Raw genomic sequence first — 113704 nt, forward strand, 5'->3', positions numbered from 1 at the left:
GCTTTACGCTGCACCCGTTTGAGAATCCGCAGCCCGGCAGCCCGCCGTTTCTGATCGCCACGCTCATTGAAGATCCCTCCAGACCGACGCTGCTCTGCTATGGCCACGGCGATGTGGTGTTCGGCGACGATGAGAACTGGCGCGACGGTTTATCACCGTGGCAACTCACGGCTGAAGATGACCGCCTGTATGGGCGCGGCAGTGCGGACAACAAAGGCCAGCACTGCATCAATCTCGCGGCGCTGGAGCAGGTGTGGCAGGCACGCGGTGGCGCACTGGGCTTCAACTGCAAAATTTTGTTTGAAATGGGTGAAGAGATCAGTTCACCGGGGCTGGCGGAGATTTGTCAGCAGCAGCGGGCGCTGTTACAGGCCGACCTCTTTATCGCCTCTGATGGCCCGCGACTGAACGCGGTGCGGCCGACACTGTTCCTGGGTTCGCGTGGCGCGGCGAACTTTCGTCTGACTATCAGGGCGCGCGACAACGCCTATCACTCCGGCAACTGGGGCGGACTGCTGAGTAATCCCGGCACCCAGCTGGCGAATGCGCTCGCCTGCCTGGTGAATGCAAAGGGTGTTTTGCAGGTCGCCGCGCTGAAACCGGACTCCCTGACCGATGCGGTGCGCGCCATCCTCAGTGATATTGAGGTGGGCGGAATGCCGGGCGATCCGGCGCTGGCCGACGGCTGGGGCGAGCCGGGTCTGACGCCTGCGGAGCGTCTTTATGGCTGGAACACGCTGGAGGTGCTGGCGTTTGAAACCGGTAACCCGGCGCGCCCGATGAACGCCATTCCCGGCAGCGCCACGGCGGTGTGTCAGCTGCGATTTGTGGTCGGCACCGACTGGGAAAATCTGGTCCGGCATGTCGAAAGTCACCTGCATCAGCACGGCTTCGATAACGTCAGCGTAGAGTTTATGCGCGGTTCACCTGCAACGCGACTCGATCCGCAGGATCCGCTGGTGGCCTGGGCGCTGGACACGCTGGCCCGCAGCAGCGGTAAAAAACCGGCGCTGTTGCCCAATCTCGGCGGTTCACTGCCCAATGAGGTATTTGCCGATATCCTCGGCCTCCCGACGCTGTGGGTGCCCCATTCCTATCCGGCCTGCGGCCAGCACGGCGTTAACGAACACATGCTCACCTCTGTTGCACGTGAAGGGCTGGCGATCATGACCCGCCTTTTCTGGCAACTGGGTGAAGAGGGCGAACAACTGATGTCGCGCCACCATCAGTGGCGGAGAGGTGAACAATGAGCAGCATCGCACAGAGTACTCCGCAGGTGAAACCGAGCCTGCACAAAACGCTGTTCGCTACCTGCATTGGTAACGCGCTGGAGTGGTTCGACATCGCGGTGTATGGCTTCTTCGCCAGCTACATCGCGCACGTCTTCTTTCCGGTCAGCGATCCGTCGGTGTCGCTGCTGCTGACCTTCGGCAGCTTCGGCATCTCATTCCTGATCCGTCCGCTGGGTGCCATCGTGCTGGGCAACTATGCCGACCGTCATGGCCGTAAAAAAGCGCTGCTGCTCTCAATCAATCTGATGATGCTGGGCGGGGCGATCATTACCTTTATGCCGGGTTACGCCACTATTGGTCTGGCGGCGCCGCTGCTGATTATTCTGGCGCGTCTGATTCAGGGCTTCTCTGCCGGGGGCGAGTTTGGCAGTTCCACCGCTTTCCTGGTAGAGCACTTTCCCGAGCGCAAAGCCTTTATCGCCAGCTGGCAGTTCGCCACACAGGGCGCCAGTACTCTGATGGCATCGGCGTTCGGCCTCGGGCTGACACACTGGCTGAGCGAAAGCGAGATTCAGGCGTGGGGCTGGCGTATCCCGTTTGCCTTCGGCTTACTCATTGGGCCGCTGGGGATCTATATTCGCCGTCACGTGCAGGAGCCCGCCAGCTTTGCGACGCAGGAGAAGGAAGCCGCACCGCTGAAAACGCTGTTCGGGCGGCAGAAAGCGCTGATCACCCTGGCGATTGGGGTGATGGTGATCTCAACCGCGGTCAACTACATGCTCAATTACATTCCGACCTACGCCACCAAAACGCTGCATCTGCCGGGGTCGGTGGCCTTTACCGCCACGCTGGTCGCAGGGATTATCCTGACGGTGGTGACGCCCATAATGGGATTGTGGGCGGAGCGGATAGGCCGATTGCCGCTGATGTGGGGATCGCTGCTGCTGTTGATGGTCACGATCTATCCCGCCTTCAAATGGATGGTCGATCACACTACGCCCACCACGCTGATCCTGCTGGTGGCGTGGATGGCGCTACTCAAGTCGGTCTATTTCTCCACGGTGCCGTCGGTGATGGCCGATCTCTTCCCGGCGACCACGCGCGCCAGCGGCATGGCGATTAGCTACAACGTGGCCGTGACGGTATTTGGCGGGTTTGCACCGTTGATTTGCAGCATGCTGATAGCCGCCACCGGCAGCAGTCTGGCGCCTGGATACTACCTGATGGCCGTAGCCGTGCTGAGTGGCATCGCGCTGCTGCGCTGCAGTAAGCGGGTGGCATAAAAGAGTGGGCCGATTACTGGCCCACTCTGGTACTGACAACGTCAGGTACGGGAGGCGGTAAGATCGAGCCAGTGATTAACTGAACTGTAAATAGGCAACATGGGTCTGCAGATACTCCTCCAGACCATGTTTTCCATCGGCACCGCCGACACCCGATTTACGCCATCCGGCATGAAAACCCTGCATCGCTTCGAAGTTTTCACGGTTAACATAGGTTTCGCCGAACTTCAGCTTTCGCAGCGCGGTCATGGTGGTATTCAGATTCTGCGTATAAATCGAGGAGGTCAGCCCATACTCGCAGTCGTTGGCCAGCGTAATCGCCTCATCCAGCGTTTTAAAACTCATCACCGGCAGAACCGGGCCAAAAATCTCCTCCTGCATAATCGCCATCTCCTGGCGCACCTCAGTCAGCAAGGTGGGCTGGAAAAAGAAGCCTCTGTCTCCGGCGCGCTTGCCGCCCAGCACCACTTTTGCCCCTGCGGCGACGGCCTCTGCTACTTTCTGCTCCACCCGATCCCGTGCTGCGGCATTAATCAGCGGACCCATATCGATATCGCTGCGTTCGGCCGGGTCGCCAAATGTCACCTGCTGAAACGCGGCGGTCAGTGCGCTGATAAAACGATCGTAAATGCCTTCCTGCACATAGAGCCGCTCTACGCAATTGCAGACCTGGCCGCTGTTAATGATCCGCGAGCTGACGACCGCCCGCACAGCCAGCTCGAGGTCGGCATCATCCATCACGATGGCAGGGGCTTTGCCACCCAGTTCCAGCGACACTTTGGTGACATTTTTAGCCGCGGCTTCCATGGTGGCAATGCCCGCACCGACGCTTCCGGTCAGACTCACCAGACCGACCTTAGGATTTGCCGCCAGCTCCTGTCCCACTTCCGGTCCCAGACCATAAACAAAGTTAATGACGCCAGCAGGCAGACCCAGCTTTTGTATGATGTCGGCAAAAAGTGCCGCATTATTCGGTGTCAGCTCACTGGGTTTGATCACGATGGTGTTTCCGGTGATCAGGGCCGGTGCCGCTTTGCGGGCAATGAGGAAGAAGGGGAAATTCCACGGCAGTATTCCGGTAGTGACGCCGATCGCTTTTTTAAACAGGAAGATATTTTCGTTGGGGCGGTCACTGTTGATGATCTCACCTTCATAGCGCCGCGCCCACTCCGCCATGTAATCGAGGTAGTCGGCGGTGAACATCACTTCGGTCTTCGCCAGCCCCTGGGTTTTTCCACCCTCAGCCACAATGGTTGCCGTCAGTTCAGGCTCACGCTGGCGGATGGCGGTGGCAATTTTGTGCAGCCAGACGCCGCGCTCTACTGCAGGCAGCGCTTCCCATCCAGGCTGAGCCACTTCTGCGGCGCTGATGGCAAGGCTGGCATCCTGACGACTGCCCTGGGGAATACGGGACAGCAACGCCTCCGTGGACGGATTGATCACTTCAATCCACCGGTCACCCTGGTGGGCTACAAATTCGCCATTAATGTAATGTTGATGATGTGTTGTCATTCTCTTAGCTCTCCGCTATCGATACGTTGCAGTAATGTGATAGCAGGGTGAAACAGATTGCTCAGGGCTACCTTTAGCTGATTGCCAGCTGCCGGGAGCGGCTGGCAGCCAATCACAGATATCGGTGAGTTCTGCGGCAAAAACGTCAATATGTTGTAGATTTAAAGGAGTGAAGTGGTAATAAAGGGGTTAAATCATGGCAAATGGATGGGCGTCAGAAGGCGCAGTACAGGAACAGATCGATAGCACCGTCAATGACGGCATTGAGCGGGTAAGACAGTCGATCGGACAGGGCGAAAGCGCCACCGAATGTGAGCTCTGCGGCGAGCCTATTCCCGAAGCGCGTCGTCAGGCGCTTAAAGGCGTGCACTATTGTGTGGCGTGTCAGGAAAAAATCGACAAGCAGCAGCAGACCAGCAGTTTATATAACCGTCGGGGCAGTAAAGACAGTCAGTTGCGCTGACCTTCAGGAGCCTGGCATCGCCAGGCCACTGCCAATAAACCACGCCAGAAAGCCCACGCCCGCCACAATGATGGCGATCGGAAACAGAATTCCAATTCTCATAATTTACCTGCTGCAAACAGCGATTTCAGGGGCTGCGATCTTATCATGAGATCTGCAATACGGCGCGGTGGGTTTTCAGCAGAGTGAACAGCTGGAACTGCGTTGCATCATTTTCCTCCCGCAACACCTCACCTTTTTTATAGAGAATATGGTGAACATGTCCGAGCTGACGCCAGACCACTATCGCTGAGGCGATCAGGGCGCAATGCTGATCCGCCTGCACACACTCAAGGGTGGCATAGTGGGTTTCATCCAGGCCATTCACAAACACCTTTATCGCATCTGCAGGTAATATCGCGCGCAGATCATCCAGCATTACCTGGCTGACTGACTGCGAAAGAAACAGCGTTAACCACTTTGTCGTCATCCCATTCCCTGATCCGATCAATTTTCCCCAGTTTATACGACCTTGCCCGCGTTAATGAAAGGCTTCTTTGCACATTTGCCAACCTTCCCTTGTGAATGGCAGTCAGATCAGAATTGTGCTGCGCCACACAGCAAAAATGAAAAAAACATTGAATAATAAGTTACTTACTTAACTAATCGTCCGGTTTTCTGACAACGGTGAAATTGTGATCCCTGATGGGCACAACGGGTAAATATTGCCACTTCACTGTGGCTTCCGGCATTTATCCAAAGGCTGAGGAATTCCTGCTGAACGTAGACTGCCTGCTGAGCGGAAGCAGACAGGTTTCCGACAGGCCTCAACCTAACCGGGGAATAACAATGAACAGTGCCATTATTGCGGGTATCTTCTGGCATTTTGTCGGAGCTGCCAGCGCCGCGTGTTTCTACGCGCCTTTTAAACAGGTGAAAAGATGGTCATGGGAAACCATGTGGTCGATCGGTGGCCTGATGTCGTGGCTGATCCTGCCGTGGGCGGTAAGTGCCATTTTACTGCCAGATTTTATGGCCTATTACAGCAGCTTCTCGCTTTCGCAACTGACGCCGGTATTTCTGTTTGGCGCGATGTGGGGCATAGGCAATATCAACTACGGCCTGACCATGCGTTATCTCGGCATGTCGATGGGAATCGGTATCGCGATTGGCATTACCCTGGTGGTCGGCACGCTGATGACACCGCTTCTGCAGGGGCGCTTTGGTGAGCTCTTCGCGTCGGCGGGTGGCGGGTTAACCTTGCTGGGCGTACTGGTGGCACTGATTGGCGTCGGGATTGTGTCGCGTGCCGGGCTGTTAAAGGAGCGGGCGCTGGGGATTAACGCAGAAGAGTTTAATCTCAGAAAAGGACTGGTGCTGGCGGTGATGTGCGGCATCTTCTCGGCGGGTATGTCCTTTGCCATGGATGCGGCTAAACCCATGCATCAGGCCGCCGCTAATCTGGGCATCGATCCGCTGTATGTAGCTCTGCCCAGCTACGTAATCATTATGGGCGGCGGCGCTCTGGTTAATCTGGCCTTCTGTTTCTGGCGGCTGGCCACCCGGCCAGAGCTGTCGGTGCGTAAAGACTTCTCGGTCGGGAAGTCGCTGCTGATTGCTAATACCGCGTTTGCGGTGCTCGGCGGCACCATGTGGTATCTGCAGTTCTTCTTCTATGCCTGGGGCCATGCCAGAATCCCGGCGCAGTATGACTATGTCAGCTGGATGCTGCACATGAGTCTATACGTCCTGTGTGGTGGTCTTGTGGGGCTGCTGATGAAGGAGTGGAAGTCTGCGGGACGCCGCCCGGTCAGCGTGTTATCAATCGGCTGTGTGGTGATTATCATTGCCGCCAATATTGTGGGACTTGGCATGGCGGCCTGATCGCGAATAGTGACTCTGTCTTTATGCAGGCGGGGCCTGCCAGACTGATGGCTCACTCCGTCGGGGTTTTACTTACAACAACACATTAGTTTAATTCGCAGGCACTGTTTCCCGGCAATGTGGAACAGCTTTTCTCTGTTACCTCAACGGGCCTGCTATGCAGGCCCGTTTTATTAAGACTCGGCACTTTTCAGTGCCTGGCGTGGCGCGATAAATTGCTGTCGCCAGGCGCTGGGAGGTAAACCGGTGTCACGGGTGAAAACCACCGAAAAATAGTTACTGTCATCAAAGCCGCAGCGGGCGGCAACCTCACTAATTAGACAATCCTGGGTGCGCAGCAGATATTTTGCCTGACAGAGCTGCAGCTGACGCAGGTAATGACCGATGGTCATCCCGGTCTGCTGACGGAAAAGCTGCCTCAGCGCCCGTTCGCTGAGCTGGTTCTGCTGACAAAACTCCGCGAGATCAAAGGGGCGGGCAATCGCACCCTGTAACGCTGACATCAGCAGATCGAGCTGTTCCCCCTCCGGCAACGCCCAGGGGCGGTCGGCCGCGTAGCCGTGGCGGCGCAGAATCAGCGCCAGCTGTAAAAACAGCGCCTCCGAGAGCTGAACTGACAGGGGGTCGCTTTTGCGGCTTTCACGCTCCAGCTGGCTGATCACTCCCCGGGCCAGCGCCATCCCTCGCGTGGTCAGCCGCCAGCCGCCTGGCGCATCCGGTCCCTGTTGCGGCAGCAGCTGATTCCAGTCAAGGGCAAGACCAAAGCGATCCCGACAGTAGAGGATGTTATCCAGCACCAGATCGTTAACGCTGTCGTAGCTGTGGCAGTCACTGTCGCGGATATAAAAAACGTCGCCACAGGTAATCAGCCAGGGCCGATCGTTGAGGACGTGCAGGCCATTGCCGCGCCAGACAATCACGATTTCACTGAACTCGTGTCGATGCGGCGGGAAAGAGGGTTGTGGCATCCTTTCGGCGACCGCCACCGGTAGAGTAGTGGCGGGAAAATAGTCATCCCGACTGAGTATCAATGCCATGATTGGCTCCTTTACATCATCTGCTGGCGCTCCGCTCGCGGTGCGCAGCCAAATTCGCGCCTGAACAGGGTTGAGAAATGGTTGCTGTCCCCAAATCCACACTGGAAGGCGATATCGGTAATTCGCATATCACTGTGACGCAGCAGATGACGGGCCTGCAACAGCCGCACACGGTTCAGGTAGCGCTGCGGCGTGCTACCGGTTTGCTGCTTCATTTGCCGATGCAGGGTACGCAGCGACAGGGAGAAGCGGTCAGCCAGTTCATCCCAGATAATCTCATCACTGTAATGCTCACCCAGCCAGTCGAGCAGACGATGCAGCCGCGCCTCCTGATCCTGACTCTGTCCATCAATGCACGCCTCACGCAACAGCACCAGCAACTGTAAAAAGAGCTGTTCCTGACGCGCCTGTTTTTCCATCGACCAGGTATCATCCGGCTGCATCTGCGCCGCCACACTCAGCGCCTGCGTCATCACCTTTTGATTGATGCGCCAGTGGGAAGCATATTGCCCGTCCTGATCGCAGGGCAGTAAAGCCTGTAACCCGGAGAGAAAGCGAAACGCGCCGGGGCTGCGATAAAGCACGTTGGTCAGACAAAGGTTGTCGGTCTGCTCATAAAGATGACGATCGTGATCGCGCACAAAGCAGACGCAACCGGCGCACAGCGTTTGTGGCTGACCATTAAACACATGAATGCCAGAGCCTTGCTCAACCAGCACAATTTCATGGAAATCATGATGATGTTCCGGGAAGGCGGCCTGGGGTACGCGGGGTTCAATCGCAATGGCGTAATCGCCTTCGGGGAAAAAATCCGCACTGTGCAATATGGTCATGGTCATCTCTCGCTGCTTAACAAAACCGTAACGCAGTCTAATCAGCACGCTCTAACCTTACCTTGAATTTTCAGCCTGACTCAGCAGGAATCATGCTGATTTTTCAAGAAATCCTTAGCAGTTAACAGATTTGCGGCAGGGGTCACATCCTCCTGCCTTTCGCCTCTGTGATCTCTCTCACGAAGTTCTTTGCAAGTCTGCCAGGGCTTATCAGCCGCTGGCACTCCGGGGAAGGTCTTTAACCGGCCAGGTTTTTACTCTGTGACCACTCAATCACAGGGAAAAGTCGCCATGACCAGGAGAAACATTGTTGCTATTGATCTCGGAGCATCCAGCGGGCGCGTCATGCTCGCAAGCTGGGATGCTGCGCAGCGCCAGCTCGCGCTTCGTGAGGTCCGGCGCTTTAAAAATAAGCGCCAGCGTCGTGCCGGTTATGACTGCTGGGATCTGACGATGCTTGAGCAGGAGATACGCGCCGGGCTGGCTCAGTTAGATGAAGAGAAGATCGTGCCAGACAGTATCGGTATCGACACCTGGGGCGTTGATATGGTGCTGCTGGATGCAGAGGGCGAGCCGGTGGGTGAGGCGGTCAGCTACCGCGATGCGCGCACCCACGGCCTGATGGAGCAGGCGCAGCAAGAACTGAGTCGCAGTGCCATCTACGCCCGAACCGGCATTCAGTTTCTGCCATTCAATACGCTCTATCAGATGCGCGCCCTGCATCAGCAGCAGCCCGACTGGCAGGCCCGCGTGGCGCATGCGCTGATGATGCCGGACTACCTGCATTATCGCCTGACCGGTAATCTCAACTGGGAATACACCAACGCCACCACCACGCAAATGCTCAATATTCACAGCGGCGAATGGGATCGTGAGCTGCTCGCCTGGGCGGGCGTTGCTCCTGAATGGTTCGGTCAGCCGCAGGCATCGGGCAACACCGTCGGCCACTGGGTCAATAGCGCGGGTGTCCCGGTCCCGGTGATTGCCGTCGCCACCCACGACACCGCCAGCGCGGTTCTGGCAACGCCGCTGATGCAGGACGATGCGGCCTATCTCAGTTCCGGAACCTGGTCGCTGATGGGCTTTGAAAGTTTGCAGCCTTATGCCTGCGATGCCGCGTTACGCGCCAATATCACCAATGAGGGCGGCGCAGAAGGCTACCGCGTACTGAAAAATATCATGGGCTTATGGCTGTTGCAGCGCATCTGCGGCGAACTGCAGATTGACGATCTCAGCGCACTGATTGATCAGACGGCCCGCCAGCCCGCCTGTGTTTCACTGATTAGTCCCAACGATGCGCGCTTCATCAATCCCGACAGCATGGTTAACGAGATTCAGAACGCCTGCGCAGAGCAGGGAATGCCGGTGCCACAATCTGCCGCCGCGCTGGCACGCTGCATATTTGACAGCCTGGCACTGCTCTATCGCGAGGTGATCCAGGAGCTGGCAGAGCTGCGAGGCAAACCTTTCAGCCAGCTGCACGTGGTAGGGGGCGGCAGCCAGAACCGTTTTCTTAACCAGCTCTGTGCCGATGCCTGCCAGATTCCGGTGCTGGCAGGTCCGGTTGAAGCCTCCACGCTGGGTAACGTCGGTTGCCAGCTGATTGCGCTTGGCGAACTGATCGATGTGGCTGATTTCCGCTGCAGCGTCATCAACAACTTCCCACTGGAAAAATTCGAACCGCAAACTCACAGCGTCTTCAGTGCCAGTCAGGCACGCTTCGCGACGCTGAGTCAACCCGCTAAGGAACCCGCTTATGACTAAGCAGATTGAACAGGCTTTTGAACTGGCTAAACAACGCTACGCTGACAATGGAGTTGATGTTGAACAGGCCATTCGCCAGCTGGACAGCATTCCTGTCTCGATGCACTGCTGGCAGGGGGACGATGTCCGGGGCTTTGAGAACCCACAGGGCGCATTGACCGGCGGCATCCAGGCGACCGGCAACTATCCGGGGCGGGCACGCAATGCCAGTGAATTACGCAGCGATATCGACAAGGCGATGTCTCTGATCCCAGGCGCAAAACGTCTGAACCTGCACGCTATCTATCTGGAAAGTGACAAGCCAGTAGATCGGGATGCCATTGAACCTGCCCATTTCGCCAACTGGGTCGCCTGGGCGAAAGAGAACAAATTAGGACTGGATTTTAACCCCAGCTGCTTCTCGCATCCGATGAGTGCCGACGGATTTACGCTGTCGCACAGTGATAAAACCGTGCGTCAGTTCTGGATCGATCACTGCAAAGCGAGTCGCCGCATCTCCGCTTCGTTTGGTGAGCAGCTTGGCACGCCGTCAGTGATGAATATCTGGGTGCCGGACGGCATGAAAGATATTACCGTGGATCGCCTGGCCCCGCGTCAGCGTCTGATGAGCGCACTGGATGAGGTCATCTCAGAAAAACTGAACCCGCAGCACCATATCGACGCGGTTGAGAGCAAGCTATTTGGCATTGGCGCAGAGAGCTACACCGTGGGCTCCAATGAGTTTTATCTTGGTTACGCCGCCAGCCGCCAGACGGCACTATGCCTGGATGCAGGACATTTCCATCCCACCGAAGTGATCTCCGATAAAATTTCCGCCGCGATGCTCTATGTGCCGCGTCTGCTGCTGCACGTCAGCCGCCCGGTGCGCTGGGACAGCGACCATGTGGTGCTGCTGGATGATGAAACTCAGGCGATCGCCAGTGAGATCGTCCGCCATCAGCTGTTCGACAAAGTGCATATCGGACTCGATTTCTTCGACGCCTCTATCAACCGGATTGCCGCCTGGGTTATCGGCACCCGTAACACTAAAAAAGCGCTGCTGCGTGCTCTGCTGGAGCCAACCGATCGTCTGCGCCAGGCCGAGAACGAGGGTGATTACACCGCGCGGCTGACGCTGCTGGAAGAGCAAAAATCATTGCCGTGGCAGGCGGTATGGGAAGCCTGGTGCCTGCGCCATGACGTCCCGGCTGATGCCAGCTGGTTAGGCGACGTCCGCCATTATGAACAACAGATTTTGAGCCAACGTTAAGGATTTCACTATGCAAAGCATTCTTTCTTCCGGGTTTGTTAAGGGAATGGTCAAAGCAACCAGCGATATGTGGCTGAAGGGCTGGGACGAACGTAACGGCGGCAACGTCAGCCTGCGTCTGCGGGAAGAGGAGGTTAAACCTTTTGCCGCTGATTTCTGCCTGCAACCGCGCTGTATTGAGCTGACACAACCCGCGCCGGCGCTGGCGAACGACTGGTTTTTGGTGACCGGGTCAGGAAAATTCATGCGTAATGTCCAGCTTGATCCGGCGGATTGTCTGGCACTGCTGCAGGTCGATGACAAAGGGCTCACTTATAAAATTCACTGGGGCCTGTCGAATGGCGGTTTGCCGACCTCTGAACTGGCGTCACACTTTCAGTCTCATGCGGTGCGTAAAGCGGTCAGCAAGGGTGCAGACCGGGTGATCATGCACTGTCACGCCACCAACTTTATGGCCTTAAGCTATGTGGTTGAGATGGATTCCGCCCGCTTTACCCGCCTGCTGTGGGAAGGGAGTACCGAATGTCTGGTGGTGTTCCCGGACGGTGTGGGTGTTTTACCCTGGATGGTACCCGGCACCGATGAAATCGGCACCGCGACCGCCGGACAGATGCAGTCACATACCCTTGTGATGTGGCCATTCCACGGTGTCTTTGGCACGGGCCCGACACTCGATGAGACTTTTGGTCTGATTGATACGGCGGAGAAATCGTCAGAAGTGATCGTCAAAGTGCTGTCGATGGGCGGTATTCGTCAGAGTATCACCACAGAACAGCTGGTTGCATTGGGTGAGCGCTTTGGTGTGAAGCCGTGGCAACCGGCGCTGGATGCAGGGCCTGCTAATGCTGCGTAAAGCCTTTGTGATGCAGGTGAATCCTTATTGCCATGCAGAGTATGAGCGTCGGCACTCACCGATCTGGCCTGAACTGGCCGAAACCCTGAAAGCGCACGGCGCGCACAACTATGCTATCTGGCTGGACGCCGAGCGGCATCTGCTGTTCGCCAGTGTTGAGATTGAATCTGAGGAGCGCTGGAACGCGGTGGCGGAAACGGAGGTCTGTCAGCGCTGGTGGGCATCAATGAAAGATCTGATGCCGTCTAATGCAGATAACAGCCCGATCAGTGAGCCGTTAAAACCGGTTTTCTTTCTGGAATAAAATCGGGAATAAAAGATGAAAAGGGCGGCATCGCCGCCCTGATATTTTTAACGCTTAGCCTGACACAGGCCGGTGAGTGTCGGCCACATCGCCATCAGCGTATCAATAATGCTCTCCAGATCGTCACGCTCAACGCCTTCACGCGCCCGCACCGACATGCCCTGCAGCATACAACTCAGATAACGTGACAGCGCGGGAATGTTTACTGACGCACTCAGTTCACCACGCTGCTGACGCGCCAGCAGAAAATCCTTTAACACATGCTCCTGCGACTGATGCTGCTGTTGCAGCATGGTGGCAATCTCTGCTGAAGCCGCCGACAGGGCGGTTGAGGTGCAGATAAAGAAACAGCCGCCGGGAGAGTCGCGTTCGGTAAAACAGGCCGCGGTGGCGCGGAAATAGGCTTCAATAGCCCGATCCACCGGTAACTGGTCATCGCCCAATGCCGCTTCACGCCATGCACTGAACTTCTCCACGTAGCGCTCCATCGCCGCGCGAAACAGTCCCTCTTTATTAACAAACTCGGCGTAGAGGGTTGGCGCTTTCGCGCCGGTTGCGGCCACCAGATCGGCCAGAGAAGTTCCCTCGTAACCGTGCGTCCAGAACAGGGTCAGAGCTTTATCGAGCGCTGCTTCGCGATCGAACACTTTTGGTCGGCCGCGGCATTTCTTTACATCGCAATCCTGAACCTGACTCATACACCCTCACTGACAGTAAAACACCCTATTAAATTACCGATCATTATAAAAATGTGCAAGGCCTGGCGTGGATGTCGCCGGCAGGGGTTGCCATTTTGTGCGCCAGCGCATTATTACAGCCCCTTAGGTTAAGTCAGAAAAGAGGCTGAAGCCCATAATCACGCCACTTCCCGAATAAAATAACGCTCATTAAATAAATGTTGACGACAAACCGTATCGGGGTCTATCATTTGTTTAACGGTCATTAATTAAATAGTGACAACCCATTCAGACCAACCGAATTTCAATATTGAATAGAGAGATTATTATGAAAAACATCAAAACCACCCTGGCAGCACTGGCACTGACGACTCTGACTTTTGGCGCATCTGCCGCTGACCTGGTGACCAGCGAACCTGTTAATCAGCAGCCAGTTGGCACCATTTCTGTACTGGGCGGCACCAATCTGTCTTCTGTTGAAGCGCAGCTGAGTGCTAAAGCGGATGAAGCGGGTGCGAAATCGTTCCGCATCACCTCAACCAGCGGCCAGAACAAACTGCACGGCACGGCTGTGATTTATCAGTAATTTTGGTTTTTCAACAGAATAAGTGAGAAGGGGTTCGTTATGAAAAGTATCAATATGATGGTCGTGGCGGCTGTGCTAAGCGGTCTGTCATTTGCCAGCGTAGCGGCCCAGCAGGTCAGCAGCACACCGCTGGATCAGCAAAAAATCGGTGTCATCAGCGCAACGGGCAGTACTAATCTGCTCTCGCTGGAGCAGCAACTGTCAGAAAAGGCCAGCGATGCAGGGGCAAAGTCTTTCCGCATCACTTCGACCTCTGGCAGCAACAACCTGCATGGCACAGCCGTTCTTTATAGATAAAGTGATCGGTAAATAACCCTGAACAGGCTTCAGATAACCCGCTTATCTGAAGCCTTTTTTATTATCCGTTACTGCGTAACTGTGGATAACGACGGAAGATATAAACACACCAGAGTAACGCCACCAGGCCAATCATCCCGCCGACATTGCCGACTTCCGCCATGCTCAGATGCAGGCTGACCTGATTACCCAGCAGCGCACCCGCGCCGATACCGATATTGTAGATACCGGACATCAGCGACATCGCCACATCCGTGGCATCCGGTGCCAGCGACAACACCCGCACCTGCATACCCAGTCCGATCATCATCATCGCCATTCCCCAGACAACGCATAGCGTTGAAATAGCCGCAGGGCGAACGGCAGCAAAAATCAGCAGGCCCATGCACAGGGTGATCAGCGCGATGGCCGCAATCAGCAGTCCGGAGGGAAACTTATTACCGAGTGTGCTGAACAGTACGCTACCCACAATGCCCGCAGAGCCAAACAGCAGCAGTAGCAGGGTGGTGAAGTTGCCACTGGAATGGGCCACGGTCTGCATAAAGGGCTCGATATAGCTGTAAGCGGTGTAATGCGCGGTAACGACCAGCGTCACCAGCAGATACATGCTGACCAGCGCCGGACGGCGAAACAGCATCGGCACACTGCTCAGCGAGCCGGTATGTTCACTCGGCAGACGCGGCAGGATGCGCACCAGCATAATCATCAGCACCAGTGCCGAAAGGCCAATCGCGCCGAAGGTCGTACGCCAGCCAAGATACTGACCCACCACGCGGCCAATCGGCACGCCCAGCACCATCGCCAGCGCGGTACCGGTTGCCAGCATACTTAGCGCCTGAGTTTTCTTACCGGCCGGAGCGACGCGAATCGCCAGCGAGGCGGTGATCGACCAGAACACCGCGTGAGACAGGGCGATACCCACGCGTGACACCATCAGCGACCGGAAATCCCAGGCAACGGTAGAAAGAACGTGGCTGACGATAAAGATCAGGAACAGCACACCCAGCAGCAGTCGTCGCTCAATATTGCGGGTCAGCAGCATCAGCGGCAGTGAGAGCAGTGCAACCACCCAGGCATAGATGGTCAGCATGATCCCGACGTCAGCCGTCTGCATTGAAAAGTCAGCAGCGATGTCAGATAACAGGCCAACCGGCACAAATTCGGTGGTATTAAATACAAAGGCGGCGATGGCCAGCAATACCACGCGTAGCCAGGCAGTTTTACGTGAAACAGTAGTTGGTTGCATGAGGAGTCAAGTCAGTCAGTACAGCGAATCGGATGTGGCAGAAACATCCAGCGAAAGTGACCTGCGTCACAAATTACTGACCATTGTAGTGAATAAAGCGGGAAGAGAAACCTTATAAACGCCTTTTAATGCTGAAATTTTTTTATCGCCCCATCACAGGGCGATAGCCTGAGGTTATTGACCGCGACGCCGGGCGGGCATCATTCGCAGCAGAGTGTTGTCTTTCAGCAGATAGTGATGGAACAGTGCGGCAGCAGCATGCAGTCCGATCAGCCAGTAACCCAGCGGTGCCAGGGTTTCATGCCAGCCAATCAGCATATCCGCCATATCAAAGTCAGGTTCAGGCGCGACCGGCATGCTGATGCCAAACAGCCACCATTCCCGACCTTTAAGATAACGCGATGTCAGGCCGAGGATCGGCAGAGTGATAAACAGGGCATAGAGCAGGGTATGGGTCAGATGTGCCAGCCCGGTTTGCCAGCGCGGCGGAGCGGGAGTAATGGGCGGTGTGCGATGCCGGGTGCGTAAAAAGAGGCGGGCAAGCATCAGTACCAGGATGGTCGCGCCGGCGCTGAAATGGGTAATGATCATGGCATAACCCTGCCAGGATCCGCGCTGTGCAAAACCGCGCAGTTCAATGGTGGCGTAGGCGGTCACCACCAGTAAAAAGGTGAGCCAGTGAAGGGCTATCTGAGCGCGCGCAAACTTATCCCGCATTGTGCATTCCATTAAAGAGAATCAGGAAGATTAACATAACGGAAAACAGCGGTAATTCTTAACAAATTAGCGCAGCGGGAAAAATTTTTTCCCCCTTACCAGGTGGATCAGATTAACGCGAAGCCGGGGTGTGCTTCAGGGCCACGCTGAGCTGGGTGGCCTGCTGGTCAACATTTTTGAGAGGACAACAATTTTCACAGCCGATTGCGCCAGCATAATATTTTTTAGCCTGCAGGATGGCGGCATTCACATGGTAAAAACTGCCCAGAAACATACGGTTATCGATGTCGGGAAGATGGGGGCAGCCTGCGGCATGAACCACATGATTATTGTTATATCCTGATTGTTTATTGACGTAGTAGTAGAGAGCCACAGGCGTTCCTTGTTGCCGTGTTAAAAGGCAAAGCAGATGAATTATTACAATAAAAACGATTATAGCGGGAAACCTGCATTTTGTTTGCTGTGGCTCTGAATAGCGCGTTTATTGTGATAAACCGCCAGGCCCGCAGGAGAAGCCAGGCCTGGCATGAGAAGACGTTCTCAGAGTTTTTTACTGTGCAGACGCCAGGCAACCAGTAACGCCAGGATCAGCAGCACGCTGATAAACAGCGTAATCCCGCTCCAGCCAAAGTTATGCCAGAACACGCCACCCAGCGTACCCGCGACGCTGGAACCCACGTAGTAGCTGAACAGATAGAGCGAAGAGGCCTGGCCTCGTGCCCGGCGCGCCCGGGGGCCAATCCAGCCGCTGGCGACCGCGTGGGCGGCAAAAAAACCGGCGGTGAACAGCATCATCCCAGGCAGGATCAGCCAGAGGGAGTTGAAGGCGGTAATCAGCAAACCCAGCAGCATGATGGCGGTAGCACCCAGCATCACAGGACCCCGACCCAACCGGTTGGTCAGCGCGCCCGCCTTGGGCGAACTCCAGGAGCCGGTGAGGTAGACCACTGATAACAGTCCGACCACGGCCTGGCTGAGATGCCAGGGCGCATCCAGTAAACGGTAGCCAATATAGTTAAACAGGGTGACAAAGGCTCCCATCAGCAGGAATCCTTCGGCAAACAGCCAGGGCAGGCCCGGATCGCGCCAGTGCAGCCGGAAGTTAATCAGCAGATTACGCGGACGCAGCGTAATGGGCCGGAAATGGCGCGACGCAGGCAGGATTTTCCAGAACATCAGCGCCGAGGCCAGCGAAAAACAGCCGATTACCGCCACGGCGAGTCGCCATGAGAAGAGGTCAGTCAGTACACCGCTCAGCAGTCGACCGCTCATCCCGCCTATCGAGTTACCGCTGATATATAACCCCATGGAAAAGGCGACGACGCGTGCATCCATCTCCTCGCTGAGGTAGGTCATGCCGACCGCCGCCACGCCACTCAGCGACAACCCCATCAGCGCCCGCATAATCAGAATGCCGTGCCAGCTGGTCATGGTGGCCGAGATCAGCGTGCAGATGGCGGCCAGCATCAGGGCTGTGACCATCACCGATTTACGACCGATAGCATCAGAGAGCGGCCCGGTGACCAGCAGGCCCAGCGCCATCAGGCCGGTCGAGATGGAGAGCGACAGGCTGCTGGTTGCCGGAGAGATACCAAACTGCTGTGACAGCACCGGCAGAATCGGCTGCACACAGTAGAGCAGGGCAAAGGTCGCCAGCCCGGCGGAGAAAAGCGCCAGCGTCACGCGCATAAACTGTGGGGAATCCCGGCGGATATGACCTGAAGCGGCAACAGACTCTGGCGGCGCAGAGACCGCATTCTCATCCACTGTGACAGCCTGTGTTGAGCGACTCACACATCTTCCTCAAATTTAGAAAACCTGTCGTCAGCTTAGGAAAGCGGCATTATGATGTCTAATATATTAATAATCTCAAATGAGACGTTTAAGATATGAATATCGAACTGCGTCATCTGCGCTACTTTGTTGCGGTGGCGGAAGAGTTACATTTCGGGCGGGCGGCCCAGCGTCTGAACATTTCTCAGCCGCCGCTCAGCCAGCAGATTATTCAGCTGGAAACAGAAACGGGCGCAAGGCTGTTCAATCGCACTAACCGCAGCGTGCAGCTAACCGCTGCCGGACAGCAACTGCTAAGTGACGCCCGCGCGATTCTGTTGCAGGTCGAGCAGGCGGCCGATCGCGCCGCCCGCCTGCATCGTGGTGAAGAGGGGGAGCTGCGGATTGGCTTTACCTCCTCGGCCCCGTTTACCGCCGTGGTCTCTGACGCGCTATTCCGGTTTCGTCAGCGCTGGCCGCAGGTACATATTCAGATGCAGGAGATTAATACCCGCCAGCAGCTCGCACCGCTTCATGATGGACGGCTCGATCTTGGCGTGATGCGCAACACGCCGTTGCCCGCCGATCTGCGTCATCAGCTGCTGCTGAGTGAGCCGCTTTATGCCGTGGTGCATAAGGCGCATCCGTTGGCTGACGCCGATAAAATCTCTGTCACTGCCCTGGCGGCGGAACCCTTTGTATTCTTTGACCCTCAGGGCGGAACCGCGCTCTACAGCGATATTCTGGCGCTGCTGCACCGCTACCATATCAAGCCCTTTATTACTCAGGAAGTGGGTGAGGCGATGACCATCCTTGGGCTGGTGGCAACCGGGTTAGGCGTCTCCATTCTGCCTGCCTCATTTCGTCGGGCGCGGCTGGCCGATCTGGTCTGGTTGCCATTAACGGAAAAGGATGCCATTTCAGAGCTGTGGCTGGTCTGGTCAGCCGGACGCGAAATAAATGCGCCGATGGAAAACATGATGGCGTTGCTGCGGCGAAACCGGCCCTGATGCGCGGGCAACACCGCATCAATCTGTGCGATAAATCACATTTCTAATCAAATATTTGACGCTGTCGCCGGATCTGGCTCACCATGGCGCATGTTTATTTAGAAGCGCGAAAATAACCGGGAGCAGGGTTGTGAATCCGGACAGTCAACCTGGCCACATTGACCAGATCAAGCAGACTAATGCAGGTGTCGTATATCGATTAATTGACCGTTATGGTCCCATTTCGCGTATCGAACTTTCCCGCCGTGCCCAGCTTGCTCCGGCCAGCATTACCAAAATTGTGCGTGAAATGCTGGACGCACATTTAGTGCAGGAGACCGAGTTTCAGGATCCCGGCAGTCGTGGTCGTCCGGCGATAGGCCTGATACTGGATACCGACGCCTGGCACTATCTGGCTATTCGCCTGCATCGCGGCGCCATGACGTTTACGCTGCGCGATCTCAGCAGCAAGGAACTGGTGGAAGAGAGCCTGCCGCTGCCTGATGAGTCTGCTCAGCCGTTACTTACCGCGCTGATTGAACAGGTTGATGCCTTCTTTATTCGTCATCAGAAGAAACTGGAACGTCTTACGGCCATTGCCATTACATTGCCAGGGCTGATCAACGCCGCGTCAGGTGTGGTGCATCGGCTACCGGGTTATGAGGTGCGCGATATGCCGCTGGGCGATGCGCTGGCGGCGCGAACCGGCTTACCGGTGTTTGTGCAGCACGATATTTCAGCCTGGACGCTGGCGGAGTCGCTGTTTGGTGCCTCACGTGGGGCGCAGGATGTGATTCAGATTGTGATTGATGAAACCGTGGGAGCCGGGGTGATCAGTGGCGGTCAGCTGCTGCATAAAAGTGGCAGGGCGCTGGTCGAGATCGGGCATACTCAGATCGACCCGTATGGCCAGCAGTGCTACTGCGGTAATCATGGCTGTCTGGAGACCGTGGCCAGCACCGGCAGTCTGCTGGCGCTGGCGGCGCAGCGTCTGCCGGCCCAGCCCGACAGCCTGCTCAATAATCAGCCGCTGACGCTTGAGTCGCTGTGCGCGGCGGCGCAGTCTGGCGACCGTCTGGCGCGCGACACCATCGCCAGCGTGGGTCATCATGTTGGCCGGATTCTGGCGATGATGGTCAACATCTTCAATCCTCAACATATTCTTATCGGTTCCCCCCTGAATGCCGCCGCGGATGTGCTGTTTCCGGCCGTGAGCAACACCATTCTGCAGCAATCACTCCCGGCCTACAGCGCGAGTATCCAGCTGGCACCTACCGAATTTAGCGAGCCGGGAACGTTAGGCGGCGCAGCGTTGATCAAAGACGCGCTCTATAACGGACACCTGTTAGTGAAACTGTTGCAAGGTTAAGCGGGCCTAATCTTGCGCTAACGCAATCTGTTCTCATCCTCCATTCCTTAAAATGCCGGTTCGCAGCAAGGTTAATCACCGATTAACCACAACGGTTCGAGAGGAGAAGTTGAGTGAACAGACTATTTGTTACCGGCACTGACACCGCAGTGGGCAAAACGGTGGTGTCACGCGCCCTGTTACAAAGTTTTATCCAGGCCAGGCTCAGTGCCGTCGGGTACAAGCCCGTCGCGCGCTGCGCGGTCAAAACCGCTGACGGCCTGCGTAACAAAGATGCACAGGTTCTGCAAAGCGCTTCATCTATCGATTTACCCTATCAGGCGATCAATCCGCTGGCCTTTCAGGAAGAGGAGATCTGCACCCATCCGAGCCAGATCATTGATTACGCATTGCTGACACAGGGCTTAAGCAGCCTGACGCAGCAGGCCGATCGCGTGGTCGTGGAGGGCACCGGCGGCTGGCGCAGCCTGATGAACGATGGACGTCCGCTCTCCTGCTGGGTCGTTGAGCAGCAGCTGCCGGTGGTGCTGGTGGTCGGTATCCAGTCGGGCTGTATCAGTCACGCCCTGTTAACAGCAGAAGCGATAGCGCAGGATGGACTGCCACTGGTGGGCTGGGTGGCCAATCGCATCAATCCGGGACTGGCGCAGTACAGCGATATTATTGAGATTCTGCGTGAAAAAATTAGTGCGCCGCTGCTGGGCGAGCTGCCTTATCTGCCGCGTGCAGAACAGCGTGATTTGACGCCTTACATCGATATTTCTCTGCTGGAGCAGAACAATCTGCACGCTGTGAGTGCAAAGATCGCCTGATTATGAAACAAACTAAGTCATCTGAGTCGGCAATGAGCCTAAAGTTTCAGGCTTGTTGTCGGCTGTCTTTAACTATTTCCATTTAGAATTGAAAGACCTGGCTCGGATATCGCGAAATCGTGGCGTCATGGCGCAGAAAATGCATTAACTCCGCTTATCACACTGAGCTGGAGCCCCATCATGTCGCACTCGCACGAGAAAGGTTTGTTATATGGGCTTGAAGCCCGCATCGGCCCCGCCCCGGCGTTTTTCGCCGCACTGCAACATCTGCTGGCCAGCGTGGTGGGAATCATCACGCCGCCGCTGATTATTGGCTCCGTTCTGGGGTTGCAGGCCTATATTCCTTATCTGATCAGCATGTCATTGTTCGTTTCCGGCTTAGGCACGTTTATGCAGGCCAGACGCTTTTATGGCATCGGGGCGGGCATGATCTGTCTGCAGGGCACCAGCTTCGCGTTTCTCGGGGTGATCCTCTCGGGTGGTCTGATGGTGAAAGGGCGCGGTGGTTCGCCGGAAGAGATTATGGCGATGCTGTTTGGCTGTAACCTGGTGGCGGCGTTGATTCCGATTCTGATTAGCCGCTGCGTTGGCTCGCTGCGCAAAGTGCTGACGCCGGTGGTGACCGGCACGGTGATCACCCTGATTGGCATCAGCCTGATAAAAGTCAGCATTACCGACTGGGCGGGCGGGCACAACGCCACAGATTTTGGATCGCCGGGAAATCTGGCGCTGGGGGCGCTGACGTTGCTGGTGATCGTGGCGCTGAACCGCTCGCGAAATCGCTGGGCGCGGCTGGTGGCGGTGGTGGCCGGAATAGCGGTGGGATGCGTTGCCGCGGCCTTGACCGGTCATCTGCAACTTAATGTTGCGCCGGGGAGCAACTGGCTGGTGCTGCCCGCGTTCTTCCGGTTTGGTTTTGCCTTTGACTGGACCATTTTCCTGCCGATCGCGCTGGTGTCAGTGATCGCGGTAATTGAAGCCGTCGGTGACCTTACCGCTAACTGCCTGATTTCACAGCAGCCGATCACCGGCAAACCTTTTCAGCAGCGGCTGCAGGGTGGCATTGTCGCCGACGGCCTGAGCTGTGTGCTGGCAGCGGTCTTCTCCGCCTTTCCCAACACCACGTTTGCGCAGAACAATGGCGTTATCCAGATGACCGGCGTCGCCAGCCGTTACGTCGGTATGCTGCTGGGAATCATGCTGGCGCTGCTGGGGCTGTTTCCCTTTATTGGCTCCCTGTTGCAGCAGATCCCGCCGCCGGTGCTGGGCGGGGCGACAATCGTGATGTTTGGCAGCGTGGTTGCTGCGGGCATCCGGGTGATGACCCAGACGCCGCTGGGTCGCCGCGAGATGCTGATTGTGGCGATCGCTTTTGGTATTGGTCTGGGCGTGGAGGCGGTGCCGGATGTGCTGAAGCAGTTCCCGCCGCTGATTAACAGTCTGTTTGGTCATGCGGTGACGACCGGCGGTATTCTGGCGATTGTGCTGAACATGGTGCTGCCGGACGAGGCGCCTGTGGTGGAAGAGGTGGAGGCGGAAACGCTGACGGAGAGCTAAAAAGCAGAAGAGCCGATGTATCTCTCACATACGGCTCAAAAATCCAAAGCGATGGGTGCATATGCCTGTATCAAAGCATCGCGGACCAGGGATGGGCCGCGCTGAGCATGCCATGGATGGCATCTTTTGCGTCTTTGCTACAGGCGTATGCTCCCTGAGCTACTACCTGAATTGACAGACAGGACAGGCCGTGACTTAACTGGCTTTAAGATGGAGTCTGCGAAGGGAACAGGGTCAGATCGGAAAGTCGCAAAAGCCGCCATCCGTGGCACGCTCGGCCCGCGCCGTCCTGGCGCGGGACGCTTTCCTCCTCTGACCCGGTTCCCTGCGCGTTAAGCTTGTTTGTTGCTGTCTGATTTACCCAGGCTTGGGTATATCTGCTTATATCTGCTGTTTTAATGGGCCGGTAAGACCCATTTAGGTGACGAAATTATGGATTCAGACGACGGCGGGTACGACCAGAACTGAGGTAATCCGCAATATAATCCTGCGAAATCTCACCGCTGTAGCGACCCTCTTCATCGACAATCGGCATCCAGACCGTGTTGTGCTCATAGAGTTTTGACAGCACCACGCGCAGGTTCTCTTCCGCTTTACCGGTGACCTTAAAGGTGTGCAGTCGCTCTTCACAGCGGCCACTGACGTTACGCGCCTCGCGACGCTTCACGAAGCCCAGCGGTTTGCCATCCTCATCGACCACGGTAATCGACCGCATATCGTTCTCATCCATGGTGCCAAAGGCTTCTTCCAGCGGTGTAGAGCGGCGGACGGTGATGGTCGGCTGCTGGTCAGTCACATCGCCCGCCTGCACCAGTAACAGGCGCTTAAGCGTACGGTCCTGACCCACAAACGAGCCGACGAACTCATTGGCAGGGGTCGCCAGCAGTTCATCCGGGCTGGCGCACTGCACGATTTTACCCTGACCAAATACCGCAATGCGATCGCCGAGCTTCAGTGCCTCGTCAATATCGTGGCTCACCAGCATCACGGTTTTTTTCAGCTGACGCTGCATGTCGAGAAACTCGTTCTGGATCACTTCGCGGTTAATCGGGTCAACGGCGCCAAACGGCTCATCCATCAGCAGCACCGGTGGATCCGCCGCCAGGGCACGAATCACCCCGATACGCTGCTGCTGACCGCCTGACATCTCACGCGGATAGCGATGCAGGAATTTGGTGGGATCCAGCGCAACCATGCTCATCAGCTCGGTAGCCCGCTCGTGGCACTGCTTTTTGTTCCAGCCCAGCATGCGTGGCACGACGGTAATGTTCTCTTCGATGGTCATGTTGGGGAACAGACCAATCTGCTGGATAACATAGCCAATGTTGCGACGCAGGGTGGTGGTGTCCTGCGTACTGGTATCTTCGCCATTAATCAGGATCCGGCCACTGGTGGCGGGAATCAGGCGGTTAATCATCTTCAGCGTGGTGGTTTTCCCGCAGCCCGAGGGTCCCAGCAGCACGCACATCTCACCGGCTGGCACGTGCAGGCTGACGTTATCGACGGCTTTATTGGTCGTGCCGTTTTTCTGGGTAAAGGTTTTCGTCAGGTTTTCCAGCGTAATCATTATCGAATCCCCTTTGGAGTCAGCGCCTGCTGCAAACGGTGCAGCAGCCAGTCAAGAAAAATAGCCAGCAGACAGATCATCAATGCCCCGGCAATCAACATACGAATATCACTGCCGCTGATACCATCCAGCAGCAGCTGGCCCAGACCGCCCGCGCCAATCACGGCGGCAATCGCCATGACGCCAACGTTCATCACCACGGCGGTACGGATGCCACCGAAGATCACCGGCAGCGCCATCGGGATTTCAACCCAGCGCAGGCGCTGCCAGAACGTCATGCCGATACCACGGCCCGCTTCACGCAGGCCGTCCGGCAGATTCTCCAGCGCGGTGTGGGTGTTGCGAACAATCGGCAGCAGCGAGTAGAGGAACACGGCGGTAATCGCCGGCAGCGCGCCAATGCCCTGACCGATGAGTGAAAACAGCGGGATCATCAGACCAAACAGCGCAATGGTGGGAATAGTCAGCACCACGGTGGCGATACCGAGAATCGGCGTTGCCAGCCATCTTACACGCACGATCAGAATGCCAAGCGGCACGCCAATCACAATTGCCAGTCCGACCGCGACCAGCACCAGCCAGCTGTGCTGCCAGCTCAGGGTGAGCAGGGTGCTCCAGTTATCCATGATGTAGTGAAGGGTATCCACAGTGCCTCCTTACAGCATGTTTTTGGATTTAAGGAAATCACGCGCCACGGTTTCCGGTGACTGATGATCGATATCGACCCGCTTGTTCAGCTCCGTAATCGCCTCATCGGTGATCTGCGCAGAAAGCTGATTAAGCGCGGTATCCAGCCCCGGATGACTCGCCAGCACATCCTGACGCACGACCGGCGTCACGTTGTAGCTTGGGAAGAAGTGCTTATCATCCTCCAGTACTTTCATGTTGAAGCCCTTAACCCGGCCATCAGTGGTGTAGATCAGACCGGCATCCACGAATCCGTCGCGAATCGCGTTATAGACCAGACCGGGGTCCATCTGGCGGATCTGCGGGCGATCCAGCGTCAGGTTGTAGGTTTTCTGCAGCGGCTTCATGCCGTCTGAACGACCCGAGAACTCCAGGTCCAGACCCAGTCGCCAGTTATGATCCGGGTCGGTTTTACGCACCTGCTCAATCTTCGCAACCAGCTGCGACATGGTGCTGATGCCCTCTTTTTCGGCCCGTTCACGGGTCATGGCAAAGGCATAGGTGTTGTTCATTGGTGCCGGGTTAAGCCAGACCAGCCCCAGTCTGGCATCCAGCTTTTTCACCGTCTCATACGCCTGCTGTGAAGACATCGGCTGGTTGATATGGTTAAAGATGATCAGCGAGGTGCCGGTATATTCCCAGACCATATCAATCTGCTTATTCAGCAGCGCATTACGGCCAATGGTGGTGGCGATATTGCGTTTAGGCACCACCTCGAAGCCTTTCTTCTGCAGCCAGAGCACCGTCATTGCTGACAGGATATGCTGCTCGGTAAAACTTTTGGTCGCCATCACCAGCGGTGCAGCAGCCTGTGCCGTCTGGCTTAACAGCAGTGTCGCGGTCAGCGCGACAACGCTTTTCTTAATCCAACGCGTTAGCATTGCAAAGCTCCTTGTGGTCAGGCCGCAGCGTGCGGACTCAGAAAGCGGCCCAGCGCGGCCAGCATCATATCCAGTACCAGTGCCACCAGTGCAGTGGCGACGGCGCCGAGTATCAGCGTCGGAAAGTCATTCAGATAGATGCCCGGGAAGATCAGCTCGCCAAAGCTGCTGGCGCCAATCAGGAACGCCAGTGGGGCGGTGCCGACATTGATGGCGGTGGCGATGCGCACGCCAGAGAGGATGACCGGCAAGGCATTCGGCAGCTCTACCTGACGCAGACGCTGCCATTTGGTCATGCCGATGCCGTTGGCCGCCTCAATCAGCGACGGGGGAACTGCGCTCAGACCAGAGAAGGTGTTGCGGACGATAGGCAGCAGCGAAGCCAGAAACAGCGCAATCAGCGCCGGACGGTCGCCAATCCCGATAATAACCATCGCCAGAGCCAGTACCGCCAGTGGTGGCAGGGTGTTACCGACATTGAAAATCTGCATCACGTACTCTGCCCAGCGACGTGCAAACGGGCGACTTAGCAGGATGCCGCTGGGGATACCGACCAGCAAAGCGAACAGCATTGACCAGAAGACTAAGAAGAGGTGTTGTTGCCCGAGATAAAGCAGATCGACTTTACGTGCGACCAGCTGATCCCAGCCAAGGCCCCAGATCAGCACCGCGATCACCGCGACCACTGCAAGCAGTGCCAGACCGGCGCGTCGGGCCAGTGAAGCATTTTGCATAGGAGAATCTCCCTGATTACGATCTCAATTGTTATAACAACCATAAACAGCCCGACAGGTACGGCAAAAAATGCCGCCGCGCCCAATACCGAAACTGCGATAAAATGTAGATAAAATGACTGTTTACCCACTCTTTTTCAGTGAATACTGAATAAGATGGTGTAATGCTATAGCAGCCCTTTATTGCACAAGCCAGCTTTTAAGCCACAAATCAGAGAGATAGAAACAGGTTAAAATGGTGTTAAAGCCGCGTAGCCGCTGGGCTAATGCGACAATAAAAAATTTTCATCGACTTCTGGTGACACTGTCACAGAGGGCGCAGAAAATGCGCACGCGCGGGAAACTGCATGGTCTGTTTTTCAGCTAGCCTTGCAGATTAAAAAAGGAACCCTATGACTGAAAGCGCACAAATCCGGACCGGACATCGCCACTGGATCTTGATCGCCTGCATGCTGGCGATGTTTATGGCGGCCATTGAAGTCACTATTGTGGCCACCGCGATGCCCACCATCATTGCTGATCTCGGCGGTTTTTCGCAGTTTGGCTGGGTCTTCTCGATCTATCTGCTGACCCAGGCTGTCAGCGTGCCGCTCTATGGGCGGCTGGCGGATATGGTGGGTCGCAAAACGATGTTTTTTGTCGGCACGTCGATTTTCCTGGTGGGGTCGGTGCTGTGTGGCTTTGCCCATACCATGACCTGGCTGATCCTGTTCCGGGCGTTTCAGGGCCTGGGAGCGGGGGCGATCATGCCGCTCAGCTCCACCATCGTGGCGGATATCTATTCGCCGCGCGAACGCGCCAGCGTGCAGGGCTGGCTCTCCAGCGTCTGGGGTGTAGCGGCGATAGTGGGGCCGCTGACCGGCGCGTGGCTGGTACAGCACTTTAGCTGGTCGGTGATTTTCTGGGTCAATCTGCCTATCGGCCTGATCAGCATGCTGATGCTGTGGCGCTGGCTACCGTCGCACCAGAAGGAGGAGAAATCGCAGCCGCTGAACCTGGCGGGCAGCGGCTGGCTGATGCTCTGCGTGACGGCATTGCTGATTGCGCTGTTGCAGGCGGAACAGCTGGGCGTCTGGCTGGTGCCGTTTCTGCTCTTCTCACTGTTCGCTGGCTGGCAGCTCAGACGCCACGAGCTGCATTCAGCGGCACCGCTGTTTCCGCTGATAATCTGGCGCAGCCGGCTTATCGTGGCGGGTAATGCGGGCAACCTCATCATCGGGGCGGCCATGATGGGCATCAGCGCCTTTCTGCCCACCTGGATTCAGGGGATCAGCGGCGGTTCACCGTTACAGGCGGGCAGTGTGCTGGCGATGATGTCGATTGGCTGGCCGCTGGCCAGCACCCTCAGCGGCAGACTGATGCTGCGCACCTCCTACCGCTTCACCGCCCAGCTCGGGGCGCTGTTGCTGGTGACCGGCAGTGCCTTGCTGCTGTTTTTACAGCCCGCAAGCTCACTCTATCAGGCGGGCTTTACGGCGTTTCTGATCGGTACCGGAATGGGAATGACCAGCACCACGTTCCTGGTATCAGTGCAAAATCAGGCGGATTACCAGATTCGCGGCATCTGTACCGCTTCAATTATGTTCAGCCGGATGATCGGGTCGGCGGTAGGGACGGCGATCATGGGCGCGGTGCTGAATCTCAATCTGCAGTGGCGTTTGCCGCAGGTCGAGGATCCGGTGCAGAAGATTATGTCCGAACCCAGCCGTCAGCAGTTACAGCCGGAAACCCTGCAGCAGATGACAGCAGCCATTGCCGCCTCACTGCACTGGGTGTTCGTGGTGGCACTGGTGATTGCGCTGTTTGCGGTGGGCGTGGCATGGATGATGCCGCGTCAGCGGCCGGAACAGGCGGACTAACAGGCAGGGCGACAGGATGTCGCCCTGATTTGAACAGAACTACTGGGCAGATGAGTCCTGCGAACTGCCGGCACTGGCAGGTACGCTGGCTTCGTTGTCACTGCCTGAGCGCTTATAAACAATTTTTTGTGTGTCGTTCTCACAATGTCCGACGACCTGGCCACCCGCCTGATCAACCTGATCGTTGGCGACGATGTCGAGACTAAAACCCGACTCAGGTACACCGTTCTGAATAATTTTCTGGCTGATTTCGGTTTTTACCGATTCACAGGATGCCTGCGCCATCAGCGGCAGAGCAAATAACGCCGCGCTTAACAAAACCCTCTGTAGCTTCATCACGTCTTCCTTATGTTAGTCGTCGTCATTACTATAGCTCAAATTTACGGCGCTACCGGGCGACCGGAACGACGATCCAGACAACGCAGGGTGTTGGGCTCCCAGTAGGCGTTGAGATTGAGGCTCTGCTCGCACTTGTCGCGGGTATCAAACGCGCGATCGGTTTTATCAAACTCTTTTTCGACCCGGGTGTTCACTTTATTGCGCAGCATGCGCGTGTCATTCCATTGCTCTTTATCCTGGCGCGCTGCTTCATTGCTCAGCGCGGAACTGCCATCTTCGATAATCAGACGATTAGTATTCGCAGTGGCAGTGAATGCCGCAGTGGAGAGGAGAACCATCAGCACGGCAGGGATCATTTTTTTCATCACACTATCCTTTAGTTAACGCAAACATCGCCATCCACGACAGCGTTTGCAGCGGGCATGCTTAGAGCCTGGCTCATCAGGGGTCATTGAGGCAGAAGTCTGAACACCGACAGCGCATAACAACCGGTGCGTACAGGGTGTACGTGAGGAGGGTAAGCACTGCCCAGGTTCAGACGGACAAATAAAACAGCCTGATGGGCCTGGCTATTAGTATATCATCGCCGTTTCTTTGCTCACCAGCAGTGAGTCGTTTGTTTACGTTAAGGAGAGGTAAGGATGCTGATTAAAACCGCCTTGCTGTTTTTTATTACCGCGCTGGCGGAGATCACCGGCTGCTTTCTGCCGTGGTTATGGCTGAAAAAAGGCGGTTCAGCCTGGTTGCTACTCCCTGCGGCAGCAAGTCTGGCGCTGTTTGTCTGGCTGCTGACGCTGCATCCCGCTGCCAGCGGACGGGTTTATGCCGCCTACGGTGGCGTCTATGTGCTTACCGCGCTGCTCTGGTTGCGGGTGGTGGATGGCGTGAAGTTAAGTGTGTGGGACTGGAGCGGGGCTCTGATCGCATTCAGCGGCATGCTGATTATCGTCATGGGCTGGGGACGCGGGTAACGCCAGCCGTGCGGGCTGGCGCTGCAGGGAGTTAAGGTTTATGCACTTTCAGCCCCGCCAGCGTCTGGCTGACCGGCATCATCTCAAGGCTATTGATGTTGACATGTTTAGGCAGCGTGGCCACCCAGTACACGGCTTCTGTCACATCTTCCGGCGTTAAGGCGGTAGCCCCTTCGTAGACCTGACCCGCTTTGTCATCATCGCCCTTAAAGCGCACGTTGGAAAACTCTGTGCCGCCGACCAGACCCGGTTCAATGTCGGTCACGCGCAGCGCGGTGCCGTGTAAATCGGTTCGCAGATTCAGGCTGAACTGGCGCACAAAGGCTTTGGTGGCGCCGTAGACGTTGCCGCCGGCATAGGGCCAGCTGCCGGCAATCGATCCGATATTAATGATATGACCGACATCACGCTCCACCATCTGTGGCAGCAGGGCGCGGGTCATATAGACCAGGCCTTTGGTGTTGGTGTCGATCATGTTTTCCCAGTCTTCGACGTTGGCCTTGTGCGCCGGTTCGACGCCCAGCGCCAGACCGGCGTTGTTGACCAGCACGTCGATATTGCGCCATTCCGCTGGTAACTGCGCGACCGCCTCTTCGATGGCGGCACGGTTACGCACATCGAGCTGTACCGTATAAATATTCTCGCCCAGTTCTTCCTTCAGCGCTTTTAAACGTTCAGCCCGTCGTCCAGTGGCAATCACTTTATGACCATTCTCAATAAAGCGACGGGTGATGCTTTGACCAAAACCGGCGGTCGCACCGGTGACAAAAATAATCATCTCACTGTTCCTTATGCCATTTTCAGAGTCGATGGCTTCACCATAGCATTTCATTTCCGCTTCTGCGCGTGGAAAAACGGCCTGACCTGTAAACGGATTTTAACGGGTAGCCAGCTGCGCCTTTTCAGGGCAGATTGCACCGTTAAAGGGCAGGTTTGCGGGTAACCGGCCATACTCAAAATGATCAGGGCGCGCAATATTGCGTAGCAACCGTTTGCATCCGTTCCGCAAACGGTTGCTAAGCCATCTCAGTCCTTATTTGTTGCGCAACTTTCCTCTTTTAACTTATTTGACTGATATTTAAAGAATTTATTCTATTTCAATTCTGGCACGCAGGTTGCACAGGATTATTCAGATAATCATCTGCAGATATAACATCGCGCTTTCAGAAAGGACTACCCATGCTTTCAGCAACCGACACGGCGATACGCGCCAGCTTCTTTGACTTTACCGGCGTGGTGGATCGTCCCGACGACCTGGCCGGCCAGGCCCGCTATCTTGAGGATGCGGTGCTGCTGCTGCGTGATGGATGCGTAGTGGGGCTGGATAGCTGGGAGAATAGCGAGGCGATGCTGGCGGGGCATCCGGTCATCGACCTGCGCGGCAGACTGATCGTGCCGGGCTTTGTCGATACCCACATTCACTATCCGCAGACAGAGATGATTGGCGCATTTGGCGAACAGCTGCTGGAGTGGCTGAATCACTACACCTTCCCGGTTGAAGCGCAGTATCACTGTCCCGATCATGCTGCGCGGATGTCCGCCTTCTTCCTGCATCAGCTGCTTTCCAACGGCACCACCAGCGCGCTGGTGTTTGGCACCGTCCATCCGCAATCGGTGGAGGCGCTGTTCAGCGCCGCCGAAGCGCTGAACATGCGGCTGATTGCCGGGAAAGTGATGATGGATCGCAATGCGCCCGACAACCTGATCGAAACCCCTGAACAGAGCTACCAGCAGACCCGGGCGCTGATTGAGCGCTGGCACCAGCGCGGACGCCTGAGCTACGCCCTGACGCCGCGCTTTGCGCCGACCTCATCCCCACAGCTGCTGGAAAAAGTGCAGCAGCTGCGTCAGGAGTTCCCGGATACCTGGCTGCATACCCATCTCAGCGAAAACCCGCAGGAGGTCGCCTGGGTCAAAGAACTGTTCCCGGAGCGTGAAGGCTATCTGGATGTTTATCATCATCACCAGCTGACCGGCCGCCGCAGCGTCTTTGCTCACTGTCTGCATCTGGAAGAGAACGAATGGCAGTGTCTGCACGATACCGATTCATCCATTGCTTTCTGTCCCACCTCAAACCTGTTTCTCGGCAGCGGCCTTTTTAACCTGAAACGCAGCTGGCAGCAGGGGGTAAAAGTGGGGATCGGCACCGATGTTGGGGCGGGCACCACCTTTAATATGCTGCAGACCCTGGGCGAAGCCTACAAGGTGGGCCAGCTGCAGCACTACCGGCTCAGCGCGGCCGAAGCCTTTTATCACGCCACGCTGGGCGGGGCGCGCGCGCTGGATCTCGACCACGCCATCGGAAATTTCAACATCGGTAAAGAAGCGGACTTTGTGGTGCTGGACCCGGCGGTTTCTGCCCTGCAGCAACTGCGCATCGGCAACAGCAAAGATATCTGGGAAAAACTGTTTGTATTAATGACGCTCGGCGACGACCGCAATATTGCCCAGACCTGGGTAGCCGGTCGTCCGGTCTGGCAGCGCGACGCACAGGAGCAAGCCGCATGATCCAGTTTCTGTTAAATAACCAGCTGGTCAGCGAGAATGCGCTCGACCCCAACCTCACGGTACTCAACTACCTGCGCACACGTCAGCAACGCCCTGGCACCAAAGAGGGCTGTGCATCTGGCGACTGTGGCGCCTGCAGCGTGACTCTGGGCAAAGCCGTCGGGGGAACAATGCAGTATGAAACGATCAACAGCTGCCTGACGCTGGTCTCCGCGTTACAGGGCAAGCAGCTGATTACGGTTGAGGATCTGCGTCACGGCCGCGCACTGCATCCGGCGCAGCAGGCGATGGTCGACTGTCACGGCTCGCAATGCGGATTCTGCACGCCAGGCTTTGTGATGTCGCTGTTCAGCCTGCAAAAAACCGCTTCGGGCTGGGATCGCCATCAGGCGGAAACTGCGCTGGCGGGCAACCTCTGCCGCTGTACCGGTTACCGGCCGATTATGGCCGCCGCCGAACAGCTCTGCTCGCAGCCGGTGACAGACCAGTTCGATCAAGGTGCCGCCGCAACCGTGCAGCGGCTTGAGGCGCTGGCAACCCCGGAGATGCAGGAATTAGGGGGTGAGGGCCGCCGTTGCTTCCTGCCCAAAACTCCGGCTCAGCTGGCGGCGATCTATCTGGCACATCCCGAGGCGAGGCTGATTGCCGGTGGCACCGATCTCAGCCTGCAGATTACCCAGCAGCATAAAAGAATACCGTTGCTGATTGCACTGGAGCAGGTTGCCGCGCTCAAAGTCTGCAGCGAATTTGATGATCACTACCTGCTGGGCGCAGGGGCTTCGCTGCAGCAGGTCAGCGAATTTCTTGCCAGCCGCATTCCCGGCGTCAGCGAGATGCTGCAACGCTTTGCCTCGCTGCAAATCCGTCTGCAGGGCACATTAGGCGGCAACATCGGTAACGCTTCCCCCATTGGCGACGCCTCGCCGGCGCTGCTGGCCCTGAACGCCAGCCTGTTGTTACAGCGCGGTGAGCAGCAGCGCAGCCTGCCGCTGGATCAGTTCTTTACCGGCTATCGCCAGACCCGGCTCGAAAAAGGGGAGTTTATTCGCGCCATTCGCATCGATAAAGTGACGGTGTCACCTGATTTTGTGGCCTGGAAAGTGTCCAAACGGCTGGACGATGATATCTCCGCCGTGTTCGCCGCTTTTAATCTGCAGATTGAACAGGGCGTAGTCAGTAGTGCCCGCATCGCCTTTGGCGGCATGGCGGCCACACCGCAGCGTGCCCGTCACTGTGAACAGGCATTCATCGGTCAGCCACTGAATGCCGTGACGGTGTCACGCGCAGCCGCGGCGCTGGCAGAGGATTTCCAGCCGCTCTCCGATTTCCGCGCCAGCAGTGACTACCGTCTGCAGGTCGCACGCAACCTGCTGCGCCGCTACTGGCATCGCCACAACGGCGAAATAACCTGTATTGAGGTGGCCCGCTATGTCTCATAACCGTCCTGAACTCAACGAAGAGGTCATTAAGGCGCAGTATGCCGCTGATTTACAGAGCGGCGTTGGTCACAGTAACCGCCATGAGAGCGCGGAAAAACATGTCTCCGGCGAGGCGCGTTTTATCGACGATAAGCCGGAGCTGCCGGGTCTGCTGCATCTCTGTCCGCGCCTGAGTGAGTATGCTCATGCGCGCATCCTGCATATTGATGTGCAGCCCTGTTATGCCGTTCCCGGCGTCGTCAGCGTCCTGACCTGGCAGGATGTGCCGGGCATCAATGATGTCGGGCCGCTGGAGCCGGGCGACCCGCTGCTGGCCCATGACAAAGTAGAGTATCTGGGACAGATCGTGATCGCGGTGGCGGCGGAATCCCCCGAGGCTGCGCGTCTTGGCGCGGCCGCTGCGGTAATTGAATATGAGGTGCTGGAACCGCTGCTGGATGTGGAACAGGCGCTGGCACAGGGCAGCTTTGTGCAGGAACCTCACATTCACCAGCGCGGTGATGTGGAAGCGGCCCTGGCGCGTGCGCCGCACCGGGTCAGTGGGGCGTTTCACATTGGCGGCCAGGAGCATTTCTATCTGGAAACCCAGACGGCAATGGTCATTCCCGGAGAAGATCAGCAGTTGCAGGTCTTCTCCTCAACCCAGAACCCCACCGAAGTGCAGAAACTGGTGGCGGAAGTGATGGGCATCAGCCTGAATCAGGTGACGATAGATATGCGCCGGATGGGCGGTGGCTTTGGTGGTAAAGAGACGCAGGCGGCCGGTGTCGCCTGTCTCTGCGCCATCGTGGCGCGCCTGACCGGCCGGGCGGCTAAGATGCGGCTTTCACGCCGCGACGATATGCGCGTCACCGGCAAACGCCATCCGTTCTTTGTGCGCTACGAAGCGGGCGTTGAAGAGGATGGGCGTCTGCGCGGCATCAAAATCGATCTGGCCGGAAACTGCGGTTATTCGCTGGATCTTAGTGGATCGATTGTCGATCGTGCCATGTTCCACGCCGATAACGCCTATTACCTCGGGGATGCACGGGTAACCGGCTATCGCTGCCGCACGAACACCGCCTCGAACACCGCCTATCGGGGTTTTGGCGGGCCACAGGGCATGGTAGCGATTGAACAGATCATGGATCACATCGCCCGTGAGCGCGGGCTGGATCCGCTGGCGCTGCGCAAGCGTAACTACTATGGCAAACAGGATCGCAACATCACCCATTACCACCAGCAGGTAGAGGATAACCTGCTGGATGAGATTACCGAACAGCTGGAGCAGAGCAGCGACTATCAGGCTCGCCGCGCGGAGATTAAGGCGTTTAATGCCCGCAGTCCGCTGCTGAAACGCGGCCTGGCGCTGACGCCGGTGAAATTCGGCATCTCCTTTACCTCCAGCTTTCTCAATCAGGCGGGGGCGCTGATCCTGATCTACACCGACGGCACGGTGCAGCTTAACCACGGCGGCACCGAGATGGGCCAGGGCCTGAACACCAAGGTGATTCAGATTGTCGCCGAAGTGCTGCAGATTGAGATCGATAAAATTCAGATCACCGCCACCGACACCGGCAAAGTGCCCAACACCTCGCCAACCGCGGCCTCCAGCGGGGCTGACCTCAATGGCAAAGCGGCGCAGAATGGTGCTGAGATCCTGCGCGACCGTATGACCGCCATGCTCTGCGAGCTACACCAGTGCGACGCGGCGGCGGTGAGCTTCCGCAACGGAGTGGTGCGCGCCGGAGATAAACATTACACCTTCGCCGAGGTGGCGAAGCTGGCGTGGCTGAATCAGGTGCCGCTCTCCGCCACCGGCTACTACCGCGTGCCGGGGATTCATTACGACCGGGTCGCGGGTCGCGGGACGCCGTTCTATTACTACGCTTACGGTGCAGCCTGCTGTGAAGTGGTGATTGATACCTTAACCGGCGAATCCCGCCTGCTGCGTGCCGACATTTTGCATGACGTCGGCGCCTCGCTGAATCCGGCCATCGACATCGGCCAGGTTGAAGGTGGCTTTGTACAGGGCGTCGGCTGGCTTACCTGCGAAGAGCTGGTGTGGAGTGATAAAGGCCAGCTGCTGACCGATGGCCCGGCGAGCTACAAAATTCCCGCCATCAGCGACGTTCCGGCGGACCTGCGGGTCACGCTGGTGGAGAACCGTAAAAACCCTAAAGACACGGTGTTCCACTCCAAGGCCGTAGGTGAACCGCCGTTTATGCTGGGCATCGCCGCCTGGTGTGCCCTGCAGGATGCGGTCGCCAGCGTCTCCGATTACCGGCAGCACCCACTGCTGGACGCGCCCGCCACACCGGAGCGCATCTTCTGGGGCGTGCAGCGCCTGGCGGGAGGGGTTGATGATTTATCATGACTGGATTGGCGTGCTGCATCAGTTGCGTGAAAAACGTCAGAGCTGCGTATTAATCACCGTGCTCAGTGAGCACGGTTCGGTGCCGCGCGACAGTGGCAGCAAAATGGTGGTGACGCAGCAGGAGAGTTATCTCACCATCGGTGGCGGTCATCTGGAGTTTGAGTGCATCGCCCAGGCCAGGGCGATGTTGCAGAGTGGGGCGACTGCGCCACACACCGAGGATTTCAGCCTGGGCGCTCGGCTTGGCCAGTGCTGTGGCGGCAAAACCACGCTGCTGTTTGAGCCGCTGCTGCAGGCGCAGCCAGAGATCTACCTTTTTGGCGCAGGCCATGTGGGACAGGCCCTGGTCAATCTGCTGTCAACGTTACCCTGTCACATAAACTGGATCGATAGCCGTCCGGCGCAGTTCAGCCACGTTCCCGCTGGCGTGGTGACGCTGCAGCCGGACGATCCGCTCGACTGCGTAGCACAGGCACCCGCAGGCAGCTACTTCATCATCATGACCCATCATCATCCCCTCGACTTCGAACTGTGCGAGGCGGTGCTGAAGCGCGGCGATTTCCGCTATGCCGGGGTGATCGGTTCTGAAACGAAAAACCAGCGTTTCCGCTACAGGCTGGCGGGCAAGGGCGTCGCGAGCGAACCGCTGGCGCGCCTGCGCTGTCCGATTGGCCTGCCGGACGTCAAAGGCAAGCTGCCCGCCGAGATTGCGGTGGCGATTGCCGGTGAAATCATCAGCGTTTATCAGCAGCACGTCGCCTGAGTTGTCGCCTGCGCGGCAACCTGTCAGGATAAGACTTTGCGATGCCCACCAGGAGCGAACCATGAACGCCCGTCAGAATCCCTTCTTTAGCGTCAGCACACTGCCTTACCAGACTCCTCCTTTTGACCAGATTGAGGAGCAGGATTTTCTGCCCGCGCTGCAGGCGGGCATTGAGGAGAAGCGTCAGGAGATCGAGGCGATCGCACTGAACAGCGACGCGCCCAGCTTTTTCAACACTTATGAGGCGCTGGAGAGGAGCGGACAACTGCTCAACCGGGTGAATCTGGTGTTCAGTGCCATGACCTCGGCGCATACCAGCCCGTATCTGCAGCAGGTGGATGAGGAAATTGCGCCTCAGCTCACCGCGCTCAACGATGACATCATGCTTAACCGCCCGCTGTTTTCGCGGCTCGATGCGGTCTATCTGCAGCGCGCTAAACTGGATGCTGAATCAAAACGGCTGGTTGAGGTGATCTGGCAGCGTTTCCAGCTGGCGGGAGCCAATCTGCCGGAAGCGCAGAAACAGCAGCTTAAAACACTGAATCAGGAAGCGGCCCGCCTCGGTACCCGCTTCACCAACAAATTGCTGGCCGCCACTAAAGCGGGCGGGCTGGTCGTCGATGATCTGCAGAAGCTGGCGGGCCTCTCACCGGCCGATCTGGCGGTGGCGCAGGCGGAAGCGCAGGCACGCGGACTGGAAAAGCGCTGGCTGCTGGTGCTGCAAAACACCACCCAGCAACCCGCACTGCAGAGCCTGGCCGATCGCGCAACCCGTGAAGCGCTGTTTAAGGCGGGCGTGACGCGCACTGAAAAAGGCGATGAGAACGACACCCGCGAGCTGGTATTACGTCTGGCGCAGGTCAGGGCCGAGCAGGCGCGGCTGCTGGGATTTGCCAGCTATGCCGAGTGGAAGTTACAGGATCAGATGGCCAAAACGCCTAAGGCGGCGCTGGCGTTTATGCATAACATCGTGCCTGCCGCGCGCGGTCGTGCGGAGCGTGAAGCGGCGGCTATCCAGCAGACCATCGACCAGCAGCACGGCGATTTTACCCTGCAGGCCTGGGACTGGCGTTTTTATGCCGAACAGGTGCGGCGTGCCCGTTACGATCTGGATGAGAGCCAGATTAAGCCCTACTTTGAACTGAATTCGGTGCTGCAGAATGGCGTGTTCTGGGCGGCGACGCAGCTCTATGGCATCCGTTTCACGCCGCGACAGGATCTGCCGGTTTACCATCCCGACGTCCAGGTCTATGAGATTTTTGACGCCGATGAGACCCCGCTGGCGCTGTTTTACACCGACTTCTTTAAGCGCGACAGCAAAGGCGGCGGCGCCTGGATGAGCAACTTCGTCAACCAGTCCACGCTGCTCGACAGCAAACCGGTGATCTACAACGTCTGTAACTACACCAAACCGCCAGCCGGTGAACCGGCGCTGCTGAGCTGGGACGACGTCATCACGATGTTTCACGAGTTCGGTCACACGCTGCACGGTCTGTTTGCCAGCCAGCGCTATCCGAGCCTGTCGGGAACGGAAACCCCGCGCGATTTCGTTGAGTTTCCTTCGCAGATCAACGAGCACTGGGCCAGCGAGCCAGCGGTGTTCCGCAACTACGCTCGCCACTATCAGACTCAGGCGCTGATGCCCGCTGAGCTGCATGAAAAAATCGTCCGGGCCGCCACGTTCAACAAAGGCTACGAGATGAGCGAGCTGCTGGCTGCCGCGCTGCTGGATCTGCACTGGCACAGCCTTAACCGTGATTCCGCGCCGCAAAGCGTGGAGGGATTCGAGCAGCAGGCGTTACAGAGCGATAATCTGGCGCTGACGGCGGTGCCGCCGCGCTATCGCTCAAGCTATTTCCAGCACATCTGGGGCGGTGGCTATGCAGCAGGTTATTACGCCTATATCTGGACGCAGATGCTCGCCGACGATGGCTATCAGTGGTTTGCGGAACAGGGCGGACTGACGCGCGAGAACGGCGACCTCTTCCGACAGAAAATTCTGTCGCGCGGGAACAGCAGCGATCTCAAAATACTGTATGAAAGCTGGCGGGGCGGGCCTCCGCAGCTGGAGCCCATGCTGAAAAATCGTGGTCTGGCGGAGTCATAGCAGAACGGGCTGTCACGCGCTGGTCGCGCTGACAGCCCGGTTTTATTCGTGTTAGCCCAGCGGGCCACCTTCAATGGTTTCGCACATTCCGGCCAGCACCCGTTCACCGGTTTCGCTTTTCAGAGAGTCATACCATTCTGCCGTGATTGCCGGATCGCGCGCATGGGTGACGTCACAGCGTTTGCGCGCTTTCAGTACCAGATCTTTTACCCGTTCAACCCGTCGCGCCTGATAGCGCAGCAGTGCATCTTCAATACCCAGTGAATGAGAGGCCAGCGTCGAGGCCAGTACCACGGCATCCTCCATCGCCGCGCAGCCGCCCTGGCCGATATCGGGCGTGGTGCTGTGGGCGGCATCGCCCAGCAGGGCCACACGTCCTTTAACAAAGCGGCTGAAAGGTTCAATGTCGTGGATCTCAACCCGATTGGTGGTGTCAGGATTGATTGCCGCGATCAGCTGCTGTACCGGCTCCGCCCAGCCCTGAAAATAGCCGGTTAAGTCCGCTTTCACCGTGCTGCGATCCTGCGGCAGTCCCTTCGGCAGCGGCACATCAAAGAAGAAGTAGAATCGATTGCCGCTGACCGGCATCAGCGACACCCGCTTGCCGTCACCGACAAAGGTGGTCCACTGATCGGCGGGCGCAATCCTCTCATCTATAGTGACCAGGCCATTCCAGTTAACGTAACCGGCGTAACGTCGTTCAAGCTTCTGCTCCAGCACATACTCGCGGATCACCGAATGGGTGCCATCGGCGGCAATCAGGAAATCGCCGGTGGCCTGAGTGTTGTCGGAAAAGGTGGCAATCACGCCACTGCCGGTCTGCTCGACCTGGATCACCCGCTTACCAAACTGCACCCGTTCACGCCCGAAGGTATCAATCAGCATCGCCTGCAGTTCTGCCCGCGCCACCGGACAGGGATATTCGCCAACCTGCTGCACCAGCGGCGCCATACTGAAGCGGGTCAGGGGTGCGCCGGTGGTGCCATCGTGATAGGCCATATAGGCCATGTTCCCGCCCAGCTCACGAAGCGCGGTTTTCATGCCCAGCGCATTCAGGCATTTAACACCGTTGGGCCAGATGGAAATCGCCGCGCCGACGGGCTTCATCTCCTTTACGGCTTCAAAGACCTCAACGTCAATTCCGGATTTCTCCAGCGCAATGGCACTACTCATGCCGCCTATACCGCCACCAATCACGATTGCTTTCATAATGCTCTCCTGTCTGCATAGGTCACTTCCTGCAACTTTTGTACCAGAGAGGGGACTGTAGGGTGTCTCATTTAAATAATGATGTAAATCATAGGATTAATGCATGATGGGAGGCGCATGGCACCCGCTTGCCTCTTAAGCTGCTGCACTGAATTGTGGCAAACGGGCGTGCAAAAAGGGTGCGGATATAACCGTGCTGCATCATTTGTTTCATTATCGCCCGTCTGTGTCTGTGTTAATCATCAGCCAGTGAAACGCGCCGGGCACTTTTCAGCATGGTCATTCTTATTACTTTAAAAGTTATTAACTAAAATCCTCATCCGCTTCGCTAATATTCCTGACAATTAATTAAACATTTACATAACAACTGGCGCGAATATTTCCCGGGAAATAATCGTTATATTCAATAAGGGGTTAGCCTGACACAGTTAAACACACCTGTTAATAAAAAATGCAAATTCATAACCAGACACAATTGTGTCTGTTTTAGCACCGTGCGCAATCATTAGCAAAAGCGTTCAGGCCGCGTCATTACGGGCTTTTAGGATATTGCTCAGACCCGCCAGTCACGATCACGTGATATAGATCACTCCGGACACAAGGACTCTGGAAGGCGAACATGAAAATTGGAATCACGAATAACCAGTATCCGGAGCAGCGTAATATCTTAGTTAATCCGGATAACGAATATATCAATCTGAAAAAGAGCAATCTGTTCTACTTTATTAACCCGCTACGAACTCGATTGCTCAAAAAAAATAAAACCTTTGTCTTTCAGCCTGTGCCTTTTTCAGGGGCATCGCGGGCTGACATCCTGCATCTGTTCAATGAAGTTGCGATAACCCCTCAGAAGTGGGTCGCGTCATTTGAAACGGAGCTGCCGCGTGTGCTGCCGGTGGCGGGCGTCGCCAAGCAGGACAACCCCGAGCTGAAACGCCTCATTCCTTATCTGTTAAAAGATAACTGCCTGGGGTTGATTGCCATCTCAGATGCCACCCTGAACATTCAGATGAAACTGTTCAGGCCGGATATTGCCCAGCAAATCCGCCGTAAAACCCTGGTGCTGCATCCGCCGCAGAAGCTGTTTGTCCAGCAGAAAACGCCGCGTCAGCCCGGTATTCTGAAACTGACCTTTGCCGGTAACGAGTTCTACCGCAAAGGCGGGGCTGAAGTTGTGCTGGCGATCAGTGAGCTGATTGAAGAGCGCAAACTGGAAGAGTCGCAGCTGGATGTGCAGCTGATTGGCGATCTCGCCAAGCGTCGTAACGTGGCGCACCGCCAGTTCCAGGATGATGAGACGTTCTATAGTGGCATTGAGAACCGCATCAAACGCTATCGCTGCTTCACGCATCATTCACAGATGGATAACGGCGCCCTGATGCAGCTGTTCCGCCAGAGCGATGCCGGACTGCTACCAACCTGGCAGGAGACGTACGGTTTCTCGGTACTGGAGATGCAGGCTAACGGCTGCCCGGTGATCACCAGCAACGTGCGCGCGTTGCCAGAGATTAATCCTGCCAGCGCAGGCTGGGTGATTGCGAGTCCGCTTAACGCTGACCGTGAATACAGTATTACCTCGCCAGAGCAGAAAACGCAGCTACGCCAGTCGCTGGTGGAGGGGCTGAAATCGATACTGCTCGCCATTATCGACCGTCCTGAGATGCTGCAGGAGAAAGGTGAGGCGGCGATTCTGCGCATCAAAGATCAGCATGACACCCAGCGTTACATTGCCCGGCTCAACGATATCTACAGCCGTGGCGTGATTAATGTCACTCAACATCCCCCTGTAGTCTCAATTTGATTAGATTTCTCTGACGGGGCGCGCCAGACTGGCCATACTTAGTGCAGCGTCCCTCTGGAGAACTCTTATGAAAATGATCATCAGCCTGCTGCTGTCCGGATTACTGGGCAGCAGCGCCTTCGCTCAGCCCGCACCGCTTTTTCCGGCCCGCGCGCCCCTGGCACAGCTGACGCCCGTCGCTGCCCGCTGCGATGTCTCCGCCTGTCAGACCAACTGCTACACAGAACAATCGCACTGCAACACCCGGGAAAACGGTGGCTGCAGTTCTCAGGCTCAGATGTGCGTGCAGGCCTGTGCCGACCAGTGTAAATAATTTAATTCAGTGAAGAATCCCTTAGTTGCCAATGAAAAAGTCTTTGTTTTATCTCGCGTTATTCTCTCTTTCTGCCAGCTGTGTCGCCGCCGATCTCTCTTCACAGCAGGTTACTTCTCTGGTTAAAGCCGCGATCGAACCGCTGATGGAGCAGCAGGAGATCCCCGGCATGTCGGTGGCGGTGCTTTACAAAGGCCGGGCGCAGTTTGTGAACTTCGGCGTGGCCGATCTCGAATCACGCCGCCGGGTCACGGAAAACACGCTGTTTGAGCTGGGTTCAGTGAGCAAAACCTTTACCGGTACCCTGGCCGGCGTCATGATCCGCAACGGCGAAATACGCCTTAACGATCCGGTGCAAAAGTACTGGCCGCAGCTGACCGGTGAGCAGTGGCGTCCGGTGCGGATGCTGCATCTGGCGACCTATACCGCGGGCGGCCTGCCTTTACAGTTGCCGGATGACGTCACCGATCAGGCTTCGCTGCTGCGTTTCTATCAGGAATGGCAGCCAGAGGCAGCGCCCGGCACGCTCCGGCAGTACTCTAACGCCAGCATCGGTCTGTTTGGTTCGCTGATGGTGAAAGGGGATTATGAGCAGGCGATGGCGCGAAATGTGTTTCAGCCACTGCGTCTGACGCGCACCTATATCACCGTGCCGCCCTCGATGATGCTGGACTACGCCTGGGGCTATAAAAATGGCCAGCCGGTACGGGTCTCACCCGGCATGCTGGATGCAGAAGCCTACGGCGTTAAATCCACCGCGCGTGACATGCTCACCTTTATGCAGGCAAATGTGGATCCTAACCGCCTCTCTTCGGGGAATGCCGTGCTGCGTAATGCCATTCGCACCGCGCAGGCGCGCTACTTCAAAGTCGGCACCTTGTTTCAGGGACTGGGCTGGGAGATCTACGACTGGCCGGTGACTGCCGACACGCTGATGGGCGACAGCGATAATGGTGTTGCGCTGCAACACCGCCCGGCGACGCTGCTCAATCCGGTCGGGCCGTCACAGAGTGCCAGCTGGGTGCATAAAACCGGTGCAACCAATGGATTTGGTGCCTATATCGCCTTTATTCCTGAGAGGAACAGCGGCGTCGTGATACTCGCCAACAAGAATTACCCTAATCCGCTGCGTATAAAGGCGGCGTGGCAGATTCTGCAGGCGTTACAGCAGGAGAAGCCTGAGTAACAGGCATCACGCTTGCTCAGCGACGGGGTAAAGCTGGCACCGCCTGTTCATTTGCGCTAAAATAAAAATCAAATGAACAGGAGGCTGCTATGTCTATCGCCATCTACACACCCGCTCAGCATCGTCGCGACAATTCGCTGCTGCATGCCCTGAATCTGCCGGAAACACTGCCTGATGCGCACCAGCGTATTGCGGTAGGGTTCAGCAGCGGCGTGCTGAAACGCACGGCGTCGTTGTCCACCTTTGACGAAGGCTGGCTGTGCCGTCTGGCGGGCATTGATCGCACCACCTACAACCGCAAAGTTAAAGATCCGCAGCAGACCTTTTCGCCCGATCAGAGCGGACGGATCTACATGCTGATCCGCGTCCTCTCTGCTGCCAGCAAACTGTTCCGCGACGACAGGCAGCGTCTGGTGCAGTGGCTGGAAACGCCCGCCAAAGCGCTGGGCGGTAAGAAACCGGCGGAGATGACCACCACGGTGGCGGGTGCAGAAGCGGTGATTAACCTGATTGGCCAGCTTGAGCATGGCGTGATTACCTGATGGCGGTACGTTTCTTTCGCCTGGTGAAGAGTGAGTATGCGATAACCGCCTTTGATGGTTTTGGTGCCCGCACTTACGGGGGGCGCTGGAATTCCGTGGGAACGGTCTGTGTCTATATGGGATCAAGCCGGGCGCTCTGTGTACTTGAGGCGCTGGTTCATCTCACCATTCAGGATCTGTCACACGACTACTCAATGCTGTCGATTAGCGTCCCTGAATCGCTGATTACCGAGCTCTCGCTGGCGGCACTACCCGATGACTGGCAGGCCGATCCTGCGCCATCGTCCACGCGGCAAATTGGTGACGACTGGCTTGCCAGCCCGGATAACGGCCTGGTGCTGAAGGTACCGAGCACGCTGACCGGCGAGTGGAATGCGCTGTTCAATCCCCGTCATCCGGCAGCGGCTGGCATCATCAGTAAGGTGGTGGTGGAGCCATTTTTCTTCGATCCGCGTTTCAGGCTGCAGTAGGGCACGGATTCGCCACTTTCCTAAGCGCAACATCTCACATCACGCTGGGGCCTGCGATTCCGATAGCGCCTGCGCCGCGCAGATCAGCGCCAGATGACTCAGCCCCTGTGGCATATTGCCGCGCCAGCTCTGGCTGCGGACGTCATACATCTCATTGAAGATATCGACGTTACCGTGGCCGTTCAGCGTAGCCAGGATCTCCTGCATCGCCTGTTCTGCCTCATCCGCCTCACCCATCTCTGCCCAGGCTTCCACCAGCCAGAAGGCGCAGGCGAGAAAGGTACTCTCTTCTTCTCTTACCCCGCTGTAGCGATAGAGCATGGCGCTGCCGTCACCCAGTTTTTGCCGGATAGCACGGTAGGTCGAGAGCATCCGCTGCGGATTGACCGCGTTGCCGTAGCTGTGAACCAGCGCCAGCGACGCGTCGAGGCGATCGTCACTGCCGGCGTAAAAGAGATAAGCCTGCTGTTGCTCTGACCAGCAGTGAGACTCAATCCAGTCGCGGATACGGTCACGTTCCCGCTGCCAGCGTCCCAGCCAGGTCGGTTCGATATGCTGGCTTTCTGCCAGCGCCACCGCCCGATCCAGCGCCATCCAGCAGGCCATTTTGGAGTGGGTGTAGTGTTGCAGCTCCGGCAGCTCCCAGATGCCGCAATCCTTCTGCCGCCAGTGATCGGCGCAGCAGTTCGCCAGCTCGCCCAGCATGCGCGAGGTGGTGATATCCAGCACGTGTCCCGCCTCGATAAAATGCTGGGCTGTCACCAGCATGTCGCCATACATACTGAGCTGCAGCTGGTCGCGGGCATTATTGCCGACCCGCACCGGCTGAGAGTTCTGATAGCCGCTCAGCGGCGGATAACGTTCAGCGGGGACCTCATCACCATTCAGGGCATAGCAGGCGCGCAGCCTGACGCCATGGCGCATGATGGTCTGCGACAGCCAGGAAAAGGCCGCCTTACAATCTTCCAGCGCCCCGAGATAGACGAAGGCTTTAATAATCAGGCAGGCGTCGCGCACCCAGGCGTAGCGGTAATCATAATTTTTTTCGCCGCCGATCCCCTCCGGCAGGGAGGTGGTAGCAGCAGCAGCCAGTGCGCCGGTCGGGGAGTACCAGAGAAACTTCAGCGACAGGGCTGAGCGCTTCACCAGCGTCGGGTAGCGGCCCTCATAACTCAGGCTCTCCACCCAGCTGGTCCAGCCGGTGTGGCTGGTTTCAATCCGCTGATCGATAGCCTCCAGCGGCGGCACCGCCAGTGGCTCTTTCTCGGTCACCAGCAGCGCGCAGAGCGAGCGGGAACCGGCATAGGTACGCAGCGTAGCGCAGACCTGCTCGTCATCCAGCTCTGTGATCTGAATATCTTCGCTGGTTCGCAACATCGCCATGATCTCCGCGATGTGAAACACCTTGCCTTTCTCATTATCGGCCACCCACGGTGAACGGGTTTCGGCGGCGGTGCCGAAGCGCAGGGTGATCGCTAATTCCACTTCACCGCTGACACCCTCTATGCGGCGAGCCAGTTCGCACCAGGGCAGACGGCCCGCCAGCGTGCTGTTAATCGATTCGGTCAGCAGCACGGTGCCGTCACGGGTTTCGAAGCGGGTCTCCAGCACGTTGCTGTTATCGCGGTAGCGGCGTGAGACCTGATAAGGCGCACGCGGGACAATCTGGAAGTAACCACCGAGTCCGGCATCAAGCAGGCGATCAAACAGGGGCTTTGCGTCGAGATTGGGCGCGCACCACCAGTCAATTGAACCGTCCGGCGCAATCAGCGCAACAGAACGGCCTTCACCAATGGCGGCATAATCACCCAGGCCCGCAAAGCCCTCTTTTCTGACCGGCGAATGAAAGATCGGGTTTTCCATAATCTGCTTCCTTATATCACGGTGGCGAGGTTTCTTAAGCGGGGCAAAAGCGGGACAAAAAAATGGCCGCGTTATGCGGCCACCTGAGTGAGATTACAGCGTACCGGTGCCGCCATCAGAACACCAGACCTGCCCGGAGGAGTAACTGCTCTCGGTTGAGGCCAGGGTAACGTAGAGTGGGGCGATCTCAACCGGCTGGCCCGGACGGCCCATCGGTGTATCGGCACCAAACTGCTTCACTTTCTCCATCGGCTGTCCGCCGCTGGACTGCAGCACGGTCCAATACGGCCCTGGTGCAACGGCATTAACCCGGATACCGTCGCCACCCAGCTGCTTCGCCAGGGATTTGGTAAAGGCGACGATGGCCGCTTTGGTCTGCGCATAGTCGAGCAGAATATCGCTGGGTTTAAACGCCTGTACGGACGAGGTATTAATAATGGACGCACCGCGTGGCAGATATTCCAGCGCCGCTTTGGTGATCCAGAACATCGCATAAACGTTGGTTTTAAACGTTGCGTCAAAATCTTCCGTACTCAGGGTCCGGATGGACTCATTAAATTGCTGACGACCGGCGTTATTAACCAGAATATCCAGGCCACCTAATTTATCGGCTGCCTCTTTGACCAGCTGCTGACAGAATTCTTCAGAACGAATGTCGCCCGGAATAGCAAAAACTTTACGGCCTTCCGCTTCGATTAATTTAATCACTTCATCGGCGTCGGGCTGTTCTTCCGGCAGGTAGTTAATCACCACATCTGCGCCTTCACGGGCATAAGCGATAGCCACCGCGCGGCCAATACCGGAGTCACCGCCGGTGATCAGCGCCTTGCGGCCGGTCAGTCGGCCCGTGCCGCGATAGCTGGTTTCACCGTGGTCGGGAACCGGGATCATTTTGCTGGCCAGGCCTGGCGCCTGTTGTGGCTGATCCTCAAAAGGAGGTTTAGGAAATTGATCCAGATCGAGCGTCTTGTTAGTTGGTGTAGCCATTGTATGCTCCTTGAACAGAGTTATCTGAGACATTAAGCCTGGCACAAATGTGATATTTGTCACATCTGACTGCTGATTCATTGAGCAGTTAAAACCAGAAGAACTTAATAATGCAGATAAAGCGTAGACAGAAAATCGGAACACTGTGCAGTAGCGTCCGATTATTTTTCAGTGCAGGGGCGGGATATTTAAAGCGAAGCGTAAGATCGGTTGTGGATTATTTCAGGGCGTAATTACATAGCGGAAGAAAATAAAAAAGGGCGGTTAACCGCCGCGTACCGAACCGCGCCAGACCACATCTACCGGATATATTCTCCGCTCCTGCTGCTGTTCATTTTTTGGCATCAGCGTCTCCGGTTGCGCTTCCGTCTCTATCAGCCAGGCAATGGCGTCGCGGGCGAACTGTTCCACTGGCTGCGCAAAGGTCGTGAGGTTGTAAGAGGCCCAGCCCGACTGCGCGATATTATCGTGTCCGATGATGCAGAGATCGTCCGGAATACGCAGCGCAAAGCGGTGACGCGCCTCATCCATAAAGCCGCAGGCGAGCAGGTCGGTGGCACAGTACACCGCATCAGGGCGAACTTTACGCGTCAGCAGACGCTGGGCCAGAATCTGGCCGCTTTCGTAAGAGGTGGTGCCGAACTGCTCCACCTGGACCGTGACGCCTACTTTCTGCGCGGCGGCCAGAAAATCCGCTTCGCGCTTCAGCAGACTCGGCGTTCCCGCCAGTGAATTCACAAAGGCGATGCGGCTGCATCCCGCCCGCACAAACGCGTTAACCGCCATTTCTGCGGCGGGGCGGGAGTCGAGGTTGATACTGAGCGTGCCGGGCAGGGACTCGTCGCGGTTAATCAGCACCAGATGCTGACCATGTTTGTAGCAGAGCCGGGTGATACCGCTGTCCGGCATGCCGGAGAGAATAATCGATGCGTCGGCGCGAAAATTAATCGCCTGCTGCAGCGCGGCGGAAACGCGCGCATCAGATCGGTCAGTGTTAATCAGCATCGCCACTTTTCCCGCTTCCTGCAGATACTGGGTCATCCAGCGCACCAGGCTGGCACGGTAGGGCGTGTCAACCTCGGAGGCAATTAAGCAGACGATGCCGCTGCGGTTGCGCACCAGGCCGCGCGCCAGATGATTGACGTGATAGCCCAGTTCCTCCGCCGCTTTCATCACCCGCTGACGGGTAGCATCTGACACGCTGGCCCCCGGTGTAAAGGTGCGGGAGACTGCTGAGCGGGAGACGCCCGCCCGGTCAGCCACATCCTGCGCACTCACCACCGCCTTTAGCTGCTGCATGTTCTCTCCTCGCCTGACATTGTCTGCACTGAGTTTGCCTGAAGTTGCAAGGCTGTGCAAAAAATACAGATGGGCGAAAGGTTTCAAATTTGTGACAGCGACTGACAATTGCTTAACAACTAAATTGACACTGCAGCAGGGCCGCCGTACTAATCTGCACATATGTTTGCACACATGTGCAAAAACTGGCGCGCCTGCGTCATCCAGCCCAGGAGAACACCATGCGTTATTCCTCTCTGCTCGCTGCTGTAATTGTCTGCCCTATAGTGCCGTTTGCTGCCTCGGCGGCGGGCAATCTTAATATGATCTGCTCAGCCGACGTGGTGGTGTGCGAACAGATGACCACGCTGTTCAGCCAGTCCCATCCCGATATCAAACTCAGCATGGTGCGGCTCTCTGCCGGTGAAGCCTATGCCCGTATCCGCAGCGAGGCACGCAATCCCCGTACCGATATCTGGTGGGCCGGTACCGGCGATCCGCATATGCAGGCCGCCGAAGAGGGGCTGACCCAGGCCTATAAATCGCCACTGCTCGATCAGCAACAGCCCTGGTCACAAAAAGTGGCGGAGATCTCCGGTTATCGCACCGTGGGCGTTTATGCCGGTGCGCTGGGCTGGGGCTATAACACCAGACTGCTGGCGGAGAAAAAGCAGAAAGTGCCTGCCTGCTGGGCGGATTTACTCGACCCTGGCTTTAAAGGCGAGATTCAGATCGCCAATCCCAACTCTTCCGGCACGGCCTATAACACCCTGGCGACGCTGGTGCAGATCATGGGCGAAGACAAAGCCTTTGACTACCTGAAGAAGCTCAACGCCAACATCTCGCAATATACCAAGTCCGGCTCTGCTCCGGTCAAAGCCGCCGCGCGCGGTGAAACCACTATCGGCATTGTCTTTATGCATGATGCCGTCGCGATGGAAGTAGATGGCTTCCCGATTAAGCCCGTCGCGCCCTGTGAAGGCACTGGCTATGAAATTGGTTCAATGTCGATCATCAAAGGGGCACGAAACCTGGCCAATGCCAAAGCCTGGTATGACTGGGCGCTCAGCGCTGAAGCACAGTCGCATATGAAAGAGGCGAAATCGTTCCAGCTGCCCTCTAACCGCAAGGCGGAGATCTCTGAATATGCACCGCGCTTCGAGAACATCAGGCTGATCGATTATGACTTTAAAACCTATGGCGACTCAGCAAAACGCAAAGCGCTGCTGGGCCGCTGGGATAAAGAGATTGGTGCCAGCGCACAATAACGGTGGTGCGCCCCGGTCACCTGAGCCGGGTCTGTGCCAGACCGCGGTGGCGTAAGCCTGATGTCCGCTTCCTGATCGAGGTGATTTATGAATGCGCACAATCGTCGCTTAACCGGCGCGCTGCTGGCAGGCGCCATCGCGCTGACGCTGCTGCCCTGGTATAGCCTGGAGCAGGGCTTCTTCTCGTGTGACTGGCTGTTCAGCTTATGGGGTGATGAGAACAATGCGCCTGCGCTGGGGCAGCTCGCGTTACACAGCTGGCTGGGCATCGCCGTGGCGCTGTGGCTGCTCTGTGCTGGCAGCGCCTTTCTGCCCCCGGGCCGCACCCGCAGCACGCTGCTGCTGCTGTTCAGCACCTGCGGCATTCTGTTTCTGGTGCTGGAAGGGCATGCCATCGGTTTCAATGGCTGGAACTGGTTATGGCTGGAGAACCTCGCCGGCCCGCTGGCGCAGGGACAACCCGCGATGGGTGCGGGTGCGCTGCTGCTGCTGACCATATTTTTGCTGATTTTTGCCTTTGCCCTGTCGGAGCGCGGCGTGCTGAGAGGCGATGCATTTGTGGTGGCATCGATTGTGCTGCTGGTGGCGCTGGTCACGACCTTTGTGCTCTATCCGGTGCTGAGCCTGTTTGTCGCCTCGGTGCAGGATATTGATGGCAGTTTTAAACCTGACGGACTGATTGCCAATATGCAGGATCCCGCCATCTGGAGCCTCGGCTGTTTTACCGGTGGCACCTGCGGCACAGCCTGGCGCACGCTGGGACTGGCGCTGATGACGGCCAGTGGCGCTACGTTGCTGGGACTGGCGTTTGCACTGGCGGCGACGCGCACCTCGCTGCCGTGTAAAAAAGCGCTGCGGATGCTGACCATTCTGCCGATTATCACGCCGCCTTTTGTCATTGGTCTGGCGCTGATCCTGCTGTTTGGCCGCTCTGGCGTAGTCACCGAATCGCTGGCGACACTGTTCGGCATCGAGCCGGGCCGCTGGCTCTATGGCATGACCGGCATCTGGATTGCCCAGGTACTCTCCTTTACCCCCATCGCCTTTCTGGTGCTGATTGGGGTGGTCGAGGGCGTCAGTCCGTCACTGGAAGAGGCGTCACAGACCCTGCGTGCCAGCCGCTGGCGCACTTTCTCCCGCATCTCGCTGCCGCTGATGGCGCCGGGGCTGGCCAACGCCTTCTTAATCAGCTTTATCGAAAGCATGGCCGATTTCGGTAACCCGATGGTGCTGGGCGGGAGTCACGGCGTGCTGTCGACGGAGATCTTCTTCTCCGTGGTTGGCGCACAGAACGACCCGAGTCGCGCGGCGGTGCTGGCGATGATCCTGCTGGGCTTCACCCTGGCCGCTTTTCTGGTGCAGCGCGTCTGGCTCTCCGGCAAAAGCTTCGCCACTGTCACCGGCAAAGGCGACGGCGGCCGTCATGTGATGCTGCCGCGTCCGGTGCGCTACAGCGTCTATGGCATGGTGATACCCTGGGGTCTGTTCACACTGGTGATCTACGGCATGATCATGATTGGCGGCTTTGTACAGTCCTGGGGACTGAATAACAACCTGACGCTGGATCACTATATCCGCGCCTTTAGCGTCAGCGTTAATCAGGGGCAACTGGTCTGGAGCGGCGTTGCCTGGAGCTCTTTCTGGACCACGCTGGAGATCGCCCTGATCGCCGCGCCCCTCACGGCCATTGTCGGACTGCTGACCGCCTGGCTGATTGTGCGACAGAAGTTTGCCGGTCGTCAGACCTTTGAATTCATGCTGATGCTGAGCTTTGCCATTCCCGGCACGGTGATTGGTGTGAGCTATGTGATGGCGTATAACCTGCCGCCGCTGGAGATCACCGGTACCGCGATGATCCTGATCGCCTGCTTTGTCTTCCGTAATATGCCGGTTGGCGTGCGTGGTGGTATTGCGGCGATGAGCCAGCTGGATAAAAGCCTGGATGAAGCTTCACTGACGCTGGGTGCAAACAGTTTCCGTACCCTGCGCAAAGTGGTGCTGCCGCTGCTGAAACCGGCCATCAGCGCCGCGCTGGTTTACGCCTTTGTGCGGGCCATTACCTCTATCAGCGCGGTGATTTTCCTGGTCAGCGCCCAGTACAACATGGCGACCTCGTACATTGTCGGGCTGGTGGAGAACGGTGAGTATGGCGTGGCGATTGCCTACTCCTCGGTATTGATCGTGGTGATGCTGCTGATCATTGGCCTCTTCCAGTTGCTGGTGGGCGAACGTCGCCTGCGTCGTGCAACCCAACCGGCGGTGATTATTGCCGCACCCTCTGCATCCACTCTGACTCAGGAGAGAGCCGTATGACGACCCTTAACGCCGGATCGGTGGTGTTTGAACATGTCGCAAAGCGTTTTGCCGGTTTTACTGCCGTGCCGGATCTGTCGCTCACCGTAGAGCCGGGTACGCTGGTGACGCTGCTCGGGCCGTCCGGCTGCGGCAAGACCACTACGCTGCGACTGCTGGCCGGGCTGGAGCATCCCACCGCAGGGCGGATTCTGATTGGCGGCAAAGATGTCACCCATCTGCCCGCCAACGAGCGCGACGTGGCGATGGTGTTTCAGTCCTACGCGCTGTTTCCCCATATGAACGCCATCGACAATATTCTCTACGGGCTGCTCTCCTCGGGCATGAACAAACGCGAGGCGCAGGACAGGGCGCGCGAGGGGCTGAAGCTGGTGGGTCTGGAGAGTCAGGGGCAGCGGTTGCCGTCGGAGCTTTCTGGCGGACAGCAGCAGCGTATTGCGGTCGCCCGCGCGCTGGTGCTGGAACCGCAGGTGCTGCTGCTTGATGAGCCGCTATCGAACCTTGATGAGCGTCTGCGCCGTCGGGTGCGCACCGACATCCGCGATCTGCAGCAGCGGCTCGGGTTTACGGCGGTTTATGTGACCCATGACCAGGAGGAGGCGCTGGCGGTCTCCGATAAGATTATTGTCATGAAAGAGGGGGATATTGCCCAGCAGGGTGCGCCGGAGACGCTTTACCATTCACCCAATTCGGTCTTTATCGCGGACTTTATGGGGGAGGCGAACATTCTGCCCTGTGAAGTGGAAGAGGCGGATGCGGATGACGCGCTGGTCCGCCTGGGTAATCAGCGCTTCCGGGTACGAGGTGCCGGTGCAAAAACCGGCAGTGCTCAGCTGGCGGTGCGACCGCAGTTTATTACGTTGTCCGGCGACGGTCAGGGGGCGCTGCAGGGGGAGGTCATTCACAGCACCTGGCTGGGTGACCATATCGAATATGAAGTTGCCACCGAACTGGGCGCGCTGTTCATTATCGATCCGCAGATGGAACAATGTCTGCCGCTTGCCGCCACAGTCGGCGTCAACTTCAAGCCGCAGGGCCTTGCCCTGATTGCCCGTTAATCTGACTAACTCAAGGAGTTCGCATGGAATCGCATGATGAAATAATGGCGCGTCTGGCTTTAGCGGAAGCCGTTGCCCGTGAAGGTGGCGCGACGGCGTTATCTTACTTCAACCGTCGCGAGACGCTGGTGGTGGAGACCAAGTACGATTTGCAGGATGTGGTGTCGATTGCTGACCGTGAAGTGGAGCAGCTTATCGCCAGCCGTATACGGGATGCGTTTCCCGATGATGGCTTTCTGGGTGAGGAGTCGGGACTGCAGGCGGGAGAGTCTGACTACACCTGGGTGGTTGATCCAATCGATGGCACCAGCCCGTTTCTCAATGGGATGCCGAGCTGGTGTGTTTCCGTCGCGGTATTGCGCGGCGATGTGCCGGTCATCGGGGTGATTTTCGCGCCGACCTATCAGGAGTGCTACGTGGCGGCACTGGGGCAGGGCGCGACGCTCAACGGTCATCGTCTGCAGGTCGATCCCACACGCACGCTGCAAAACCACGTTACCGGTTTTGGTGCCAACAGTTATGTCAGCCCGCAGCAGGTAGGCGAGATTGTGGCAGCACTATTGTCGGCAGGCGGTAACTTTATCCGTATTGGTTCCGGCGCACTAATGCTGGCCTGGGTTGCCGCCGGTCGGGTCGTGGGTTATTACGAACCCTATATGCACGCCTGGGATTGCCTGGCGGGTTACTGCCTGGTAAAAGAAGCGGGCGGCTGGTACCACCCGTTTAACACCGAAGGCGATCGCATCACTAAAGGCGCGCAGGTTCTGGCCGTGGCACCGGGTGCCGAAGCAGATCTGCGGCGCATTGCCGGTTTGTAATTATGTGACCCTGTCACGCTGATGGTACTGCGGTCAGCGTGATGCCTTTGGCCGTAGCGTTTTGGTCAGATAGTGACGCTGCATACCGGTTTGCGGAAAATCGGGCAGGGACATCTGCGGCTGATAACCCTGTTTCTGATAAAACGGCAGGGCCTGAAAACTAAAGGTATCCACCAGCGCATAGAGACATCCCATCTTTCCCGCCTCCTGCTCTGCGGCTTCCAGCAGTGCGCTGCCCAGACCACTGCCACGGAGCGTTTCGTCCACCCAGAGATAATCGATACAGAGCCAGTTTCCTTTGCGTGTGGCGATCACTCCCCCGCGCAACATTCCCTGTACGTCCCTGTGAGAAACCGACAGCGGTCCCCAGTTATCGCGGCTGATGAACTGCCGGTTGTAAGCCCCCAGTCCTGCCAGCAACTCTTCCCGATCGTCGTCGTTGACCTGATGGGTAAGGGTAAATGTGCTCATCCTCGTCCTCTTTTAATCGTGGTTCCGGCTTATCCCTCATAAAGGATAATTGTGTAATTATCCGCTATGGGGTATAAAGTGATTATTATCCTCTCCAGGGGGTAAAAGCTGTTTTATACCCTGCCGGGGATAATGCCCCTGCGCTATGCTTACAGCCTGTGATCCAGAAGGAGCCACCCCATGATATACAGCCCGCTACAGCTGGCAAACCGGCTAAAGCTCATTCGTCAGCGCAATGGCTGGACCCAGAGTGAACTGGCGAAGAAGGTCGGCCTGAAACAGGCCACCATCTCTCACTTTGAAAATGCCCCTGACAGTACCTCGCTGGCAACGCTGTTTAAGCTGTTACAGTCGCTGGAGCTGAGTCTGGAAGTTCAGGAGAAAGAGGAGGCCGGTGCGCCTCAGCTGCATGATGAGGATGAGTGGTAATGCAAAGGCTGATTGCGTGGATGAACGGCGAGCGGGTAGGCGTACTCACCCGCCAGCGAAACGGCGCTCATGAGTTTCAGTATGATACCGGCTGGCTGAGTAATCCGCTCTCCAGGCCGCTGTCACTTTCGATGCCGTTGCAGGTAAAGGCTCTCACCTCACACGCCGTGATTAACTTCTTCGATAACCTGCTGCCGGATAGCCCATTGATTCGCGACAGAATCGTGGCGCGTTACCAGATTAAATCCCGTCAGCCGTTTGATCTGTTGCAGGAAGTGGGACGTGACAGCGTCGGGGCGACTATGCTGCTGCCGCCCGATATGCCACTGCCCGCACTGCAGGCCCGCTATGAAGTGCTGGATGAAACCCGGCTCGAAAGCGTGCTGTCGGCCTATCAGTCAGATATCCCGCTGGGGATGCTGCGTGAAGAGACCGATTTCCGTATCTCGGTCGCAGGGGCGCAGGAGAAAACCGCACTGCTGCTGACCGATGAAGGCTGGAGCATTCCTGCCGGTGCCACGCCCACCTCGCACATCATTAAGCTGCCGATCGGAGAGATTAAACAGCCGGCCGCGACGCTGGATATGCGTGAAAGTGTGGAGAATGAGTATCTCTGTCTGGCGCTGGCCCGTGCACTCGGTATCGACGTGCCGCAGGCAACGATTATTCGTGCCGGACAGATGCGCGCCCTGGCGGTAGAACGTTTCGACCGCCGCTGGTCACGCGATAAAACCCGGTTGATTCGCCTGCCGCAGGAGGATTTCTGTCAGGCGCTGGGACTGCCATCTTCAACCAAATATGAGTCGGATGGCGGGCCGGGTATTGCGGAAATCATGCAGATACTGATGGGATCGAGCAACGCCATCGAAGATCGCTATCGCTTTATGATGTTCCAGGTGTTTCAGTGGCTGATTGGCGCAACCGACGGTCACGCCAAGAACTTCTCACTGTTTATTGAGCGCGGCGGCAGTTATCGACTGACTCCCTTTTATGATGTGATCTCCGCTTACCCGGTACTGGGCGGCACCGGTCTGAACAAGCGAGCGCTGAAACTGGCGATGGGTCTGCGTGCCACTAAGGGGAAGAAGACAGAGATCGACAAAATCTTCCCGCGCCATTTTATCGCCACGGCAAAAAGCGTCAGTTTTGATCGTGACAGTTTGCAGCAGATCTTCGACTTCTTTATTAAGGCCTTTCCCCAGGCAGTGGTCTCGGTGCGCGATGCTTTGCCGCCCGATTTCCCACAGCACATCGCCGACGCCATCTTCAGTCACTCACTGATTATGCTGGAGCGGCTGCGGTACAAAGAGTGATGGCGCTTATGAGCTGGCAATATCCTGAAAAACCTCTCCTCCTGTGTATGGCTAAAAGCCTGTCGGCTATGCTTATCTGACAGGCTTAACAGGAGAGTCATGGTATGAAGTGTCCGGGATGTGAAGGAGAGGCGTTTGTGTACGCCACGCGCGACGTCAGTCTTAATACGGGTAATCCGGAGGACGTTGTGCCAGATGTAAAGGGCGATCACTGCATCCGCTGTGGAGCGGTGATTATGAATGCCGGAACGTCGGAGTTATATCCCGAAAAGGCTGAAGCGCTGGAGAATGCAGGCGTGCCCATCAAATAACATAGAGAGCCCGTTTAGCGCGGGCTTCTTTGTCTCTGTTACAGGTGAATGTCCCTCTTTTGATAACACGCAACGAGTAAGTTGTGTGATTGTGGCACCCTACAGGTTAAACCTCAGGTTTACCCTGGGAACGGAAATCACAAACCCCGTCAATCAATCTGGCCACTGGAGTGCGTTATGGATGCCAATCGCTATGCCCTGGAAACAATCCCGTCACCGCCGGCATTTCCCGGTGCTGCCAGCCCTGTGATGTCTGATGAAACACTGCATCGCCGTCTGGCCGCCATTATTGAGCGGATGCAGCAGCAGCAGATTGCGCAACTGATTATCTATGCCGACAAAGAGCACGGCAGCAATTTTGAATATCTGGCGGGATTCATTCCGCGCTTCGAGGAGGCGCTGCTGGTGGTGACTCAGCAGGGCGAGCTCACCTATATCATGAGTAATGAGAACCTCAAGCTGGTGCCGTTTGCCCGCAATCCGGGACGCTGTCTGCATGCGGCGGTCTTTTCTCTGCCCAACCAGCCTATGCGCGGGGAGCAGCCCCTGGATCAGCTGTTAACAGAGGCAGGGATAGTGGCGGGAGAACGCACCGGGCTGGTGGGCTGGAAGTTATTTACCGGCAGGCAGCAAGGGATGTTTGATCTGCCGCAGTTCATCTATGCCGCGGCGGCGCAGGCAGCGGGCGGCGATGCACAACTGGTAAACGCCACCGGATTGTTTATCTCGCCTGACAACGGTGCACGCTGCGTTAACGGCGCCGATGAAGTGGCGTTTTATGAGGCGGGGGCCAATCTTGCTTCAACCGCGATGCTGGCTGCGCTGGATAGCGTAGCGCCGGGCGTCACAGAGAAGGCGTTAGGCGCACGTCTGAACGCAGAAGGGCAGCCAAACACGGTGGTGACGATTGCCGCGACCGGCGATCGTTTCGCCCAGGCCCGGCTCTATCCGTCTGATAAACGGATTGCGACAGGCGACAAGCTTTCTCTTACCACCGGCTACAAAGGCGGGCTGACCAGCCGCTCGGCTTACGTGGTCAGTGAAGTCTCTGAGTTACAGTGTAACGTCTCCGACTGGCTGATCCGGCTGGCGATCCCCTATTATCATGCGGTGGTCAGCTGGCTGGAGCAGCTGCGGATCGGGATCACCGGCGGCGAACTCTATTCGCTTATCGAAACGGTGCTGCCGAAAGCGCAGTATGGCTGGCATCTTAATCCGGGGCATCTGGTGGCTGACGAAGAGTGGCTAAGCTCGCCCATCTATCCCGATTCAGCCGTGACACTGAAAAGCGGTATGCTGCTGCAGATTGATATTATCCCGTCGGTGCCGGGTTATGGCGGCTGCAGTATAGAGGATACGGTCGGACTGGCGGACGCGGCATTGCGTGATGAGCTGGCGCGTCGTTTTCCCGATCTCTGGCAACGAATGACTCAGCGCAAAGCGTATCTGACAGACGTGCTGAAGATTGAGCTTGCCGAAGAGGTGATTTTGCTCTCGAACACGGTAGGCTATCTGCGCCCTTTTTTACTGGATAAGCGCCGTGCACTGGTGCGCCAGCAGGGGCTTAACCGGCCTGATGCGGCCGGTAATAATTTGTAAAATTTAACTGAGAGTAAAACGCAGGCGCATCTGTCAGGATACGCGCCTCAGAAAGTTCCTGGTTGCTCTCATTCGATGAAATGGTTTACCAAAAACGCGGTTTTGTTTGCCTGCAAAACCTCCTTTGCCGCGTTTATCGCACTCTCTGTGGCGCTCGTTCTTAACTTCGAAAAACCCGCCTGGGCGCTCACCACGGTGTTTGTCACCTCGCAACTCTATGCAGCATCGACCGTCTCGAAATCGCTGTTTCGCCTGCTGGGCACGCTGTTGGGCGGCATCTTTATTCTGCTGATCTACCCCGAAACGGTGCAGTCGCCAGTGTTGTTCAGCCTGTGCGTATCGCTGTGGGTAACGGTTTGCCTCTGGCTCTCTCTGCATGACCGCACGCCGAAGAGCTATATCTTTATGCTGGCTGGCTACAGCGCAGCGATTATGGGATTTCCAGACGTTGAGTCACCGTTGGCAATCATCAACACCGTAGTTTCACGTATTGAGGAGATTACGCTGGGCATCCTTTGCAGCACGCTGGTTCACCGGCTGATGTTTCCGGTTTCGATGCATCATCTGCTGGGGCAGAGCGTTAATCTCTGGTTTCAGAACGCGCGCAAACTCTGTGATGAACTGATCAGCGGAATGGCAAAGAACAAATCGCTGGAGCGCGAAGATATCCTGATTCAGATGGCGGGTTATCCGTTGAATGTTGAAACGCTGCTGACCCACTGCGTCTATGAGGGCGAAGCGGCGCGTAATGTCATCCGTCTGGTCAGCGTACAGTATCAGCATCTGACTTATCTGCTGCCGACACTGACGGCGATTGAATCACGGCTGGGTGTGCTGGCCGAACTGAATATTCGTTTTCCGCCGTGCGTCACCGACGTGTTTCAGCAGTTCCTGTTGTGGCTGCATCACGATCGGATTAACGATATTGCCGGACTGCGTGAAGCGATTGCTGCCAGTCAGGCAACCCTGGAGCACGAATGGCGGGCCGGGCTGCTGGCAACCGAAGAGAGCCTGCTGCTGATTGGTCTGCTGGAGCGGCTGGCTAACTTTGTGCGCATTGCCGATGCTTATGAGAATGTCAGTGCGCGCGCAGGGGATCTCTACAGCCACGGGGATGGGGCGGCGATCCGCAATATCCGGGAACACCGGCATATCGACAAGGGACTGTTACGGCTGTCCGCGCTGACGGCATTTCTGGCGACCTTCCTCTCCAGCCTGTTCTGGATTGGCAGCGGCTGGGCCGATGGGGCGAATGCACCTCTAATGGCGGCGATTATCAGTTCATTTTTTGCAGGTGTCGATTCCCCGGTAACGCCGATGAAGCTGTTCGTGAAAGGGGTGATGATTGCGCTGGTGGTCAGCCTGTTCTACATCGCTTTTCTGATCCCGCAGGCCAATACCTTACAGGCGCTGATGATCATACTGCTGCCCGGTCTGATGCTGCTGAGCCTGGTCATTGCCAATCCGGCGACCAATCTGGTAGGGCTGAGTGTCGCCATTCAGATCCCCGGTTTTATCGGCTTAAGCCATCACTATGTCCCGAATCTGATCGTCACGCTGAATGCGGCCATCTCCTCGATGGTGGGGATTATGTTTGCGGTAGTGCTGACGGCGTTGATCCGCAACAAACGGCCGTCATGGATAGCCAGAAGAGCGGTGCAACGGGGACTGCGCGACCTGTTAGGGTTTATTAAAATGGTGGAGCGCAATTCCGCCACGCTATTGTCACGGCAGCAATTTATTGCTCGGATGCTCGACCGGGTGAATATCATTCTGCCGCGTAAAAGGCTCGATCCGGTGCCGGATATCGTGGTGGGGGGCTATCTGATTACTGAAACCTGGCTGGGCGCCAACTGTTATGACTTCTACGCACGTTATCATGAGGTGCTGGAGAGTCATCAGATTGATAGTGGTCAGATGTTTCACGAGCTGGCGCTATACCTGAAGCGCAAGATGAAGTCGCTGCAGTTAGCGCCACATCAGGATCTGCTGGAGGAGCTGGATCTGTTGCTGCTAAGACTGGAGCCGATCGCCCGAGAGGAGAGTGTGGCTGTTGCGCCCTTAATCCATCTGTTTAATATTCGGGTATCACTGTTTCCACATCAGCGCTGGCCAGATTAACCCGGTATAACAGGGCTGGCTGGTGGGGCTAAGAGAGCGCTTGCCGGGACCAGAGCGGACAATCTTATTTTAGTTACATCATACATTAGATCTTAATTAAATTGAGAATCAGGCAGCGTGCCCATATATATTGTCTGACAGGAAAATAAGGTCAGCAGACAATAAGAGCAGAGCGCGCGCATCCCAATGCAGGAAACGTTCAGCGGTAATAGCTCAGCGGCTTTCCTGCGGCTGAAGCTGATAAATCCACGCACTGTATTGCCGATTATCCTCGGCAGAAACGCGAACCTCGACGCGATCGTAGCCATCTTCAAACGCATCCAGCATCGGCCAGTGGGCGTCCAGCTGGTCGGAGAGAAACAGATAACCCGGCACGTCGGGCCCATGCTCATCCAGAACGATGCCCGGAAAATCAGCCGCTGCGCCCCAGCCGCGCTGATAGAAGGTACCGTTCACAGAACCGGCCAGCCATTCTCCGCCAATATTTTCCAGGATATGGGCATTCTCGCGTCCCGGACAGAGCGTGCCATAGACAAATAAGCGTTTCATTTTTTCTCGTCGTTGAAACAGTGGAAGCCAGCAACTTTAACGTGCATGAAATCTGATGTCATGTGGCTACGGGGATTTTCACGAATGGCTGAAGATATGGGCAGGAAGCGCAGGTTGAAATGACGCACTGTGGCAAATTCTGCGACCCAAGGGCCACGCGGCAGTCTCAGAATTCACGTAGCGTTGCCATTCAGGTCAGGCAGTCAGGCGAGTCTGGCTCAGTGAAGCATGTCATTCTGGATGAGATGGTCAGAGCGGCATTTTCGTTATCAAACCTGATGGCGGGACGGTGAGCATCAGGATGACAAACATCCGTCATCAGCATAACCGCTGGCGTGAATGAATCAGGCATCAGCATAGAAGTGTGCGTGAATGTTAAAACACAGAGGCGATTCCAATCGGTGCAGCGCAGAAACGGTGATGGTAAACAAAATAACGCGCTCAGCGTGAAAAGGTTAATGGCAACAACGAACACCCAAAAATGACGAAGCGTGATTTGCTTTGAAAGGACGGCGGATGGCAATGATGCCCGGGCATCAAAATGAAGCACGAACCAAAGAGCGCATAATGTATATTATGTTAAATAAGATATTAACAGCGCACTTATCGCTTCGATACTGCTCCGTTCTTTCCTGGTGTTCCGGCAATCGCACTGCCCTGCGTCTTCGAACTGATTCCTTCAAACTTACTGTATGGTAAGAACCCCGGACGAAGATTCGGTCCGGGGTTGGTTTCATGTGACCGGTCAGTTATTTGAGATGCGAACGCAACTCTTCACCCGCCTGATTAATAGCTGTTCTGACCGTGGGTTCCTGACTTAACGCGTTCAGCAAACCGTAATCATGAATCATGCCATTGTAGCGCGTTACGGTAACCGGCACGCCTGCTGCATCCAGCTTACGACCGAACGCTTCACCTTCATCACGTAACACATCCAGCTCTGCAGTCTGAATCAATGTTGGCGGCAGCCCCTTCAGCTGTTCAGTGGTGGCACGCAACGGTGATGCCAGGATGTTATTACGATCTTTGTCCGAAACGGTATAGTTATCCCAGAACCACTTCATCATGTTCTTCGTCAGGAAATGTCCGTCAGCAAATTGATCATACGACGCGGTGTCGAAACGCGCATCGGTAACCGGCCACAGCATCACATCATAACGGATGGCCGGCGTTTTAAACTGCTTCGCCTGCAAGGCAACCGCCGCCACCATGTTACCGCCAACGCTATTACCAACCAGCGCCAGACGTTTTCCGTCAACGCCAATTTCAGCGCCATGTTCGGCGACCCATTTAGTGGCTTCATAAGCCTGAGTAATTGCCACCGGGAAATGGGCTTCTGGCGATGGTCGATAATTGACAAATACCGCAGCGGCGCCGGATGCATTCACCATGTCACGTACCAGTCGCTCATGGGTCGGAAAATCACCCAGCACCCAGCCACCGCCGTGGAAGAACATAAACACCGGCAAGGTGCTGCTGGCATGCTCGGGCTTAACAATGGTCAGCGTCAGAGGCTTGCCCTGTACGGTAATGATCTTCTGTGAAATCTGTGCCGGCGGCAGTTCTGCGCCCTTCTGCGCCCCCGTCAACACCGCTCGGGCATCTTTGACGGAGAGTTGCTCAATCGGTTTACCACTCCCGCTGTTGAGCGCCTTCAGGAAAGCGGCCACGCCTGCGGTCGGTTGCGGACTGTTTTCAGTGGGTGCAGCAAACGCGGTACTCATCTGGCTGGCTAACAATAATGCACTGGCGATCAGTTTCATTTTCATCACAGGGTTCCAATTAACTTGCTATTAAGTAGTGTGCTATCTGGTTGGCAGGACAATGACACGGCGAACCTGGATTGTAAACTACTAAATAGCACACTATTTATCTCAAGCTTTTACCCTCTCTGACTATTTTCGTCATTAACAGACTACTTTGCTGCTATCTGTATCGATTTTCAGCAATTAAGCACTGCGCCTGAGCACCTGAAAAAAGTTAAAAGCATAGAGTTTTTTTCTGGTTAAGTTCAGCATGGACGCCAACGGTGCTCGCTACCCTATCCCGCTGCCGCTGCCGCTGCCGCTGCTGAGTCCGTTCGGTTATACACCCTGTCTCGGTCAGACCTTTGTACGTATCCGGCTCGCTGACCAGACGTGCCGGATTCACATTCTCACGTCATTCGCGACGGAAAGCAGCCCGCCCACGAGTCGATACATGTCCGGTAGTTGATAACTGACGAGACGATTCTTTGGATAGATCAGAGGATTGCTATCGCTACGTTGCCCGCCAGGGGCCAGGCTTTGTTTTATTGCTGAATTCAGAGAGGATTTCATCTGGTGCCTCTGTTCCCTGATTAGCTATGACTGCACAGGTGCTGGACTATGATTAAGCAGAAACTTTGTATGATGTAACTAAAGACATTTTCCTTCTTTCTCAGAAATTTCACATTTCCTGCGGCTAAATATCTCTTTGCCCTCAGGCGCATTACTCTCTCTGCACTGTCACCCGACTTCAGACAATCAATAAAGGAAACATTGATGAAAACTTCATATGCCTTGATCGCAACATTACTGATGACCTCTGGCGCATCCGCTATCGCTGCTCAGCCTGCTACCGCTAAAAACCCACTGAGCGTGCACGTTCTTAACCTGCAAACTGGCCAGCCAACGGCAGGCATCGAAGTTGAACTGGATCAGAAGCAGCAGGATAACTGGGTGAAACTGGCATCAGGCGTCACCGATAACAATGGTCGCATCAGCGCCCTGTTCCCGCAGGACAAAACAGCCAGTGCGGGTAGCTACCGCGTGGTGTTTAAAACCGGTGACTTCTATAAAAAGAACAACCAGAAAACCTTCTTCCCGGAGATCCCGGTTGAGTTCAACATGGAAGCCAGCGGTGAGCACTACCATATCCCGTTGCTGCTGAGCCCGTTTGGTTACTCTACCTATCGCGGCAACTGATCCCGATCCGGCACTCAGGTGCCGGATTTCCCCTCTCCCGCTACCCGCGCCGGAAAGCACTCCACCAGCCAGTCGATAAATACCCGTAGCCGTTGCGTTACGTGCCGGTTTTGCGGATAAACCAGATGAAACGGATAACCCGCCGGACGCCAGTCGTGCAGGATCTCAACCATTTCTCCCTGCCGCAGAATCGACGACAGCGAATAATTAAATGTCTGAATGATCCCAAGCCCTGCCAGTCCCGCGGCCAGATGCGCGTTGCTTTCATTGACGCCTATGCGATGCGCACTGGTGATCTCAATTTTCTCTCCCTGACGTTCGAACCGAAGCGGAAATGGCTTGCCGGTTTGCGGCGAGAGATAACTCACCAGCCGGTGTCCGTTGCGCAGTTCATCAGGATAGGCGGGCACACCGAACGCTTTAAGGTAGGCGGGTGTCGCGCAGGTAATGAGCGTAGCGTGCCCTATCAGGCGGGCAATCAGTGAGGAATCGACCAGCGGACCGCCGCGGATCACACAATCAACGTTGTCGCTAATAAGATTGACCGGGCGATCGGATACGCCCAGATCCAGCGTAATATCAGGATAGCGGGCAAAGAAATCGGGCAGCAGCGGAATCAGAACGTCCCTGGCGGTAGATCCGCCGACATCGATGCGTAACTGCCCACGCGGCTTACTGCGCAGTGAATTGAAACAGGCATCAATATCCTCGAGATCGTGCAGGATGCGCAGCGCTTTCTCATAGTATTCACGCCCTTCTGCGGTGACGGTCACGCGTCGGGTGGTGCGCTGCAGTAGCCTGACGGAAAGATGCGCCTCCAGCTCCTGAACCAGCTTACTCAGCGTCGCCTTCGGCATATTCAGCGAGTCCGCCGCCCGGGTAAAACTGCCGCTTTCCACCACCCGTGAAAAGGCTTTTATCGCCAGCAGCTGATCCACTCTATCCCCCTATTATCCACCCGTGTGGATAGTCATTTTCATTTTAGCGGATTTATCCGCCAATCCTCCTCTCTTACAGTAGCAATCAGTCCGGCAGCCCCGCTGACCGGGAATAACCAATCTGTCTATGAGACTATCCGGAGAAGAACTTATGAACGCATCACTCGCAGGAAAAATTGCACTGGTTACGGGCGGAACAAGCGGAATTGGCCTGGCTACCGCCCGGGAGCTGGCGGCACAGGGCGCACAGGTTTTTATAACCGGCCGTCGTCAGGCGGAGCTGGATGCCGCCGTCGCTGAAATCGGCGGAACCGTCAGCGGCATCCGCGCAGACGCCTCACAGCTGCACGATCTCGATGAGGTTTACTCGCGAATTGCAGCGCAGGCGGGACGCCTCGATATTCTCTTTGCCAACGCCGGGGGCGGCGACATGCTGCCGCTGGGGGCGATTACTGAAGAGCATTTTGACCGTATCTTTGGCACTAACGTACGCGGCGTGCTGTTTACCGTCCAGAAAGCCCTGCCTCTGCTGGTTGATGGCGCATCGGTAATTCTGACCGGATCGACTGCCGGAGCGCAGGGTACTGCGGCTTTTAGCGTCTACAGCGCCAGTAAAGCGGCAGTGCGCAATTTTGCCCGTTCGTGGGCGCTGGATCTGAAAGATCGCGGAATCCGGGTCAATGTCGTGAGCCCCGGCCCTGTCCGTACGCCTGGGCTGGGTGATCTGGTCAGTGAAGATCAGCGTCAGGGCTTGTTTGATGCGCTGGCAGCACAAATACCGCTTGGCCGCCTGGGTGAACCGCAGGAGGTTGCCCGCACCGTTGCGTTTCTCGCCTCGGATGCCGCCAGCTTTATCAATGCGGCAGAACTGTTTGTTGATGGCGGAATGGCACAGGTCTGAGACTCACCCTGTAGCTGAAAATCAGACCCTGGTGATTGTCCTTACCCGTTACGTAAAATCCCGGTTCGCCGGGCGTGAGCAGCAAAGCGCGCCAGGCTGAACCGTTAACGTATCAATGCCTGCCTGAGACATCAGGCTGCGTTGATCTGTAACCTGAATACGGCACGCCGTCATAAAATGTCACGTTGAAGAAACACCCGCCTGGCAAATCCCCCGCTATAGTTATTGCCTGTCACGTCAGTCATAAAAACCATGGAGATAACATGAGCCAACTTTTTTCCACTGTCTCGCTGGGCGAACTTACGCTGGATAACCGCATTGTGATTGCGCCGATGTGCCAGTACTCCGCTGAGGCGGGCAATGCGACCGCCTGGCACCGTATCCATCTTGGCCAGCTGGCCTTTTCCGGTGCAGGTCTGATGATTATTGAAGCCACCGCCGTAGAGGATATTGGTCGCATCTCCCCAGGCGATCTCGGTTTGTGGAATGATGATAATGAAGCTGCGCTGAAAACGGTTCTGGAAGATGTCCGCCGCTACTCCTCTATTCCGGTTGGTATTCAGCTGGGCCATGCGGGACGCAAAGCGTCGTGTGCCGTACCCTGGGAAGGCGGTAAGCAGATTGCGCCTGAAGCCGGCGGCTGGCAAACCGTGGCTCCGTCCGCACTGAGCTACAGCGCGGATGAAGTGAAACCGGTTGCCATGAACACTGACGATCTGGCGCGGGTAAAACAGGCCTTTGTCGACAGCGCCCTGCGTGCGGTGCGTCTGGGAATTCAGCTCATCGAAGTGCATGCCGCACACGGCTACCTGCTGCATCAGTTCCTGTCGCCGCTGTCGAATCAGCGCAGTGATGAATATGGCGGCTCGCTGGAAAACCGTATGCGCTTCCCACTGGAGGTCTTCAAAGCCGTTCGCGATGCCGTACCCGCTTCCGTGCCGGTAGGCGTGCGCATTTCTGCCACTGACTGGGTTGAAGGCGGCTGGGAGATCAATCAGTCAATCGCCTTCTCGCGTGAGCTGGAAGCGCTGAACAGTGCTTATATTCATGTCTCAAGTGGCGGTTTGTCGGAAGACCAGAAAATCAGCGTCGGACCCAACTATCAGGTGCCGTTCGCCCGCGATATTCGTGAGCAGGTGTCGATTCCGGTGATTGCGGTCGGATTAATTACTGAGCCGCAGCAGGCAGAAGATCTGCTGCAACAGGGTGAAGCTGACCTTGTGGCGCTGGCGCGCGGTATTCTTTACGATCCGCGCTGGCCGTGGCACGCAGCCGCTGCGCTGGATGGTAAAGTCCAGGTTCCGCCACAGTATCTGCGTTCTGAACCGCACGATGTAAAAGGCATCCTGACGCAGGATCAGTAAGCTTTAACGGGCAGACCGCATTAACGGCGGTCTGCCCGTTCTCTTATAAAATGCCTTTCAGCCGCAGATGCTGCAGCAGCATAATGGTCTTGGCATCCACAATCTCACCCTGGTCAATCGCCTGTAACGCCTGGTCAAAACCGAGCTCAAGCACCTCAATATCCTCACCCTCTTCCGCTATTCCGCCGCCTTCACCGCTACGCTGCTGATCGCCATACTCGGCAATAAAAAAGTAGAGTTTTTCAGTAACCGAACCGGGGCTCATAAAGGCTTCAAATACCTTCTGCACATGGCTGACGCGAAAACCGGTTTCCTCTTCGGCTTCGGCAACAATACGCGCTTCCGGCGAGGCGTTATCCAGCAGACCGGCGGCCGCTTCAATCAGAAAGCCATCATGTCCGTTCAGGAAAATCGGAAAGCGAAACTGACGGGTCAGTACCACCGTACGTTTGTCACGGTTGTAGAGCAGGATCACTGCGCCGTTACCGCGGTCATAGGCTTCACGGCTCTGCTCCTGCCAGCGGCCGTCACGGCGCAGCAGCGAGAACGTATATTTCTTCAGGGTATACCAGTTGTCTGACAGCAACTGCTCATTGATGATGCGCACGCGGGGATGGTTCTGCTGCATGATGCTCTCCAGGATAGGTAGACAGCCATCACGCTATCATGCACAATCGTGCAACTTCAAGAAAAAACATGCAAAGGCCAGTTATGCTATCCAGCCAGCGAAAACAGACGATTCTTGCCCTGCTCGCCCAGGAAAAACAGGTGCAGTCGCGGGACCTCAGCCAGCGATTTGGCCTCTCCGAAGACTCTATCCGCCGCGACCTGCGTGAACTGGCGGCAGAAGGATTATTGCAGCGGGTACATGGCGGCGCGCTGCCGGTTTCCGCTGCGCTGGCCACCTTTGAAACACGCAAAAGCGTGCAGACTGCTTCCAAACAGGTTATCGCGCAAAAAGCCGTTTCGCTGATTCAGCCGGGGCAGATCGTACTGATTGATGGCGGGACCACCAGCGCGGAACTGGTGCGACTGTTACCCGCCACGCTGAGCTTTACCGCGGTCACGCACAGTCCCAGCGTGGCGCTGGCGTTAGCCGATCATCCACTCGTGGAGATCATACTGATTGGCGGGCAGCTCTATAAACATTCAGTGGTGACGGTGGGCGCAGCGATGCTGGAGTCGATCAACCGCATCAATGCCGATCTCTTTTTTATGGGCGTCACCGGCGTGCATCCGGCGGCGGGCCTGACCACCGGTAATTTCGAAGAGGCGACGGTCAAGCGTGCGCTGGCAGGACGCGCAGCGGAAACCGTGGTGCTGGCGTCAGCGGAAAAGCTGAACTCCGCCTCGGCATTTGCCATAGGCGACCTGTCGCTGGCCAGCACGCTGGTCGTGGAAACGCAGCCGGACGAGGCGCTGCGACAGGCGCTGAGCCAGCAGGGTGTGACGGTCATCTGAGTTCGTAGCAGGCCTGCAGCGCAAGATACGGGCCGGTCAATGGTCGCTGTGTGTCAGGAAACTGCTGTGCTACTGGCGTCATTGAGCTTTGCGCGAGGGCCACCGCAACGGCTCCCTGCTGATAAGCCTGCTCTGCTGCTGCTGCAATCATTGCAAAATAGCGTGTTGTCTCCCCCGCTTTAAACGCCGTCCACGCTCCCTCCACCAGCGCGACCTCCACCTGGCTGCCGGGCTGACAGAAAAGTGCCCGCGTCGCCGCCAGCGTTGATTCTGCCGCACAGAGCGCGACTGTGCGCCCTGCCTGACGCTGCAGCGCCTCCGCTAGCATTTCGTCGGTGCGTATAACCCGATCCTGCGCGCTGAAATCACCGGCAACTGGGCCCAGCGTCGAGCAGGTGATCAGTACCGCATCGAACTGCGGCAGCAGCGTTTCAATCATTTGGGCAATACGGCGACGTAACGCAGTCGTCATCCCGCCGCTGCGTTCCGCTTCTGCCAGCAGCGCAGGCATCACCAGATGATTCAGCGGCGGATTGTCACGCGCCAGTGCGCTGGCGGCATCATCAAATATCGCGATATTACTGGCCGCGGTGTGAAAACAAAGAATGTTCAGGGTGAGCTCCGGTACAGGTCAGTTTGCGGATTGACAGGCTGCATGCTGGATAACAACACGATAACCATCCCTGTCGATAAATGTCACGCCCCGTTGGTCCCAATAGGGATTAAATGAATTCAACCGCATAAATCCTGCCTCATCCATACAGGCACATCGGGCCAGCCAGTCAGGCCGTTGCGGAATGTAGAGCACCAGCAGGTCCTCATCTGTTGGCGATGGCCGGACGGGATGCGTGTGACAGAGCGTGAATTCGAGATGCCAGGCCAGCCCTTCAGCGCCCAGCATCACGCCACTGAACCCCTGATGATCAGTAAACTCACCGATTTCTTGCAACCCCAGCCCGTCACAATAGTTCTGACTGCTTTGCGTCAGGTCTGTCACCGGTCGGGCAATACGCAGATGCTGGATAATCATGGTTCTCTCCCTGTAGAGTTCACTGATATTTATCACAATCTTCAGAGCTTCCCGTGACGCCGGATGCGTGTCATGCCGCACTGCTGATGACTCGCCTGCCCGTTTTTTGCAAGCGGATGTGAACAGCCATCAGCCTGAATCCGTGACGCGAAGGGTCCTGCATCCGCTGTGTCCCCGTGGTTAGCACCCTATGCCCTGTTATCGGTAAATCAGTTTACCGCTCACAGCGCTAAACGCATTCCCGCCGCTGTCATCTACACTTTCCCGGTATTCATATGGTGATGCCCTGAGCATTGCCCGGCTATAAAAGGATGACAATATGACTGAACAAGCAACCCAGAACCATGCCTGGTTACTGGCTTCACGCCCACACGGTGAGCCGACCAAAGAGAATTTCCGCCATGTGGCGCAGCCCGTCCCGGAAATCAAAGAGGGTGAAGTACTGCTGAAAACCATCTATCTCTCGCTTGACCCCTACATGCGTGGGCGGATGGACGAGGGTAAATCCTACGCCGCGCCGGCAGAGCTGGATCAGCCGATGGTGGGCGGCACCGTCTGTCAGGTCGCCGAATCGAAAAACAGTGACTTCAAGACCGGTGACTGGGTGCTGGCGCAGAGCGGCTGGCAGGAATATGCCGTCTCCGATGGCAAAGAGATTGCGAAGCTGGGCAACGATCTGCCTCATCCCTCATGGGCGCTGGGTATTCTCGGTATGCCAGGCTTTACCGCCTATATGGGTCTGATGGATATTGGTCAGCCAAAAGCGGGTGAAACCCTGGTCGTTGCCGCCGCAACCGGTCCGGTGGGCGCAACGGTCGGTCAGTTGGGTAAACAGAAAGGCTGCCGTGTCGTTGGTGTGGCGGGCGGTGAAGAGAAATGCCGTTACGCGGTCGATACGCTGGGCTTTGATGCCTGCCTCGATCACCACAGCGCCGACTTTGAAGAGCAGCTGAAAAACGCCTGCCCGGATGGCATCGATATCTACTTCGAAAACGTCGGCGGCAAAGTGTTTGATGCCGTATTCCCGCTGCTGAACACCGCTGCGCGCGTGCCGGTCTGTGGTCTGGTCTCGGCTTACAGCCAGCGTGAGCTGCCGCAAGGCCCGGACAGAACCTCTCTGATCATGGCGGGCATTCTGAAACGCCGTATCCGTATGCAGGGCTTTATCATCTTCCAGGATTATGGTGACCGTTACCCTGAGTTCCTGGAGGCGATGCGTCCGCTGGTGGAGAACAAAAAAATCCACTATCGCGAGCACATGATTGAAGGATTAGAGAACGCGCCACAGGCGTTTATCGATATGCTGAATGGCAAAAACTTTGGTAAAACCGTGGTGAACGTCGGCGCCTGATGACGTTAGCGTGCCGCGTCACTGACGTGGCACGCCATTAATCAGTGCGGCTGCCGGGAAACGTGTTCGGCAGCTGCACGATTTGCCGCACTCACCGCTTCTGCCAGCGTTACCCCGCTACTCAGGCGCTGACACAACACGCCGACAAAACAATCCCCGGCACCGTGGGTGCTCACCAGTGTCACCTTCTGAGCCGCCAGTGTATGCGTCTCTCCCGCCTCGCTGTAAGCCACACCATGTTCACCAGCGGTAACCACCACTCTGGCAAACCGGCTGGCCAGCGATTCTGCCGCTGAGCGCGCCGACGTCAGATCCTGCACGCTAATCCCGCACATATCGCGCGCTTCAATGGCGTTCACCACCAGCAGATCGATACAGTTTTCAAACGCGGCTGACAACGGCCGGGCGGGCGCGGCATTGACGCAGACCGTAATCCCCCGCTGCTGTGCTGCCCGGGCCGCACAGAGGTTCACCGCTTCAGGGACTTCATTTTGCAGCACCAGCAGCGACACCTCCTGCCAGAAGCCGGGTTGCTCAAAGGTCTCCAGCGGGATCTGCTGATTAGCATTGGAGACCACCACAGCACCGTAATCTCCTTCGGCATCGGTAATCGCCACGCTCATCCCGGAGGGAAGCGCATCAATGATGCTGACGGCGGTGCAATCGACCCCGGCCTGCTGCAGATGATCCAGCAGGAATTGCCCCTGCTGATCGCGCCCCACTGAACCGGCGAAGCGCACTGCGGCACCCGCACGTGCCGCTGCGACGGCCTGATTACCCCCCTTGCCACCAAACTTATAGTGACAGGCGCTGCCCATCACCGTTTCGCCTTTTTCCGGGCGATGGTGTGCATCCAGCATAATGTCGTAGTGAAGACTGCCGGTGACTGCAATTTTGCTCATAGCTAGAATTCCCGCAGATCCTGAACCGCATGCTGGGTTTTCATCAGGTTCTTCTCCGCCCGCTTCAGATCTTTCTTGGCGATAGCGACAAACAGCGCATCCAGAATATTGAGCTGGGCGATGCGTGACGCGGCGTTTTCACCCAGCAGATGCGATCCCTGAGAGGTTGAATTGAGGACCACATGCGCACTCTTCGCGATCGGGGATTCGGCGTAGTTGGTAATGGCGATAACTTTCGCGCCATTCCTCCCCGCCAGTCTGACCGGATCGTTCACCGCGCGCGTAGCACCCGAATGGCTGATGGCGATAACCACATCGTCATCAGATAACACGGCGGCTGACATCAGCATGATGTGGGCGTCGTCATAGGCAGTCGACTTGATGCCAATCTTCAGCATCTTGTGTGACAGGTCCCGCGCCACGGCGGCAGAACCGCCCACGGCGTAGAGATCGATATGACGCGCTTTAAAGATAATGTCCGCCGCACGATTGAATTCAGAAACATCCAGAATCGATAAGGTCTCTTCAATCGCCTGGATAGAGGTTCTGAAAACTTTGGCCAGCAACTGCTCCGACGAATCATCCGGCTCAATTTCCGCATGCAGCCCTGCCACTTCAGACTGGTTGTAATAGATCAGGCCACTTCTGAAATGCCTGAAGCCGGTGAAGTTAAGTTTTTTGGTAATCTTAACGATCATCGCTTCAGAGACATTATTCTCCCGCGCAATCTCCTTTAATGAGGATTGCTCGGTAATGTCGGTTCGGGCAATTATCGCCTCAGCTACCCGACGTTCTAACGGCGTCAGCTGGGGCAAACGCATACGAATCTGAGCGCCAATGGCTCGCGGATCTTGCTTCATTACTTGCCTCGGGTCGCCCGGTCAATCAACATCGCTATGATAATAATAAGGCCGGTAGCGAGCAATTGGTAAAAGGCCTGAATGTTCAGTAAGGTCAAGCCATTACGTAATGCACCGAGGATAACCACGCCGATCAGCGTCCCGAAGATACTGCCCTTGCCGCCCATTAACGACGCACCGCCAATGGCCGCCGCCGCAATCGCATCCAGTTCCCACAGGTTGCCGATGGTCGGTTCGGCAGCCCCCAGACGACCAATCAGAATCAGCGAGGCCAGTGAGGCAAGCAGGCCGGAGAAGATATAGACCGTGACCTTGGTGCGCTTAACCGGTACACCTGCGACCCGCGCCGCCTCTTCATTGCCGCCAATCGCCAGAATATATTCCCCCAGTGGGGTCTTATTCATCACCGTCCACAGCAGCAGCGCAATCACCGCCACAATCACAATCGGCGTGGGGATACCGAAAAGCGTACTGTTGATCAGGCTGCGAAATTCCAGCGGAATACCAAAGATGGGATTGCCGCCGGTGTAGATCAGCGCAATCGCCCGGAACAGCGACAGGCCGCCCAGCGTGACAATAAACGGCTGCAGCCCGGCATAGGCGATCAGCGTGCCGCTGAACAGCCCGCACATCGCGCCCACACCCAGCGTCGCGAGGATCGCCAGCGGCACCGGCACGCCCGATGCCATCAGGGTTGCACCCAGCACCGCAGAGAGCGCCGCCGTGGGACCGACCGAGAGGTCAATCCCGCCGGAGATAATCACCAGCGTCATGCCCAGTGCAATCAGGGCGTTGATTGAGGACTGCTGCAGAATATTCAGCAGATTAGGCAGGGTGAAAAAGACCGGCGACAGAAACGAAAATGTCACCACGATAATCAGTAAGCCAATTAAGGTACCGGCATCACGCAGATTAAATTTAAGCCGCAGCGCAGGTCGGGTACCCGGCCCGGTAGATGTCTGAGTTGTCATAGTTATAACCTTAAATAGTGTCAGGTAAGCGGTCAGGCGGTCTGGTCGATATCTTTGATGGCATAACGGGCAATGTTCTCTTCGGTGATCGCGCTGCCGGTTAACTCTTTGGTTATCCGGCCCTCGCGCATCACCAGAACCCGATCGGAGATGCGCATGATCTCGGTCATTTCTGACGACACCACCACAATGGCTTTGCCCGCCTGGGCCAGTTTTTCAATCAGGTGATAGATTTCAGACTTGGCACCAATATCGATACCGCGCGTCGGCTCATCAAACAGAAACACATTGGCATCCGCCGCAACCCAGCGGCCGATGATCACTTTTTGCTGATTGCCGCCGCTCAGCGTGCCGATGGTTTTCTCAATGTCGAGCGGGCGCAGTTTCAGGTCTCCCATGACCCTCAGCGCCTCGCGGTCCAGCCGGGCCTGGTTCATCAGCCCCGCCGACGTGAAGCGGTGCATCGACGGCAGCGCCATATTCATCTTCACCGCCCGCTCTTTGATAATGCCCTCTTTTTTGCGGTCTTCTGGTACCAGGCCAATGCCCGCCTTGATCGCCGCACGCACGTTGTGGTTCTTCACCGCGGCACCGTTGACGCTCACCGTGCCACGGGTGCGCCTGTCGATACCGGCAATCAGCTTCAGCAGTTCGGTGCGCCCCGCGCCGACCAGTCCGGCAATGCCCAGCACTTCGCCCGCACGAACGCTGAAGTTTGCCGCCACCACCTCATTGCCACGCGTCAGATCCTCTACCCGCAGCACTTCGCGATCGGTGACAAACGCCTGATGGTCAAGCTTGTCGATCTTCCGTCCGACCATTTTGGCGACGATGCTCTCCTCATCCTCATCACTGATGCTGACCACCCCCACCTGCTTTCCGTCACGCATAATGGTGGCGCGGTCGCACACCCGGAAAATCTCATTCATCTTGTGCGAAACATAGATCAGCGAGACGCCGGTCGACTTCAGATCGCCAATCAGCTCTGCCAGCCGGTCAAATTCGCGTGGCGTCAGGCTGGAGGTCGGCTCATCCATGGCGATGATTTTGGCGTCATCCAGCAGCGCCCGGGCAATCTCAACGATCTGCTGCTGCGATACCTTGAGGTTCCTGATCGGCGTATCGGGATCGATAGTGGGATCCAGCGTCTTCAGAATCAGGGTTGCCCGCGCCAGCTGGGCCTTTTTATCCACCCACCAGCCCCCGGCGCGGGTCAGCGGGCGACCCAGAAACATGTTCTGCGCCACGGAAAGCTCAGGCACATGCTGTAACTCCTGGTGGATCATCGCGATCCCGGCCTGACGGGCGCTGAGCGGACTGCGGATCTGCACCCGGTTTCCATTGACGCTGATCTCTCCGCTGTCCGCGCCGCGAACGCCGGAGAGGATATTCAGCAGCGTCGACTTACCCGCGCCATTTTCCCCAATCAGCGCGTGCACCTCGCCGGGCCGCACTGAGAAATCGACATCCTGCAGTGCGGCGGCGTTACCGTAACTTTTGCTGATGCCACGCATCATTAAGCGAAACTGTTCCATACCCGCTCCCGCTGACCTATTGTTGAGCCAGCAGCTGACGCAACCGGTTGTTGTCTTTGGTTGAGAACGCCTCAACATTCTCTTTTGTGATCAGCGCCTGAGGTGTCGAGACAACGCGCGACAGTTTCTGTCCGTTGATCAGACGGATAATGACGTCCATCGCCACTTCACCGGTCAGCACCGGGAAACTGTCGACCGTGCCGGTCAGCTCGCCGCGCTTAATCGAGGCGTAGGCATCGGAAATACCGTCAGTGCCAAAGATGGCCACCTGTGATGCTTTGTTCTGCGCGCGTACCGCCTCCACCACGCCCAGCGCCATGGTGTCGTTGTTGGCGTAGAAGCCGATCAAATCAGGATGCTGCTGCAGAATGGTCGATGCGGCGTTAAAGGCCTGCTCGCGACTCCAGTTAGCGGGCACGCTGGCCACGATGGTGAACTTCCCGGCGCTGTCCAGCGTCTCTTTAAAGCCACGGGTGCGCTGTCCGGCGGCATAAACCCCTGGCTGCCCTTCAATCACCGCCACTTTGCCGCCCTGCGGATGGTGCTGAATAAACCATTTCGCCACCCGCACGCCATTGTCTTTCTGGACGTTGCCGACGTAGTAGCGCGCATTCGGCATTACCGCATCATTAACGTTCACCACCGGGATATTTTTACTGTTGGCACTCTCCAGTGCAGGCTCCAGGTTGATATCGGTCTGCGGCGAAACCAGCAGGCCGTTAAAGCCCTGCGAGATCAGGGTTTCCGCAATGGAGAGCTGACCGAGCTGATCGTCTTCATTGGCCGCCGCCTGATAAGCGACAGTGAAACCATACTTTTTCGCCGCGTTCTGGTAGCCCTGGCCGAGTGAGCGCCAGTACTCATTGGTCAGGGTTTTCGATACCCCGCCAATCTTCAGCGACTTATCGACTTTTGGCAGTGCGCCATATTTGGTGTCGAGCTGGGTCCAGTCGGTGCGATCCGGTTCGGTATCGGATTGCAGCGGTGCCAGTTCTGCCGCATAAACCGTGCTGCAGAGCAGTGAGGAGGCGATAAGAGCAAGCAGGCGTTTTTTCATATTTTATTCTCAGGGTGTTGGGTAGAAGTGTGATGTTTTTATGATTAATCGGCTGTCAGCGCGCCAGCATGATGTCATTGACGATCTGCTGAGAGGCCACCGCATCCTGACGCCCGATGGCCGCCAGTAACGCCGCGTTGTCGTGCAGCTGGTCACACAGCCTCAGCAGACGGGTCACGGTCGCAATATTGCTTTCTGCCTCACGGATCGGGTCAAGACCGCTGGCATCCGGGAAGGTATCGAAGTAGTAGGCACCACGGTAGCCATCACGCTGCATCTGCCAGAGAAACTCCAGCGTGGCGCGTGGGTTAACTGAGCCGACCATCAGGCCGTCATCACGCTTGCCCCAGCCGTCATTAAGGTCCAGCCCCAGCAGCCGTGAGCGGCGCGCCACCATGGCGGCGGCGTAAGCCGGGATCTCATTGGCAAACAGTACATGAGCAAAATCCAGGGTGATCCCCAGGTTGGCGCAGCCCGCCTCTTCCACGGCTAGCAGACAGGTGGTGGCGTTGGGAAAGATGCTGTAGGCGCGTGGCTCATTGGGTTTATATTCGATGCTGACGTCAACGTCCGGTGCATACTCCGCCACTTCACGCACGGCGCTGACCGCATCCTCCCAGATCTTCTTATAGTCCGCCTGGAAGCAGTAATCGAAACCGTCCTGCCCCATCCACAGCGTCATCAGCCGTGAACCAAATTCCCGACCCGCGTCAATGCCGCGCTTGGTCAGCTCAATCGCTTCGCGACGCACTTTCGCGTCGGGATGCGTGAACGCGCCGATTTTGAACTGCGGCGCGTCCCAGCGCATCTGCATACCGTTGACGGCCAGACCCGCATCACTGATCGCCTGGCGCAGTGTGGGAATATCGCTGGTGAGATGTTGCGGAAAGTTGAGGTCGAGATGCGTTAAGCCTTTGACCCTGCCTGCACGGGCAACCATCTGCAGCACAGAGGGCTTGCCCTGCTGATCGGGCCAGTAGAGGTGCGCCCCCGAGGCGAAAGAGTTAAGACGGGTAGCAAATTTCAGTTCCGACATGAGCATCAATCCTTCAGAGTGCGTATTGTGAAGTACTTTTCGTATTCACGATTAATTGTGAAGTCATATATTAATCTACGCCTCGCGGCTTAATGCGCAAGTCTGTCAGGCAGGAGAAATCGTTAAAGCGGGAGCGCTGTCACGAAATGGTTTCGATGCGTTATCAGATGCTGTGAATGCGGAGATGAAAGAATTGAGATGAAATACAACAGGTTGTCGCGCGAAGCCGTGCGTGAGATCTGACAGGCAGAAGCGCAAAAAAAGCTGAGCGCCAGGGCGGCGCTCAGCGGGTCGGTTTTTTAAAAAATCACTTCAGACGGAAAGCGACAACGCTGTCGCCCGCCGTGGTACCGAGCGAGCCGTGGCCGCCCGCGGCAATCACCACATACTGCTTGCCATCTTTGCCCATAAAGGTGGATGGCGTGGCCTGCGCTCCGGCACTCAGTTCAGTCTGCCACAGCAGTTCGCCGGTGGTGCTGTCGTAAGCACGGAAGAAGTTATCTGCCGTTGCGCCATGGAACACCAGATCACCCGCCGTCAGCAGCGGTCCGCCGTGCGCCACCATGCCCATCGGGAAACCGAGCGGGAAGCGGCCAGGCAGGAAGCTGGTCTTGAGGTTTTTGGTGGTGCCGACGCGACGCAGCCATTCGGTTTTGCCGGTGGTCAGATCCACACCGACCATCCGTCCCCACGGTGGCGCGATGCAGGGAATACCCAGACCCGACGCCATCTGCTGGATGTGGATAGCGTAGTCACCGTGGAAGTTTTCATTCCAGTACGGCGTACCATCTTTGGTGAAGGTACGCTGGGTTTCGGTTTCCGGCGTGCGTCTGATGAGGTTGTATTTGTAAGCCAGGCGTACCGGTGCCGCAATCAGCATCTGACGCTGTGGATCAACCGCTACTGAACCCCAGTTAAACACCCCGATGTTGCCCGGGAAGATCAGCGAGCCTTTCTCCGTTGGTGGCGTCCACGGGTTACCGTCATAGCGCAGCTCACGGAACGTGGTGCGGCAGGCCATCTGGTCAAACGGCGTAATGCCCCACATTGACTTCTCAGTCAGCGGCTGCGGAATGAAGTTCAGGCTGGAGACCGGCTGGGTCGCCGCATACTGCTCGCCTTTAATGCCATCCGTGGAGACCTTAACCTGCTCTACCGGATAAACCGGTTCGCCGGTCAGGCGGTTCAGCACAAACAGGTTGCCGGTTTTGGTCGGCAGGATCACCGCCGGTTGCGGTTTGCCCTGATAGTTGATGTCCACCAGCGACGGCTGTGACGGGTTATCGCGATCCCAGAGGTCATGGTTCGAACTCTGATAACGCCATTTGAACGCACCAGTTTTCAGATCCAGTGCTACCAGCGCATCACGGAATTTTTCAGTGTTGCTGGCGGGATCGCGTTCAAGTCCCACTTCATCCGGCGAGGCGTTACCAAACGGCACATAGACCAGGCCGTTTTTCAGATCGGCGCTCAGGGTGGCCCAGGCGACCGGGGTATCCTGCGGATAGGTTGCCCCTTCAGCGACCGGTGCGGTGTTATCCGGGTTAGCCGGATCGAAGTTCCACACCAGACGACCGCTGACGGCATCATAGGCACGGATCACACCTGATGGGTTACCGCTGTTGAAGCCGTTATCCATCACCGAACCGCCGACAATCACCAGGTTGCCCGCCACCAGTGGCGCGGCAGTCTGCATCAGCGCGTGCGGACGCACCTCGCCCATGTTGGCGCGCAGATTCACCACACCGTTGTCACCAAAGTCAGCACAGGCTTTACCGGTATCGGCATCCAGCGCCAGCAGGCGGGCATCGGTGGTCGCATTGAAAATACGCTTGCGGCAGATGGCCGGCGATGTGCCCGTCTGCTGCTGCGCCTGCTGACCGGCATCGAAGTAACTCACGCCACGACAGGTCTGGTGCTGCTGCAGATAAGAGCGGTTTTTATCCGGCGTCGTTTTCCACTTCACCGCACCGGTTTCCGGGTCGAGGGCATGGACTTCGTTGTGCGGCGTACAGAAGTAGAGCATGCCGTTGGCTTTCAGCGGTGTCGCTTCAAAGGTGTATTCGGTCGCATCATCACCCTGACGCAGGTCGCCGGTGTGATAGGTCCAGGCCACTTCAAGATCTTTCACGTTATCTTTAGTGATCTGCTTCAGCGCCGAGAAGCGCTGGCCATCTGTGGTTCCGCCATAGGCGCTCCACTCTTCAGCGGCACCGCCGGTCGCAGAGGCGTTGCGCGGCGTATTAATGGCGCCCTGCTGCGGCAGCGGATCGTAGAAGCAGAGACCGATGACCAGCAGCACCATCAGGACGACGGAACCCCCGAGGAAAGGATGGAAACGACGCTGCCCCTGATAGAGCGGACGCACCACCCACGGCAGCGCCAGCCAGAGACCCAGCACGCCAAACAGGTCGCCGCGCGGGATCCACTGCCATTTGTCGAAGCCCACTTCCCAGATAGTCCAGAACAGAGTGATCCACATCAGCAGCGCATAAAGCGTCAGCGCACTGCGTTTGTTCATCAACAGCAGAATCGCGCTGAGCAGAACGCCCACGCCCATCAGCGCATAGAACGCGCTGCCTCCTGCAAGCAGGAGTTGTCCTCCCATGTAAATCAGGGCGATAGCAAATATCACCATGATTATACTGGTTATTTTATTGATCATGATCCATCCTCGGGTCATTAGCGGCAATTGAAAGGTTAAGCTGGAAACATAAATTCAACGAGATTTTAACTTACGCACGAAATATGTAAAAACGTGTATAAGCGTTAATCATTAGAAATATTTATTATAAATGTCACCTGTTAATGCGGTCAGGCCGCTTTTTTTACTTTCTGAAGGGCTGATTACGGGATATCCATCACAAAAAATTAACCATAGGCTGCTAACGACCGCACCTTTTGTTCAAAGGCGATTAATTAACAGACAAGCCGCCCTTCTGTAACGCCAGCTAAAGTGTGCCCGACGAAAGTTTTTCGGAGTCAAATAATCATAATGGTTTATTAACTCTGCTCTGAAATAACTCTTATTGCTGAAATCGGGAATGTTACTGCCCTGCTGTTATTATTGGCGGCTTCATCAACGCTGGTGCGGTGTCGCTGCTGTTTAAATGATTTAATTGTGCCAGCCTGAACGCGTTTTTTATTATTTTCCTGAAAAATAACACTCAGGAAATAGATTAATGAACAAAGGCATTTTGCCGATGAAAACGATTTCAGATATTCCGCAGCATGACGATTATTTTATCTGTGATATATATCAGCTCTCTTATATTCGTTTATCCGGCCAGCAGGCGGGATTTTTCTGGCAGCAATAAACCAGGCAGGTTAACTATGACCGCACTTCATGCTATTTATCGCAAGTTTCGTTTCCCTTTTAAGTTTCTTAATGCTGCCATTCGCTATCCTGCCGCGCAGGCACGGCTAAAGCGTTATTCCGTCATGTCGATAGAAGAGACTGTCGATCTGTTATTACGTAACCCACAATTATCCCTGGCCCGTTATGGCGACGGTGAACTGGAAATGACCTGGTATAAAAATATCGGTTTCCAGCCATTTGACCCGAATCTCTCTGCACGGCTCAAAGCCTTGCTGCAGCAGGATTCAGGGGCCAATCCGAACTGTCTGATCTGTCTGCCGGATGCCTTTCGTACCACCCGTAATATGCGGAGCGGGTCGGCCCTGTTCTGGTTCTTCCATAAATCATTTTATTTTAAATATTATGAGGCTCTGCTGAATAAACAGTACCAGTATGGAAATACCTCGGTGACCCGTCCCTATCACGATTATAAAGGCAAGCAATTATCCCGGACGATATTTGATAAGTTTAAACAGCTCTATCAGGGCCGCCGGGTATTAATTGTGGAAGGCAGCGGCACGCGTCTGGGATTAGGCAATGATTTACTGGAGGGAGCCAGCGAAGTGAAACGTATTACGACGCTGAACCGTAATGCCTTTTCCGTCTATGATCGTCTGTTTGATACCATTTTAAAGAATGCCGTCAACTTTGACCTGGTCTTGATTTCATTAGGGCCGACCGCAACCGTGCTGGCATATGATTTAAGTCAGCACGGTATCCGCTGTATTGATAGCGGCCACGTCGATATTGAATATGAGTGGATGCTGGCCAGTGCCACCAGTAAAATAAAAGTGGACGGAAAAAACGTCAATGAGGCGGGCGTACTGCTGAGTGAACAGACTACGGTGGCAGATGCGACTTATCAGCAGCAGATTTTACAACACGTTGGCGAAATACCCCAGGTCGGGACGGCTGATACAGAAGCAGTCACGGAAGCCGTGGTTATCCCGCTGCCACACGTCAGCCCCAACCATCATAACGCCGCCTGAGCCTCACCACCGACAGGCAGCGGCTGCACCGCATTGAAGCGCAGGCGAATTATTAGCGGGATCAGTTAACCCTATTCGGGGCGGACTCAGCGGCCCGTACCCTGTGCTTGTCCGCTGTTTGCCGGATAAATGCCTTTTCCGGCATCAATTTTGCTTCTGCTCTCCTGAGACATTCAATCAGGAGAAGTGAGATGACAACCAGCCGTTACCGTTACACCATATTTTCACTGCTGTTCCTGATCGCCCTGATCAACTATATCGATCGCGGCGCCCTGTCGTTTGCGGCCAACGCCATTGCGGCGGAGTATCACTTCAGCAAAGTCCAGCTCGGTGCAGTGCTGGGCTACTTTGGCTTTGGCTATCTGTTTGGTTCGCTGTGTGGCGGCTTTCTTGCCGACCGTATCGGCACGAAAAAAGTCTGGCTGCTGGCAGGCGTACTCTGGTCGCTGCTGGAGATCGCCACCGCCTGGGCGGGGGAACTGGGCATGGCGCTGTTTGGCGGATCCGCCATTATGGGCTTTGCTGCCCTTCGCATCATGTTTGGTTTTTCCGAAGGCCCGGCCTATGCGCTGATGAACAAGGCGATTGCTCACTGGGCACCCGATAATGAGCGCGGCTTTGCGCTGGGCATCGGCCTGCTCTCGACCCAGGTTGGCGCGCTGCTGACCGCCCCGATTGCGGTGGGCCTGCTGCTGCTGACCCATGACTGGCGCATGATGTTTATCCTGCTCGGTGTTTTCTCCCTGCTGGCGATGGCGCTGTTTGCCCGCACCTTCAGCGACAGCCCGGAGAAAAGTCCACATACCAATGCCGCAGAACGTCAGCTTATCCAGACCGGTCAGCGCCGCAGCGCGGGCGACAGCGTACCACTGCCCTGGTGGCGCTTCTTTACCAGCCGCACCCTGGTCTGCAACGCGCTGGGCTACTTCTCATTCCTCTACATCACCTTTACCCTGGTGACCTGGATGCCGAAATATCTGCAGGATAATTTCCATTACGACCTGCACTCACTGTGGTACGTCGCGATGATCCCGTGGAGCGGCGCCTGTATTACGGTGCTGCTGGGCGGTCGCATTGCCGATGCCCTGCTGGCTCGCTTCCGTAATCTGCGTCTGGCGCGCAATCTGTTTGCCGCCGTCACGCTGTGCGGCACCGCCTGCTGCTTTATGGCGATCCCCTATGTGCAGTCGGCTGCCGGGATTATTGCACTGATGACCCTGGGCAATGCGCTGAATGCACTGGTAAACAATGTCTACTGGTCGGTGGTGATTGATGTCACCCCTAAAGCGTCGGTGGGTACCTATAGTGGCATGACGCTGGCGATAGCCAATCTGGCAGCGATTATCTCTCCGATGCTCTGCGGCTGGCTGGCGGAATATTACGGCTATAACGCGATGTTTACCGTCACCGCACTGATCGCCTTTGGCAGTATGCTGGCAATGACACTACTGCAACCGGAGAAGCCGCTGGTGGCCGAGGCGCAGACCGGCGCAGCGGACGTTTCTGCCGCCTGATCTTAAAAGAGGATTTCCTGACACGCGGGTGATCACACACCCGCGAAGAGTGACACTCCCTGAAAGGCAGCCGCTCAGGCGGCCTGACCTTGTTATTGGGCGGGATAAATTGACTGTTCGGGGATGCCCCGACGATCCCAGCGGCTGGCGATCAGCCATAACAGTGCCGTCGCAAACCATCCGATGATCCACGAGACATCATTACCGGCAAAAATCCAGGTTAGCGATCCATGGTGCAGCGGATTATCGATAAACGGCAGTTGCACCAGCACGCCCAGAAAATAGACGGTAATACCGGCCAGGTTCCAGCGTCCATAGCGCCCGTCCGGCTGCGACAGTGCCGGGACATCAACCCTGCCCCTGGTGATCAGATAGAAATCGGTCAGGCTGATCGCGCTCCACGGCACAAAGAAAGCCAGCAGAAACAGCAGGAAGTGGGTGAAGGATTTCAGAAAGGCCGGTTCACTGAGCAGAGCAATGACACAGGCCAGCGTAACCATAAGCACCACGAACAGAATGCGCCCACCCCGACTCAGCGTGGTTTTCTGCCGGAAGCCAGAGACAATGGTGGTCAGTGACATAAAACTGCCGTAGGCGTTCAGCGTGGTAAACGTGATTTTTCCAAAGCAAATGGCGAAATAAATCACCATGGCCATGGTCGCCGTGCTACCCATGCTCACGATGTAACCGACCTCATTGCCTGCAAACGCACTTCCGGCAATGGCAGCGACAATCACCCCCAGCGTCATTGAAGCCTGCGTGCCAAGTACGGTGCCAAAAAAGACTGAACTGAAGAGTTTCTTCGCAGAGACATCAGCTGGCAGATAGCGTGAATAGTCAGAGACATAAGGACAGAAGGCAATTTGCCAGGATGAAGACAGGGAGACCGCCAGCAGGAAATTTGCCGGGGTAAAGTGCTGATTCTGCCACACGACTGATAAGTCATGCGCAGAGAACAGCGTGATAAACAGATAAGCAAAGGCTAAAACGCCAATGACGCTCGCCAGCTTGCCCAGTTGATGAATCACGCGATAGCCCAGCACCGCAATGATCACGATGAGGGTGCTGAACAGGATCATCCCGGTTGAATGACTGACATGGATAAGTTTAGCCAGCGCCTGCCCGGCTAATACTGTCCCGCTGGCTGAAAATCCCACATACATAATGCACACCAGCACCAGAGGAATAACAGCACCAAACACGCCAAACTGCATACGGCTGGTGATCATCTGCGGTAAACCCAGGCGCGGACCCTGGATCGCATGCAAAGACATGATCGCTGCACCCAGAATCTGCCCCACCAGTAAGCCGATAAGAGACCACACGACGTCTCCACCCAGCACCACGGCCAGCGCACCCGTGACAATAGCCGTGATTTGCAGATTGCCACCAAACCAGAGCGTGAACTGGTTAAAGGGATGACCATGACGTTCACCCAGCGGGATGTAATCAATGGAGCGGGTTTCTGACAGGCCCTGTTTCTCTGAGCCTGAATAATCTGATACAGATGATTTGACCGACATAGATTCCTCGCTGGAACAGTGAGAGACGTGTTGACTGAAAGCGTGATTTGCCCAATCCAGGGTTGAGAGTACATGTCTATACAAGCAGAGATATTGTCATGCGCATCGGGAAGTTACAAGGCAACCGGTCATTGGAAAATGTGATGATATCGACAGGCCTGTCATGATGCGGGGCAGGAAAGGATGAGGAAGCGCGGGGACCTGTTTCCGGGGATAACGCCCTTATGGCGGGGCGTAAAACGGGAGTGAGGTATTTTGTTCGATCACCGCCACAGACAATAGCGATGATCGGGTAACGCGTGCGATGTCAGGCCTGTCAGTTTCAGAGTGTGCAGAGGAGAAAATACCCTGACGGTTACCCTTCAGCCACTACCCGCTGACGATGACAGTCGGCCGGTTCCAGTTTTTGCCCCTGTGAGGAGATAACCTCCAGGCGTGGCAGCGGCTTTCCTTCCGCATTATCCAGCAGCACGGAGTGGGTTTCGCCCTTCTCAAACAGGTAACGCTCGCCCCACTGGCGCATTGCGACCACAACCGGAAACAGCGAACGGCCTCTTTCGGTCAGGACATATTCGCTGTAGGCGCTGCCGTCTGAGGCCGGCGCAATCTCAAACACCCCTATCTCCACCAGCTGCTTCAGGCGTGACGCCAGGATATTTTTCGCCAGCCCCAAATTCCGCTGGAAGTCACTGAATCTGCGGACGTCATCAAAGGCTTCACGCACGATCATCATGCACCAGCGCTCACCTATCGACTCCAGGGTTCTGGCGACCGGACACTCGCTGGTTCTCAGGGATTCCTGCTTAGCCATGCTCTTCTCTCACGCTGCCTGTCTCATGATGGCAGTTTAGCCACTCCGAAAAGAAGTTGCAAAAAAAAACCAGCCCGGTTAAAGATATCGCCAATCCAGTTTCAAATAAAAACCAGAAAGGAAAGCAACATGACCTGTACGATTGGCAAGGCGCGTGATCCTGAAGCCGATTCGCCCCCAGCCGCGATCCCGGTGCTCTCGTCCCGGATGATCTTTTTGTTTTCACTCACCTCTGCGCTGGCGGTCGCCAATGTTTACTCGGCACAGCCTCTGCTGGAATCGATAGCCGCCAGCCTGCAGGTTTCCCCTGGTACCATTGGCACAGTGGTAACGGCCACGCAGAGCGGCTACGCCCTCGGGCTGATCTTTCTGGTGCCGCTGGGCGACTGCGTGAACCGCAAAAAACTGGTGATTACCCAGTTGCTGCTTTCCGTAGTGGCGTTAATCACTGCTGCGGTTGCGCCAGACCTGATGACGCTGCTCTGCGCAATGCTGCTGGTGGGATTAATGGCGGTGGTCACGCAGCTAATGGTGGCGTGGGCCGCCATGCTGGCATCACCAGAACAGCGCGGACAGGTGGTAGGCAGCGTAACCAGCGGCATCGTGATCGGCATCCTGCTGGCGCGGTTTGTTTCCGGAATGATTGCTGACCTGGCGGGCTGGCGGGCGGTCTATCTGACGGCTGCCTGCCTGTTACTCCTGATCTCGCTCATCCTGGCGAAAGTGCTGCCCGCCACAGCAGGTCAGACGCGGCGCACGTCTTATCCTCACCTCTTATTGTCTGTTTTCCGTCTCTTCCTCACGGAACCGCAGCTGCGCAGACGAGGGATCCTGGCGCTGCTGATTTTTGCAGCCTTCAGTATGCTCTGGTCTTCGATGGTACTGCCACTTACCGCCCTGTCACTGTCACACACCCAGACCGGGATGTTCGGCCTGGCCGGAATTGCCGGTGCGCTGGCGGCCTCCAGAGCAGGCGCATGGGCTGACCTGGGCCTGGGGCAGCGTGCCACCGGCTTAGCCCTGGCGTTGCTGACCTTCTCCTGGCTGCCGATAGCCGCGCTTCACACCTCGTTACTGTTGCTGATTTTCGGGGTGATCCTGCTCGATTTCGCCGTCCAGACGGTACATGTGATTAATCAGAGCCTGATCGTGGGCGCCCGACCCGAGGCGGCAAGTCGTCTGGTGGGTGCCTATATGTGCTTTTACTCGCTGGGCAGTGCGCTGGGGGCCATCGCCGCCACTCAGCTTTATACGCACTGGGGATGGCAGGCTGTCTGCTATGCCGGTGCAGCGGTCAGTGCCTCTGCCTTTCTCTGCTGGTCCGGAGTTCGTCACTCATGAAATTAACGCATCTGCTGCTCGCCGTCATGATCACCGCCATCTGGGGGGTTAACTTTTCAGTTATCAAGCTCGGCCTGCAGGCGGTCGACCCGTTTATCCTGGCAGGTATCCGCTTTACGCTCTGCGCCCTGCCAGCGTTGTTCTTTATTAAGAAACCGGACGTGCCGTGGCGCTACCTGATCAGCTATGGCCTGGTCTTCGGGATTGGCCTGTGGGGTCTGGTGAATCTGGGGATTAAAACCGGACTGTCGGCGGGCATCGCCTCGCTGCTGCTGCAGTTCAGCGCCTTCTTCACGCTGCTGCTCGGTGGCTGGGTATTTAAAGAGCGTCTCAGCCGCTATCAGATCGCCGGTTGTGCGCTGGCCTGCGCCGGTCTGCTGAGCATTTTTTTCATTACCGATGGTTCGGTGACGTTTTCCGGCATGCTGCTGGTGCTGGCAGGCGCGGTCGCATGGAGTATTGCGAATATCATCAATAAAAAAGCGGGCACCCGGCAGGTTTTTGCTTTTCTGGTCTGGTCGAGCGCCTTTGCACCCATTCCGCTCTTCCTGCTGGACGGGCTGGTCAATGGCAGCGCGGGCTATCACGCACTCTTCACCCAGCTGGATGTGAAGGCGGTGTTGTCGATACTGTTTCAGGTCTATCCCAATACCCTGCTGGGCTACTGGGTGTGGAACTGGCTGCTGAAACACTATCCGGTTTCAACGGTCGCGCCACTGTCGCTGCTGGTACCGGTGTTCGGCATCCTGGGTTCAGTGGCGATATTTGGCGAAACAGTTTCACCTCAGAAAATCGCCGCGCTGCTGCTGATCATCGCCGGACTGGCCGTCGGGCTCTATGGCCAGCGGGTTGTGCGCTATTTCGGCGTACAAACCGGCTGACGGCGCCGTGGGGTGGCTATGCACCGTGCCGCTGGCAGAACGCTTCGATGTCACCGTGCTGAAAATCGGGCAGATTCGCCAGCAGTTTCTCCAGGGGCCAGTTCCACCAGGCAATGCGCTGGAGACGGGCGGCGATAGCCGGTGTAAAGCGCACCCGCAGTGGCCTGGCCGGAACACCGCCCACGACGCTGTAGGGCGCGACGTTTTTCGTCACGACTGCACCCGCAGCCAGCACCGCACCATCACCAATGGTGACGCCAGGCAGCACAATTACGCCGTGACCTATCCACACATCGTGACCGATTATCACCCGATCGGCGCGACGGGCGGAAAAGAAACCCTGATCGCGTCGGGCGTCGGGGTGGTAATACTCCGGGCAGTAGGTAAAGCGATGCTGGGAGGCGCGGTCCATAGGATGATTCGGCGCGCCAATGCGCACCTGATTAGCAATGGCGCAGAAGCGCCCCACCTGCGTATCGGCCAGGCAGCAGTGTTCGCCGACATAGGAGAAGTCACCCAGCTCGCTATACTCCAGCGTGCTGTGCGCCAGGATCTCACACTGCTGACCCACAGTGGTTTCGCGCATCTTCACACTCTCATCAATCCAGGTGTGCGCTAATCGGGCGGGCATAACGGCGGCAATGGACATAAAACTCCCGGTCTGGATAAACAGCGCCCCGGCGGCGTGCTTTGCCGCACCACCTTACCCGCCTCCGATGACAGAGAATTGACAAAGAAAAAAGGCGGAGTGGTTAGCTCCGCCTTGTTTCAAGTTCCGGTTAACCTGCGTGACCGGTCAGTTGCATAAGGGCAACGATGATCTGCAAGATGACCCGGATAAGATCCAGAATCAGCTTAGTCAGTTCCATCACTTTCCTTCTCCTTTTACAGGAGCGCGCTGTTCGGCAACCAGGGCTTTGACTCTACCCGCCGGGCGCCTAAGCACATCTTTGTGGAGAGAGCTGAGCGGCACTCATGGTTAAAGCCACAGGCCAGCACCACCTGATGCCTGCCGGGATTTTAAAACCGTGCCCCTGGGAGCGGCCAGTCGACAATGAGGCGATGCTCAACACTCAACACCTGTATAAACATACAGCATTTTGGCGAAACTTGAAATCCTTAGCCGCACATTTTACAATCTTGTTTGTGGAGAGTGCTGAGCACCTCGTTCGCAGCGCGGTTACCAGCCGGGTAGCGAACAAAAAATAAAGGATTTGGCGAAATGCCAAATCCTTTTTTTATGCCTGCTTTCTGCTTAAAAAAGCAGCGCAATGCTTACTTTGCGGCGCTGATTCGCCACACGGTATTACCCGCATCGTCAGCAATCAGGACACCGCCCTGTTTGTCGCTGGCCAGACCGACCGGTAATCCACGCACCTGCTTTTCGTCGTCCGTCAGGAAGCCCGAGACCACCGTCTGCGGCTGACCCACTGGCTTGCCGTTTTCAAATTTCACCCACACCACTTTGTAGCCATTCAGCGGCGTACGGTTCCAGCTGCCATGTTCACTGATAAACGCACCGCCCTGGTATTGCGGCATGTTATCTGCGCCGTAGAACAGCAGCCCCAGCGGAGCGACATGCGAACTCAGGGCATAATCAGGCTTAATCGCTTTCTCAACCAGATCGGGACGCTGCGGTTCGGCACGGGTATCCACATGCTGACCAAAGTAGCTGTAGGGCCAGCCATAGAAGCCTTTGTCCTGCACTGAGGTCATGTAGTCTGGCACCAGATCGGAGCCGATTTCATCACGCTCGTTGACGATGGCCCACAGTTTTCCGCTCTGCGGTTCCCACTGTAAACCGGTCGGATTGCGCAATCCGCTGGCGTAGATCCGGCTGGCACCGCTGGCCGCGTCCACTTCCAGCACTGCGGCGCGGCGATACTCTGCGCCAATGCCGTTCTCGGTGACGTTACTGTTGGAGCCGACACCCACATAGAGCTTGCTGCCATCGGGGCTGGCCAACAGCGCTTTAGTCCAGTGGTGGTTAATCGGCCCGCCCGGCAGTTCCGTCACCTCTTCAGGCGCGGTGCGGATCTCCGTCTCCCCTTCGCGATAGGGGAACTTCACCAGGCTGTCAGCATTCGCGACGTAAAGGGTATTGCCAATCAGCTGCATACCAAACGGCGAGTGCAGATTCTCAATAAAGCGGTGCTGCTCCCATTTGCCATTGACGTTGCGCAGCAGCGTAATCCGGTTGCCGCCAGCGCCGCCCTTACCTGACGCTTTCTGCACAATGCCCATAATCAGCTGTTTAGGCCGGGTGGTGGGTTTGGCCGGGCCGTTGGATTCCGCCACCAGCACATCGTTATTCGGCAGCACATAAACCTGACGCGGATGCTGCAGATTGTCAGCGATCTTTTCGATTTTCAGCCCGTCAGCCACTTTTGGCATTTCGCCCGCTTTCCACGGCGTGCCTTCCGGCACCTGCATCGGCGGCATAAAGAAGTTCTGTGCCTGCGGCAGTTCAGGATTCGGTCCGATCTGCTTTTGCGGATCGACAAGCGCACCATCATCACAGCCTGCCAGCAGTGCTGTCAGGGTAAGCGCGAGCAACGTTTTATGCGGTATCTTCATGGTGGCTCCTCCTTAAGCGCTACGCTGACGTAACGCAAGTTGCACATTCGCCAGCAGCAGCAGCGCTACCACCAGCGTCGAAAGCGTCACGCCCAGCGGGATGACAGCGGCGGCATCACGGCTGTGAATAAACGCATTGACGATAGCGATCACAATCGCCACCAGCCAGAGCCAGAAATGACTCTTTTCCGCACTGTCACTGCCGCGGAACAGATAAACCAGCGCGATGAGTCGCGGCACAATCGCCAGTATCAGTCCCAGCGCAATCAGCCAGCCTGCGGCATCCGTCCAGAACAACACAAAGGTCTGGCTATAGAGAATATCGAACAGCCAGGCCGCGACAAAAAAGCCCAGCGGCACCGGCTCCAGCAGAGCGTACAGCGTCACGGCAAAGGCCGATCTTCCCAGGGTATTGCGCATGTTTCTCTCCATTTTTAACGTGAATGCGGACCGCGTCAGACGTCGCGCTGCTCAGAGCAACTGACTCCGCGCCTGTAAAAGATTAGTAAATCTGAAGAGAAACAGAGGGTTTATTCAGGAGGAATTGCAAATCAGGCGGATGACGTCCCTGTCATCGCCGGTCTGTCAGGGTTTATCAGCGGGTAAAGTGACCCAGTATCCTGGCTGATAAGGCAGCGGCAGGAACTTCTCGTGGAACGTGCGGAAGGTGGCGTCCGGATCCAGATCGGCAAACAGATCGGGATGCAGCCATTTCGCCAGCGCCTGGATAGCCACAAACTGGTAAGGGCTGTCGTAGAACTGATGCCAGATGGCGTGGACATTGCCGTTGTGCGCCACCGGCAGGGTTTTAAAAGCATCGCGCATCATCAGCCCCTTAAGACGCGCGGTAGCCTCGGTGACATTGGCACCCGGACCGACGCCGACCCATTTGCCCACGGTGTTGTAATTCTTCCAGTTAGCGCCGGTCACCACCACCACATCCGGCTGGCTGGCGATAATCTGTTCCGGGTTAACGGTGCCGAAGGTGCCAGGGATCAGATCTTTAGCGATGTTACGACCGCCCGCGATCTCGACCATCTGACCAAAGTTCTCATTGCCAAACGACATGCAGCACTCGTCGCTGTAGCCGCCTGCGCGGTCAATCATCACTTTCGGGCGGTAGCCGGTAAAGTTCTTCAGACGCGAGGTGACAAGGTCAATCTGCTGCTGGCGGAAGGTGATAATTTCCTGGGCACGCGCCGGTTTGTTCACCAGTTCGCCCATGATGCGGATACTTTTCTCCGCATTCACCATCGGCGCTTCGCGGAAATCGATAAACACCACCGGCACGCCTACTGCCTGCAGTTTTTCAATCAGTTTGCCTTCATCGGTGGCGGCTTTGGATTCCAGATTCATCAGCACCAGATCGGGCTTCAGGGTTAACGCCTGCTCGACGTTGAAAGTGCCATCTTTCGCCCCGCCAAAGGTCGGTAATTTTTTAATTTCCGGATAGCGTTTTTCGTAAGCCTGATAACCGTCCCAGTCCGCTTTCGGGAAGTCGTCACGCCAGCCAATCACCCGTTTAAACGGGGCATCGGGTTCAAATGCCGCCAGCAGATACATCTGACGGCCCTCACCCAGAATGATGCGTTTTGCCTCCTGCGGCACCTCGACCTGACGGCCTGCGACATCGGTAATCAATTTGGCCGAAGCCGTCCCTGCCAGCGTGAGCAGCCCCAGCGCTAAAAACCATTTTTTCATTGTAAAAACCCGCACAAATGATAATGAGAATTATTAATGTAAAGCGGCGTTACTATCACCTAAAACAGGGGTCAGGGGAAGTCATCCGGTTAAATGTTTTTTGCGGCGGGGTCAACTGGCGGAGTTTCGCTCAAAGAGATCCCTTAAGAGGAAAAAGCGCAGCGTGTCGCTGCTCACAAAACGGTCAGCTTTCGTGAATATGTTCACAACACCCTGGGCAGTTGCACACATATTAGCCATTAATCGTATCGTTTTGGCTAATGCGTTAATGAATTGTGAAGGATAGATTGAAAATGAAACAGCGTTTTAATAATTCATCAGGACAGACTGCCACAGGAGCTTAACCGTGAAGATCAGCGCCATTGATGTCACCCTTTTTACCTATCCCACCCAACGCTGCGCCGACAGCGCCGGACACTCCCACCCTGGCCCGGAAAATGATGCGCAGATGGCGCTACTGACCCTGACCAGCGAGGAAGGCGACTGTGGTTACGCCTTTGCGCCGCCGGAAGTGGTGCGATCCCATGTGGTTAATGCCTTTTTCCGCAAAGTGCTGATCGGTCAGAACGCCTTTGACCGGGAGCGTCTTTGGCAGGATCTGGTGCACTGGCAGCGCGGCAGCGCCCATCAGCTCACCGAGCGGGCGCTCTCCGCTGTGGAGCAGGCATTGTGGGATCTGATTGGACGGAAGCTGAAACAGCCTGTCCACAAACTGCTGGGCGGCTATCGCGAGAAGATCCCGGCTTACGGCAGCACCATGTGTGGTGACGAGCTGAGCGGTGGATTATCAACGCCGGATGAGTATGCGCAGTTCGCGGAAAAGCTGGTGGCGCGCGGGTATCAGGCGATCAAGCTGCACACCTGGATGCCGCCGGTCTCCTTCGCACCCAGCCCGGCGATGGATATCAAAGCGTGCGCGGCGGTGCGTGAAGCGGTGGGCCCCGATATCGCGCTGATGCTGGATGGCTACCACTGGTACAGCCGCAGTGACGCGCTGACCATCGGCAAGGCGCTGGAAAAGCTTAATTTCGCCTGGTTCGAGGAGCCGATGGAGGAAGAGAGCATGGCCTCTTACGCCTGGCTGGCTGAAAACCTCTCTATCGACGTGCTTGGCCCGGAGAGCCTGGGCGGTAAACATCACAGCCGCGCCGACTGGGTGCGTGCCGGAGCCTGCGACATTCTGCGAGCCGGTGCCAACGGCGTAGGCGGCATCTCGCCCACCCTGAAAGTGGCGAATCTGGCTGAAGCCTTTGGCATGGATTGCGAAGTGCACGGCAACGGTGCGGCCAGCCTGGCGGTGGTTGGGGCGATCCGTAACTGCCGCTGGTATGAGCGCGGCCTGCTGCATCCCTTCCTGGATTATGAAACACCGCCCGTCTACCTCAACAGCCTGATCGACCCGATGGACGATCAGGGATTTGTCACCCTGCCGACCCGCAGCGGGCTGGGTGAGGATATTAACTTCAGCTGGATTGAGACGCACACGCTGAACCGCTGGTAAATCGCACTACCGAAGTACGGCAAACAATAATAACCCCGTCGCCCGCCTGCTGCCTGCCATCCCGGTGACCAGCAGCAGGCAGAGTCGTAAACGGGAAAACCTCTGACCTGCTGGACTTTACCTATGACCCTGACACAACGATGTGGCGCGTGGCTGATCACGCTGCTGGTGCTGACGGGCAGCGCGTCAATCCAGGCAAAGACCCCGGATGACCAGCTGATCGTCGGCATGAATATGAATAACCTGCTCACCCTGGATCCGGCCGCTATGACCGGCAACGAAGTGGTCGGCATTGTCGTGAATCTCTATGACGGACTGGTCGAGCTGAACCCGCAGCAACTCACCGAGGTGCGCCCGGCGCTGGCGGAACGCTGGTCAGTCAGTCCGGATAACCGCACCCTGACTTTTCACCTGCGCGACAACGTCAGGTTTCACTCCGGCAATCCTCTCACCAGCGCCGATGCGGTCTGGTCGATGCGGCGGGTGCTGCATCTGAACCTGGCGCAGGCGTCGGTGTGGAAATCGTACGGCTTCAGCCGCGACAACGTAGACCAGATGATTACCGCACCCGACGACCGCACGCTGGTGATCACCCTGCCGAAGCCTAACGATCCGCAACTGGTGATCTACTCGCTGGCGGCGCTGGGCAGCATGGTGGTGCTGGACAGCAAAACCGTGCAGCAGCATGAGGTGGATGGCGACTGGGGCAACCGCTGGCTCACCACCCATGAAGCGGGCTCCGGCCCGTTCCGGCTGGATGTGTGGCAGGCAAAAGATGTGCTGCGCATGAGTCGTGCGGCTGATTACTGGCGCGGCGAGGCGAAGATGTCGCGGGTGGTGTTCCGCCATCTGCAGGAGTCGCAGACCCTGCGGCTGATGATGGAGAAAGGCGATCTGGATATCGCCAGTAACATGGCGATCCCCGACGTGCGCGCCCTGCGGCACGACCCCGACCTCACCATAAATGCGGTAAGAAAAGGAACGATCTACTACCTGGCGATGAGCATGAAAGATCCGCACTTCGACAATATCAAAGTGCGGGAAGCGGTACGCTACCTGATCGATTATCAGGGCATCAATAAAAGCCTGATGACCGGCTATGGCGAGCTGCATCAGCGCCCGATTCAGGCTGGCATGCCCGCCACGCTGCCCGACCCCGGTTACCGGCTCGATGTGCCGCGCGCCCGCGCACTGCTGGCTGAAGCGGGTTATCCGGACGGCTTCGACACCACGCTGCGGGTGTTGGCCGATCAGCCCTTTCTGAACATCGCCATCGCGGTTCAGTCGACGCTGCTCCAGGGCGGGATCCGCGCAAAAATCATCACCGGCACCGGTAACCAGATCTATGGCGCGATGCGCGATCGCCAGTTCAGTCTGCTGGTCGGACGCGGCGGCAGCGGCGTGGAGCCACATCCCCACTCCAGTCTGCGCGCGCTGGTCTATAACCCGAATAATGCTGACAGCGCCCGGCTGACCAACTTCCAGGGCTGGCGCACCGGTTTCTACGACGCGCAGCTCAACAGCATGATCGATCAGGCGCTGGTGGAGCGCGACAAAACCCGCCAGCAGCAGGCCTATTACGCCATCCAGCAGCGCTATGACCAGCTGGTGCCTGCATTGATGCCGATTTCACAAATGCTCGACTCCGTGGTGGTCAGCAACCGGGTGCAGGCTTATCAGCCACATCCCTCAGCGACCACCTTCCTCCGCGATGTCTGGAAAACCCCTGAAGCCAAAGCGGGAGGCACCCTATGATCCTGACCCTGACCCGAACTCAGTGCCGCCGCATCAGCCATCGCGCGGTGCAGGTAGTGATTACCCTGTTCGGCCTGCTGCTGCTGACCTTTTTTATTGGCCGGGTAATGCCGCTGGATCCGGTGCTGGCGATTGTCGGCCCCGACGCCGATCAGGCCACCTATCAGCAGGTTTATCACCAGCTCGGCTTTGATAAACCGCTGTGGGTGCAGTTTGGCATCTACCTTAACGCGCTGCTGCATGGCGATCTCGGCCATGCGCTGCTCACCGGTCAGCCGGTGGTGCATGACATTGTGCGCGTCTTTCCGGCAACCGTAGAGCTGGCCACGCTGGCGATTGTGATTGGCGCAGGACTGGGCGTGCCGCTGGGTGTGCTGGCGGCGGCGCGTCGCAACAGCGTCATCGACTATGTGGTGCGGATGCTCAGCCTGGCCGGTTACTCCACCCCAATTTTCTGGGTCGGCATGATTGGCCTGCTGCTGTTCTATGCCCATCTCGGCTGGGTCGGCGGCGCAGGTCGGGTGGACTTCAGCCTGGATGGCATCGTGCCACGTCGCACCGGCTTTATGCTGATTGACGCCCTGCTGGCGGGCAACAGCCAGGTGTTCTGGAATGCGCTGAATCATCTGGTGCTGCCCGCCTCGCTGCTCGGCTTTCACTCCATGGCCTATATCAGCCGCATGACGCGCAGCTTTATGCTCGCGCAACTGTCGCAGGAGTTCATTCTGACCGCGCGGGTCAAAGGCCTGACTGAATGGCAGGTGATCTGGCAGCACGCCTTCCGCAATATCCTGGTGCAGCTGCTGACCGTGGTGGCGCTGGCCTATGGCTCGCTGCTGGAGGGCGCGGTGCTGATTGAAACCGTCTTCTCCTGGCCCGGCTTTGGCTCCTACCTCACCGGCAGCCTGATGCTGGGCGATATGAATGCGGTGATGGGCTGTGTGCTTGTGGTGGGCCTGATTTTTGTGCTGCTTAACCTGATCTCCGACCTGCTCTATCAGGTGTTCGATCCGAGGACCAAAGTATGACGATCTCTTTTGACGCTGCGTCTGTGAGTCATTCCCGTGAGCGGCTGGTGCGCTGTCAGCGTTTTGCTGCCCGCTGCGGCTATTTCCTCTGGCGCATGGCCTGTAATCCCCTGACCGCGATTGGTGGTGGCATTGTGCTGGTGCTCTGCATCGTGGCGCTGTTCGCGCCCTGGATCGCGCCGTATCACCCGCTGGTTCAGGATCTGAACAATGCGCTGACGGCTCCCGGCGCGGCCCACTGGTTCGGCACCGACGAGTTTGGCCGGGATATCTTCAGTCGTCTGGTGTGGGGCGCACGCATCACGCTCTACATCGTGCTGCTGGTATCGGTCACCGTCGGGCCGCTGGGCCTGCTGCTGGGCGTCACCGCCGGTTATTTTGGCGGCAAAGTCGACGGCGTGCTGATGCGCGTCACCGATATCTTTATCTCCTTCCCGAGCCTGGTACTGGCGCTGGCCTTTGTTGCCGCGCTGGGGCCGGGTCTGGAGCATGTGGTGATCGCGATTACACTCACTGCCTGGCCACCCATAGCCCGTCTGGCCCGCGCTGAAACGCTGTCGCTGCGTCAGGCGGACTTTATCTCGGCGGTGCGCTTACAGGGCGCGTCGCCGTTGCGGGTGCTCTGGAAGCACATTATTCCGCTCTGCCTGCCGTCGGTAATTATCCGCATCACCATGAATATGGCGGGCATTATCCTCACCGCCGCCGGGCTGGGGTTTCTTGGGCTGGGCGCGCAGCCGCCGGATCCGGAATGGGGCGCGATGATCGCCAGTGGCCGCACCTACATGCTGGAGTGCTGGTGGGTGGTGACCGTTCCCGGTCTGGCGATCCTGATTAATAGCCTGGCATTTAACTTCTTAGGAGATGGCCTACGTGACCTGCTCGATCCCCGCAGTGAGTAACGCCTCGCCGTTGCTCGACGTGCGCGATTTGCACGTGAACTTTGTTAACGGACGCCAGATTACGCCGGCGGTGCGTGGCGTCTCCTTTCAGCTCGGTCAGGAGAAGCTGGCGATTGTCGGTGAGTCCGGCTCCGGTAAATCGACCGTGGGTCGCGCCCTGCTGCAGCTGCATCCAGCTAAGGCGCGCATTGAGGCGAGCCGGATGCAGTTTGGCGATATCGACCTGTTGCACGCCAGCCCGGCAGAGATGCGCGCTATTCGTGGCAAACGCATCTCGATGATTATGCAGGACCCGAAATATTCACTGAATCCAGTGATCCGGGTGGGCGAACAGATTGCCGAAGCCTGGCGCAGTCACCATCGCGGCCAGAAATCGGCGGCACGTCAGCGGGCGCTGGCGATGCTGGAGGAGGTGCAGATCCGCGATCCTGAACGGGTATATCAGCTCTATCCCCATGAGATTTCCGGCGGCCAGGGGCAGCGCGTGATGATTGCCATGATGCTGATCACCGAGCCGGAACTGGTGATTGCCGATGAGCCCACCTCTGCGCTGGATGTCTCGGTACGCCTGCAGGTGCTGGCGCTGCTGGATGATCTGGTGAAAGCGCGCGGTCTGGGACTGATTTTTATCAGTCACGATATCAATCTGGTGCGCAGCTTCTGCGATCGGGTGCTGGTGATGTATGCCGGGCGCGTGGTGGAGTCGCTGGCCGCCAGCGAACTTGACCGCGCGCAGCATCCCTATACTCAGGGACTGCTGGCAGCACTGCCCGACCTTGATCGGCGGCGCACGCGTCTGCCGGTGTTACAACGTCACGCCAGCTGGCTAACTGACTAAGGAGTTACGATGATTGAGGTAAAAAATCTCAACCTGAGTTTCGGTGAAGAGGGTCGCCGTAATCAGGTGCTGTTCGACGTCAGCCTGCAGGTTAAACAGGGTGAAATCTTCGGGCTGGTCGGTGAGTCGGGCTCGGGCAAAACCACGGTACTGAAGTGTCTGGCGGGCCTGTTTAATCACTGGCAGGGAGAGCTGACCATTGATGGCCAGCCGCTGGCGCACCGCATCGATCGGGCGCGCTGCCGTCAGGTGCAGATGGTGTTTCAGGACCCTTATGGCTCGCTGCATCCGCGTCACACGCTGGGCGATATCCTTGAAGAGCCATTACAGATTCAGGGTATCGGGCAGCGCCAGCAGCGCGTCGTGGCGATGCTGGATAAGGTCGGGCTGAATCGTGCCTGGCAGACGCGTTATCCGCACCAGCTTTCCGGTGGTCAGCGTCAGCGCGTGGCGATTGCCCGGGCACTGATTTTAGAGCCGCGCGTACTGCTGCTGGATGAGCCGACCTCCGCGCTGGATGTTTCGGTGCAGGCGGAGATCCTCAATCTGCTCAGCGATCTGCAGCAGCAGGAGAACCTGACCTATCTGATGGTGACACACGATCTCGGCGTGGTGGCGCACCTCTGCCATCGCGTGGCGGTTATGCAACAGGGCAAGGTGCTGGAGACGCTGGATGTGCCGACGCTGGTGGCCGACCGCGCCGCGATGCCCTACACCCGGATGCTGGTGGAGGCGAGTCGCCATTACAATCCGGCGCTGGCGCAGCAGAGCTGACGTTCAGCTGATGTCGGGAAAGAGAGAATAAAAAAAGGCCGGTCAGACCGGCCTTATGACCCCGGATGCGTTAGTGGGTCAGCTGACGCACAAAAGCGACGATTTCCTGATTTTTGCCATGCTCAAACAGACACTGCTGGAAGCGTGGGCCACTAACGGCAGTACGCACCAGTTCAGGGTCGATGGCGCGCACCGTGTCGAGGTAGTTCTCTTTGATCACGGCAGCTTTGACCTGATTCAGCAGACCGGCATTACGCACCTGCGGCTCTTTACGCTCTGGCGGATAGCCATTGCCCTTCTCGCCGGTGAAGGCTTTTTCAAAGATAAAGCGCAGGTTAAGTTCAGCGCCCCAGCCAAAGCCTTTGGCGAACGGCAGAGATAAGGCATTACCGTTGTTGATCTGGGCAAACAGGTAGGCATCCGCCGGATCGATACAGTAGCCGCAGACGACGCCCGGGTGAATGTTAAGCGACATCAGCGCGCCCTGCCCGGTGCCGCAGCCCGCGACCACGAAATCCACGGCCTGGCTGTTGAGCAACACGCTGGCCTGAATGCCGAGGTGAATATAGGTCAGGTGGTGATCCTGCTCATCGCTCATACCGACGTTGAAGACCTGATGGCCCAGTGGCTGTGCGACGCCTTCCAGTTCTTTCAGCACGGTAACGTTTTTAGCGGCCTGGCTGTTTTCCATCATTAACGCGATTTTCATGATCTACCCTTATAAATTAATTGAAACACCGTTTCATTTTAGTGAAAAACCACTAAAGTGCATAAACTAATTCACCCGAGCGCTGTGAGATCCATCACAAAACGGTCACCGCAGCAGGGGCAACCGCAGGAGGATTGCGATGTTTATCTACCATAAAGAGCGACCACTGGAAGATCTGGGCAACGGCGTGACCCGCCGCGTGCTGGCGTACGGCGGCACCATGATGGCGGTAGAAGTGATTTTCGAGAAAGAGGCTGTCGGCCCGCTGCATCACCATCCCCACGAGCAGCTGACCTACGTGCTGAGCGGACGTTTTGCCTTCACCATCAATGGTGAAACGCGTGAGGTGGGCGCAGGAGATACGCTCTACAAAGCGCCCAATGTGGTTCATGGCTGTGTCTGTCTTGAGGCGGGCACCTTACTGGATACGTTTACACCGCAGCGCGAAGATTTCCTGACCGCTAAATAATGCATGCGGCCCGGTGGGCCGCCTGTTGAACTGACGCAGGACTGACCTGGTTTTCCCGTCTCCGCATCCTGCTTCAGGCCCGCAGAATTTTTCTGAAATTCCTTATCCCGCTAACTTAATGATTAGCTGACATTTACGCCGCAACCGCGCTGCGCTTAGCTTCGTCCTGAAAATCAATCGGGCAGATTTCTGTACAAATTCCGGATCGTTGTATAAGTTTAATAGCAACAGCAGAACATTTTTTAACCCGAAACAGGACAATACTATGCCAATGCAAAACACCCTCACGTTGCCGGTGAATCACAGTGGCCCGATCAAAAATGAGTTTAGTTCATCGTTTGCGGTGTCTGAACAGGACAAACTCAACTTTCTGATCGAAGAGTTACTGGAAGCGGGCAAGGAAAAAAGCTGTATGGAACTGCTGCGCCATCTGGCATCCGCAGACAGTGCAGAAGAAGAGGCATGCTGCCGCGAACTGCTGACGTTGCTGATGGCACAAAAATGAAGTCAGTTGCCAGCTGTTCAGCGCCGATTCACCCCTTTCTGAAAGCGTATCTGATATTGCACTCAACGCCTGACCGCACTTCCCCGTTCAGGCGTGTCAACGTGCCCAGCGAAAGCCGCGGTTTTTTCTGAATGCAGTAACGCCCGCAGCAGCAGAGACTGTTACGCGCGGTAAATCCGGGTTTTACTCACCAGCAACTTTTTGCCTCTCATTGCTTATCTCTCCCCTGTTTTGTTAGCCTGAATCCCGCTTCGGCGAGACCTGCTTTACTTTCCCTTCGCGTAATGCGCGCGGTTCACTATCAGGCTGACACAGGAGTGATATGACCATGACTTTTGCCCCCGCCACGCTGCATCTGCTGTGTGGAAAAATTGCCTCCGGGAAATCGACGCTGGCGGCGGAGCTGAGCGCCGCCCCCGGTTGCGTGGTGATCAGCGAGGATCAGTGGCTCGCCGCGCTCTATAAGGAGGAGATGCAGTCGGTGGCCGATTACGTGCGCCTTGCAGCAAAACTCAGAAAGGCGATGACGCCTCATCTGGTCGCGCTGCTTAACGCAGGTGTGTCGGTGGTGCTCGATTTTCCTGCCAACACCCGGGCGAATCGCGACTGGATGATGTCGGTGATTAAGGCATCCTCTGCCGACCATCGCCTGCATTATCTGGACGTACCGGATGCGCTGTGTAAATCGCGCCTGCACGCCCGAAATCAGGGCGGCGAACACGCCTTTGCCGCAACGGACGAGCAGTTCGCGCTGATTACCCGCTATTTCGAAGCGCCGCAGGAGGAAGAAGGCTTTAACCTGGTGCGCCACGGTTAATGCCTTCTGGCGCGGGAGCTTAAGAGAGGTCGAGTGCCGCGAGCACGTCAGCAATCTGCTGGCAGTGCGCATCGGAGAGCGGCTGCAGCGGGCGCGGCAGGCAGTCGCGTTCGGTCAATCCCAGCAGCCCCGCCGCGGCGCTGATCACCCGGAAACTGCCGCCATGCTGGCGGAACAGCGCCCATAACGGCTGCAGGCGATCGGACTGCGCCCTGACGCTCTGATGGTCGCCTGCGGCCGCCGCTTCGGTCATCGCTTTTGCAACGCGCGGAAAGAGCCCACCGCACACCGAATACCAGCCATCACAGCCCGCAATCAGCCCGTTGGCGGCCGAAGCATCGCCACTGACGCCAATCGATACGGAATCTGGCAGCGTGCCGCGCAGCTGAGCGAGGCGATCGTTAGCCGCAGATTGCTCCGCCGGTACCCCAGGAATTTTCACTGACCCGACACCGGAAAGTGCGGCGATCCGGCTCAGCAGCGCATCGGAAAACGTAAAATGGGTGGTGCCGGGATTGTCATAGATACAGACTGGCACCGAGGCGTGTCGCGTTACGGTCTCGAAAAGCGTGAACACCTCATCTTCATTCAACGTCTGATAACCCAGCGGCGGCAGCAGTAAGGCGGCCGCGCCCGCCTGTTGCGCGTCCTCCGCCAGCGCCAGCACCTCGTCAGTGCCCACCGCACCTATGCAGATCATCACCGGAATCGACTCTGCATGTTCCACCGCCAGTTCTGCGATACGCCTGCGCTGCGCGCGGGTGAGATAGGCGTAGCTGCCGGTGGACCCCAGCACGCCAAGGGAATCGACTTTTGCATCAGTCAGCCTGCGCAGCAGCCGCAAAAAAGCCGCCTCATCGGGCTTGCCTGCCGCAAAGGGAGTAAGGGGGAACGCCCTGAGTCCGCTGAACATATCATCTGCTCCATTACAAGATTGCACCGGCTGGAGGTCGCCCCTGCAGCCATATTTCGTTACCGGCCGAAGCATCAACCCGCTCCGCCCGCTATTTTTGCGCTATCACCCAAAGGAGGATAGCGATGATTGCCGTACTATTTGAAGCCGAAGCCCGACCCGAACACCAGATGCGTTACCTGCAACTGGCTGCCGACCTTAAACCGCTGCTGATGCAAAACAGCGGGTTTATCTCTCTTGAGCGCTTTCAAAGCCTGACCGATGAGAAAAAAATTCTCTCGCTCTCCTGGTGGCGCGATGAAGAATCGGTGCTGGCCTGGAAGCGCAACCTCTGTCACCAGGCCGCACAGCGTGAAGGCCGCGAGACCCTTTTTGCCGGTTACCGTCTTCGCATCGTCACGCTGATCAGAGAATATGCCTCACAACAGGGAGTAAATTAACATGTTCGATATTCATGTCATCCTGCAAAATAGTCCAGGCACACTTTCCCGGCTCACCACGCTGCTGGGCCGTCATGGGATTGGCCTGGAAGGCGGCGGCCTGTTCTCCTTTGGTGAACAGAGCCACGCTCATTTTCTGGTTGAGGAAGGCGAACGGGCGCGGGCCGTGCTTGAAGCAGAAGGTATCGCCGTCGAGGTAGTTAACGTCCCGCTTATTCGCAGGTTACCGCAACAGCGTCCCGGCGAGCTGGGGGCGATCACTGCACGCCTTGCCGATGCCGGAATCAATATCCTGGTGCAATACAGCGATCACGCTAACCAGCTGATCCTGATTACCGATAACAATCGATCAGCCGCCGGGCTGACCACAGAATGGGCACGCTAATCTGATGGCAACACCACAACCGCATAACGCACCAGACGATAGCGAAGCACTTGAGAATGCGATTGTGGGCGTCGCCGCCGCAATGGCCGATGCGTCACGGGTGAAGATGCTGTCCGCGCTGATGGATGGACGCGCCTGGACCGCCACCGAACTCAGTGCCGTCACTGACGTGGCGCCCTCAACCGCCAGCGCCCATCTGAACCGGTTGATCACCAGCGGCTTGATCGTCTGCGTGGCGCAGGGGCGTCACCGTTATTACCGACTGACCGGCAGTGACATCGCTGCGCTGATTGAGAACATGATGGGCGTATCGTGGCGACGGATTGCCGCGCCGGCGAGCACCACCCCAACATCGCTTCGCACCGCCCGCACCTGTTACGACCATCTGGCCGGTGATATTGCGGTGCAGATCTATGCCGCAATGGCGCAACAGGGCTGGATCACACCGGAAGGCAGCGCTGTCACCTTATATGGACAGCAGCAGTTTGCGGCGTTGCAGATTGATCTGTCGCAGCCCGGACGCCGCAGAGCCTGCTGTGGCTGTCTCGACTGGAGTGAGCGCCGGTTCCATCTCGGCGGCTACGCGGGTGCAGCGCTGCTGAGTGCCTTTGAAACGCAAGGCTGGCTAACCCGGCAGCCTGGCTACCGTGAAGTGGTGTTTACCGTGGCGGGCGTCCGACATTTACATCAGATTTTTGGCATAACCTTTCCCTGACGCCTTGCTGCCTGCGTTCTGAACCCTTTTTGCCGCCAGACTCTGCGCTGATGGCCTCAGGCAAGCCAGATTCCGCCTGTTCGCCTGCAACACGCTTATGAAATCTGTCACATTTCCGCAAACTCCTCTCAGACTCACTAACAGGCACAAAAAAACCATCCCGCCATTTAACCTGTTGAATGCGAAACACTTTAAGTGATAACGCCTGGCAATCATGCGGCTGGCACATTAATCGATGCCCTTTTTGCACTTATTTAGCGCCGGGCGCTGATCCACTCTTCAGTCACAGGCGCGGCAAAAAGCGTCAAACCTTACTGGAGTTACTGATGCAGACAACCTCACCCATGACTCACCGCGCCAGGATTGGCGCAATATTCCGTGTTACCTCAGGCAACTTTCTCGAACAGTTCGACTTCTTCCTGTTCGGTTTCTATGCCACCTATATCGCCCATACCTTTTTCCCGGCCAGCAGTGAGTTCGCCTCACTGATGATGACCTTTGCCGTGTTTGGCGCAGGGTTCCTGATGCGCCCGATTGGCGCGGTAGTGCTGGGCGCGTACATCGATAAGGTCGGTCGTCGTAAAGGGCTGATCGTCACGCTCTCCATCATGGCGGCGGGCACCTTTATGATCGTGCTGATCCCCTCTTACCAGAGTATTGGTCTGTGGGCGCCGCTGCTGGTGCTGATTGGTCGGCTGCTGCAGGGCTTTTCCGCCGGTGCGGAGCTGGGCGGCGTGTCGGTCTATCTGGCAGAGATCGCCACACCAGGCCGCAAGGGCTTCTACACAAGCTGGCAGTCGGGCAGTCAGCAGGTCGCGATTATGGTGGCGGCGGCGATGGGCTTTATCCTCAACGCGGTACTGGAAGAGAGTGCCATCCGTGAATGGGGCTGGCGGATTCCGTTCCTGTTTGGCTGCCTGATCGTGCCGTTTATCTTCCTGCTGCGTCGCAAGCTGGAAGAGACCCAGGAGTTCAACAACCGTCGCAGCCATCCCGATGTGAAGCAGGTGTTCCGCATCCTGCTCGCCAACTGGCAGGTGGTGATTGCCGGGATGCTGATGGTAGCAATGACCACGACAGCGTTTTACCTGATTACGGTTTACGCGCCGACCTTTGGCAAGAAAGTGCTGCTGCTCAGCGCCTCTGACAGCCTGCTGGTGACGTTGCTGGTGGCGGTATCGAACTTTATCTGGCTGCCGATTGGCGGTGCGATCTCCGACCGCTTTGGTCGCAAGCCTGTGCTGGTCGCCATGACCCTGCTGGCGATCGTCACCACCTATCCGGCTCTGAGCATGCTGGCCGCAGCACCGGGCTTCTCGATGATGCTGGGCGTGCTGCTGTGGCTTTCAATGATCTATGGTCTCTACAACGGCGCGATGATCCCGGCGCTGACCGAAATCATGCCAGCGGAAGTGCGCGTGGCGGGCTTCTCGCTGGCCTATAGCCTGGCAACTGCGCTGTTTGGCGGGTTTACGCCGGTGATGTCAACCGGCCTGATTGAGATGACCGGCGATAAAGCCTCGCCAGGCTACTGGATGAGTTTTGCCGCAGTCTGCGCCCTGGGGGCAACACTTTATCTCTATCGTCGTACACGCAGTGCCGTATCACCTGCCCATGAAACCGTTAGCTGAGGAACGTAAAATGAAACTGAAAACGATGTCGCTTTACGCTGCTCTGCTGTTTAGCGTTGCGGGCAGCGCCACGGCGCAGGCGAAAGAGCTGACGGTGATGATCTCCGGCGGGTTTAAAGCCGCGTGGGATACGCTCTCGCCCCGCTTCGCCCAGCGTGAAGGGATCACTATCAACACCGTCGCCGGTCCGTCTATGGGTAAAACCCCACAGGCCATTCCGGCACGACTGGCGCGCGGTGAACCGGCCGATGTGGTGATTATGGTCGGCGATGCGCTAAGCGATCTGCAAAAGCAGGGCGAGACGCTGCCGGGTACACGGGTTGAGCTGGCGGACTCCCGCATCGGCGCGGTGATCAAACAGGGTGCCACGCCGGTTAAGATTGGCAGCGAAAGCGCGCTACGTACTGCTCTGCTGAACGCCAGCTCCATCGCCTACTCTGACAGCGCCAGCGGTAAGTATGTCAGCAGCCAGCTGTTCAGCCGCCTGGGCATTGAAGATCAGGTTAAGGGGAAAGCGGTGAAGGTTGAGCGCATCCCGGTGGCCTCAGAGGTCGCGGCCGGTAAATACGCTATCGGCTTTCAGCAGGTCAGTGAGCTGCTGCCGGTGCCGGGCGTCACTTTTATTGGCGAACTGCCGGACAAGCTGCAATACACCACCCGCTTCGCAGGTGCCGTGGTGCGCAAGTCAGCGCAGCCGGATGAGGCGGCTAAGCTGCTGCGCTGGCTCGCCTCCTCTGAGGTACAACAGACAGTGCACGCCAGCGGACTGCACACCGTGAAAGCGTCTAAACCGGTCAGAGACGCTGATACTGTTCAATAATCAGGTTCTCCAGTTCGCCCGCAATGTGCGACAGCGTCCGGCCATTTTTACGTAGCAGACCCACGGTGCGTTTCACCTGCGGATCGGTCAATGGAACCGCCATCAGCAGGGCGTGATCGTAGCCAGGCATCGACATGGCGGGGACGGCAGCAATGCCCAGCCCCGCCTCAACCATCCCCAGCATGGTGGTGACGTGCCGGGTTTCACAGATACAGGGTTTCTCCGGCATGATCGCCTGCAGCGCCTGATCCAGCAGGTTGCGATTGCCGGAGGTTTTATCCAGCCCGACCCATTCATACTGATAAAACGCCTGCCAGCTCAGACTCTTTTTGCCAGCTATAGGATGGTCACGCCGACAGGCCGCCACGTAGGGATCATCCATCAGCGGCTGGAAATGCACATCCGGCTGCGAGCGGCTGGAAAAACTGATGCCAAAGTCGGCCTGACCGCCAATCACCGCGTCATAAACGTTAGCCGCACTGCTGTCGATCAGTTTGACTCGTACGCGGGGATAGCGCGCCTGAAACAGCCGGATAATGTTGGGCATAAAGTAGTAGGCGGCTGACGGCACGCAGGCTACGGTAATCAGTCCCGTGCGGGCTAAGCTCACCTCACTGAGATCGGCCATGACCTCCTCAAAATCAGCCAGCAACTTATCCGAGCGCTGAGCAAACGCATGCCCCTTCAGCGTCAGCGTGACGCGGCGCGTGGTACGCTCAAACAGTTTGATCCCCAGCGAGGTTTCCAGCTTATCTATCCGGCGGCTCAGCGCCGACTGTGAGAGACAGATCGATTCTGCCGCCAGGCGAAAATTGCCAAACTCCACCAGCGCGCGAAACGCATAGAGATCGTTGAGATCGAAATTAACCGGCATAGCCCCTCTTATAAACTATTGGTGATTTAGCCAGCCTTCAGGATACTCGAATTTTGTAGCGAAGTTGTTAAAATAGATTAAAATCAAGAGATTCTGTTTTAGCTTTATTGAAAAGGCCCGCCGAAGCGAGCCTGTGCGGGTGATATTCACTCCTGTGAACCTGACATCAAATAGAGAACCAGGTCTTTCAGAATTGAAACCCCTCCATAAGAACAAAATAAAATCACAAAAAACTTTGCAATTCCACACGGCAGAAAACCCAGCCATCCATCCTGAGGGAATATATTCACTGAGGTTAAAAAAACAGTAGCTGATAATATCCCAGGCATTATACAGGCGTTTTTTACCCTTTTTTCCCTACCACGTGCATTGTCCGCCATAGTTATTCCCTGCCCCTCCACCATTTCCATTACCGGTGGCAGCGCAGGCTATTGCCCCTGTGACAACGCCTCTTACCACACCACCCCATGAATTTGAACCTGATATAATGCCTGTAACTAAACTTGATGCACATGGGTTATCTCTGATGATAGACCCTAAATCCAGACAGTTTGATTGTGTACCTACAAAACCATTCGCCTGTCCACCATAGCCATGCTGGCTTTGACGGGCGCCAGCACCGGCATAAGCTGGATCATATGCACCACTTGCACCTGCAACTATTTTTAAGTGCTCTTCATATAAAAATTCCATTTCAAAACCCTCAAGTTAAATTTTTACTCTTAAGTCGTAATGAACAGCGCTGCTGATTTTTTATAACACTCACAGAAAAGAAGATCAAACCAATCCGTTCATTAATCAAATGTTAAATAAAAGCATAAAGGAGTTTATTTAATTGAAACAGTAAATAAGAATGAAAACATCAATAATAAATCAAACATCAGAAATCGTGCAAAAAGAGACGCCGCACGTATAGTCATTATTTTTTCAAACCTGACGTTAACTTCTCAATAACCATTTTAAAGCAACCTCCATTGCGATTCGATTAAAATCAACTCGCGAATCTTATTCACATTTTTGTTTGCACAGTTATTAAAACAAAAAGAATTCAGCCTATAATTCTAAAAAAGTCAGGGAGTATTCCCTCATAGTTGCAGGTTTCAGGACGTGTTTATCTGACGAGCACTGATTCAAAACAGCCGTTGCCGGACGGTATTTACCCTTCCGGCGTAACGGGCTGCTCAACCTCATGCAGAAATCGACCAGGATAATCGGGCTGGATGGCGTGCTGGCTGCTGTAACGACCAAACAGCTTATAGCGGTTTAACGCGATGCGGTCATAGGCAAAATTACTGATCGCGTCGGGAAAGTGGCGCAGCACCGCCAGCCCGCGCCACGGGGCCGGCAGGTGCTGCATCACGCGGAACACCGCCTGCGCCCGCAGCCAGTGCTGGTTATCGGCAATGTAGACAATGGTGCTGATGTTCTCTTCCGGCAGTCCGGCCCAGCGCAGCAGCGCTTTGCCCTGCTCGCTCTGCACCGAGGCAAAACGGACCTGCCGCGCCAGATGGTGACGCAGCAGAAACTGAACCCAGCCGTTGCACAGCTTACAGACACCGTCATAGAGCACGGCGCTCTCACCGGTTTGCAGATAAGGGGGCGACGACATCCTGCAACTCCTCACTCCTCTGATGATGAACTGAAGTGTAGCGGGTTCTGGTCAGTTGCTGCTGCAGCCAGTGAATGACGGCAGCGTGATCCTGGGCGCAGGCATCAACCTCATACACCTGGCCCAGCGCCATCGGAGTGGCCTGTTGTGCCAGGTGGCGCAGTTCCGGCAGATACTCAGCCCCTGGATGGCCCGGCAGCCGCTGCGACAGCCGCGCCTGATAGCGCGCCACCGCCGCTTCCGGTTCAATCTTCAGCCACAGCTCCAGCGCCTCTTCCACGCCAGCCTGTTTCAGTCCCTGCTCCAGCAGCGTACGGGGCTGGAACCCAAACCAGGCGTCGATCAGCCAGATCTGGCTGGCGGGCGCCTGCGCGACGATGTTCCAGATCGCCTGATAGGCCGCGCAGCCCAGTTGCCGGTTACGCTGGCGATCGACCGGCGCAAAAGCGTGCATAAAGGGTTCTTTCAGGCTGTCGAGCGTCAGCACCGGCCAGCCAAAGTGTTGTGACAGCACGCGCGTCAGGGTGCTTTTACCCGATGCCGGAATACCGTTAACCAGCACCACGCGTTTGGGGGGGATGTTTTGCGTCATAAGATATCGATGACCTCCGCGACACTGCTGGCCTGACGTAACCGAACCAGCGTCTCCTCATCCTCCAGCAGCGACACAATCGCGCGGATCCCCTCTTCGATATGGGCATTGCTGTCACGCGCGCCAAACATAATCACAATGTCCACTTTATCACTGCCCTCAAACGAGATCGGCTCATTCAACAGAATCATACTGAAACAGTCGCGGATCACCCCTGCGTCCGGTCGCGCATGGGGAATGGCGATCCCCTCTTCAAACACGTAGTAAGCGCCATGGGCCAGCGTATTGGCAATGACCGCATCAGGATAAGAAGCATCGAGATAGCCGCCACTGACCAGGGGTTCGGCAGCCAGCGCGATAACCTGACGCCAGTCCGTGGCGTCGATACCAATCTGAATGGCGTTTGCCTCTTGCAATAACTGCTTAATCGTCATCAGCTCTCCTTAAATCGACTGGCGAACCACATTGCGTAATTCATCGATTTTGACAAACAGCGCATCAATTTCATTGCGATAGCGACGGCTTTTCGCAAATAAGCTTAATGCCCGGTTATATTCCAGCATTAATTGTTTTTGCGTTTCGCCATTACGCGGATTAATAGCCAGCTGCTGCTCCAGTTGCGTTATTTTCTCGCGACTTAATTCCGCCAGATGATCCTGCTGCTGCTCGCTGGGTTGTTCCACAGCCGGAGACTTTTTTAAGAATCCAAACATAGGCTCTCCTGCCCCGTAGCATGTCGGGGTAGCTCAGATTAATAGGTAATTATAAAAGGTTTGACGCAATAAGCCGGTGATGGCGAAACGGGCGATTACCGGAATAATTGCATCTTCTCTACCAGCACACTGGTTACCGCATCATTGGCCGGCACCAGGAAATTACGCACGCTGTCATTGACCTTGCCTTTTTCAAAGGTCGATTTGCACTGCGCCACCCACTGAACATTCATTTCGGTGCCGACATTGACCTTCTCAATACCGCTGCTGACCGCCAGCCGCATATCTTCATCGCTGACGCCGGTGCCGCCGTGCAGCACCAGTGGCGTGTGGGTTGCCGCCGTGATATCTGCCAGCCGCTGATGCTGAATATGCGCTTTGCCGGTGTAAAGTCCATGCACGGTGCCGATGGAGATCGCCAGCATATCGACGCCGGTCTCTTCGACAAAGCGGCGCGCATCTTCCACCGGCGTAAACGCAATCGCCTCCATTTCCACGCATTTACCATCTTCCGAGCCGCCAATCGCGCCCAGCTCCGCTTCTACCGAAACATTGTGCGGACGCGCCATATCGATCACCCGGCGGGTGTTGGCAATATTTTCCTCAATTGACAGATGGGACCCGTCATACATCACGGAACTGAATCCGGCATCAATCGCTGTCTGAATCGCCGCTAAATCGGAACAGTGATCGAGATGCAGACAGGTCGGGACATTTTTGCTCTCTGACAGCGATTTAATGGCATCGACCAGTAATTTATGGCCGAGATATTTCGCCGTGCCGGTGGAGATCTGAATCATTAACGGACTATTGGTTTTCTCTGCCGCTTTAAAATAGGCGGGCAGCATCTCCAGGCAGTGAAGATTAAAAGAACCCACCGCTTTAAAGTCGCGCTGTTTAGCCAGCTGTAACAGATCGGCGAAGTTATAAAGTTTCATGAATTTTTTCCTCTTGAGGTTTTGTGGATTTGCCATTAACAAACCAGGCAAGCGCGGTAACAAAGGCAATAAACAGGGCGACGAACAGCCAGTTATTCTGGAAGGCGTGGCCCAGCACCAGGCCGGTACTGATAACGTCTGAGTCACTGAAGGTCACACCGGTGAAGCCATAGCTCTCCAGCATCGGCACCAGGATGGCGGGCAGAATGGTGATAAAGAGGCCGTGGACGAAGCCGCCGATCATCGCGCCACGCCGTCCGCCCATGGCATTACCAAATACCCCGGCGGTGCCACCGGCAAAGAAGTTGGTCAGCAGGCCAGGCAGGATCATCGCCAGACCAAACATCGGGAAGACGAGCATGCCGACAATTGAGCCGAGCGTGGTGGCGAGAAAGCCAACAATCACCGCGTTCGGGGCATAGGGAAACATCACCGGGCAGTCCAGCGCCGGTTTGGCATCCGGCACGACACGCATGGCGATACCACGGAAGGCAGGCACCAGCTCGTTAAGCAGCAGGCGGACGCCGCTGTAGAGCACAAAGACTCCGGCCACGAACTGAATCGACTGCATAAAGGCGTACATCAGGTAGTTCATGCCGTTGCTGTACTGGGCGATAAACGCCGGACCGGCCGCCACGGCGGGGATCAGGTACATCGGCACCATCACCAGCGCCATCGACAGATAGGTATCCTGCAGAAACTTGAAGTTATCGGGCAGCTTAAGATCTTCAGTGGATCGCGATCCTTTGCCGACCACTTTGGCGACCGCCGCAGTGACCAGATAACCAATGGTGCAGAAGTGACCCAGGGCAACGTCGTCCGAATCGGTAATACGCCGTACCACCGGCTGCGCCAGCGCAGGCATCACCACGGCCATGATCCCGCCAAAGATACCGCCGGTCAGGATCAGCGGCAGACCGGTCAGCCCCGCTTTATAGCCAATCACCGCGCCAATCGTCGCCATCCACAGCAGGGCCTGGCCGGTGAGGAAGATGTACTTAAAGGGCGTCAGTCGCGCGATGATGATATTGACGATAAAGATCACCAGCAGCGTCAGTGCCACTTCAGACCCCAGCTCACGGTTAGCCAGCCCGGCAATGGCGGCAACATCGGTGATATAGCCGCGCATGCCAAAGCCGTGGGTAAAAATGGTATTGAGGAACGTCAGGGTTCCCACAATAATATTGATACCCGCCATCATAATTAAAAAACCGAGCAGGGTTTTAAAGGTGCCTTCCACCACCTTGCCTGCAGATTTCTTTTGCAGCAGCAGACCAATCAGGGCAATAAAGGCGATCAGAATAGACGCCTGCCCCAGCAGATCTTTTACCAGGAAGTCGATCACACTATTCATGGGCGGCGACCTTTACGTTGCGTTCTTTTAAAAAGGCCAGGATCTTCTGCTCTATTTCCGCTTTATCGGTGAGCCGGTTAAGAATAATGACCCGCTTAATCTGTTCCGGACTGGCGTCGGCATTTAACACATCGGCAAAGGCTTTTTGCGTCAGAATCATGTCCGACTTAAAGGCATTCGCTTCTGAAATGGTGGTGTGATCGATATCGGCCTCTATCTCCAGTTTTTTTAAAACCGCTTTTGCGCTCATCTCAATCGCAAAACTGGATCCTAAGCCACAACCACAGACACATAATATTTTCAGCATGGTTTTCTCCTCACAATATATTGAGTTGTTTAGCGAGTTTATAATGGTGCCCGTCAATATCGACCAGGCGTTTTTGCATGCTTATTAAATCAATCGGAATCGGTTTATTGCTGCCGTTAATAATGACCGCTTTATTCCGCATGCCTGACTGAATACAACGCACCACTTCACTGGCCATAATGGTGCCCTGATAAATCTCTTCGCAGGTGGGATCACCATTCCGCAGCCCGTAACCGAGGATAGTTTTACGGACGCGCACACCAATAAGCGGCTCAAGCTGTTTGATTAAGGTGTCGATAGCCCCCTGAAAACCGGGCGAATATTCGCGGGTGTAGCCTTCTGAACAGAGAATGATCACGCTGTTCTGTTCTGCCAGCCGCCGGGTGATGCGCTGCGCCAGCTGTGGCAAAGGAATCTGGCACTCCGGGATCAGCGCAATGTCCGCGTTGGATTTAATCGCCGACTGCAGGGTTAATTCGCCGCAGTAACCGCCGAGTAACTCCAGCATAAATACCCGGCCAGGTAAGGCGCGCCCGGTATTCCGCAGTTTCGCGACCTCTTTTAATACCTGCTCGCAGGCGGTGGAAAAACCCAGGGTGTAATCACTGCCGAAGACATCATTATCGATAGTCATGCCGACGCCGAAACAATTAACGCCAGACTCGGACAGGGTATGGAGAAATTGCAGCGACCCGTCACCGCCCGCCATAATTAACACTTCAATACGGGCGCTTTTCAGCTGGCGGGCAATACATTCATATTCGCTGCGCACCAGTTTCTTTTGCGTGCGTCCCGATTGCATAACCGGAATTGAGGCGATGGAAAAGTCGAGCAGATCACGCTGGCTGATATCACGATGGTTATTTGCCAGCAGGCCGGGAATGCCACCATCAAATATCACGATCTCCGCCTGCGTCAGACGCCCTAACTGGAAGACAAAATTATTAATGCCGGTTACATCACCGCCACTGATCACCATTCCAATTCGCATTTCCCTCACCTCGCTGTCTTAATCTGCTGAGGGCCATTCTTCCGGTTCGTGGGGTTGCTATTTGCAGAGGAGATCACAGTTACGAGCGGTATTTTTTGGGCGGAGTTATTGACAGAGGTGTCTGAACGGCGGTTTTTGAGATCAAAATCACACTATTCGCGGGAAGGCCGATTAGAGTGAAACGATATAAATCAATGAGTTATTTCAGAAGACATCTGAATTTTATTTCGCCACACAGCGGCACAGAGTGGCTTATTCCGTGCTGTTGCAAATTTGTGACTTTCGCCTCATTTTTCCCGGTTCCGGGCCAGATAAAGCGTTCAGAAAATAGTTGATGAGGAGATATCCGGATTATTTTATGGCAGATAAACAGGCGGGCAGAATAGATTTCAGAGGGGAAGAAGGCGCAGAAAAAACGAATAAGGGGCGTAGCAGCAAGCCGCTACGTCCCAAAAAGCTTACTTGGCGTAGGCTTCAGTAGACAAAGTCAGAGTGACCTCGTCGCTTACCGCTGGGACATATTTGTCCAGCTTGAAGTCAGAACGCTTGATG

The 113704-nt window shown here is 56.6% G+C and carries 113 protein-coding genes (2 of these 113 cut by a window edge); 59 read left to right on the forward strand and 54 right to left on the reverse strand.

Going from position 1 to position 113704, the window contains the following annotated elements; genetic code table 11:
• Positions 1 to 1250, forward strand: the 3' portion of a protein-coding gene (locus OK412_RS07895; protein ID WP_033757736.1) for a M20 family metallopeptidase. Its footprint begins 172 nt before the window's first position; only the last 1250 of its 1422 coding nucleotides appear in the window; its start codon lies off the left edge, out of view; its stop codon occupies positions 1248 to 1250.
• A complete protein-coding gene (locus OK412_RS07900; RefSeq protein WP_010244731.1) occupies positions 1247 to 2515 on the forward strand; it encodes an MFS transporter in 1269 nt (422 codons plus the stop codon). The genes OK412_RS07895 and OK412_RS07900 overlap by 4 nt, the downstream gene beginning before the upstream one ends.
• A gap of 75 nt (positions 2516 to 2590) precedes the next feature.
• Here the strand turns inward: OK412_RS07900 and aldA are convergent, their stop codons facing one another.
• Positions 2591 to 4027 carry an aldehyde dehydrogenase gene (aldA, locus tag OK412_RS07905; protein WP_033787796.1) on the reverse strand — a complete coding sequence of 479 codons (1437 nt, stop codon included), beginning with the start codon at positions 4025 to 4027 and terminating at the stop codon, positions 2591 to 2593.
• A gap of 196 nt (positions 4028 to 4223) precedes the next feature.
• On the opposite strand from aldA, the gene OK412_RS07910 reads away from it, so the two are divergent.
• A complete protein-coding gene (locus OK412_RS07910) occupies positions 4224 to 4490 on the forward strand; it encodes a DksA/TraR family C4-type zinc finger protein (protein WP_010244737.1) in 267 nt (88 codons plus the stop codon).
• 3 nt (positions 4491 to 4493) lie between these two features.
• On the opposite strand, the gene OK412_RS07915 is transcribed toward OK412_RS07910, so the two are convergent.
• Positions 4494 to 4592: a YoaK family small membrane protein gene (locus OK412_RS07915; RefSeq protein ID WP_008925225.1), complete on the reverse strand. Its 99-nt coding sequence runs from the start codon at positions 4590 to 4592 to the stop codon at positions 4494 to 4496.
• 43 nt (positions 4593 to 4635) lie between these two features.
• The gene (locus tag OK412_RS07920) at positions 4636 to 4959 is read right to left on the reverse strand and encodes a hypothetical protein (RefSeq protein WP_010244743.1); all 324 of its coding nucleotides are present in this window, start codon (positions 4957 to 4959) and stop codon (positions 4636 to 4638) included.
• A gap of 359 nt (positions 4960 to 5318) precedes the next feature.
• Here OK412_RS07920 and rhaT point away from each other — a divergent pair, with 359 nt between their 5' ends.
• On the forward strand, positions 5319 to 6353 hold the full coding sequence (rhaT, locus tag OK412_RS07925; RefSeq protein WP_264353007.1) for an L-rhamnose/proton symporter RhaT: 1035 nt from the start codon (positions 5319 to 5321) through the stop codon (positions 6351 to 6353).
• Positions 6354 to 6526: 173 nt separating this feature from the next.
• Here rhaT and rhaR read toward each other — a convergent pair whose 3' ends face one another.
• Together rhaR and rhaS are read right to left on the reverse strand one after the other, a co-directional pair.
• Entirely contained in the window at positions 6527 to 7390 is an 864-nt protein-coding gene (rhaR, locus tag OK412_RS07930) for an HTH-type transcriptional activator RhaR (protein ID WP_010244749.1), read from the reverse strand.
• Positions 7391 to 7401: 11 nt separating this feature from the next.
• Positions 7402 to 8223, reverse strand: a complete 822-nt coding sequence (rhaS, locus tag OK412_RS07935; RefSeq protein WP_029519526.1) for an HTH-type transcriptional activator RhaS — start codon at positions 8221 to 8223, stop codon at positions 7402 to 7404.
• 291 nt (positions 8224 to 8514) lie between these two features.
• On the opposite strand from rhaS, the gene rhaB reads away from it, so the two are divergent.
• From rhaB to rhaM, 4 genes are read left to right on the forward strand one after another with little or no spacing between them, the layout of a single operon-like run.
• The gene (gene rhaB, locus OK412_RS07940) at positions 8515 to 9987 is read left to right on the forward strand and encodes a rhamnulokinase (RefSeq protein ID WP_264353008.1); all 1473 of its coding nucleotides are present in this window, start codon (positions 8515 to 8517) and stop codon (positions 9985 to 9987) included.
• A complete protein-coding gene (locus tag OK412_RS07945; RefSeq protein WP_264353009.1) occupies positions 9980 to 11236 on the forward strand; it encodes an L-rhamnose isomerase in 1257 nt (418 codons plus the stop codon). The genes rhaB and OK412_RS07945 overlap by 8 nt, the downstream gene beginning before the upstream one ends.
• Before the next feature lie 10 nt (positions 11237 to 11246).
• Positions 11247 to 12089: a rhamnulose-1-phosphate aldolase gene (gene rhaD, locus OK412_RS07950; RefSeq protein WP_264353010.1), complete on the forward strand. Its 843-nt coding sequence runs from the start codon at positions 11247 to 11249 to the stop codon at positions 12087 to 12089.
• Entirely contained in the window at positions 12079 to 12393 is a 315-nt protein-coding gene (rhaM, locus tag OK412_RS07955) for an L-rhamnose mutarotase (RefSeq protein WP_010670186.1), read from the forward strand. The genes rhaD and rhaM overlap by 11 nt, the downstream gene beginning before the upstream one ends.
• A gap of 47 nt (positions 12394 to 12440) precedes the next feature.
• Here the strand turns inward: rhaM and OK412_RS07960 are convergent, their stop codons facing one another.
• Positions 12441 to 13091, reverse strand: a complete 651-nt coding sequence (locus OK412_RS07960) for a TetR/AcrR family transcriptional regulator (protein ID WP_010244765.1) — start codon at positions 13089 to 13091, stop codon at positions 12441 to 12443.
• Positions 13092 to 13398: 307 nt separating this feature from the next.
• On the opposite strand from OK412_RS07960, the gene bhsA (OK412_RS07965) reads away from it, so the two are divergent.
• Positions 13399 to 13656: a multiple stress resistance protein BhsA gene (gene bhsA, locus OK412_RS07965; protein WP_031592385.1), complete on the forward strand. Its 258-nt coding sequence runs from the start codon at positions 13399 to 13401 to the stop codon at positions 13654 to 13656.
• A 39-nt stretch (positions 13657 to 13695) separates the two neighbouring features.
• The gene (gene bhsA, locus OK412_RS07970; RefSeq protein WP_010670183.1) at positions 13696 to 13953 is read left to right on the forward strand and encodes a multiple stress resistance protein BhsA; all 258 of its coding nucleotides are present in this window, start codon (positions 13696 to 13698) and stop codon (positions 13951 to 13953) included.
• Between the two features lie 61 nt (positions 13954 to 14014).
• Here the strand turns inward: bhsA (OK412_RS07970) and OK412_RS07975 are convergent, their stop codons facing one another.
• The 4 genes from OK412_RS07975 to OK412_RS07990 form a co-directional block, all read right to left on the reverse strand.
• The gene (locus OK412_RS07975) at positions 14015 to 15199 is read right to left on the reverse strand and encodes a sugar transporter (RefSeq protein ID WP_010244774.1); all 1185 of its coding nucleotides are present in this window, start codon (positions 15197 to 15199) and stop codon (positions 14015 to 14017) included.
• Between the two features lie 174 nt (positions 15200 to 15373).
• Complete coding sequence (gene cybB, locus OK412_RS07980; protein WP_010244777.1) at positions 15374 to 15916, reverse strand: cytochrome b561; 543 nt, start codon at positions 15914 to 15916, stop codon at positions 15374 to 15376.
• Between the two features lie 112 nt (positions 15917 to 16028).
• Positions 16029 to 16289: a hypothetical protein gene (locus OK412_RS07985; protein ID WP_010244780.1), complete on the reverse strand. Its 261-nt coding sequence runs from the start codon at positions 16287 to 16289 to the stop codon at positions 16029 to 16031.
• 167 nt (positions 16290 to 16456) lie between these two features.
• On the reverse strand, positions 16457 to 17710 hold the full coding sequence (locus tag OK412_RS07990) for an MFS transporter (protein ID WP_033779147.1): 1254 nt from the start codon (positions 17708 to 17710) through the stop codon (positions 16457 to 16459).
• A 95-nt stretch (positions 17711 to 17805) separates the two neighbouring features.
• On the opposite strand from OK412_RS07990, the gene OK412_RS07995 reads away from it, so the two are divergent.
• From OK412_RS07995 to OK412_RS08010, 4 genes are all read left to right on the forward strand, one after another.
• On the forward strand, positions 17806 to 18699 hold the full coding sequence (locus OK412_RS07995) for a LysR family transcriptional regulator (RefSeq protein ID WP_250488533.1): 894 nt from the start codon (positions 17806 to 17808) through the stop codon (positions 18697 to 18699).
• Positions 18700 to 18829: 130 nt separating this feature from the next.
• Positions 18830 to 20047, forward strand: coding sequence for an ROK family transcriptional regulator (locus tag OK412_RS08000; protein ID WP_010244790.1), 1218 nt, complete (start codon positions 18830 to 18832; stop codon positions 20045 to 20047).
• Between the two features lie 113 nt (positions 20048 to 20160).
• Entirely contained in the window at positions 20161 to 20859 is a 699-nt protein-coding gene (gene bioD, locus OK412_RS08005) for a dethiobiotin synthase (protein WP_033767301.1), read from the forward strand.
• A 180-nt stretch (positions 20860 to 21039) separates the two neighbouring features.
• Complete coding sequence (locus OK412_RS08010) at positions 21040 to 22416, forward strand: nucleobase:cation symporter-2 family protein (protein ID WP_158149297.1); 1377 nt, start codon at positions 21040 to 21042, stop codon at positions 22414 to 22416.
• 430 nt (positions 22417 to 22846) lie between these two features.
• On the opposite strand, the gene osmV is transcribed toward OK412_RS08010, so the two are convergent.
• Genes osmV through OK412_RS08030 form a run of 4 tightly spaced genes read right to left on the reverse strand, consistent with a single transcriptional unit; the run spans position 22847 to position 26285 of the window.
• Positions 22847 to 23983: an osmoprotectant ABC transporter ATP-binding protein OsmV gene (osmV, locus tag OK412_RS08015; protein ID WP_010244799.1), complete on the reverse strand. Its 1137-nt coding sequence runs from the start codon at positions 23981 to 23983 to the stop codon at positions 22847 to 22849.
• Entirely contained in the window at positions 23983 to 24630 is a 648-nt protein-coding gene (gene osmW, locus OK412_RS08020) for an osmoprotectant ABC transporter permease OsmW (RefSeq protein WP_010244802.1), read from the reverse strand. Before osmW ends, osmV begins: the two co-directional genes overlap by 1 nt.
• Positions 24631 to 24639: 9 nt before the next feature.
• Positions 24640 to 25551, reverse strand: a complete 912-nt coding sequence (locus tag OK412_RS08025) for a glycine betaine ABC transporter substrate-binding protein (protein WP_010670177.1) — start codon at positions 25549 to 25551, stop codon at positions 24640 to 24642.
• A gap of 17 nt (positions 25552 to 25568) precedes the next feature.
• Positions 25569 to 26285, reverse strand: a complete 717-nt coding sequence (locus OK412_RS08030; protein WP_010244807.1) for an ABC transporter permease — start codon at positions 26283 to 26285, stop codon at positions 25569 to 25571.
• Between the two features lie 392 nt (positions 26286 to 26677).
• Between OK412_RS08030 and OK412_RS08035 the strand changes: the two genes are divergently transcribed.
• Complete coding sequence (locus tag OK412_RS08035; protein ID WP_033787817.1) at positions 26678 to 28144, forward strand: MDR family MFS transporter; 1467 nt, start codon at positions 26678 to 26680, stop codon at positions 28142 to 28144.
• Between the two features lie 39 nt (positions 28145 to 28183).
• Here the strand turns inward: OK412_RS08035 and OK412_RS08040 are convergent, their stop codons facing one another.
• The gene (locus OK412_RS08040) at positions 28184 to 28480 is read right to left on the reverse strand and encodes a DUF1161 domain-containing protein (protein ID WP_033771805.1); all 297 of its coding nucleotides are present in this window, start codon (positions 28478 to 28480) and stop codon (positions 28184 to 28186) included.
• A 44-nt stretch (positions 28481 to 28524) separates the two neighbouring features.
• Positions 28525 to 28848 (reverse strand): DUF1283 family protein, encoded by a 324-nt coding sequence (locus tag OK412_RS08045; protein WP_010244816.1) that lies wholly within the window; start codon positions 28846 to 28848, stop codon positions 28525 to 28527.
• Positions 28849 to 29127: 279 nt separating this feature from the next.
• On the opposite strand from OK412_RS08045, the gene OK412_RS08050 reads away from it, so the two are divergent.
• On the forward strand, positions 29128 to 29454 hold the full coding sequence (locus OK412_RS08050) for a YnfA family protein (RefSeq protein ID WP_031292947.1): 327 nt from the start codon (positions 29128 to 29130) through the stop codon (positions 29452 to 29454).
• A 31-nt stretch (positions 29455 to 29485) separates the two neighbouring features.
• Here OK412_RS08050 and ydfG read toward each other — a convergent pair whose 3' ends face one another.
• Positions 29486 to 30232: a bifunctional NADP-dependent 3-hydroxy acid dehydrogenase/3-hydroxypropionate dehydrogenase YdfG gene (gene ydfG, locus OK412_RS08055; protein WP_033757999.1), complete on the reverse strand. Its 747-nt coding sequence runs from the start codon at positions 30230 to 30232 to the stop codon at positions 29486 to 29488.
• Between the two features lie 401 nt (positions 30233 to 30633).
• On the opposite strand from ydfG, the gene guaD reads away from it, so the two are divergent.
• The 5 genes from guaD to dcp all read left to right on the forward strand — a co-directional run bounded on the left by guaD (position 30634) and on the right by dcp (position 38627).
• Positions 30634 to 31962 carry a guanine deaminase gene (gene guaD, locus OK412_RS08060; RefSeq protein WP_050680460.1) on the forward strand — a complete coding sequence of 443 codons (1329 nt, stop codon included), beginning with the start codon at positions 30634 to 30636 and terminating at the stop codon, positions 31960 to 31962.
• Positions 31959 to 33401 (forward strand): xanthine dehydrogenase small subunit, encoded by a 1443-nt coding sequence (gene xdhA, locus OK412_RS08065; protein ID WP_050680461.1) that lies wholly within the window; start codon positions 31959 to 31961, stop codon positions 33399 to 33401. Before guaD ends, xdhA begins: the two co-directional genes overlap by 4 nt.
• The gene (xdhB, locus tag OK412_RS08070) at positions 33391 to 35757 is read left to right on the forward strand and encodes a xanthine dehydrogenase molybdopterin binding subunit (RefSeq protein WP_264353011.1); all 2367 of its coding nucleotides are present in this window, start codon (positions 33391 to 33393) and stop codon (positions 35755 to 35757) included. The genes xdhA and xdhB overlap by 11 nt, the downstream gene beginning before the upstream one ends.
• Positions 35744 to 36520 (forward strand): xanthine dehydrogenase accessory protein XdhC, encoded by a 777-nt coding sequence (xdhC, locus tag OK412_RS08075; RefSeq protein ID WP_033757698.1) that lies wholly within the window; start codon positions 35744 to 35746, stop codon positions 36518 to 36520. The genes xdhB and xdhC overlap by 14 nt, the downstream gene beginning before the upstream one ends.
• Before the next feature lie 61 nt (positions 36521 to 36581).
• On the forward strand, positions 36582 to 38627 hold the full coding sequence (gene dcp / locus OK412_RS08080; protein WP_264353012.1) for a peptidyl-dipeptidase Dcp: 2046 nt from the start codon (positions 36582 to 36584) through the stop codon (positions 38625 to 38627).
• 51 nt (positions 38628 to 38678) lie between these two features.
• Here the strand turns inward: dcp and hpxO are convergent, their stop codons facing one another.
• Positions 38679 to 39836: an FAD-dependent urate hydroxylase HpxO gene (hpxO, locus tag OK412_RS08085; RefSeq protein ID WP_163637036.1), complete on the reverse strand. Its 1158-nt coding sequence runs from the start codon at positions 39834 to 39836 to the stop codon at positions 38679 to 38681.
• 619 nt (positions 39837 to 40455) lie between these two features.
• Between hpxO and OK412_RS08090 the strand changes: the two genes are divergently transcribed.
• The 5 genes from OK412_RS08090 to OK412_RS08110 all read left to right on the forward strand — a co-directional run bounded on the left by OK412_RS08090 (position 40456) and on the right by OK412_RS08110 (position 44148).
• Positions 40456 to 41637, forward strand: coding sequence for a glycosyltransferase family 4 protein (locus OK412_RS08090; RefSeq protein WP_061703943.1), 1182 nt, complete (start codon positions 40456 to 40458; stop codon positions 41635 to 41637).
• Positions 41638 to 41704: 67 nt separating this feature from the next.
• A complete protein-coding gene (locus tag OK412_RS08095; RefSeq protein ID WP_010670167.1) occupies positions 41705 to 41950 on the forward strand; it encodes a hypothetical protein in 246 nt (81 codons plus the stop codon).
• Positions 41951 to 41981: 31 nt separating this feature from the next.
• Complete coding sequence (gene ampC, locus OK412_RS08100; protein ID WP_264353013.1) at positions 41982 to 43136, forward strand: class C beta-lactamase; 1155 nt, start codon at positions 41982 to 41984, stop codon at positions 43134 to 43136.
• Between the two features lie 89 nt (positions 43137 to 43225).
• A complete protein-coding gene (locus OK412_RS08105) occupies positions 43226 to 43678 on the forward strand; it encodes an antitoxin Xre/MbcA/ParS toxin-binding domain-containing protein (protein ID WP_010244850.1) in 453 nt (150 codons plus the stop codon).
• Positions 43678 to 44148, forward strand: a complete 471-nt coding sequence (locus OK412_RS08110; protein ID WP_033757682.1) for an RES family NAD+ phosphorylase — start codon at positions 43678 to 43680, stop codon at positions 44146 to 44148. The genes OK412_RS08105 and OK412_RS08110 overlap by 1 nt, the downstream gene beginning before the upstream one ends.
• Positions 44149 to 44187: 39 nt before the next feature.
• Here the strand turns inward: OK412_RS08110 and OK412_RS08115 are convergent, their stop codons facing one another.
• The 3 genes from OK412_RS08115 to OK412_RS08125 all read right to left on the reverse strand — a co-directional run bounded on the left by OK412_RS08115 (position 44188) and on the right by OK412_RS08125 (position 48297).
• The gene (locus OK412_RS08115; RefSeq protein WP_033767271.1) at positions 44188 to 46011 is read right to left on the reverse strand and encodes a glycoside hydrolase family 15 protein; all 1824 of its coding nucleotides are present in this window, start codon (positions 46009 to 46011) and stop codon (positions 44188 to 44190) included.
• A gap of 93 nt (positions 46012 to 46104) precedes the next feature.
• Positions 46105 to 46998: an SDR family oxidoreductase gene (locus tag OK412_RS08120; RefSeq protein ID WP_010244858.1), complete on the reverse strand. Its 894-nt coding sequence runs from the start codon at positions 46996 to 46998 to the stop codon at positions 46105 to 46107.
• 264 nt (positions 46999 to 47262) lie between these two features.
• On the reverse strand, positions 47263 to 48297 hold the full coding sequence (locus tag OK412_RS08125) for a LacI family DNA-binding transcriptional regulator (RefSeq protein ID WP_132498649.1): 1035 nt from the start codon (positions 48295 to 48297) through the stop codon (positions 47263 to 47265).
• A 221-nt stretch (positions 48298 to 48518) separates the two neighbouring features.
• Between OK412_RS08125 and OK412_RS08130 the strand changes: the two genes are divergently transcribed.
• The 4 genes from OK412_RS08130 (at position 48519) to OK412_RS08145 (ending at position 53733) form a co-directional block, all read left to right on the forward strand.
• Positions 48519 to 49544: an ABC transporter substrate-binding protein gene (locus OK412_RS08130; protein ID WP_033757674.1), complete on the forward strand. Its 1026-nt coding sequence runs from the start codon at positions 48519 to 48521 to the stop codon at positions 49542 to 49544.
• A gap of 87 nt (positions 49545 to 49631) precedes the next feature.
• Positions 49632 to 51857, forward strand: coding sequence for an ABC transporter permease (locus tag OK412_RS08135; protein WP_264353014.1), 2226 nt, complete (start codon positions 49632 to 49634; stop codon positions 51855 to 51857).
• A complete protein-coding gene (locus OK412_RS08140; protein WP_264353015.1) occupies positions 51854 to 52915 on the forward strand; it encodes an ABC transporter ATP-binding protein in 1062 nt (353 codons plus the stop codon). The genes OK412_RS08135 and OK412_RS08140 overlap by 4 nt, the downstream gene beginning before the upstream one ends.
• A gap of 23 nt (positions 52916 to 52938) precedes the next feature.
• Positions 52939 to 53733, forward strand: a complete 795-nt coding sequence (locus OK412_RS08145; RefSeq protein ID WP_033757665.1) for an inositol monophosphatase family protein — start codon at positions 52939 to 52941, stop codon at positions 53731 to 53733.
• A gap of 33 nt (positions 53734 to 53766) precedes the next feature.
• On the opposite strand, the gene OK412_RS08150 is transcribed toward OK412_RS08145, so the two are convergent.
• A complete protein-coding gene (locus OK412_RS08150) occupies positions 53767 to 54204 on the reverse strand; it encodes a GNAT family N-acetyltransferase (protein ID WP_264353016.1) in 438 nt (145 codons plus the stop codon).
• A gap of 180 nt (positions 54205 to 54384) precedes the next feature.
• On the opposite strand from OK412_RS08150, the gene hipB reads away from it, so the two are divergent.
• From hipB to OK412_RS08175, 5 genes are all read left to right on the forward strand, one after another.
• Entirely contained in the window at positions 54385 to 54633 is a 249-nt protein-coding gene (gene hipB, locus OK412_RS08155; protein WP_010244879.1) for a type II toxin-antitoxin system antitoxin HipB, read from the forward strand.
• Complete coding sequence (locus tag OK412_RS08160; protein WP_264353017.1) at positions 54633 to 55946, forward strand: type II toxin-antitoxin system HipA family toxin; 1314 nt, start codon at positions 54633 to 54635, stop codon at positions 55944 to 55946. The genes hipB and OK412_RS08160 overlap by 1 nt, the downstream gene beginning before the upstream one ends.
• Before the next feature lie 104 nt (positions 55947 to 56050).
• Positions 56051 to 56257 (forward strand): type II toxin-antitoxin system MqsA family antitoxin, encoded by a 207-nt coding sequence (locus OK412_RS08165; protein ID WP_010244885.1) that lies wholly within the window; start codon positions 56051 to 56053, stop codon positions 56255 to 56257.
• A gap of 177 nt (positions 56258 to 56434) precedes the next feature.
• Entirely contained in the window at positions 56435 to 57856 is a 1422-nt protein-coding gene (locus tag OK412_RS08170; RefSeq protein ID WP_264353018.1) for a M24 family metallopeptidase, read from the forward strand.
• 75 nt (positions 57857 to 57931) lie between these two features.
• A complete protein-coding gene (locus OK412_RS08175; RefSeq protein ID WP_264353019.1) occupies positions 57932 to 59977 on the forward strand; it encodes an FUSC family protein in 2046 nt (681 codons plus the stop codon).
• A 213-nt stretch (positions 59978 to 60190) separates the two neighbouring features.
• Here OK412_RS08175 and OK412_RS08180 read toward each other — a convergent pair whose 3' ends face one another.
• Complete coding sequence (locus OK412_RS08180; protein WP_022625647.1) at positions 60191 to 60526, reverse strand: gamma-glutamylcyclotransferase family protein; 336 nt, start codon at positions 60524 to 60526, stop codon at positions 60191 to 60193.
• A gap of 749 nt (positions 60527 to 61275) precedes the next feature.
• Positions 61276 to 62295, reverse strand: a complete 1020-nt coding sequence (locus OK412_RS08185; protein WP_264353020.1) for an alpha/beta hydrolase — start codon at positions 62293 to 62295, stop codon at positions 61276 to 61278.
• A 753-nt stretch (positions 62296 to 63048) separates the two neighbouring features.
• Between OK412_RS08185 and uraH the strand changes: the two genes are divergently transcribed.
• Positions 63049 to 63471: a hydroxyisourate hydrolase gene (uraH, locus tag OK412_RS08190; protein WP_010244915.1), complete on the forward strand. Its 423-nt coding sequence runs from the start codon at positions 63049 to 63051 to the stop codon at positions 63469 to 63471.
• 14 nt (positions 63472 to 63485) lie between these two features.
• Here uraH and OK412_RS08195 read toward each other — a convergent pair whose 3' ends face one another.
• Positions 63486 to 64409, reverse strand: coding sequence for a LysR family transcriptional regulator (locus OK412_RS08195; RefSeq protein WP_010670147.1), 924 nt, complete (start codon positions 64407 to 64409; stop codon positions 63486 to 63488).
• A gap of 151 nt (positions 64410 to 64560) precedes the next feature.
• Here OK412_RS08195 and OK412_RS08200 point away from each other — a divergent pair, with 151 nt between their 5' ends.
• Both OK412_RS08200 and OK412_RS08205 read left to right on the forward strand, forming a co-directional pair.
• Positions 64561 to 65310, forward strand: a complete 750-nt coding sequence (locus OK412_RS08200) for a glucose 1-dehydrogenase (RefSeq protein ID WP_033787857.1) — start codon at positions 64561 to 64563, stop codon at positions 65308 to 65310.
• A 263-nt stretch (positions 65311 to 65573) separates the two neighbouring features.
• Complete coding sequence (locus OK412_RS08205; RefSeq protein WP_031592311.1) at positions 65574 to 66674, forward strand: NADH:flavin oxidoreductase/NADH oxidase; 1101 nt, start codon at positions 65574 to 65576, stop codon at positions 66672 to 66674.
• Between the two features lie 43 nt (positions 66675 to 66717).
• On the opposite strand, the gene OK412_RS08210 is transcribed toward OK412_RS08205, so the two are convergent.
• A complete protein-coding gene (locus OK412_RS08210) occupies positions 66718 to 67302 on the reverse strand; it encodes an NUDIX domain-containing protein (protein WP_033767247.1) in 585 nt (194 codons plus the stop codon).
• 83 nt (positions 67303 to 67385) lie between these two features.
• Between OK412_RS08210 and OK412_RS08215 the strand changes: the two genes are divergently transcribed.
• Positions 67386 to 68135, forward strand: a complete 750-nt coding sequence (locus OK412_RS08215; RefSeq protein WP_010670143.1) for a DeoR/GlpR family DNA-binding transcription regulator — start codon at positions 67386 to 67388, stop codon at positions 68133 to 68135.
• Here the strand turns inward: OK412_RS08215 and OK412_RS08220 are convergent.
• The gene (locus OK412_RS08220) at positions 68128 to 68646 is read right to left on the reverse strand and encodes a glutamate racemase (RefSeq protein ID WP_264353093.1); all 519 of its coding nucleotides are present in this window, start codon (positions 68644 to 68646) and stop codon (positions 68128 to 68130) included. The genes OK412_RS08215 and OK412_RS08220 overlap by 8 nt on opposite strands.
• A 120-nt stretch (positions 68647 to 68766) precedes the next feature.
• Positions 68767 to 69165, reverse strand: coding sequence for a VOC family protein (locus OK412_RS08225; protein WP_182500034.1), 399 nt, complete (start codon positions 69163 to 69165; stop codon positions 68767 to 68769).
• Between the two features lie 319 nt (positions 69166 to 69484).
• On the opposite strand from OK412_RS08225, the gene OK412_RS08230 reads away from it, so the two are divergent.
• Complete coding sequence (locus OK412_RS08230; protein ID WP_010244937.1) at positions 69485 to 70516, forward strand: NADP-dependent oxidoreductase; 1032 nt, start codon at positions 69485 to 69487, stop codon at positions 70514 to 70516.
• Positions 70517 to 70557: 41 nt separating this feature from the next.
• Here the strand turns inward: OK412_RS08230 and OK412_RS08235 are convergent, their stop codons facing one another.
• From OK412_RS08235 to OK412_RS08265, 7 genes are all read right to left on the reverse strand, one after another.
• The gene (locus OK412_RS08235; protein ID WP_124889969.1) at positions 70558 to 71418 is read right to left on the reverse strand and encodes a PfkB family carbohydrate kinase; all 861 of its coding nucleotides are present in this window, start codon (positions 71416 to 71418) and stop codon (positions 70558 to 70560) included.
• Between the two features lie 2 nt (positions 71419 to 71420).
• Positions 71421 to 72278: a MurR/RpiR family transcriptional regulator gene (locus OK412_RS08240; protein ID WP_010244943.1), complete on the reverse strand. Its 858-nt coding sequence runs from the start codon at positions 72276 to 72278 to the stop codon at positions 71421 to 71423.
• Positions 72278 to 73249 carry an ABC transporter permease gene (locus OK412_RS08245; protein WP_010244946.1) on the reverse strand — a complete coding sequence of 324 codons (972 nt, stop codon included), beginning with the start codon at positions 73247 to 73249 and terminating at the stop codon, positions 72278 to 72280. Before OK412_RS08245 ends, OK412_RS08240 begins: the two co-directional genes overlap by 1 nt.
• Before the next feature lie 32 nt (positions 73250 to 73281).
• On the reverse strand, positions 73282 to 74784 hold the full coding sequence (locus OK412_RS08250) for a sugar ABC transporter ATP-binding protein (protein ID WP_263054018.1): 1503 nt from the start codon (positions 74782 to 74784) through the stop codon (positions 73282 to 73284).
• Between the two features lie 16 nt (positions 74785 to 74800).
• Positions 74801 to 75841: a substrate-binding domain-containing protein gene (locus tag OK412_RS08255; protein WP_031592324.1), complete on the reverse strand. Its 1041-nt coding sequence runs from the start codon at positions 75839 to 75841 to the stop codon at positions 74801 to 74803.
• 55 nt (positions 75842 to 75896) lie between these two features.
• Complete coding sequence (locus OK412_RS08260) at positions 75897 to 76877, reverse strand: TIM barrel protein (RefSeq protein ID WP_109650355.1); 981 nt, start codon at positions 76875 to 76877, stop codon at positions 75897 to 75899.
• 307 nt (positions 76878 to 77184) lie between these two features.
• A complete protein-coding gene (locus tag OK412_RS08265) occupies positions 77185 to 79542 on the reverse strand; it encodes a membrane-bound PQQ-dependent dehydrogenase, glucose/quinate/shikimate family (protein ID WP_158131702.1) in 2358 nt (785 codons plus the stop codon).
• 517 nt (positions 79543 to 80059) lie between these two features.
• Here OK412_RS08265 and OK412_RS08270 point away from each other — a divergent pair.
• From OK412_RS08270 to OK412_RS08280, 3 genes are all read left to right on the forward strand, one after another.
• Complete coding sequence (locus OK412_RS08270; protein WP_264353022.1) at positions 80060 to 80194, forward strand: hypothetical protein; 135 nt, start codon at positions 80060 to 80062, stop codon at positions 80192 to 80194.
• A gap of 16 nt (positions 80195 to 80210) precedes the next feature.
• The gene (locus OK412_RS08275) at positions 80211 to 81224 is read left to right on the forward strand and encodes a GT-D fold domain-containing glycosyltransferase (protein ID WP_264353023.1); all 1014 of its coding nucleotides are present in this window, start codon (positions 80211 to 80213) and stop codon (positions 81222 to 81224) included.
• A gap of 191 nt (positions 81225 to 81415) precedes the next feature.
• A complete protein-coding gene (locus OK412_RS08280; protein ID WP_010670137.1) occupies positions 81416 to 82738 on the forward strand; it encodes an MFS transporter in 1323 nt (440 codons plus the stop codon).
• A 92-nt stretch (positions 82739 to 82830) separates the two neighbouring features.
• Here OK412_RS08280 and OK412_RS08285 read toward each other — a convergent pair whose 3' ends face one another.
• Positions 82831 to 84261, reverse strand: a complete 1431-nt coding sequence (locus OK412_RS08285; RefSeq protein ID WP_264353024.1) for a purine-cytosine permease family protein — start codon at positions 84259 to 84261, stop codon at positions 82831 to 82833.
• A 355-nt stretch (positions 84262 to 84616) separates the two neighbouring features.
• Positions 84617 to 85072 (reverse strand): winged helix-turn-helix transcriptional regulator, encoded by a 456-nt coding sequence (locus OK412_RS08290; protein ID WP_033767222.1) that lies wholly within the window; start codon positions 85070 to 85072, stop codon positions 84617 to 84619.
• A gap of 129 nt (positions 85073 to 85201) precedes the next feature.
• Between OK412_RS08290 and OK412_RS08295 the strand changes: the two genes are divergently transcribed.
• Together OK412_RS08295 and OK412_RS08300 are read left to right on the forward strand one after the other, a co-directional pair.
• The gene (locus tag OK412_RS08295) at positions 85202 to 86413 is read left to right on the forward strand and encodes an MFS transporter (protein WP_264353025.1); all 1212 of its coding nucleotides are present in this window, start codon (positions 85202 to 85204) and stop codon (positions 86411 to 86413) included.
• Positions 86410 to 87294 (forward strand): EamA family transporter, encoded by an 885-nt coding sequence (locus tag OK412_RS08300; protein ID WP_010244976.1) that lies wholly within the window; start codon positions 86410 to 86412, stop codon positions 87292 to 87294. Before OK412_RS08295 ends, OK412_RS08300 begins: the two co-directional genes overlap by 4 nt.
• Before the next feature lie 16 nt (positions 87295 to 87310).
• Here the strand turns inward: OK412_RS08300 and OK412_RS08305 are convergent, their stop codons facing one another.
• From OK412_RS08305 to OK412_RS08320, 4 genes are all read right to left on the reverse strand, one after another.
• Positions 87311 to 87943 carry a DapH/DapD/GlmU-related protein gene (locus OK412_RS08305; RefSeq protein ID WP_010244979.1) on the reverse strand — a complete coding sequence of 211 codons (633 nt, stop codon included), beginning with the start codon at positions 87941 to 87943 and terminating at the stop codon, positions 87311 to 87313.
• A gap of 626 nt (positions 87944 to 88569) precedes the next feature.
• Positions 88570 to 89871, reverse strand: coding sequence for a PQQ-dependent sugar dehydrogenase (locus OK412_RS08310; protein WP_010670132.1), 1302 nt, complete (start codon positions 89869 to 89871; stop codon positions 88570 to 88572).
• A 12-nt stretch (positions 89872 to 89883) separates the two neighbouring features.
• On the reverse strand, positions 89884 to 90291 hold the full coding sequence (locus OK412_RS08315; RefSeq protein WP_010244987.1) for a hypothetical protein: 408 nt from the start codon (positions 90289 to 90291) through the stop codon (positions 89884 to 89886).
• A gap of 165 nt (positions 90292 to 90456) precedes the next feature.
• A complete protein-coding gene (locus OK412_RS08320) occupies positions 90457 to 91572 on the reverse strand; it encodes an ABC transporter substrate-binding protein (protein ID WP_033771754.1) in 1116 nt (371 codons plus the stop codon).
• Positions 91573 to 91918: 346 nt separating this feature from the next.
• Between OK412_RS08320 and OK412_RS08325 the strand changes: the two genes are divergently transcribed.
• From OK412_RS08325 to OK412_RS08350, 6 genes are all read left to right on the forward strand, one after another.
• Positions 91919 to 93073, forward strand: coding sequence for a mandelate racemase family protein (locus OK412_RS08325; RefSeq protein ID WP_264353026.1), 1155 nt, complete (start codon positions 91919 to 91921; stop codon positions 93071 to 93073).
• A gap of 123 nt (positions 93074 to 93196) precedes the next feature.
• The gene (locus OK412_RS08330) at positions 93197 to 94828 is read left to right on the forward strand and encodes an ABC transporter substrate-binding protein (RefSeq protein WP_264353027.1); all 1632 of its coding nucleotides are present in this window, start codon (positions 93197 to 93199) and stop codon (positions 94826 to 94828) included.
• Positions 94825 to 95856, forward strand: coding sequence for an ABC transporter permease (locus tag OK412_RS08335; protein WP_010245000.1), 1032 nt, complete (start codon positions 94825 to 94827; stop codon positions 95854 to 95856). Before OK412_RS08330 ends, OK412_RS08335 begins: the two co-directional genes overlap by 4 nt.
• Positions 95853 to 96758, forward strand: a complete 906-nt coding sequence (locus OK412_RS08340) for an ABC transporter permease (protein WP_033787892.1) — start codon at positions 95853 to 95855, stop codon at positions 96756 to 96758. Before OK412_RS08335 ends, OK412_RS08340 begins: the two co-directional genes overlap by 4 nt.
• Entirely contained in the window at positions 96730 to 97596 is an 867-nt protein-coding gene (locus OK412_RS08345; protein ID WP_010245006.1) for an ABC transporter ATP-binding protein, read from the forward strand. The genes OK412_RS08340 and OK412_RS08345 overlap by 29 nt, the downstream gene beginning before the upstream one ends.
• Positions 97597 to 97605: 9 nt before the next feature.
• Complete coding sequence (locus tag OK412_RS08350) at positions 97606 to 98370, forward strand: ABC transporter ATP-binding protein (RefSeq protein WP_010245009.1); 765 nt, start codon at positions 97606 to 97608, stop codon at positions 98368 to 98370.
• Between the two features lie 70 nt (positions 98371 to 98440).
• Here the strand turns inward: OK412_RS08350 and OK412_RS08355 are convergent, their stop codons facing one another.
• Positions 98441 to 99079 carry an RpiB/LacA/LacB family sugar-phosphate isomerase gene (locus OK412_RS08355; protein ID WP_264353028.1) on the reverse strand — a complete coding sequence of 213 codons (639 nt, stop codon included), beginning with the start codon at positions 99077 to 99079 and terminating at the stop codon, positions 98441 to 98443.
• A 139-nt stretch (positions 99080 to 99218) separates the two neighbouring features.
• Here OK412_RS08355 and OK412_RS08360 point away from each other — a divergent pair, with 139 nt between their 5' ends.
• The 3 genes from OK412_RS08360 (at position 99219) to OK412_RS08370 (ending at position 100870) form a co-directional block, all read left to right on the forward strand.
• Positions 99219 to 99548: a cupin domain-containing protein gene (locus OK412_RS08360; protein WP_010245017.1), complete on the forward strand. Its 330-nt coding sequence runs from the start codon at positions 99219 to 99221 to the stop codon at positions 99546 to 99548.
• 265 nt (positions 99549 to 99813) lie between these two features.
• Positions 99814 to 100053, forward strand: a complete 240-nt coding sequence (locus OK412_RS08365; protein ID WP_064691309.1) for a hypothetical protein — start codon at positions 99814 to 99816, stop codon at positions 100051 to 100053.
• 322 nt (positions 100054 to 100375) lie between these two features.
• The gene (locus tag OK412_RS08370; RefSeq protein WP_264353029.1) at positions 100376 to 100870 is read left to right on the forward strand and encodes an AAA family ATPase; all 495 of its coding nucleotides are present in this window, start codon (positions 100376 to 100378) and stop codon (positions 100868 to 100870) included.
• A 19-nt stretch (positions 100871 to 100889) separates the two neighbouring features.
• On the opposite strand, the gene OK412_RS08375 is transcribed toward OK412_RS08370, so the two are convergent.
• Positions 100890 to 101783: a dihydrodipicolinate synthase family protein gene (locus OK412_RS08375; protein WP_264353030.1), complete on the reverse strand. Its 894-nt coding sequence runs from the start codon at positions 101781 to 101783 to the stop codon at positions 100890 to 100892.
• Positions 101784 to 101908: 125 nt separating this feature from the next.
• Between OK412_RS08375 and OK412_RS08380 the strand changes: the two genes are divergently transcribed.
• From OK412_RS08380 to OK412_RS08400, 5 genes are all read left to right on the forward strand, one after another.
• Positions 101909 to 102223, forward strand: a complete 315-nt coding sequence (locus OK412_RS08380) for an antibiotic biosynthesis monooxygenase family protein (protein WP_010245030.1) — start codon at positions 101909 to 101911, stop codon at positions 102221 to 102223.
• Between the two features lies 1 nt (position 102224).
• Complete coding sequence (locus tag OK412_RS08385) at positions 102225 to 102608, forward strand: amino acid-binding protein (protein ID WP_264353031.1); 384 nt, start codon at positions 102225 to 102227, stop codon at positions 102606 to 102608.
• Positions 102609 to 102612: 4 nt separating this feature from the next.
• Positions 102613 to 103323, forward strand: coding sequence for an ArsR/SmtB family transcription factor (locus OK412_RS08390; RefSeq protein ID WP_264353032.1), 711 nt, complete (start codon positions 102613 to 102615; stop codon positions 103321 to 103323).
• Positions 103324 to 103646: 323 nt separating this feature from the next.
• On the forward strand, positions 103647 to 104954 hold the full coding sequence (locus OK412_RS08395; RefSeq protein WP_122458509.1) for an MFS transporter: 1308 nt from the start codon (positions 103647 to 103649) through the stop codon (positions 104952 to 104954).
• Between the two features lie 10 nt (positions 104955 to 104964).
• Complete coding sequence (locus tag OK412_RS08400) at positions 104965 to 105774, forward strand: molybdate ABC transporter substrate-binding protein (RefSeq protein WP_245116576.1); 810 nt, start codon at positions 104965 to 104967, stop codon at positions 105772 to 105774.
• Here the strand turns inward: OK412_RS08400 and OK412_RS08405 are convergent.
• The 11 genes from OK412_RS08405 to OK412_RS08455 all read right to left on the reverse strand — a co-directional run.
• On the reverse strand, positions 105749 to 106648 hold the full coding sequence (locus tag OK412_RS08405; protein WP_010245041.1) for a LysR family transcriptional regulator: 900 nt from the start codon (positions 106646 to 106648) through the stop codon (positions 105749 to 105751). The genes OK412_RS08400 and OK412_RS08405 overlap by 26 nt on opposite strands.
• A 357-nt stretch (positions 106649 to 107005) precedes the next feature.
• On the reverse strand, positions 107006 to 107341 hold the full coding sequence (locus OK412_RS08410; RefSeq protein ID WP_159061595.1) for a hypothetical protein: 336 nt from the start codon (positions 107339 to 107341) through the stop codon (positions 107006 to 107008).
• A 463-nt stretch (positions 107342 to 107804) separates the two neighbouring features.
• The gene (locus OK412_RS08415; RefSeq protein ID WP_264353033.1) at positions 107805 to 108257 is read right to left on the reverse strand and encodes a thiol-disulfide oxidoreductase DCC family protein; all 453 of its coding nucleotides are present in this window, start codon (positions 108255 to 108257) and stop codon (positions 107805 to 107807) included.
• On the reverse strand, positions 108226 to 108849 hold the full coding sequence (locus OK412_RS08420; RefSeq protein WP_264353034.1) for an AAA family ATPase: 624 nt from the start codon (positions 108847 to 108849) through the stop codon (positions 108226 to 108228). Before OK412_RS08420 ends, OK412_RS08415 begins: the two co-directional genes overlap by 32 nt.
• Entirely contained in the window at positions 108846 to 109283 is a 438-nt protein-coding gene (locus OK412_RS08425; protein WP_264353035.1) for a PTS sugar transporter subunit IIA, read from the reverse strand. Before OK412_RS08425 ends, OK412_RS08420 begins: the two co-directional genes overlap by 4 nt.
• 9 nt (positions 109284 to 109292) lie before the next feature.
• Complete coding sequence (locus OK412_RS08430) at positions 109293 to 109562, reverse strand: hypothetical protein (protein WP_033767191.1); 270 nt, start codon at positions 109560 to 109562, stop codon at positions 109293 to 109295.
• Between the two features lie 95 nt (positions 109563 to 109657).
• On the reverse strand, positions 109658 to 110500 hold the full coding sequence (locus OK412_RS08435; protein WP_010245055.1) for a class II fructose-bisphosphate aldolase: 843 nt from the start codon (positions 110498 to 110500) through the stop codon (positions 109658 to 109660).
• Positions 110487 to 111854, reverse strand: a complete 1368-nt coding sequence (locus tag OK412_RS08440; RefSeq protein WP_008925155.1) for a PTS sugar transporter subunit IIC — start codon at positions 111852 to 111854, stop codon at positions 110487 to 110489. The genes OK412_RS08435 and OK412_RS08440 overlap by 14 nt, the downstream gene beginning before the upstream one ends.
• Positions 111847 to 112161: a PTS sugar transporter subunit IIB gene (locus OK412_RS08445; RefSeq protein ID WP_010245062.1), complete on the reverse strand. Its 315-nt coding sequence runs from the start codon at positions 112159 to 112161 to the stop codon at positions 111847 to 111849. Before OK412_RS08445 ends, OK412_RS08440 begins: the two co-directional genes overlap by 8 nt.
• Before the next feature lie 10 nt (positions 112162 to 112171).
• Positions 112172 to 113152, reverse strand: a complete 981-nt coding sequence (locus OK412_RS08450) for a 6-phosphofructokinase (RefSeq protein WP_010670113.1) — start codon at positions 113150 to 113152, stop codon at positions 112172 to 112174.
• Between the two features lie 458 nt (positions 113153 to 113610).
• Positions 113611 to 113704 carry the 3' portion of a YceI family protein gene (locus OK412_RS08455; protein WP_010245067.1) on the reverse strand. 491 nt of this gene lie beyond the right edge of the window, so the window shows 94 of its 585 coding nt (coding positions 492–585); the start codon falls outside the window, past its right edge; its stop codon occupies positions 113611 to 113613.

The sequence above is a fragment of the Pantoea sp. JV6 genome (genome assembly GCF_025910055.1).
In the GTDB taxonomy this organism is placed as follows: Bacteria; Pseudomonadota; Gammaproteobacteria; order Enterobacterales; family Enterobacteriaceae; genus Pantoea; species Pantoea agglomerans.

Excerpts from the sequence above, each read along its gene's own strand:
- OK412_RS08090 (WP_061703943.1), top strand. The coding sequence starts at position 40,456 with ATGAAAATTGGAATCACGAATAACCAGTATCCGGAGCAGCGTAATATC.
- OK412_RS08280 (WP_010670137.1), top strand. The coding sequence starts at position 81,416 with ATGACAACCAGCCGTTACCGTTACACCATATTTTCACTGCTGTTCCTG.
- xdhB (WP_264353011.1), top strand. The coding sequence starts at position 33,391 with ATGTCTCATAACCGTCCTGAACTCAACGAAGAGGTCATTAAGGCGCAG.
- OK412_RS08270 (WP_264353022.1), top strand. The coding sequence starts at position 80,060 with ATGAACAAAGGCATTTTGCCGATGAAAACGATTTCAGATATTCCGCAG.
- OK412_RS08165 (WP_010244885.1), top strand. The coding sequence starts at position 56,051 with ATGAAGTGTCCGGGATGTGAAGGAGAGGCGTTTGTGTACGCCACGCGC.
- ampC (WP_264353013.1), top strand. The coding sequence starts at position 41,982 with ATGAAAAAGTCTTTGTTTTATCTCGCGTTATTCTCTCTTTCTGCCAGC.
- OK412_RS08170 (WP_264353018.1), top strand. The coding sequence starts at position 56,435 with ATGGATGCCAATCGCTATGCCCTGGAAACAATCCCGTCACCGCCGGCA.
- OK412_RS08425 (WP_264353035.1), bottom strand. The coding sequence starts at position 109,283 with ATGACGATTAAGCAGTTATTGCAAGAGGCAAACGCCATTCAGATTGGT.
- OK412_RS08315 (WP_010244987.1), bottom strand. The coding sequence starts at position 90,291 with ATGCGCAATACCCTGGGAAGATCGGCCTTTGCCGTGACGCTGTACGCT.
- OK412_RS08095 (WP_010670167.1), top strand. The coding sequence starts at position 41,705 with ATGAAAATGATCATCAGCCTGCTGCTGTCCGGATTACTGGGCAGCAGC.
- dcp (WP_264353012.1), top strand. The coding sequence starts at position 36,582 with ATGAACGCCCGTCAGAATCCCTTCTTTAGCGTCAGCACACTGCCTTAC.
- OK412_RS08235 (WP_124889969.1), bottom strand. The coding sequence starts at position 71,418 with ATGAGCAAAATTGCAGTCACCGGCAGTCTTCACTACGACATTATGCTG.
- OK412_RS08380 (WP_010245030.1), top strand. The coding sequence starts at position 101,909 with ATGATTGCCGTACTATTTGAAGCCGAAGCCCGACCCGAACACCAGATG.
- OK412_RS07975 (WP_010244774.1), bottom strand. The coding sequence starts at position 15,199 with ATGCAACCAACTACTGTTTCACGTAAAACTGCCTGGCTACGCGTGGTA.
- OK412_RS08250 (WP_263054018.1), bottom strand. The coding sequence starts at position 74,784 with ATGGAACAGTTTCGCTTAATGATGCGTGGCATCAGCAAAAGTTACGGT.
- OK412_RS08140 (WP_264353015.1), top strand. The coding sequence starts at position 51,854 with ATGACGACCCTTAACGCCGGATCGGTGGTGTTTGAACATGTCGCAAAG.
- OK412_RS08185 (WP_264353020.1), bottom strand. The coding sequence starts at position 62,295 with ATGAAAATGAAACTGATCGCCAGTGCATTATTGTTAGCCAGCCAGATG.
- OK412_RS08150 (WP_264353016.1), bottom strand. The coding sequence starts at position 54,204 with ATGAGCACATTTACCCTTACCCATCAGGTCAACGACGACGATCGGGAA.
- OK412_RS08365 (WP_064691309.1), top strand. The coding sequence starts at position 99,814 with ATGCCAATGCAAAACACCCTCACGTTGCCGGTGAATCACAGTGGCCCG.
- OK412_RS08435 (WP_010245055.1), bottom strand. The coding sequence starts at position 110,500 with ATGAAACTTTATAACTTCGCCGATCTGTTACAGCTGGCTAAACAGCGC.
- OK412_RS08370 (WP_264353029.1), top strand. The coding sequence starts at position 100,376 with ATGACCATGACTTTTGCCCCCGCCACGCTGCATCTGCTGTGTGGAAAA.
- rhaR (WP_010244749.1), bottom strand. The coding sequence starts at position 7,390 with ATGGCATTGATACTCAGTCGGGATGACTATTTTCCCGCCACTACTCTA.
- OK412_RS08025 (WP_010670177.1), bottom strand. The coding sequence starts at position 25,551 with ATGCTAACGCGTTGGATTAAGAAAAGCGTTGTCGCGCTGACCGCGACA.
- OK412_RS08230 (WP_010244937.1), top strand. The coding sequence starts at position 69,485 with ATGACTGAACAAGCAACCCAGAACCATGCCTGGTTACTGGCTTCACGC.
- OK412_RS08450 (WP_010670113.1), bottom strand. The coding sequence starts at position 113,152 with ATGCGAATTGGAATGGTGATCAGTGGCGGTGATGTAACCGGCATTAAT.
- OK412_RS08205 (WP_031592311.1), top strand. The coding sequence starts at position 65,574 with ATGAGCCAACTTTTTTCCACTGTCTCGCTGGGCGAACTTACGCTGGAT.
- hpxO (WP_163637036.1), bottom strand. The coding sequence starts at position 39,836 with ATGAAAGCAATCGTGATTGGTGGCGGTATAGGCGGCATGAGTAGTGCC.
- OK412_RS08400 (WP_245116576.1), top strand. The coding sequence starts at position 104,965 with ATGAAACTGAAAACGATGTCGCTTTACGCTGCTCTGCTGTTTAGCGTT.
- OK412_RS08300 (WP_010244976.1), top strand. The coding sequence starts at position 86,410 with ATGAAATTAACGCATCTGCTGCTCGCCGTCATGATCACCGCCATCTGG.
- OK412_RS08275 (WP_264353023.1), top strand. The coding sequence starts at position 80,211 with ATGACCGCACTTCATGCTATTTATCGCAAGTTTCGTTTCCCTTTTAAG.
- OK412_RS08040 (WP_033771805.1), bottom strand. The coding sequence starts at position 28,480 with ATGAAGCTACAGAGGGTTTTGTTAAGCGCGGCGTTATTTGCTCTGCCG.
- ydfG (WP_033757999.1), bottom strand. The coding sequence starts at position 30,232 with ATGATTATTTTTGTCACCGGTGCGACCGCCGGTTTTGGTCAAAGCATC.
- OK412_RS08105 (WP_010244850.1), top strand. The coding sequence starts at position 43,226 with ATGTCTATCGCCATCTACACACCCGCTCAGCATCGTCGCGACAATTCG.
- OK412_RS08215 (WP_010670143.1), top strand. The coding sequence starts at position 67,386 with ATGCTATCCAGCCAGCGAAAACAGACGATTCTTGCCCTGCTCGCCCAG.
- OK412_RS08445 (WP_010245062.1), bottom strand. The coding sequence starts at position 112,161 with ATGCTGAAAATATTATGTGTCTGTGGTTGTGGCTTAGGATCCAGTTTT.
- xdhA (WP_050680461.1), top strand. The coding sequence starts at position 31,959 with ATGATCCAGTTTCTGTTAAATAACCAGCTGGTCAGCGAGAATGCGCTC.
- OK412_RS08430 (WP_033767191.1), bottom strand. The coding sequence starts at position 109,562 with ATGTTTGGATTCTTAAAAAAGTCTCCGGCTGTGGAACAACCCAGCGAG.
- OK412_RS08335 (WP_010245000.1), top strand. The coding sequence starts at position 94,825 with ATGATCCTGACCCTGACCCGAACTCAGTGCCGCCGCATCAGCCATCGC.
- OK412_RS08340 (WP_033787892.1), top strand. The coding sequence starts at position 95,853 with ATGACGATCTCTTTTGACGCTGCGTCTGTGAGTCATTCCCGTGAGCGG.
- bhsA (WP_031592385.1), top strand. The coding sequence starts at position 13,399 with ATGAAAAACATCAAAACCACCCTGGCAGCACTGGCACTGACGACTCTG.
- rhaD (WP_264353010.1), top strand. The coding sequence starts at position 11,247 with ATGCAAAGCATTCTTTCTTCCGGGTTTGTTAAGGGAATGGTCAAAGCA.
- OK412_RS08360 (WP_010245017.1), top strand. The coding sequence starts at position 99,219 with ATGTTTATCTACCATAAAGAGCGACCACTGGAAGATCTGGGCAACGGC.
- OK412_RS08285 (WP_264353024.1), bottom strand. The coding sequence starts at position 84,261 with ATGTCGGTCAAATCATCTGTATCAGATTATTCAGGCTCAGAGAAACAG.
- OK412_RS08135 (WP_264353014.1), top strand. The coding sequence starts at position 49,632 with ATGAATGCGCACAATCGTCGCTTAACCGGCGCGCTGCTGGCAGGCGCC.
- OK412_RS08350 (WP_010245009.1), top strand. The coding sequence starts at position 97,606 with ATGATTGAGGTAAAAAATCTCAACCTGAGTTTCGGTGAAGAGGGTCGC.
- OK412_RS08420 (WP_264353034.1), bottom strand. The coding sequence starts at position 108,849 with ATGACGCAAAACATCCCCCCCAAACGCGTGGTGCTGGTTAACGGTATT.
- OK412_RS08415 (WP_264353033.1), bottom strand. The coding sequence starts at position 108,257 with ATGTCGTCGCCCCCTTATCTGCAAACCGGTGAGAGCGCCGTGCTCTAT.
- OK412_RS08385 (WP_264353031.1), top strand. The coding sequence starts at position 102,225 with ATGTTCGATATTCATGTCATCCTGCAAAATAGTCCAGGCACACTTTCC.
- OK412_RS08210 (WP_033767247.1), bottom strand. The coding sequence starts at position 67,302 with ATGCAGCAGAACCATCCCCGCGTGCGCATCATCAATGAGCAGTTGCTG.
- OK412_RS07920 (WP_010244743.1), bottom strand. The coding sequence starts at position 4,959 with ATGACGACAAAGTGGTTAACGCTGTTTCTTTCGCAGTCAGTCAGCCAG.
- OK412_RS08125 (WP_132498649.1), bottom strand. The coding sequence starts at position 48,297 with ATGCAGCAGCTAAAGGCGGTGGTGAGTGCGCAGGATGTGGCTGACCGG.
- rhaM (WP_010670186.1), top strand. The coding sequence starts at position 12,079 with ATGCTGCGTAAAGCCTTTGTGATGCAGGTGAATCCTTATTGCCATGCA.
- OK412_RS08030 (WP_010244807.1), bottom strand. The coding sequence starts at position 26,285 with ATGCAAAATGCTTCACTGGCCCGACGCGCCGGTCTGGCACTGCTTGCA.
- OK412_RS08295 (WP_264353025.1), top strand. The coding sequence starts at position 85,202 with ATGACCTGTACGATTGGCAAGGCGCGTGATCCTGAAGCCGATTCGCCC.
- OK412_RS08355 (WP_264353028.1), bottom strand. The coding sequence starts at position 99,079 with ATGAAAATCGCGTTAATGATGGAAAACAGCCAGGCCGCTAAAAACGTT.
- rhaB (WP_264353008.1), top strand. The coding sequence starts at position 8,515 with ATGACCAGGAGAAACATTGTTGCTATTGATCTCGGAGCATCCAGCGGG.
- OK412_RS08240 (WP_010244943.1), bottom strand. The coding sequence starts at position 72,278 with ATGAAGCAAGATCCGCGAGCCATTGGCGCTCAGATTCGTATGCGTTTG.
- OK412_RS07960 (WP_010244765.1), bottom strand. The coding sequence starts at position 13,091 with ATGAGTCAGGTTCAGGATTGCGATGTAAAGAAATGCCGCGGCCGACCA.
- OK412_RS08035 (WP_033787817.1), top strand. The coding sequence starts at position 26,678 with ATGACTGAAAGCGCACAAATCCGGACCGGACATCGCCACTGGATCTTG.
- OK412_RS08310 (WP_010670132.1), bottom strand. The coding sequence starts at position 89,871 with ATGAAGATACCGCATAAAACGTTGCTCGCGCTTACCCTGACAGCACTG.
- OK412_RS07910 (WP_010244737.1), top strand. The coding sequence starts at position 4,224 with ATGGCAAATGGATGGGCGTCAGAAGGCGCAGTACAGGAACAGATCGAT.
- OK412_RS07900 (WP_010244731.1), top strand. The coding sequence starts at position 1,247 with ATGAGCAGCATCGCACAGAGTACTCCGCAGGTGAAACCGAGCCTGCAC.
- OK412_RS08305 (WP_010244979.1), bottom strand. The coding sequence starts at position 87,943 with ATGTCCATTGCCGCCGTTATGCCCGCCCGATTAGCGCACACCTGGATT.
- uraH (WP_010244915.1), top strand. The coding sequence starts at position 63,049 with ATGAAAACTTCATATGCCTTGATCGCAACATTACTGATGACCTCTGGC.
- OK412_RS07995 (WP_250488533.1), top strand. The coding sequence starts at position 17,806 with ATGAATATCGAACTGCGTCATCTGCGCTACTTTGTTGCGGTGGCGGAA.
- OK412_RS08010 (WP_158149297.1), top strand. The coding sequence starts at position 21,040 with ATGTCGCACTCGCACGAGAAAGGTTTGTTATATGGGCTTGAAGCCCGC.
- OK412_RS08390 (WP_264353032.1), top strand. The coding sequence starts at position 102,613 with ATGGCAACACCACAACCGCATAACGCACCAGACGATAGCGAAGCACTT.
- OK412_RS08245 (WP_010244946.1), bottom strand. The coding sequence starts at position 73,249 with ATGACAACTCAGACATCTACCGGGCCGGGTACCCGACCTGCGCTGCGG.
- OK412_RS08110 (WP_033757682.1), top strand. The coding sequence starts at position 43,678 with ATGGCGGTACGTTTCTTTCGCCTGGTGAAGAGTGAGTATGCGATAACC.
- bhsA (WP_010670183.1), top strand. The coding sequence starts at position 13,696 with ATGAAAAGTATCAATATGATGGTCGTGGCGGCTGTGCTAAGCGGTCTG.
- rhaT (WP_264353007.1), top strand. The coding sequence starts at position 5,319 with ATGAACAGTGCCATTATTGCGGGTATCTTCTGGCATTTTGTCGGAGCT.
- OK412_RS07945 (WP_264353009.1), top strand. The coding sequence starts at position 9,980 with ATGACTAAGCAGATTGAACAGGCTTTTGAACTGGCTAAACAACGCTAC.
- OK412_RS08330 (WP_264353027.1), top strand. The coding sequence starts at position 93,197 with ATGACCCTGACACAACGATGTGGCGCGTGGCTGATCACGCTGCTGGTG.
- OK412_RS08045 (WP_010244816.1), bottom strand. The coding sequence starts at position 28,848 with ATGAAAAAAATGATCCCTGCCGTGCTGATGGTTCTCCTCTCCACTGCG.
- guaD (WP_050680460.1), top strand. The coding sequence starts at position 30,634 with ATGCTTTCAGCAACCGACACGGCGATACGCGCCAGCTTCTTTGACTTT.
- OK412_RS08115 (WP_033767271.1), bottom strand. The coding sequence starts at position 46,011 with ATGGAAAACCCGATCTTTCATTCGCCGGTCAGAAAAGAGGGCTTTGCG.
- OK412_RS08440 (WP_008925155.1), bottom strand. The coding sequence starts at position 111,854 with ATGAATAGTGTGATCGACTTCCTGGTAAAAGATCTGCTGGGGCAGGCG.
- OK412_RS08290 (WP_033767222.1), bottom strand. The coding sequence starts at position 85,072 with ATGGCTAAGCAGGAATCCCTGAGAACCAGCGAGTGTCCGGTCGCCAGA.
- OK412_RS08260 (WP_109650355.1), bottom strand. The coding sequence starts at position 76,877 with ATGTCGGAACTGAAATTTGCTACCCGTCTTAACTCTTTCGCCTCGGGG.
- OK412_RS08120 (WP_010244858.1), bottom strand. The coding sequence starts at position 46,998 with ATGGCTACACCAACTAACAAGACGCTCGATCTGGATCAATTTCCTAAA.
- OK412_RS08160 (WP_264353017.1), top strand. The coding sequence starts at position 54,633 with ATGCAAAGGCTGATTGCGTGGATGAACGGCGAGCGGGTAGGCGTACTC.
- OK412_RS08180 (WP_022625647.1), bottom strand. The coding sequence starts at position 60,526 with ATGAAACGCTTATTTGTCTATGGCACGCTCTGTCCGGGACGCGAGAAT.
- aldA (WP_033787796.1), bottom strand. The coding sequence starts at position 4,027 with ATGACAACACATCATCAACATTACATTAATGGCGAATTTGTAGCCCAC.
- cybB (WP_010244777.1), bottom strand. The coding sequence starts at position 15,916 with ATGCGGGATAAGTTTGCGCGCGCTCAGATAGCCCTTCACTGGCTCACC.
- hipB (WP_010244879.1), top strand. The coding sequence starts at position 54,385 with ATGATATACAGCCCGCTACAGCTGGCAAACCGGCTAAAGCTCATTCGT.
- OK412_RS08200 (WP_033787857.1), top strand. The coding sequence starts at position 64,561 with ATGAACGCATCACTCGCAGGAAAAATTGCACTGGTTACGGGCGGAACA.
- OK412_RS08220 (WP_264353093.1), bottom strand. The coding sequence starts at position 68,646 with ATGCCTGCGCTGCTGGCAGAAGCGGAACGCAGCGGCGGGATGACGACT.
- OK412_RS08255 (WP_031592324.1), bottom strand. The coding sequence starts at position 75,841 with ATGAAAAAACGCCTGCTTGCTCTTATCGCCTCCTCACTGCTCTGCAGC.
- OK412_RS08410 (WP_159061595.1), bottom strand. The coding sequence starts at position 107,341 with ATGGAATTTTTATATGAAGAGCACTTAAAAATAGTTGCAGGTGCAAGT.
- rhaS (WP_029519526.1), bottom strand. The coding sequence starts at position 8,223 with ATGACCATATTGCACAGTGCGGATTTTTTCCCCGAAGGCGATTACGCC.
- OK412_RS08375 (WP_264353030.1), bottom strand. The coding sequence starts at position 101,783 with ATGTTCAGCGGACTCAGGGCGTTCCCCCTTACTCCCTTTGCGGCAGGC.
- OK412_RS08320 (WP_033771754.1), bottom strand. The coding sequence starts at position 91,572 with ATGAAAAAATGGTTTTTAGCGCTGGGGCTGCTCACGCTGGCAGGGACG.
- OK412_RS07915 (WP_008925225.1), bottom strand. The coding sequence starts at position 4,592 with ATGAGAATTGGAATTCTGTTTCCGATCGCCATCATTGTGGCGGGCGTG.
- OK412_RS08130 (WP_033757674.1), top strand. The coding sequence starts at position 48,519 with ATGCGTTATTCCTCTCTGCTCGCTGCTGTAATTGTCTGCCCTATAGTG.
- OK412_RS08175 (WP_264353019.1), top strand. The coding sequence starts at position 57,932 with ATGAAATGGTTTACCAAAAACGCGGTTTTGTTTGCCTGCAAAACCTCC.
- OK412_RS08265 (WP_158131702.1), bottom strand. The coding sequence starts at position 79,542 with ATGATCAATAAAATAACCAGTATAATCATGGTGATATTTGCTATCGCC.
- xdhC (WP_033757698.1), top strand. The coding sequence starts at position 35,744 with ATGATTTATCATGACTGGATTGGCGTGCTGCATCAGTTGCGTGAAAAA.
- OK412_RS08405 (WP_010245041.1), bottom strand. The coding sequence starts at position 106,648 with ATGCCGGTTAATTTCGATCTCAACGATCTCTATGCGTTTCGCGCGCTG.
- OK412_RS08225 (WP_182500034.1), bottom strand. The coding sequence starts at position 69,165 with ATGATTATCCAGCATCTGCGTATTGCCCGACCGGTGACAGACCTGACG.
- OK412_RS08145 (WP_033757665.1), top strand. The coding sequence starts at position 52,939 with ATGGAATCGCATGATGAAATAATGGCGCGTCTGGCTTTAGCGGAAGCC.
- osmV (WP_010244799.1), bottom strand. The coding sequence starts at position 23,983 with ATGATTACGCTGGAAAACCTGACGAAAACCTTTACCCAGAAAAACGGC.